The organism is Streptomyces sp. NPDC088766, assembly GCF_044750845.1.
Lineage (GTDB): Bacteria > Actinomycetota > Actinomycetes > Streptomycetales > Streptomycetaceae > Streptomyces.
On the sequence record NZ_JBIVKQ010000003.1, the window covers coordinates 316,301 to 430,146 of the forward strand.

Genomic DNA, 113,846 nt, shown 5'->3' on the forward strand with positions numbered 1-113,846 from the left:
GACAGGCCCTTGGTGCCGGGACCGGCGCCCTCGGGACGGGCCAGCACGTAGTGGAGGATGTTCTCCGACATGTCGTGCTCGCCGGACGTGATGAAGCGCTTCACGCCCTCGATGTGCCAGGAGCCGTCCTCCTGCTGCACGGCCCTGGTGCGGCCGGCGCCCACGTCCGAGCCGGCGTCCGGCTCGGTGAGGACCATCGTGGAGCCCCACTGCTTCTCCGCGGCGAGCTTCGCGATGTGCTTCTGCGTCTCGTTGCCCTCGTCGAAGAGGATGCCCGCGAAGGCGGGGCCGGAGGAGTACATCCACACGGCCGGGTTGGCGCCGAGGATCAGCTCCGCGTACGCCCAGATCAGCGACGGCGGCGCGGTGGTGCCGCCGATCTCCTCGGGCAGGCCGAGGCGCCAGTACTCGGAGTCCATGAAGGCCTGGTAGCTCTTCTTGAAGGAGGCCGGGACCGGCGCGGTGCTGGTCTCCGGGTCGAAGACCGGCGGGTTGCGGTCGGCGTCCGCGAAGGACTCGGCCAGCTCGTTCTCCGAGAGGCGGGTCAGCTCCTCGAGGATGCTTTTCGCGGTCTCGGTGTCCATCTCCTCGAAGGGGCCGGTGCCGTACAGCTTGTCGCGCCCGAGTACTTCGAAGAGGTTGAACTCGATGTCGCGGAGATTCGACTTGTAGTGCCCCATGGCGACTGCGCTCCGTAGAGAGGGATCGGCGAGGCACTTGATCCTCGCGCTGGTTCACGTACCGACAAGTAGCTAGTTCACGTACCGACAGGTAGCTCCGATGATGCTACCCGTCGGTAATAAGACGCAACCCCCACTCGGCCAAGTGTGAGAAGGGTCTACCCACGGACGCCGGGGTCGCCCCTCGGTACGCTTGCGCCCATGTATGGATACGGCCAGCCCATGGACGGTGGCGCCGCGCAGCAGCAGTACGCCCAGCCGCAGCAGCCGGGCGGCCTCGGCGGATACGGTCAGCAGCCGCCTCTGTACCCCGAGCCGTCCCCGCCCTCGCTCGCGGACGCGGTGCGGGCCTTCACCACCGGGCAGCTGGCCGCCGAGGACTTCCAGCAGGTCTTCGCCACCTCGAAGGTCTACTGCCCGCGCGGCGACAACCCCGGGTTCCTCGCCCTGCACAACACCCAGCAGCCGGTGATCCCGATGTTCACCACGCTCAAGGAGCTGCGCCGGTACGCGGGCAAGGAGTCGAAGTACTTCGTCATCACCGGCGCCGAGGTGCTCGACCTGCTGCCCACCGGCTACGGCTTCGTCCTCGACATGGAGGGCGAGCACCGGATGGTCTTCGACGCGAAGGCCGTCGAGCAGATGGTCGACTTCGCGATGCGCCGGATGTACGGCTGAACGTACGGCTGACGGCCCACCGCCCGGCCGGCGGCGGGGATGCGCCCGCATCCCGGCGACGTCCCGGCGGCGGACGGTGATCACCTGGACGGCTCGGGCCCGGAGGGAATGTCCTCCGGGCTCTCGTCGTTCTGGGTGGCAGAAAGTTCAACGCTCAACTAAAGTAGGGCCCACGCCGCCCAAGGAGGTACGGACATGCCTGCAGTGACCGTCGAGAACCCGCTGACCCTGCCCCGTGTGACCGCGCAGGCCGACGCCGTGGCACGTCCCGTGCTCACCGTCACCACCGCGCCCAGCGGTTTCGAGGGCGAGGGCTTCCCGGTGCGCCGGGCCTTCGCGGGGATCAACTACCGTCACCTCGACCCGTTCATCATGATGGACCAGATGGGCGAGGTGGAGTACGCGCCGGGAGAGCCGAAGGGCACCCCGTGGCACCCGCACCGCGGCTTCGAGACCGTCACCTACATCATCGACGGCATCTTCGACCACCAGGACAGCCAGGGCGGCGGCGGCACCATCACCAACGGCGACACCCAGTGGATGACGGCCGGTTCCGGCCTGCTCCACATCGAGGCCCCGCCGGAGTCCCTGGTGATGTCGGGCGGGCTCTTCCACGGCCTCCAGCTGTGGGTGAACCTCCCGGCCAAGGACAAGATGATGGCCCCGCGCTACCAGGACATCCGCGGCGGCAGCGTCCAACTGCTCACCTCCCCCGACGGCGGCGCCCTGCTGCGCGTCATCGCCGGTGAGCTCGACGGCCACGCCGGGCCCGGCATCACCCACACCCCGATCACCATGGTCCACGCGACACTGGCGCCGGGCGCCGAGATCACCCTGCCGTGGCGCGAGGACTTCAACGGCCTCGCCTACGTCATGGCGGGCAAGGGCTCGGTCGGTGCCGAGCGCCGTCCGATCCACCTGGGCCAGACCGCGGTCTTCGGCGCCGGCGGTTCGCTGACCGTCCGCGCGGACGAGAAGCAGGACTCCCACACCCCGGACCTGGAGGTCGTCCTCCTCGGCGGTCGGCCGATCCGTGAGCCGATGGCCCACTACGGCCCGTTCGTCATGAACACCCGTGACGAACTCCAGCAGGCGTTCGAGGACTTCCAGAAGGGGCGCCTGGGCACGGTCCCGGCGGTGCACGGGATGACGGAGGGCGGCCCGCGAGCCTGAAAAAGCCGCTAACGTACGAGAGGGCCCAAAGCCGCAACTTCGTTTTGCGACTTCGGGCCCGTCCTCGTCGGGCGCCCCTACGGCAGTACGTAGACGGGCGCCCCGTCCGTGGCGCAGCCCGTCTGCCGCATGCAGCCGCGCTTGAGCAGCGTGCGCAGGCAGTCGTGGACGCGAGCGGTGGACAGCCCGGTGCGAGCGGCGATCTCCTCCATGCGGTAACTGGCCTCGCCCCGGACGAGCGCGGGCGCCAGGCAGGCGGCCACCGCGTGGATGTCCTCGGTGAAGACGAGGTTCTCGGCCTTCCATGAGGCGAGGAGCTGCTGAGGCGTCAGTTTCGGCTCGGGGCGGCTTCCCCTGAGGATGTACGCGATCTCCTGGAGCGCCTCGGCGATCTGGTCCTGACTGCGCACGAGCGCGGTCTGACTGCGGGCGATCGCCTGCTGGCTGCGGCTGATCTCTCCCAGGAGTTCGGTGTGCTGCGCCTGGGTGGCCGCCAGCATCTCGTCGGCCTGGATGTTGCGCGTCTCCAGCCGCACGATCGCGTCCGCGACCTGCTGGGGCATGGCGTACGCCGTGCCGCCGGTGGAAGCGGGCTGCACGGCCGCCGGTTCCAGGGAGTAGGAGCCGTCGCGCTGGATGGTGGCGATGACCTCGCAGACCCAGGCCTTGAAGGGCTGGGACTCGGGTTTGGTGCAGCCGTTGACCAACCGGATCAGCCCTGGGAGATTCACGAGATTCATGTCTCGACGCCACTCCCGACCTGCGGGAACGTCGAGAGTGTGCTTCTGAAGCACACTCTCGACACTGGCGAAATTGGCCTTGTCGGCGATGTTTCGCAGAGCGGAACCCACATGGGAGTAGCCCAGGTTCCTGCACACGTCGACGGCCGGGAACCAGTGTGTCCCGTCCGGCGTTGTCAGCCTCCGCACCCGCGCGCCGGTAGCCGCGAACACGAAGTCGCTGATCTCGATCGCGTCATGCCGCCGTGTTGCCGTCCGATCCGACGGCATGTCGTTCTGCTCGTACATCGAGCATCACCTCCGTCTCGAAAGGTAGGGAGAGGAAGGTGTAACTGGCCTGCAGAATGGGTATGTTCACTCCTTTGTGTACTGGCATATTGATTCTGCCGGGCGGGCACGACCGCATGACGGTGCGTCACTCACCCGTCCGGTCCGTCCGCGCAGGACAACCCGCGGAGCGCGTGGTCCGCTGGAGGCGTGCTGTCGTCGCTTCCCGCCCCCGTCCGCCGTCTCGCCGCCTGGTGTGTGGTGATCCTGCTGGTCTCGGGGGTCGCGTACGTCGGGATCCGGCTGTGTGCGGAGTTCCGCACGGCCGTCGTGCCGGTGCTGCTCGCGCTGTTGGGGACGGCGTTGCTGGGGCCGTTCCACCGGCGGCTCGTCAGGGCGGGGGTCAACCGGTCCGTGGCCGCGGGGGTCACGTGCACGGCGGTTCTGGCGGTGGTGGGAGGGGCCGTGTACATCGTCGTCGCCGCGCTCGTGGACAGCGGGGACGAGATCGTCGCCTCGCTGAAGGACGCGGCGCGGGGGATCGCCGAGCACTTCGGGGCGGCCGGGACCTCGCTCGACGACATGGCCTCCAACGCCCGGGAGCTGGCGACGAAGTTCGGCGGGACGGCCGCCTCCGGGGTGATCAGCGGGGTGAGCGTGGTGGGCGAGAGCCTCGCCATGGCCGTACTGGCGCTGTTGCTCGTCTTCTTCTTCCTGCGGGACTCCGACCGGGCCGTGTCCACGCTGCGGGCCGCCGCCCCGGACGCCACAGCGGACGGCCTGGAGGCGATGGCGCGGCGGGCCTTCCAGGCCGTCGAGGGGTTCATGCGGGGGACCTCGCTCATCGCGTTCATCGACGCCGTGTGCATCACCGTCGGGCTGCTCGTCCTCGATGTGCCCGGTGCGGTCGGGCTGGGGGCGCTCGTCTTCGTCGGCGCGTACGTCCCCTATCTCGGCGCGTTCGTCTCGGGGACCGTCGCCGTGCTGGTCGCGCTCGCCGACCGGGGGTTCGTCATCGCGCTGTGGGCGCTCGGGGTGGTGCTCGCCGTGCAGGTGCTGGAGGGGCATGTGCTGCAGCCGGTGATCCAGAGCCGGACCGTGCAGATGCATCCGGCGGTGGTGATGCTCGCGATCACCGCGGGGGCGTCGGTCGCCGGGATCCTCGGCATGCTGCTCGCCGTGCCGCTGACGGCGGCGGCGTTCGGGGTGCTGTACGAGCTGCGGCAGCGTTACGCCGCACCGGGCTCTCCGGGAACCGGGCCGAAAATCTCACCGGGGGACCCTGCGGCGCCGTCGTCGCCGGACTCCCCGTCCGCACCGCCCGCCACCGGCTCGTAGAGCTCGAACCAGATGGTCTTGCCCTCGCCGCGCGGGGCCACCCCCCACGCGTCGGCGAGCAGTTCGGTCAGGACCAGGCCGCGGCCGGACGAGGCCAGCTCGCCGGGCCGGCGCTTGTGGGGCAGGGAGTCGCTGGTGTCGGTGACCTCGATCCGCATCCGGCGCTCGCCGGGGCCGCCGACCACCTCCGCCACCAGCAGCGCGTCGTCGTCGGTGTGCACGAGGACGTTCGTCAGCATCTCGGAGACGAGGAGGACGGCCGAGTCGACCTGGTCGTCGCTGGGCCAGTCGTGCAGCAGGTCGCGCAGTTGCCCGCGGGCCTCGGCGATCCGCTCGGGTTCGGCCTGGGCGATCGTCAGCATGGAGCGCCGTACGGCCGGGCGGGCCGGTGCGGCGGTGCTCAGACCGCCGCAGCCCGCTTCGCCCCGGCGGCAGACGAGCAGGAGGGCGATGTCGTCCTCACGGCGGTCGGCCAGCGGGCCGGTGGTGTGGTGCGACGACGGCCCGTGCACCGCCTGGACCAGCGCGTCCGCCAGTTCCTCCAGGTCGCCCTGGTGTGTCTCCAGGGTTTTCCGGACACGCAGCCAGCCGGTGTCGAGGTCGTGCCCGCCGGTCTCCAGCAGCCCGTCGGTGCACAGCATGAGCGCCTCGCCGGGCTCCAGGGCGAGGCGGCTGGTGGGGTAGTCGGAGTCCGGGTCGATGCCGAGGGGCAGCCCGCCGGCCGTGGCGCGGACCAGGACGGTGCCGTCGGCCATCCGGATCGCCGGGTCCAGGTGCCCGGCGCGGGCGGTGGTCAGGACGCCGGTGACGGGGTCGACCTCGATGTAGAGGCAGGTCGCGAAGCGCAGGTCGGAGAGGGAGTCGGCGTCGTCGGTGCGGGTGAGGCCGTAGAGGAAGCGGGAGGCGCGGGAGAGGACGGCGTCGGGGCCGTGGCCCTCGGCCGCGTAGGCCCGCAGGGCGATGCGGAGCTGGCCCATGAGGCTCGCCGCCCGTACGTCGTGGCCCTGTACGTCCCCGATGACCAGCGCGAACCGTTTGCTGGGCAGCGGGATCAGGTCGTACCAGTCGCCGCCGACCTGGAGGCCGCCGCCGGTCGGTATGTAGCGGGCGGCGAGGGTCATGCCGGGAATCTCGGGGCCGAGGCTGGGCAGCATGGAGCGCTGCAGCCCGTCCGTCAGCTCCCGCTGGGTCTCGGCGGCCCCGGCCCGGGTGAGGGCCTGGGCGAGCATGCGGGCCACGGTGGTGAGCACGGACCGCTCGTCGGGCGTGAAGGCGACGGGGTAGGTGAAGGCGGCCATCCAGGTGCCCATGGTGCGCCCGGCCACCGTGAGCGGAAGGTAGGCCCAGGAACGGCGGCCGAACTGCTCCGCGAGGGGCCAGGTGAGGGGGTAGCGGGACTTGTACTGCTCGGGCGAGGAGAGGTAGACGGCCTTGCCGGTGCGGACGACCTCCGCCCCCGGATAGTCCGTCTGGAGCGACATCTGGGTGAAGGGGGCCTCGTCGTTCTCCTCTTGGCCGTGGTGCCCGATGATCGTCAGACGGTCGCCCTCCACGCCGAAGACGGCGAGTCCGGCGGGCGAGAATCCCGGCATGGACAGGCCGGCCGCGACCCGCAGCACCTCGGCCGTGGACCGGGCCTCCGCCAGTGCGCGGCCCGCGTCCAGCAGGAACGCCTCGCGGGAGCGCCGCCAGTCACCGGTGACCGCGCTGCGGCCCGCCGGGGTGCCCGGTGAGGGCTCGGTGACCTCCTGGAGGGTGCCGATCAGCTCGTACGCCTTCTTGACCCGGTCGAAGGACGGCTTGGAGCGGCTGCGGACGACCCGGACGATCCGCCCGCGTTCATCCATGATCCTGATGCGCACCTCGGCGAGGGTGCCCTCGGCGACGGCCAGCTGGACCACGCCGGTGATCTCGTTCCAGTCGACCGGGTGCAGCCGGGCCCGGGCCTGGGCCTCCGTGAGGACGGTGCCCTCGGCCGGCAGCCCGAGCAGCCTGGCCGCCTCGGCATCGACCGTGACCAGCCCGGTGGCGGTGTCCCAGTGCCACAGACCGGTCGCGAGGGAAGCCAGGACCTCCCCCACGGCGGGCAGGGGCTCACCAGTGCGCATTGCCCCACTTTAAGAACATGCGATCGAGGAATGCCACCGATCGTCGGGCCCGTAATGGTGGGATCCGATCTTGGGGCGCCCGGTACCCTGGGGGTTGTTTCACGTGAAACATGCCCCCGATCCGCGAAGACTGGATGAACGACGATGCATCGGTACAGGTCCCACACCTGCGGCGAGCTCCGCGCCTCTGACGTCGGCACCGACGTCCGGCTGAGCGGCTGGCTGCACAATCGGCGCGACCTGGGCGGCATCCTCTTCATCGATCTGCGCGATCACTACGGCATCACGCAGCTCGTCGCCCGACCGGGCACGCCCGCGTACGAGGCCCTCGACAAGCTGACCAAGGAGTCGACGGTCCGTGTCGACGGCAAGGTCGTCTCCCGCGGCGCCGAGAACGTCAACGCGGACCTGCCCACCGGTGAGGTCGAGGTCGAGGTCGGTGAGGTCGAGCTGCTCGGCGCGGCCCAGCCGCTGCCCTTCACGATCAACACCGAGGACGGGGTCAACGAGGAGCGGCGCCTGGAGTACCGCTTCCTCGACCTGCGCCGCGAGCGCATGCACCGCAACATCATGCTGCGTACGGCCGTCATCTCGGCGATCCGTCACAAGATGACGGCGCTGGGCTTCAACGAGATGGCGACGCCGATCCTGTCCGCGACCTCGCCCGAGGGCGCCCGTGACTTCGTCGTCCCCTCCCGCTTGAACCCGGGCAGGTTCTACGCCCTGCCGCAGGCCCCGCAGCAGTTCAAGCAGCTGCTGATGATCTCCGGCTTCGACCGGTACTTCCAGATCGCGCCCTGCTTCCGGGACGAGGACGCCCGCGCGGACCGTTCGCCGGGCGAGTTCTACCAGCTCGACGTGGAGATGTCCTTCGTCGAGCAGGAGGACGTGTTCCAGCCGATCGAGAAGCTCATGACGGAGCTGTTCGAGGAGTTCGGCAACGGCCGGCACGTGACGTCCCCGTTCCCGCGCATCCCGTTCCGTGAGGCGATGCTGAAGTACGGCTCGGACAAGCCGGACCTGCGGGCCCAGCTGGAGCTGGTGGACATCACCGACGTCTTCGAGGGCTCCGAGTTCAAGGCCTTCGCCGGCAAGCACGTGCGCGCCCTGCCGGTGCCGGACGTCGCGGCGCAGCCCCGCAAGTTCTTCGACCAGCTCGGCGACTACGCCGTCACGCTGGGCGCCAAGGGCCTGGCCTGGGTGCGCGTGACGGAGGACGGCTCGCTGACGGGCCCGATCGCGAAGTTCCTCACCGAGGACGACGTGGCCGAGCTGACCAAGCGGCTCTCCCTCGCCGCCGGGCACGCCGTGTTCTTCGGGGCGGGCGAGTTCGACGAGGTCTCCAAGATCATGGGCGCCGTACGGGTCGAGGCCGCCAAGCGGGCCGGGCACTTCGAGGAGGACGTCTTCCGCTTCTGCTGGATCGTCGACTTCCCGATGTACGAGAAGGACGAGGACACCGGCGCGATCGACTTCTCGCACAACCCCTTCTCGATGCCGCAGGGCGGCCTGGAGGCCCTGGAGACCCAGGACCCGCTGGACATCCTGGGCTGGCAGTACGACATCGTCTGCAACGGTGTCGAGCTGTCCTCCGGCGCGATCCGCAACCACGAGCCGGAGATCATGCTCAAGGCCTTCGAGATCGCCGGCTACGACCGGGAGACCGTCGAGGAGAAGTTCGCCGGCATGCTGCGCGCCTTCCGCTTCGGCGCCCCGCCGCACGGCGGCATCGCCCCCGGTGTCGACCGCATCGTCATGCTGCTCGCGGACGAGCCGAACATCCGCGAGACGATCGCCTTCCCGCTCAACGGCAACGCCCAGGACCTGATGATGGGCGCGCCGACGGAGCTGGAGGAGGCCCGGCTGCGTGAGCTGCACCTGACGGTGCGCAAGCCGCAGCCGAAGTAGACGGTGTGACGTGAGTGGCCCGGAACCGACGTCGGTTCCGGGCCACTTCCGCTTTTCCGGGGAGTGACGGCTGCCGCCCATGGCGGCGGGCCGGCCTCTTGCGGAGACCTCACCGGCGCCCCACAGGAACCCCGGAGCCCGTCCACAGCGGGGCGGCGTCTCATGGGAGGCACAGGCGGGTGCGGTGAGGGAGGAACGCAGGCATGGGGTTCATGGTCGTGTTGTCGGTGTCGCTGCTCGTCGGCGCGGTCGCCGCGGTCGGAGCGGTCGCCCGGCGCCGCTCGCGGCTGCCCCGTCCTCCGTCCGGCCTGGACGCGGAGGCGGAGGCCAACCAGTGGCTCGTACGCCTCGGCGCGGGCCTGGTCCCACCGGACGCGCGGGCCTGGGCGGGAGCCGGTGAGGACACGGCACGGGCGCTGACCAGCGCGGCGGAGTGCCATCGCGTGGCACGGGAGCGGCTGGCGGACGCCTCCACGGCGGCGGAGTACGCCGAGGTGACGCGGACGGCACGGCAGGGGCTGGACCATCTGCAAAGGGCACGGGCCGGACTGGGCGGGGAGACGGCGACGACGACGGCGACGGCGCCGGGGTCCGTGTCACCCGCGGCGAGCTGACGGCGGGAGAAGGGGGACGGCGCGTCGGGCCGCACGTCCGAGGCGTTGTCGTGGGGCAGAGAAAAAACTTTCCGGCACACGGCAACTCTTCACCGGGCGGCGACCACTGACAGGGCGTAACCCCGCTCCTCCCCCGTAAGGATCCACCGTGGCAGCTCCCTCGCACCGCCGGTCCCTCCGCTCGCGCCGTGTTCTCGTCGTCTCCGCCGCCTTCGTGGCCGCGGGCGTCGGCGCCGGTGCCCTCGTGATGAACGCCAACGCCGGGACCGTCGACCTGTACCACCAGACGCTCGCCGCCAAGGACGGCTGGGCGTCCTCCGGTACGGGCACCACCGGTGGTGCGAAGGCCGACGCCGCTCACACCTTCACCGTCTCCACCCGCGCCCAGCTCGTGAAGGCGCTCGGTTCCGCGACCGACACCACGCCCCGGATCATCAAGGTCAGCGGCACCATCGACGCCAACACCGACGACTCCGGCAAGAAGCTGACCTGCGCCGACTACGCAGCCGGCACCGGCTACTCGCTGTCGGCCTACCTCAAGGCCTACGACCCGGCCACCTACGGCCGCTCCAAGCTGCCCTCCGGCACCCAGGAGAGCGCCCGTGCCGCGGCCCAGAAGAAGCAGGCCCTCAACGTCACGTTCAAGGTGCCGGCCAACACCACCATCGTCGGGGTGCCGGGCACCGCGGCCGGTATCACGGGCGGCATGCTCCAGGTGCAGAACGTGGACAACGTCATCGTCCGCAACCTGACCTTCGCCGCCACCGAGGACTGCTTCCCGCAGTGGGACCCGACCGACGGTGACGACGGCAACTGGAACTCCAACTACGACTCGGTGACCCTGCGCGGCGCGACCCACGTGTGGGCGGACCACAACACGTTCACCGACGCGCCCCACTTCGACAGCGCCAACCCGAAGTACTACGGCCGCGAGTACCAGATCCACGACGGCTCCCTCGACATCACCAAGGGCTCCGACCTGGTGACCGTCTCGCGCAACCAGTTCACCAACCACGACAAGACGATGCTGATCGGCAGCAGCGACACCGACAGCGTGGGCAAGCTGCGCGTCTCCATCCACCACAACGTGTGGAAGGGCATCATGCAGCGCGCCCCGCTGGCCCGCATCGGCCAGATCCACATCTACAACAACCACTACGACGTCACGACCCTCAACGGCTACGCGACGCAGTACAGCATCAACTCGCGTGCCAAGGCCCAGGTCGTCGCCGAGAACAACTACTGGACGCTCCCGTCCGGCGCGAAGGCCGCCAAGCTCCTCAGCGGTGACGGCACCGGCTCGGTCAAGGGCTCCGGCAACCTGGTCAACGGCACGGTGACCGACCTCGTCGCCGCCTACAACGCCGCGTCCTCCAAGGACCTGAAGACCACGGTCAACTGGACCCCGACCCTCACGACGGGCCTGGAGACCTCGGCGGCCGGCCTGCCGACGTCGCTGGCCACGACGACGGGGGCGGGCGTGCTCAAGTAGGGCACCCGAGACACGCGAGGGCCGGGAGACCACGAGCCCCCGGCCCTCGCGTACCCGATGCGGCCCGGTCTCCGTGCCATCACCCGGTGGGTGACACGGAGACCGGGCCGCATGGCGTTTGTGTGGCGGACGGCGGTTCACGCAGGTCGCGTGCCCGCGCTACTCGTCCGTGAAGATGTCCTCGGCCGTCGGGGCCGTGACGGCACGCCGGTGCCAGTGGCGCAGGATCTCGGGGTCGCCACAGCCGGTGACGCGTTCCCGGACCGCTTCGGGGACGTCGATGCCGCGCACTTCCAGGATGTCCAGGACGTCCTCGGCGGCGCGTCGTGCCGCGCCCTCGGCCCGGCCCTCGGCCCGGCCCTCGTCGCGGATTTCCTCGGAGATGGGTGACTTGTAAAAGGAGAGGTCCACGGCCACCAGTTTCCTCCACTGTTGCGCGGCCGGGTGCTTGCCCAGCCCTTGTGCGATGAGTTCGATGATCGGGTCGGCGATGCTCTGCGGTGTGTCCCGCAGAACGGTCGTCATGGATTTGAGTATGGCCCCGGCGTCCGGATGCGTGGCGTGGGTGATCGCGGACAGCGTGGCGAGGGCGAGGTCCTTGCGGACTTCGGCCGGATCGGTGATCACGGGCATGTTGTGCGGTCCTGCGACCAGCGGCCGCAGGGTCAGTAGGGGCCACTGACGGGGACCGAAGCTGACCTCACGAGCGGCCCATTCCGCGGTGGCGCGGTCCTGGCAGACGACCAGCAGCATCGGCTGCAGCCGGTATTTCGTGAGCAGGTACGAGGCGTAGTACGCCCAGCTGGCCGGCTTGTCCGGATCCTTCCTGCCCTGGGCCTCGACCGCGAGGAGCAGCGGCTCGCCGTCCTGCGGGTCCAGCCGCAGGAGGGTGTCCACGCGGCGTTCGACGGGGCTGGTCTCGGTGAGGTCGTTGGGCAGGACGGTGACGGAGACGGGCGGAGGGAAGTCGATGCCGAGTGCCTCGGAGACTCCGGAGAAGAGGCCCGGGTACTCCTGGAAGATGCGGTGCATCGCCTCGTGGGGCGAGCTGACCATACGGATTCCTGTGAGGTGAGGTGAGGTGACGAAGGACGGAAACGGGTTTGCCGCTGGCACATGCCAACCCGTTTTCCGCAGGGAGCGTATGAGCGTGACTCCGCCTGGCAGGGGCGCAGTTGGTGATGTTCACCCGGAGGGGTGAAGGTGGCTGCGAGTTGGTCTCCGGCGGGTGCCGGGGTCCGGCCGACTCGTCAGGTTGTCGTGGGCGGTGGTTGCCGGAGTGCGAGGCAGCCCCGGCAGTGGTGTGGGTCGGGGCCGCGGTAGCCGAGGTCGCAGGTGTCGCAGAAGCGCAGGGGGTGCCGGACGGGTGGTGGCGGCTCGGGCGCTCGGTAGGGCGGGAGGGGTGGCAGTTTGTCCGTCAGGCGGTGGGCCAGGAAGGCGGCGGGCCGGACCAGGGGTTCCAGGGGCAGGTCGCGGGCCAGGGCCTTGCGTACGGCGGTGGGGGTGAGGTCGCGCTCCAGCCAGGCGACGACGCCGGGGGCGAGGTGCTCGGCGTCGGCGGCGGAGAGCAGCAGGCGGGGATCCTCGCGGCGGAGGCCGGCGAGGACGTCGGTGGCCGTTTGGAGGAGGGCGGGGGAGCTGTACGAGGGTTTCGGTACGGCGGGGAGGGCCTTGCGGCGCGGGGGTTTCTGCTGCGGTGCGTCGGCCGCGCGGCGGGCCGGGGGCTTGGGCGTCTCGCCCGTTCCGGAGGTGTCGTCGCGTCGGCCCGGCTGGTTGCAGGAGACGGTGCGGGTGACGATGCGGCCGGCCGGGGTGCGCTCGCGGGTACGGCGCAGGTAGCCGTGGGTCTCCAGTTCGCGCAGGGCGGCGGCGATCCGGGTCGGGCCCTCCGGGAAGCGGGCGGCCAGGGTCTTGATGCCGATGGGGGCGCCGGTGGGCAGGGACTGGATGTGGCAGGCCAGTCCGATCGCCAGCAGCGACAGGTCCGGGTGCTGGGCGAGGTGGTTGCCGATCACCGTGAAGCGGGTGGTGTGGCGGCTGTTGTCGTGGGTGACACCGCCGGGGTGCCCCTTGGCGTGAGCGCGCCGGTAGGGGTGGTTTTTCCCGCTGTTACGGGACTGGGCGTGCGGGGGCACGCTAGGGTTTTGGGTGTCCATCGGGAAGGTGCTTCTTCCTTGGTGGTCAGGCCCTCGCAGTGGGATGCCAGTCCCGGCGGGGGCCGTTTGCGTGTCTGGGGTTGTTGCGCCGTGTCGTGCTGCGCTGAGCGTAGGGCAGGCAACCCGTCATAAATCCACTTCAGTTGGTGATGTTCACTCGCGAGAGTGAGCCTGCGCCGTGGGCGGGAGGGGTGGGGCTTGGTGGGGTTTCTTTCCCTCTCGTGGTCCTTGGAAAAGACGGCCGACGGCACCGGAACCCACGCGATCGGGTTCCGGTGCCGGTGACGTTTCCGCTGGTCAGAGTGGCGGTAGATCGAGTTCTGCCCATACGGTCTTGCGGGGGACCGGTCCGAGCTTCACGCCCCAGCGGTCGGCGAGGGCCTCGACGAGAAGCAGTCCGCGTCCGGACTCGGCGTCGGGGGCGGGCCGTCGGCGGTGCGGGAGATCGTCGCCGCGGGTGTCCGTGACCTCGATGCGGAGGACCGCGCCGCGGGCCAGGAGGACGAGGCGGAAGTCGCGTCCGGGGAGCCGGGCGTGGACGGCCGCGTTCGTGGCGAGTTCGGCGACGAGGTGTTCGGCGGCCTCGGTGACGCGGTGGGGCAGCTCCCGGTCGCGCATCCAGTCCACGGCGAGCAGCCGGGCGAGGCGGGCGCCGCGGGGCGTGGGTGACAGGAGCACGCTGAAGTGGTCCGCGGGCGGGAGGAGTTGGGTGGACTTTTCGCTGTTCACGTGACCGAGGGTGGCCGCGCGTGCTTACCGTGAACAGTGACAGCATCGATACGTAGGGTGACTGTCCGGAGCTTGTCGGCCGTTGTCCGGACCGTCGGAAACGGGCCTACGGGTAAGGGCATTACGGCACGGCGGTACGACAGAGGGGTGCGGTATGTCGGTGGACGGCGAGGCGGTACGGCTCCGGACCGAGGCGGACGAGCCGGGGTGGGAGGTGGACCCGGACGACGAGTGGGGCGTGGCCGTACTCGCCACGGTGGGAAGGCAGTTGAGGCTGCGGCGGGAGTCGGTGGGAATGCGGGCCGCCGACTTCGCGGTCGCGGTCGGGTACGGGGAGGACCTCGTCTACAAGGTCGAGGGCGGGAAACGGATTCCCCGCCAGGAGTACCTGGACAAGGCCGACGAGGTGCTGCGCGCGGGCGGACTCGTCGCGGCGGCCTGGGAGGACGTGAAGAAGGTCCGGTATCCGAAGAAGGTTCGGGAGCTGGGGAAGCTGGAGGCCAAGGCGGTCGAGATCGCGTTGTACGAGTGCCACATCGTCCCTGGGCTGTTGCAGACACCGGAGCACGCACGATCGGTGATCGGGGCGGCACAGCCACCGTACTCGCCGGACGATGTGGAACGTATGGTGGCCGCTCGTTTGGCCCGGCAGTCGGTCTTCGAGCGCTCGCCCGCGCCGGCGCTCAGCTTCGTCCTGGAAGAGGGGGTCTTGCGGCGCCCTATCGGGGGCAGAATGGTGTGGCGTCAGCAGCTTGAACGTCTGCTGGAGGTGGGCCGGTTGCACAATGTCGTGCTTCAGGTGATGCCGCTTGACTGTGACACCCACTCCGGCCTGGATGGTCGGATCGAGCTGCTGAAGTTTCCGGACGGTACTGCGGTGGGGCGCTCGGATGGCGCGTTCAACGGTCGGACGATCTCCGAACTCAAACACTTGCGCATCCTTGAGTTGCGGTATGGCACCATCCGGGCTCAGGCGCTCTCACCACGGGAGTCGCTGGCCTTCGTCGAGCAACTCCTGGGAGAGACATGATCCGCGAGACCACTGCCGGGGACCTTTCCGAGCTGGCGTGGTTCAAGAGCAGCTACAGCGGTGGGAACGACGGCAACTCCTGCGTCGAGCTTGCCGCCACCCCTGGCACCGTGCACGTTCGCGACTCCAAGCACGTCGAAGGCCCCCGCCTGGCGCTCTCACCCGGCGCCTGGGCGGACTTCGTGGCGTACGCCTCGGAACGCTGACGGGCGGGACCTGCTACCGCGTCACGAACTGCGTCAGGATCGCCTGGACCTCGTAGATGTCCACGCCCTTGGTGAACGTCTTCTGGATCGGCGTCGCCGTGCCCGACACCCAGATCTTCAGCTCGGCGTCGAGGTCGAAGGTGCCGGCGGTCTCCACCGCGAAGTGCGTGATGCTGCGGTACGGGACGGAGTGGTACTCCACCTTCTTCCCGGTGATGCCCTGCTTGTCGACCAGCAGCAGCCGCCGGTCGGTGAACAGGATCGTGTCCCGGATCAGCAGGTACGCGGCGTGCACCTGCTCACCCTGCCCGAGCAGCCGCGCGTAGTCCTGCTGGGCCGTGCCGGAGTCGATGGTGTGCGCGTTGCCGAACAGAGCCATGAAGGTCCCCCACTGTGTCGTCGGTGTCGTAGTGGGGGACGCCGCCGGGATGCCGGACAGTTGCGCGGACGCGTCGGGCGGGGTGCCCGTCAGGTGTCGTACGTGCCGTCCCACGGTGCGCCGAAGCCGAGCCGGTCCGGGTACAGCTCCGCCCAGTCCTCGTCCTCGTCGCCGTCCTCGTCCTTGCGGATCACCAGGCCGAACAGGACGTCCTCGTGGGTGACCTGGAAGGGGCGGACGGCGATGTCCGTGTAGGAGCGGCGGGGAAGGCTGCGCAGGAGGCCGGCCAGGCGGACGCGGGCGCGGGTGAGGGGCGAGTCGTCGCCGTGGGGGTCGCGCTGCTGCTGCGCCCAGGTGCCTGCGCACCAGATGTCGGAGTCCCGGTAGCGGCCCTCGGCGTCGAAGGTGTGCAGCACGGTGTAGAGGCGCTTGTGCTCCTCCCAGCCGTCGTCGGGACGGAAACCCTGCGGGAAGGCGTACGTGACCGATGCGAGGAACTGACCGTCCGCGTACCGCCCGATGGACTCGGTGCGGTGCTTCGGTTCGTAGGCGATCGGTATGAGCGCGGGAACTGCCATGGCGGAAACCATACGGCGCGGCGGGAACACGGCGAAGCGGGGGGACCGCGCCTGCGCCCGCCCCGTCACACCCCGTCCTGCCCGGCTTCCGGCCCGGGCACGGGAAGAGGGACGCGGCCGGTCCCCCGCCCCGTGCCACGGCCTTGCGGTCAGGAGGCCCGGGGCGAGTCGTCCGCGGGGGCGTCGACGAACAGGTCCTCGGCCGTGGTCGCGGTCAGAGACCGGTCGAACCAGAGGGTGAGGGTGTCGAGGTCGGTGCAGGAGGTGATGCGCTCGCGCGTGCCTTCCGGAACGTCGACGCCCCGCTTGTCGAGCACGCGCAGGACGAGCGAGGCGCGGTCCTCGGCCTTGCCTTCCAGATACGTCTCCTCGAACAGCGTCCCGTGCCCCGGGAAGTAGGTGATGACCTTCGACATCAACTCTCTCCATTTCACTTCGACCGGAGTGTTCTCCAGAAGAACCGGACCCGCTCACCCGTCGGCGGTGCCAGTGGGTGAGCGGGTCCGGTGACGGTTCTGGAAGGGGCGGCGTGACGGACTGCGCCGTCGGCGGGGTCAGCCCTCCTGGCCGCCGAAGCGCTCCTTGTACGTCTCCAGGTCCTCGTCCGTGAGCTTCGCGAAGAGGACCGGCGGGACCGTGAAGGGGGTGCCGGCCGAGACCGCGGTCAGGGCCTTCGCCTCCGCCTCGGTGACCCACGTCGCCGTGTCGGAGGGGAGGGAGAACGCCTCGCGCATGACCTTCGCCGTCGCCGGGATGAACGGCTCCGAGACCACCGCGTACAGGTGGATCAGGTTCATCGCCGTGCGCAGCGTCAGGGCCGCGGCGTCCTTGTCGGTCTTGATCTCCAGCCAGGGGGCCTTCTCCTCCAGGTAGGAGTTGCCCGCCGACCACAGCGCGCGCAGCGCGGCGGCCGCCTTGCGGAACTGGAGCGCCTCCATCTGCTCCTCGTACTCGGCGAGGAGACGCGCGATCTCCGTGCCGAGCTTCGCCTCGGCCTCGCCGGGCGCACTGCCCGCCGGGACCTCCTCGCCGAAACGCTTCCTGGAGAACGACAGCACGCGGTTGACGAAGTTGCCGAGGGTGTCGGCGAGGTCCTTGTTGACCGTGGCCGTGAAGTGCTCCCACGTGAAGGACGAGTCGTCCGACTCGGGGGCGTTGGCGATGAGGAAGTAGCGCCAGTAGTCGGCGGGCAGGACGTCCAGCGCCTGGTCGGTGAAGACACCGCGCTTCTGGGACGTGGAGAACTTACCGCCGTAGTACGTCAGCCAGTTGAAGGCCTTGACGTAGTCGACCATCTTCCACGGCTCGCGCACACCCAGCTCGGTGGCGGGGAACATCACCGTGTGGAACGGGACGTTGTCCTTCGCCATGAACTCCGTGTAGCGGACGGGGTTCTCGCCCGTGTCGGCCTCGTACCACCACGACTTCCAGTCGCGGACCTCTCCGTCGGGCGCCGCGTCCGCCCACTCCTTCGTCGCCGCGATGTACTCGATCGGGGCGTCGAACCAGACGTAGAAGACCTTGCCCTCGGCGGCCAGGTCCGGCCAGGTGTCGGCCGGGACCGGGACGCCCCAGTCCAGGTCGCGGGTGATCGCTCGGTCGTGCAGGCCCTCCGTCAGCCACTTGCGGGCGATGGAGGAGGCCAGCTGGGGCCAGTGGGCCTCGTGCCGCGACACCCACTCCTCGACCTCCTGCTGGAGCTTCGACTGGAGGAGGAAGAGATGCTTGGTCTCGCGGACCTCCAGGTCCGTGGAGCCGGAGATCGCCGAGCGGGGGTCGATCAGGTCGGTGGGGTCCAGGACGCGCGTGCAGTTCTCGCACTGGTCGCCGCGGGCCTTGTCGTAGCCGCAGTGGGGGCAGGTGCCCTCCACGTAGCGGTCCGGGAGGAAACGGCCGTCGGCGGGCGAGTACACCTGCCGGATCGCCCGCTCCTCGATGAAACCGTTCTCGTTCAGGCGGCGGGCGAAGTGCTGGGTGATCTCGACGTTCTGCTGCGAGGAGCTGCGGCCGAAGTGGTCGAAGGCCAGCGCGAAGCCGTCGTAGACCGCCTTCTGGGCGTCGTGCGCCTGCGCGCAGAACTCCGCCACCGGCAGGCCCTGCTCCTTCGCCGCCAGCTCGGCCGGCGTGCCGTGCTCGTCCGTCGCGCAGATGTACAGGACGTCGTGGCCGCGCTGGCGGAGGTACCGGGAGTACACGTCCGCCGGGAGCATGGACCCCACCATGTTGCCCAGGTGCTTGATTCCGTTGATGTACGGAAGGGCGCTGGTGATGAGGTGTCGAGCCATCGGGGGCTGCTCCCAGGTTGCTATGTACGGAACCTTCAAATCGTAGCCGACACGGGTACGCCGCCCGCCTCCCGTTTTACGGGGTGAGAAGCGGGCGGCGTACGGAAGGTGTTCGCCGGGCCTACGGGCGCCAGGTCGCCAGTACGCCCTCGTACAGCTCCTGGTCCGTGAGCTCCAGCGGAGTCGGGCCCGCGTGGAAGAACGCCGTGTTGCCGGTCTTCAGCTTGCGGAGGTAGTCGAACGCCTTGTTGTCGTGCTCACCGAAGGCGACGAAGGAGAAGAAGAGGGTGGGGTGGCTCTCCGCCGCGTCCGCGAGGGACTGGGTGGCGGGAGTCTTGGCGTCCGGGGCGCCGTCCGTCTGGAAGACCACCAGAGCGGGGCGGCGGGTGGCTGCCGCCTGCTTCTCGTGGTGCGCCACCACGGCCTCCACGGCGACGTGGTAGCTGGTACGGCCCATGCGGCCCAGCCCCGCGTGCAGGTCGTCGATCCTGCTCTCGGGGTCGGTGAGGGTGAGGTCGGCGGTGCCGTCCAGCTCCGTCGAGAAGAAGACGACGTGGACGGTGGGGGCCTGGTCCGGGGCCCCGGTGAGGTGGGCGGCGAGGGCCAGGGTCTGGTCTGCCAGCGCCTGGACGGAGCCGTCCTTGTAGTAGGGGCGCATGGACGCGGAGCGGTCCAGGACGAGGTAGACGTCCGCCTCGGCGGCGGTGAGATCCAGCTTGGTGAGGGTGGCCCCGGCTGCGCGGTGGGCGGTGGTGAGGTGCGGCGGGACGGGGGCGGCGGTCGGCTCCGCCGGTTCGGTGACTTCCGCCTCTACGGTGGCTTCCGCCTCGGCTTCGCCTTCGGCGGAGTCGTTCCCACCCGCACCACCCGTGCGGGTCTCGATGTCGTCTGCGGGTGGCCCCTGCGGGGCGTCCTCGCCGTCGGCGGCCGCGGGCTCGGCCTCAGCCGTGCCGCTCTCGGCCTCCGGCTCCGCCTCGGGCTCCGGCTCCGCCTCGGGCTCTGCCTCGGCTTCGGGCTTCGTCTCGGCCTCGGGCTGCGCCTCAGCTTCGGGCTCCGCCTCAGCTTCGGGCTGTGCCTCAGCCTCAGCCTCAGCCTCGGGCTTCGTCTCGGCCTCGGGCTCCGCCTCCGGTGCGACCTCTGCCTTCGTCTCGGACACTGCCTCGGGCTCGGCCTCGGGCGTGACCTCTGCCTTCGCCTCGGGGGCGGTCTCCGTCCCGGCCTTGGCCTCGGGCTCCGCCTCGGGGGTGCCCTCCGCCCCCGCCTTGGCCTCGGGCTCCTGAGCCGCCTCCGCGACCTCCGCAGGCTCCGTCGTCTCCGGAGCCCGGTCCTCGGTGGCCGGCTCGGACACGTCCTCGGCCGGTTCCTCGGTGGCGGGCTCCTCGGCCGCAGGTGCAGTCGTTTCCGCGACAGCCGGCTCGTCCTTCCCGGTGGCCTGCTCGGTGGCCGTCCCGGTGACCGGTTCGGCCGTCGGCACCTCCGGCTCCGCGACCGGCTCGGTGACCGTCTCCGCCACCGGTTCGACGACCGGCTCGGTCACCGTCTCCGGCTCCCGCTCCTTCGTGGCCGAGTGCTCTTCCGTGGCCGAGGGCTCCTCCGGGGCGGGCTGCTCCTCCGGGGTTTCGGTCTTTGCGGCCGGCTCCTCCGGGGGCTCGGGGTTTTCCGAGGTCAGGGAGGGTTCGGTGGTCGTCTTCGGGGGGGTTGCCAGGTCCGGGACCGTGACGTTGTCGAAGGCCGCCGCGACCAGTTCGTGTTCTTCCGCCGCCGTGCGGGGCTCGGGGACCTGGGGCGCCGGTTCGGGCGCGGGGGCGGGGGCCGCCGGTTCGGTCGTGGTGGTCGCTTCGGCCGGCTGCGGCTCGGCGTGGTTCGTGGGTTCCGGCTGCGAAGGAATCCGTGCCGCACCCTCCGCCTCGGCGGTGCGCTCCTTGCGTGAACGGCCGAATGCGTTCCGCAGGAGAGTGAGAATGCCCATGTGCGCAACCCTTCGCGTGAGTTGTTCCCGTCAATCCCTGGCCAGGACGGACACGTAAGGTTAGCGGCCTTTGGGGGTGATCTTCGGCAGGGGTGAGTGGGCGTCCGGCGGGTGTGTCAACACCGCCTCCCGGCTCCGTGAACACCCCGGTGGAAGCCGGGGATTCACCCACCGTTCACTCAGCGTCAGCACCTGCGCACATACGTGCCCCTACCGTCACGGCCATACCAAGGGCACGCAAGGGAGATCAAAGGTGCGCAAGCTGCTGCCGCTCATCGGAACGCCGTCCTCGTCGCATCCGGGCGGACGGTCCGCCATGACCTGTCGTTTCCGGTGTGGTGACGCCTGCTTCCACGAGGTGCCCAACACCAGCGACAACGAGTACGTCGGTGACGTCATCGCCGGGGCCCTCAGCCGCCGCTCGATGATGCGCGCCGCCGCCGTCGTCACGGTGGCGGGTGCCGCCGGGGCGGCCGGTGTCGCCGGGGCGCGTCCGGCCACCGCGGCCACGCCCGGCCAGGGGAAGCCCTCGAAACCGTCGAAGCCGTCCGGCGCGCGCGGGCTGCGCTACGGCAGCGTCGCGCCGAACACCGTCGACGCCGTCGTCGTACCGGACGGATACACCCAGAACGTCGTCATCCGCTGGGGTGACCCCATCCTGCGCGGGGCGCCGGCCTTCGACCCGGAGAACCAGACGGCGGCCGCCCAGGCGGGTCAGTTCGGCTACAACAACGACTTCCTGGCGCTGCTGCCGCTGCCGGGCGAGCGGAACCGGCAGCTGCTGGTCGCGAACCACGAGTACACCGACGAGGTGCTCATGTTCCGCGGCTACGACGCCGCCAACCCCACCCGGCAGCAGGTCGAGGTCGCCTGGGCCGCGCACGGCCTGTCCGCCGTCGTGGTCGAGGGGGACCGGAAGACCGGCAGGCTCGTCGCCGTTCCCCGTCACCACCTGAACCGGCGGGTCACCGCCACCACCGAGTTCCGGCTGACCGGGCCCGCAGCCGGGTCCGACCTGCTGAAGACCTCCGCCGACCCGACCGGCACCAAGGTGTACGGCACGCTCAACAACTGCTCCGGCGGCACCACCCCGTGGGGCACGACGCTGCACGGCGAGGAGAACTTCAACCAGTACTTCGCCAACAGCGGCCGGGCGACGGACAAGCGCTACGGGATCGGGACCGGGGCCACCGAGCGCAAGTGGGAGCGGTTCGACAAGCGTTTCGACGTCGCCCAGGAGCCGAACGAGGTGCACCGGTTCGGCTACGTCGTCGAGTTCGACCCGTACGACCCGTCGTCCACGCCGCGCAAGCACACCGCGCTGGGACGGTTCAAGCACGAGGCCGCGACCGTCCGGCTCACGCACGACGGCCGTCCGGTCGTCTACTCCGGTGACGACGAGCGCTTCGACTACTTCTACAAGTTCGTCGGCAGCAAGCGGATGCGGCACGGCAGCGGCCGGTCCGTGCGCGAGCACAACCTCTCCCTGCTGGACGAGGGCACGCTGTACGTCGCCAAGCTCACCGGCGACTCCCCCGCGATCGAGATCGACGGCACGGGCAAGCTCCCCGCCGACGGCGAGTTCGACGGCGCCGGCGAGTGGATCCCGCTGGCGACCGCCACCGCGAAGGGCGCCGTCTCGCACGTCGAGGGCATGACCGCCGAGGAGGTGTTCGTCTTCACCCGCCTCGCCGGTGACAAGGTCGGCGCGACGAAGATGGACCGCCCCGAGGACATCGAGCCGAACCCGGTCACCGGCAAGGTGTACGTGGCCCTGACCAACAACAGCAACCGCGGGGTCGGTTCCAACGCCAAGGCGGACGAGGCCAACCCGCGCAACGCCAACAAGCACGGGCACGTCCTGGAGCTGACCGAGCGCTGGAACCGTCCGGAGTCGACGCGGTTCGCCTGGTCGCTGTTCCTGGTGGCCGGTGACCCGGCGGACCCGGCGACGTACTTCGCGGGCTTCCCGAAGGACGCCGTCAGCCCGATCTCCTGCCCGGACAACGTGGCCTTCGACCCCTACGGCAACCTGTGGATCTCCACGGACGGCTCGCAGCTCGGCTCGCACGACGGGCTGTTCGGGGTCGCCACCCGCGGCTCGCGGCGCGGTGAGCTGAAGCAGTTCCTGACGGTGCCGTCGGGTGCCGAGACCTGCGGCCCGCTCATCCAGGAGCGGCGTGTGCTGGTCGCCGTGCAGCACCCGGGCGAGCTGGACGGCGCCTCCGTGGAGAACCCGAAGAGCACCTGGCCCGACGGGCCCGGCAGGATCGTCCGCCCGGCGGTCGTGTCGGTGTGGCGCGAGGACGGCGAGGACATCGGCGTCTGAGACGCCCGCGGAGAAGGACTACGGAGAAGGACCACGGCGGAGGGCCACGGCGGAGGGCCACGGCTGGTGCGGTGAGGCGATCGTCCTCGCCGCCACCTCCCCACCTCCGCCACCTCCCCACCCCCGGGGCGGATCTCCGCCCCGGACGGCGGCCCGGTTCCGTGCTCGGCGCGGACCCGGGCCGCCGTCGTCGCGTTCACGGTCCCCGCCCCGGCTCATCCCGGCCGGTGGAGGGTGACGTCGACGAGCAGGGAGCGGTGGTCGGTGTCGGGGAGGTCCAGGAAGCGGGCGCGGGTCGCGGAGAACTCCTCGGAGACGAGGACGTGGTCGATCTGGGCGCCGAGGACGGGGGTGGTGCGGCTGGGCCAGGTCGGCTCCCGGGGGCTGCCCGCGAGCCGGGCGGCGTCGCGCAGTCCGGTGTCGAGGATCCGGCGGAACGCGGCGTGGTCCTGGGTGGCGTTGAAGTCCCCGGCGAGGATCAGCGGCCCGTCGTCGCGGTGGTCGTCGGCGAAGTCCCGCAGCCGCCCCAGTTCGCGCTTCCACAGACCGACCTGCCGGGGCAGCGGCGGTTTGGGGTGCGCGAGCTGGAGCCGTACGGGCCGCCCGTCGACGTCGGCGACGGCACCGGGCATGCCCATCCGGCCGGGCACGGCGGGGGCGGGCGTCAGCGGGAACCGGCTGAGGACGACAGACCCGACGGAGGTGTCCCCCTCGACGGCCCGCCGGTAAGGGAACGCCGTCCCCAGTTCCCGGCGCACGGTGGCCTGACAGGCGTACTCGCACTCCGCGACGAACACCACGTCCGGTTCCTCCCGGCGGACGGCGGCGACGAGGGCGTCCGTCGCCCGGCCGAACTCCACGTTGGAGGCGAGCACCCGCAGCCGCGCGACCGCGGGCCCCCCGGGTTCGTCGGCGTTGCCGTACGGCTCGATGAACCAGGCGAGCAGCCCGAGCACGACGACGCCCCACACCAGCCCCGTCCACCAGCGGGCGAACAGCGACAGCAGCAGGCCGGCCCCGGTGGGGACGAGCAGCCAGGGCAGGAAGGCGAGCAGCTGGGGAACCGGCGTGCGCAGGTCGGTGTCGGCCGCCCGGCACGCGACGACGGCGCTCACCCCGGCGAACAGCAGCCCGGCGCACCACGCTCCGAAGACCCGCCCGCGCCGTGGCCGCACGTCAGCGGAACTCCCGTACGACGTCGATGGTCCCGACGATGTGTGCGTTGAAATCGTCCAGCTCCTCCGCCGGTACCCAGAGTTCCAGGATGGTCGCTCCGCCGGCCCGCCGCACCGGATACCGGGCGAGGAAGTCGCTCTCCACCTCGAACCGCGTCACGTAACCGACCCCGGAGGCGGGGACGTTCCAGTCGCGGGCGATGCGGATCGCGTAGTCCTCGTTCAGCACCGGATAGAAGATCGGCTGTTCGGGCAGGCGCGGCGGCCACCCCCGCCATCCGGAGGCCTCGACCAGGGCCAGTTCCTCCGGGCCGGTGGGCCGCCAGAGGGTCGTTGTCGTCGTGCTGCTCATGAGGCGACGGTAGAGGCGGGGACGGCCGGCGGGCCAAGGGTTTGCCGCCCCACCGGGTGTGTCACCGGGTGTGTCACCGGCCGTGCAGGGTCTCCGCGTCGCGGACGGGGACGAACTCGTCGTCCGCGCCGACGACGGGGGCGGTGGGGGCGTGGGCGGGGGTGCGGCGGAGCAGCGGGCGGTGGCCGGGGCGTTCGGCCCGGCCGCGCAGGGCCGCCGCGGCGCCCTCGGGGTGCGGATGTCATCATCCGGTGGACGTGGGCCCGAACGGCGTGCGGGGCGTGAGGGGCGTGCGGGGCGTACGGACCGGTCCGCACGTCTGTTTCGCCTGGTGGGAGCTGTCCGCGCCGTGGCGGGCGGACACCTGCACCGCCGCCGCAGCCGCGCACGGCATCGCCTTCGCCCCCGGCACCGCCTTCACCGTCGACCCGCACCACCCCCGGACGCGGTCAGACTCGGCCTGGCGTCCGCGGCGGAGGGGGAGCCGGAGCGGGCGCCGCGCCGACTGGCCCGGATCGCGGCGCCGTTGCCCGGCGTCGGCGGACCAGGCGTCCCACCCGCACGTACCGGGTGAGCCACACCCCCGCCGCCACCGTCAGACCCACGCCGAGCAGGAACCAGGACGCGGTGCGCAGGGTGGCGGTGAGGGCGTCGTAGACGGCGGCCGCGGCGGGGCGGCCGGCCCCGTCGGCCAGGCCCGTGAGGGTGAGGTGGCGGGCGACGGCGATCGCGAGGCCGAGGAACGCGCCGCCCAGCGCCGTGCCCAGCGCCGCCGCGGTGAGGGCGCGGCGGCGGCAGGCCGCGACGGCGATGCCGGTCACGGCGAGGGCGACGGCGGCGAGGGGCAGCCAGAAACCGGCGAGGTCGAGCACGCGGTAGCCCTTCCTGAGGGTGGCCAGCTCATCGGCCGGGAGCAGTGCGACGCGGGTGTGCGCGAGCGGGAGCCGGTCGGCGAACGTCACGTGGTCGGCGGCCATCCGTTCGCGGACGCGGTCGGCCACCGGGGCCAGGTCGACGGTGACGTCGCGGTCGCGGTCGTCGTGCAGGGCCGACATCACGGCACTGTGGGCGGCCTCGTTGCCCGCGTCCCACGCGGTGCGGTAGGCGCGGGTGCGGGTGAAGGAGCGCAGCGCGTCGTGCACGAAGGGGGTGATCTCGGGGCGCAGCGGGCCGCGTTCGGCGGCCGCCCTGCGCAGGATGCCGTCGCCGACCGTGTCGACCACGACGTCCCGTACGGCCGGGTCGGCGGCGAGCGGCGCCATGGCGGTGACGTACCGGCCGGTGTCCGTGAGGCCGTACGCCGCCCAGGCCGCCAGCGCGCCGAAGGGCATCAGGAGGCAGGACAGGGCGATGAGGGCGGCCGACACGGCGGTCCGCAGACGTCGGGACACGCCTCCAGGCAAGGCCGTGCGCGCCGGACGCGCGAGCGGGGGCGGCCACTCGGGTGGGCCGCGGCGGGACGGGGCGGCCGCCCGGGTGGTCCTCGGCCGGACCTGGGGATTCCGCCCTCCGGTGGAGCGATCACCCGAACGGGTGTCTCATGGGTCTGGGGAGAAGGAGGCGATCATGCGCACCACTCCGGCCTTGCGGACACCCGGCTTGCGGACGACCGCCCCGTGGGCGACCGTCCCGCGGACGACCGTCCCGCGGACGACCGCCCTGCGGACACCAGCCCCGCGGACTCTGGCCGCGGTCCTGCTCACCGGTGGCACCTTCGCCGTCGTGGCGCTCGGCACCACGGCGTCGGCGGCCCCGTCGACCTCCACCGACGCCTCGGCGACACGAGGCAGCGGTTCCGGTGCCGTCCGGGGCACCGTCACCTCCCGCACCGACCTGACCCTGCGACAGGCACCCACCACGCACGCGCCCTCCGCCGGCACGCTCGCGCCGGGCAGCCGGGACCTGGTGGGGTGCCGGGTGCTGGGGCAGAGCGTCAACGGCGACGCGCACTGGTACTGGCTGGCCGGCGCGCGGGCCTGGGCGAGCGCCGCCTTCGTGTCCACCGGCGGCGAGCGGGTGCCCGACTGCGCCGACCCCTGCCCGCGCTGGAAGGACGACGCCTGGGCCGACCGGAACGACGCCTGGGACGACGAGCCGTGGAGCGTCACCGGATCCGGCTCCGTCGGCTTCGGCTTCAGCTTCAGTTTCTCGGGCTCGTGGAGCTTCAGCGCGACTGGAGGCACCGCTGGAAGCACTGCTGGAAGCACCACCGGCAAGCACCACTGAAAGCACCACTGAAAATGCCACCGGAAGCGCCACCGGAGGCACCACCGGAACCTCGCCGGAGGAGTGGGTGTGGGTCCCGCTCGTCCGGTGAGTGGAGGGATGAGGGAAGACGTGGGCCCCGGCGAGAACCGCCGGGGCCCACGTGCGGCAGGGGACGGGTGGCTATCCGATGCGGTGCCCCTGCGCGTCCTCGTGCGTGTAGTAGCGGTAGAACATCACCGCGAAGAAGCCCGCCGCGACCGCGAGCGAGACGCCCACCGAGTACAGCGTGCTCGATCCGCTCTGGTTGACGAGGAATCCGGTCGCGCAGCCGGCGAACGCCGCCCACAGCAGGGCGTGCACCTCGCGCCGCAGCTTCGGGGCCACGGCGCGGACGGCGACGTACAGCGCGATGAACGCGAGCGCGACCACGAAGCCGAACAGGACGTTCCAGCCGGTGATCGGCCCGCCACTGCGACGGTTCGCCGCGGCCCAGTAGCCGTAGACCAGCCCGAGCGCGACGGGCACCGCCCACTTCATGACCGCGTGGGTCCGTTCGCCGAAGACGTCGGGCAGGCCGCCCGCCGGGGGTCCGGTCAGGGCCGGCGTGCCCATGCCCGGTGTGGGTGCCGCATGAGCCATGGGAGCACTCCTCTCTGCTGGTCCCCCGCTTCCAGGGCACACCTGGGCGGGGGCGGCGGCAAGTCGGTGGGAGGCGCCTGCCGCGCGGTGCGGGCCGGGATGCGGCGCCTGCGCGGGCGTGTTTCGCTGAGGCGGTGAGCGACCGAGGGGGCCGGGGGCTGCTCGCCCGCCACCCGCGCGCCGGGCGCCGGGACGTGCTGGAGCGGCAGAAGCTGCTGCAGTTCCGCGGTCACAGCGTCACCTGGCTGGTGCCGCTGCTGACGCTGGTCACCATCGCCGTCGTCGACCTGACCACCGGCGGGGAGTTCCGCATCGTCTCCTGGTGCGTGTTCGTCGCCGCGCTGGCCGCCGTCCTGTGCGGGGTGCGGACGACGGCCCTCTTCGCCGTACTGGCGCTCGTCACCTACGTCGGCGCGGACTCCGCCTGGCCGTCCCAGTACCGGCAGGGCTCGGCCGACTTCGTCCTCGTCCTGGTCGGCGGGGCCCTCTCCGTCCTGGCCGCCGCGCTCCGGGTGCGCGGCGAGCGGCGGATGCTGCACATGCGGCACATCGCCGAGACCACCCGCCGTACGGTGCTGCGGCCGATGCCGCCCGGCTGGGGCGGCCTCGACCATGCCGCGGTCTACCTCGCCGCCGACGCCGACGCGCGCATGGGCGGCGACTTCTACGACATCCAGCCCGGACCGCACGGCACCCGCGTCCTCCTCGGCGACGTCCAGGGCAAGGGGCTGGGCGCGGTGGAGGCGGCGGCGGCCCTCCTCGGCACCTTCCGGGAGGCCGCCTACCACGAGGCGGACCTGGCGACGGTCGCCGACCGGCTGGAGACCCGGATGCGGCGCCACCGCGCCCGCACCGTCGCCCTCGGCCGCTCCGACGGGGACCGGTTCGCCACGGCCGTCCTGCTGGACTTCCCCGAGGGGGAGCACGGGGTGGTCGACGTCGTCGTGTTCGGTCACGAGGCGCCGCTCGCCGTCGGTCGCGGCGGGGTGCGGCCACTGCCGCACGGCGGCGGGCTCCCCCTCGGACTCGCCGAACTCACCCGCGGCGGCCCTCCGCCGGTGCTGCGCGCCGCCGTCGCCCCCGAGGAGACGCTGCTGCTCGTCACCGACGGCGTCACCGAGGCGCGGGACCGCGCCGGCGCCTTCTACCCGCTCGCCGACGACGTCGCCGACGGCGTCGCCCGCGATCCGCGCACCGCCGCCCCCGGCCGCCTGGTCGCCTACGTCCGCGACCGCACGCTGCGGCACTGCGGCGGCCGCCTCATCGACGACACGACGGTCTTCGCGGTACGGCCGCGGGGTGCGGGCAGCACGGACGCAGACGAAGGCCCCGTAGGGGGACGTTTGCAGACCTGAGGCCCCCGTTTGCACCCGCAGCGGTTACGGTGCTGACGTACGTGATCGAGGGGGAGGGACCATGCCCGGAACCGTGCTGCTGCTCGCGGCCTCACCCGTGGGCAAGGGGTGTCTGGTGGACGCGGCGTCCGTGCTCCCCGTGCTCGCGGCCGTGCCGCCCGCCGTCCTGGCCGGCACCGACACGGCGAACGTCGTCGAACTCGCCGATCCGCTGGAGCCGCAGGCCGTGCTGACCCGGCTGCGGGCCGCCGCGGCGGCGCCCGGACCGCTGACCGTGTTCGTCACCGGGCAGCTCCAGCTCGACCGCAAGCAGCGGCTGCCGCATCTGGCGCTGGCCCGTACGACGCCGTCGACCGTGCGCTACACCGGCTTCCCCTGGCACTGGTTCCGTGAGGAGCTGCGGTTGCGGGCGGCCGGGACGACGACACTGCTGCTCGACCTGCACGCGGACGCCGAGACCTGGGGATGGCTGCGGGGGCGGGGGCTGGAGTGCGGGGCGGGGGTCGCCGTGTACGGGAGGGTCGCGCCTCCGGCGGGGCGGCGGAGGGTGGCCGCGCCCACGTACATGAAGGCGATCGCCACCGTGCTGCGGAGCGGGGGGCGGCCGGGGGCGGAGCAGCTGCACCAGACGGCGTTGGCGCGGATCGCGGGAGAGGGGGAGGTGGGGGACCTGGTGCTGTCGGGTGCGGGTGCGGGTGCGGGTGCGGGGCCGGGGCCGGGTGCGGCTCCCGTGCCGGGTGCGGGGGTGGGTGTCCCAGGTGGGGTCGCCCCCGCCGCCCCTTCCCTCCCCCACGCTCGGCTCCGCTCGAGCGCAGGGACCCCCGTCGTCCCCGGGAGCGGCGCCCCCGGATCGCCGCCGCCGGGCCCGGACGGTCCTCGTCCTCTAACGCCGGACGGGCCGGCGGACGACCCTCACGCCCGTATCACGGCGGCCGTCCAGGCCGGTGACCATCCCGCCGCCGACGCTCTCGCCGCCCGCCTGGAGCAGGCCGCGCTCGTCGCGCACGGGGCCGGGGCGGAGGAGGTGTTGCACTGGTCCGAGGTGCGGGCGGATCTGGCGATGTTCGCGGGGGACGCCGAGCGCAGCTGCCGTACCTGGATGGCGGTCGCGGCGGCGCGGCTGGCCGCGGGGCAGCCCGCCGACGCGGCGCCGGTCGAGGCGGCCGTGGACCGGGCCCACCACCAGTGGGGGCGCATCACGGACCGGAACCGGGCCCGCGACCTCGGCCCGGAGCTCGCGGAGCTGCGCGGCCGGGTGCCGGGCCGCCGGGAGGGCGCCCTGGACCACGTCCGCGAGCAGCTCCGCCAGCTCCAGACGCAGGGGTAGGGCCGGTCCGGCGGTGCGAAGTCGCAGGAGGGCGTCGGCGCGATGGGGTCCCGTCCCCGACCCCGCCCCCGACCCCGCCCCCGTCTCCACCCCGCGCAGCCGAGTGCGGGGGAGTCGGCAACCGACGGCACCGCGGCCGAGGGCCCCTCGGAGGGCCGCGTCTCCGGCACGATCCGCCGGACAGCCCCGGTCCGCCCCGTCCCGCCCCTTCTCGCCTTCGGACGTCGGGTCCCGCATGCCTCCGGGCGCCGGGGCCACCCGTCCGTGCCCGCGGCCCCTACTTGCCGGCGCGCTCCACGCCGGTCGACAGCTGGGGGGCGTCCGTGGTGCGGGCCGGGACCGCGTTGGCGGCGGTGACGAGGGCCGCCACGGCTATGACGGCCGCCGCGACGGCTCTGGCGTATCGCCATGAGGGGCGCCCGTAGGGTGCGGATGTGCGTTCCTGCACGGCAACCTCGCAACGTCGTCGGCGGCTGAGGGCGAAAAGCGGCGGTGGACAAAAAGCGGGAACGGCAGCGGCCGTCACGTCAACCGTGTATTAAGCATGCTTAACACGCCGTTTAACCTAGGGGCTGCGCAAGCCGAACGGCAAGAGGGTCAGGGGTAGTTGAGGGTGATTCGGGCCGTGGGTGAGCGGGACGAACCGGAGGTCATCGGACGCCGGGTGCAGCGACTGCGGGTCGAACAGGGGCTCACTCAGCGCCAGTTGGCCGAGCCGACCTACACCCCCGCCTATGTCTCGACGCTGGAGGCCGGCCGGGTGCGGCCCTCCGACGAGGCGCTCAGGCACATCGCGGAGCGGCTCGGCGTCGACTTCGAGGAGCTGGCCACCGGCCGCTCCGCCCGGCTCGTCACCGGTCTGCGGCTGCGGCTCACCGAGGCCCAGCGCGCCCTGGCCACCGGGGAGGCGGAGCAGGCGGCACGGCAGTTCGCGGAGCTGCTCGCGGAGGCCGAGGAGCACGGCCTCGTCGAGGAGCAGGCCACCGCCCTGCTGGGGCTCGGGGAGTGCGGGATCGACACCGGCGAACTGGAGGCGGCCCGCGGGCACTTCGAGAGGGCCGAGCAGTGCCTGGCGCACGCGCCGCTCCCGGCCCGCGTCCCCGCCCTGCGCGGCCGGGCCGTCGCCCACTACCTGGCGGGTGAACTCCGCTACGCCGTCTACCTGCTGGAGTCCACCCTCGACGAGCTGAACCGCGGCGGCCTGCACGACCCCGACGCGCTGCTGCTGCTCTACGCCTCCGTCATCGGCCCCTACATGGACATGGGCGCCCAGGCCCGCGCCGCCCAGGCCGCCGAGTTCGCCCTGGCACTCGCGCCGCAGGCCGGCGATCCCGCCCTCGTCGCCCGGATGCACCGCTCGGTGGCCCGCACCCTCCTCGCCGAGGGCCGTCTCGCCGAGGCCGACGCCTCCCTGGCCAAGGCGGCCGAGCTGTACCGTCAGCTCCAGCTGCGCACCGAACTCGCCAACTGCCACTGGATGCGCGGCTACGTCTACGCCCAGAACAACCAACTGGAGCGGGCGGAGGACGAGTTGAAGCAGGCGCAGGCCATGCTCTCGGCCCAGCGCGCCGCCCTCTACATCAGCCAGGTCGCCGTCGAGCTGGCCGACGTGCTGCACCGCCGCGGGAAGTCCGAGGAGGCCGCCGCCCTGCTGCACGGGGTGCTCGGCGACCTGTCCTCGGAGCGCGGCGCCGTGCACGCGGCCGGTGCGCACCGTCTGCTCGGCATCATCGCCGAGGACGCCCGCGACACCGACGCCGCCGAGGAGCACTACGTCCGCGCCCTGAGCCTGCTGGAACGCGCGGGCGCCGCCGGTGACCTCGCCGACCTGTGCCGTCTCCTCGGCGACCTGCTGCGCCGTACCGGCCGGGTGGAGGCCGCCCTGGACGCCTACCGCACGGGCCTCGGCCACCGTACGGCCCCCGGCACGACGACCCTGGGGCCGGCACCGGCCCAGCCGCCGCTGTAGCGGGCCCCGCGGCGGGCCCTTCACTCGCCGTCGCCTGCCGCGCGGCCGACGCCACCACCGGCAAGGCCGAGGTCCGCGGTGCGGACGCGCTGCCCGCCGACACGTGGGTCACCGTCACCGGCGGGCAGCGCGTCCGGCGTCCGGCGTCCGACGTCCCGAGGGCGCCCTCGGCTCCGAGGCGGCCTGGCCACCGGCCCCCGACGCGGTGACGGTCACGCGGGTGCGGCAGCCCGCGGACCCGTACGAGAAGGCCTGAGGCGGTCCGGTTTCCGGCGCCGGTGAGGGCGGTACCCGGCGGACTGCGAGGAGTCCTGAGCCGAACCGCGGGCGGAGGTGATCGCCGTGCCGGAGGACCGCGACCGGGAACGGGTCGCCGAGGTGATCGCCCAGGAGGTGGACGGCGCCGAACCCCGGGACGTGCCGGAGCGGCTGTGCGCCGCGGCGGTACGGCTGCTGCCGGTGATCGGCGCGAGCGTGTCACTGCGCGGCGAGGGGATGCCCGTACCCGTGAGCGCGAGCAGTGAGCGGGCCGCGCACCTGATGGAGGTGCAGGCCACGCTGGGCGACGGCCCCTGCCTGTGGGCGGCGGAGACCGGCGTGCCGGTGTTCGCCGCCGACCTCACGGCGGGCCGGGACGCCTCGCGCTGGCCGGTCTTCGCGCAGCAGGCGGCGGCCGCCGGGGTCCGGGCGGTGTACGCGCTGCCCCTGGGCGACCCCGCGGTGTGCGTGGGCACCCTGGACCTCTACCGGGACGTCCCCGGCGAGCTGGCCGCCGACGAGGTCCGTACGGCGCGGCTGGTGGCGGACGTGCTGACGGTGGCCCTCATGGCCCTGCCCCACGACGAGGACGCCGGCCGGTACGGCGACGGCGTCTGGCTGAGCCCCCTGGCCACCGGCCACGACGGCGTGCACCAGGCGGTCGGCATGGTCATGGCCCAGCGGGGGGTCCACCCCGACGAGGCCCTCGCCCTCCTGCGGGCCCACGCCTTCGCGGAGGGCCGCACGGTCATGGACGTGGCCCGGGAGGTCGTGGCCGGCACGGCCCGCTTCGACCCGGACTGAGGCGGGGCCGGTCGGTCCCGGCCCGCACCTCACACCTGCACCCGCCCCTGCTTCCGCACCTCCGTGAGTCGTTGCACGCCCAGCTGGACGGCGGCCTGGGTCGCCTCGTTGGGGACGTCGGTGAGGCCGCCGTTGGTGAGGGCGAAGGTGTCCTGGCCGGTGCGGACGGCGGCGACGTCGAGGGCGAGCGCGACGGGGTCGCCGTCGGTGTCCCAGTCGGTGAGGGTGACGCGCAGGCCCTGGCGGACGTCACCCACCTCGGGCAGCGGCTGCTCGGTGACGGTGGCGTCGAGGACCGTGCCGTCCGGTGCCTTGGCGGTGAAACGGGCGCACTTCTGCGGCAGGGTCTTCAGCCAGGCGAGGGTGCGGTCCACGTCGGCGGGCCGTCGGCCGGCGACCTGGTAGCGGAGCTGGGCGCCGGTGTCGGCGTCGTCGAGGGCGACGACCGCGCGGGGCGGGGCGCCGAGCAGTTCGTCGCTGTAGAGGCCGTCGAGGAGTTTCTGGCAGTCGGCGGTGGGGGTGGTGGCCTTGAGCATGCCGTCCCGCCAGGTGGCGGCGCCGCGCGTCGCGGTCCAGGGCTCGCCGAGGTCGGTGCCCGTGATGAGCGCGGCGCGCGCCTGCGCGTCGGTGAGGACGGGTGAGGCGGCCGGCGCGCTGGGCCGGGCCGGGGCGGACTTCTCGACGGTGGGCACGGCGGGCCGGGCGGTCGGCGGGTGCTCCAGTCCGAGGGTGGCGCAGGAGGTGACGGTGACCAGAGCGGTGACGGCGAGGGCGGAGGCGAGGAGGGTGCGGCGGGTCATCGGGGGTGCCTCCTGGAGTGGCCGGTGCGCACCGGATCGGGTTCCGCGGAGCGGCCGCACGGGGCCCGAGGGCGTCCGTCCCGGCACCGCGGGGGTGCTCCCTCCCACGCCACCACCGCCACCGCCGGCCGACCAGCGCGGCGGTCCGTCCGGGTTAACCACCGGGCTCGCCGGCCCCGCCCGGCCGCCGTCCCCGACGACGCGCACGTCTTCCGCGCCCCGGAGCGGGCCGCGGCGCAGGCCCGCGCGGCTGGTGCCGTACCAGGCGGTGACCGGGGAGCGGGAGGCCGACGGCGGGCCGGTGGCCGTACGGCTGCGGGGCGGGAGGCGTCCGGGGGCGGTGCCGGTGGCGGTGCCGGTGGCGGAGCTGCCGGACCGGGTCGCCGCCCGCGTCGCGGATCGCGGGGCCGAACTGTGGCCCGCTGCGTAAGATCGACGGACATAACCGCCCCGCACCCAGCACGCAGAGGAGCGTCGCCGTGACCGGTCGGCCCATTCCGGTGATCATCGACTGCGACACCGGGGTCGACGACGCCCTGGCCCTGCTGTTCGCCGTACGGCATCCGGGGCTGGACGTGCGGGCGATCACCTGCGTGGCGGGGAACACCGACGTGGACGGCGTCGTCCGCAACACCCTGACCGTGCTGGAGCAGGCCGGGGCCGGGGACATCCCGGTCGCGCGGGGTGCCGAGCGCCCGCTGATCGAGCCGGTGCGCACGGCACGGCACGTGCACGGGGCGGACGGGATGGGCGACCTCGGGCTGCCCGCGCCCACCCGCCGTCCGGTCGACGTGGACGCGGTGACGCTGCTGCGCCGCGAGATCCTCGCCTCGCCGAGGCCGGTGACCCTCGTCCCCACCGCGCCCCTGACGAACATCGCCCTGCTGCTGCGCACGCACCCCGAGGTGGTGGGCAACATCGAGCGGATCGTGTTCATGGGCGGCGCGGTCGCGGCCGGCAACGCGACGGCGGTCGCGGAGTTCAACGTGTGGCACGACCCGGAGGCGGCCGCGATCCTGCTCACGGCCGGGGTCCCGATCACGATGTACGGCCTGGACGTCTTCAAGAGGGTCCTGGTGCCGGCCGCCGACGTCCAGCGGCTGCGGGCGAGTTCGGAGCCCCGCCTGCGCATGGCGGGCGAACTCCTCGCCCACCGCGACCCGGCGGCCTCGGGCGACCCCACCCCCACGGGCGGCCTCGGTGACGCGGGCGCGGTCTGCGCGGTCGTCGATCCCGGCGGCCTGACGACCGAACCGCTCCCGGTGGAGGTGAGCCTGGCCCCGGGCCCCACCCGGGGTCAGACCGTCGTCGACCGCCGTCCCCACCACGGCGAGTCCGAGATCCACCACGGCCCCCGCGAGCAGGCCCTGGTGGACGTGGGGCTGGGGGTGGACGCGGAGCGGTACGTGAGGCTGTGGCTGACGGTCGTCGAGGGGGCTTAGCGGTGTACCGACCTTCCTCGTGCCGAGGAGGGGAGCGAACAGGCCGAGGACTCCTTAGGACCACACTCCTTAGGGGTGTGGTCCTAAGGAGACGGTCATGGGTCTCGGCCACCTGGAGCGGCTCCGCCGAGCGAAGGACGTCCTGACGGAACGAGGCATGGACACCACGCGATGTGGGCTGGCCTGTTTCAGCGCCGCGGGATTCAGCGACGCACTGAAGGCCGAAGCGGAGCGAGGTCATGTCCTGCTGATCGGACTTGACGAACTCTGCGGTCGTGCGACGCCGACGGTCGTGCTGCCCTGATGGGCGGGGCGAAGCTCAGGAAGCCTCGTGCGAGACCCGCGCCGGTCGACGGGCAGCGGGAGGGAAAGCCGACCGCCCCGCGCCGCAGGGGCGTCGGGACGGTCGGCTCGCGCGATCGCTGATCACTCGTCGCTGCTCGCGGCAGGGCTCAGGCCTGGCTGCCCCTGCGGCGGCGGGTCGCCACGACGATCGCCGCGCCGCCCAGGAGCAGGGCCGCCGCGCCGCCCGCGATGACGGGGGTGTTGCCGTCGGCGCCGGTTTCGGCGAGGTCGCCGCCACCGCCGTTCGGGGTGGGTGCCGCGGCCGGGGTGGACTCCGAGGCGGAGGGGGCCGGGGCGGAGGCCGACGGGGTCGACGCGGGGGTGGTCTGCGGCGGCGCCTGCGTGGACGGGGAGGCGGGGGGCTCCTCGGCCGGCGGCTGCTCGGCGGGGGGCTCCTCGGCGGGCGGCTGCTCGGCCGGGGGCTGTTCGGCGGGCGGCTCCTCGGACGGGGCGCAGTACTTCGTGCCGCCGTTCCAGGCCGCGATCAGCTTGTCCTTGATGACCGGGCGGTCCGGGCCCTTGGGCAGGTCGCCGTGGTCGAAGCCGTCCTTGGCGTCGAGCCTGCCGTCGAACTTCACGGCGCCCCGGTAGAGGTCGACCTGCGCGTAGCAGCCCGCGTCGGGCACGGCGATGTCGAGGGTGCCGGTCGCGCCGGGCTGGAGCGTCACGGTGTCGAAGTCGACGAAGACCTGCTCGCCCGAGGTCCGGAAGTCCGGGCCGTGGGCCAGGTAGGAGGCGAGCGAGGCGGTGCAGGTGGTGGCCTTGTCGGCGGCCCGCACGGTGAGGTGGACCTTGCCGTCGCCGGTCGGCTTCAGGTTCTGGTCGTCGACCTTGACGGAGTCGTAGAAGTGCGTGCCGTCGAGCGAGAACTGGCAGCGGTCGGTCTCCGTCTCGGTGCCCGCCCCGGTGCCCGGCTGGTACTGGCCGCCGGACTTCCAGCCGTCGCCGCCGGGGGTTCCGGTGCCGGCCCAGGCTCCGGAGGCGGCGGCGACGGACGCGGTGCACAGGGCGAGTGACGCGGCGCCCGTCCCCAGCAGGCGGCGTACGGAAACACGTCTCGCTATGGACATGCGATTCCCATCTTGGCGAGTGCGATCGCCCATCACGGCGGCGTCGCGGCACGGCGATGCCCGGGTGATGGCGCGGTTCAGGAATTCGGAAGAAACACCGGGCCCATCGGTCACATGCGCCACGGCGTGCGCTCATCGTGGTTCGCGAGGCGGATGCCTGTCAACCTGCGTCAGAACCAGGGCAGTTCAAGATTCCGTCACATCTCCCCCACGTACGGAATGATCCATTCCGCAAGGTGCGGACGTTCGCCTTCCCGGCAAAGTGGACAGGCTTGTGTGCGTGACCGACTTCGTGCCCGCACCCGGGACAGACCAGCCACCCGCCCCCGACTTCTCCGCCCGTGACCCCCACTGGTGGCGCCAGGCCGTCGTCTACCAGGTCTATCCGCGCAGCTTCGCCGACGCCGACGGCGACGGCCTCGGTGACCTGAGGGGGATCACCGGGCGCCTTGCGCACCTCGGCGCGCTCGGCGTCGACGCGCTCTGGCTCAGCCCGTTCTACCCGTCCGAACTGGCCGACGGCGGCTATGACGTCATCGACCCCCGTGACGTCGACCCGCGCCTGGGCACCCTGGCCGACTTCGACGCGCTGGTCGCCGAGGCCCACCGCCTCGGGCTGAAGGTGATCGTCGACATCGTCCCCAACCACACCTCGCACCGGCACGTCTGGTTCCGGGAGGCGCTGGCCGCCGGCCCCGGCTCCCCGGCCCGCGACCGCTACGTCTTCCGCGACGGGCGCGGCGCGCACGGCGAACTCCCGCCCACCGACTGGCAGTCGGTGTTCGGCGGCAGCGCCTGGCAGCGCGTCCCGGACGGCCAGTGGTACCTGCACCTCTTCGCCCGCGAGCAGCCCGACCTCAACTGGGACCACGACGAGATCCGCGAGGACTTCCGCACCACCCTGCGCTTCTGGTCGGACCGGGGCGTCGACGGCTTCCGCGTGGACGTGGCCCACGCCCTGGCCAAGGACCTGACCGAGCCGCTGCGCGACCTCGGCGCCGCGGGAGCGGGCGCCGAGGACGTGCTCGCCACCCTCACCCCCGGCAGCCACCCCTTCTACGACCGCGACGAGGTCCACGACATCTACCGCGACTGGCGCCGCGTCCTGGACTCCTACTCCCCGCCCCGCACGGCCGTCGCCGAGGCCTGGGTGCCGGGCACCCGCCGCGCGCTGTACGCCCGCCCCGACGAACTGAACCAGGCCTTCAACTTCGAGTACCTGCAGGCCCCCTGGGACGCCGCGGCGATCCGCGAGGTCATCACGTCCTCGCTCGCCACGGCCCGCACGGTCGGCGCCTCCGCGACCTGGGTGCTCTCCAACCACGACGTCGTCCGCCACGCCTCGCGCCTGATGCTCCCGCCGGGCACGGACGAGAACGCCTGGCTGCTGTCCGGCGGCCGCGCCCCGCACGTCGACGAGGAGGCCGGCCGGCGCCGCGCCCGCGCGGCCACGCTGCTGATGCTGGCACTGCCGGGATCGTCGTACGTCTACCAGGGGGAGGAACTCGGCCTGCCCGAGGTCGCCGACCTGCCTGTGGAGGTCCTCCAGGACCCGCTGTGGGAGCAGACGGGCCGGGTCCGCAAGGGCCGCGACGGCTGCCGGGTGCCGCTGCCGTGGACGACCACGGGCCCGTCGTACGGTTTCGGCGCGGGCGGTGCGTGGCTGCCGCAGCCGGAGTCCTTCGCGCGGTACGCCGTCCAGGCCCAGGACGGCACGGACGGCTCGACCCTGGAGCTGTACCGCACCGCCCTGCGCCTGCGCCGCAAACTGTTGGACGGCGAGGACCTCACCTGGGCGGAGGGCACCCCGCCCGGTGTGCTGGCCTTCGCCCGCTCGGACGGCTGGCGGTGCGTCACCAACCTGTCGGACGCGCCGGTGCCGTGCCCGCCGGGCGAGGTGCTGCTGAGCAGCGCCCCGCCGGCCGCGGACGGCCGGATCGGCCCGGACACCACGGTGTGGCTGGCGTAGCGGACGCCTGAGGCCGGCCGGTCTCACCCCGTCGGTGTGGGGGCGGGCGCCGGAGCGACCCCGGCTCCCGCCGCCGCGGCGTCGATGTCCACGGGTACGGCCGTGGCGGTGGGCGGCGGGGTGAGGACGACCATCGGCTGGCCCGCGGGCGGTGGCGGCGGGGTCAGGTCCGACGAGGGGAGCTTCGGCGGGGTGGTCTGCTGGAAGAGGGTCTGCTCGAAGTCGACCAGACCGGTCTTCTCCATCACCGTGATGTGGTCCAGGACGGTGTCGTTGGCCTGGTCGGCCAGCGCCCGGATGAGGGTGTTCTTGGTGGTGGAACGGACCTTCGCGATGGTGTTGAAGATCGAACCGTGCGTCATGCGCAGGATGTTCGCGAAGTCGGTGTCGAAGTCCTTGCCCGTTTTCGCGTTGATCTGGTTGACGAACGCCACCTGCTGTGGACTGGCGACGTTGGGCAGGGTGATGTTCAGCATCGGCGCCATCTTGCGGCAGGTCGTGTCCAGGGCGGCGTGACCGTCGATCAGGTGCTCGCTGGCCGTCTTGACCGCCGGGCTCTGCCCCTTCTGCAGCCCGATCACCCCGAGGGGGTACTCCCAGAGCCCGGCCGCCCGCACCTTGACCACGAAGTCCCGGTCGCCCTCCGTCAGGGGTCCCCACTGGGTGTTGGCGATGATCCGGTCGTTCGAGGTGGACACCGTGTCCAGCCCCAGCATCGACGGATAGGCCAGAGCCGCGAGGGTCAAGCTCAGGGCGCCGCCCACGAAGGCAGTTCCCATCGCGTTCCGCGAAAAGCGCACCGTTCCTCCTGCCTGATCGGGAACACCGCCCGTGCTCGTACGTGCCCGGCGGGGTCGAACACACAGGAGTACGGACGAACGCCCGTCAGGACTCACCGCTTCCGGCAAAACTTGTCGTGTCTGCCGACGGGGGAGGGAGCCGCAGTGCCAGGACGGGCGAAGGTCGCGGAGCTGACGTACTACCCGGTGAAGAGCTGCGCCGGGATCACGGTGGCCGCGGCGCGGATCACGCCCGTCGGGCTGCCGCACGACCGGGCGTACGTGATCACCGACGAGGCGGGCGGGCCGCGCTGGCAGGGGGGCGACCCCCGGATGGCGCTGATCACTCCCCGGCTCGTCGAGGACGGCGCCGGGCTGGCCCTGCACGCGCCGGGCCGCGGCGAACTGCGGGTGACCGGGGAGGGCGAGGAGGTCACCGAGGTGCCCGGGCAGCCGTACGGCGCCGTCGACCAGGGCGAGGAGGCGGCCGCGTGGGTGACCGGGGTCCTCGGCCGCCCGAGCCGGCTGCTGCGCGTGCGGCGGACCCCCGGCGGCACGGCGGCCGACGACAACCGCCTGCACGTGGTCTCGCGGGCGAGCCTGGACCTGCTGAACCGGCACCTGGCCGGGCGCGGCGTCGCCCCGCTCCCCATGGACCGGTTCCGCCCCAACGTCGTCGTGGACGGCTGGGACACCCCGCACACCGAGGACACCGCCGCCCGCCTCCTGATCGGCGGCGCCGAACTCGCCCTCACCGAACTGACGGTCCGCTGCGCGATCACGATGGTCGACCAGGAGACGGGCCGCAGGGCGGGCCCCGAACCCCTGCGCACGCTGGCCGACTACCGACGGGCGGAAGGGGGCGGCGGCACCGTCTTCGGGGCGTACTTCCGGGTGGTGCGGGAGGGGCAGGTGAGGGTCGGGGACGTGGTGGAGATCGCGGACGCGGGGGAGGGCTAAAGGGTTCGGGCGCGTATGGCGTCGAGGAGGTGGACGAGGGGAGCGGGGGAGGTGGTGAGGACGGTGGCGGGGGCGTCGCTCTCGCGGAGGTGGAGGGCGGTGGGGGTGGAGGCGAGTTCGAGGCAGTCGTTGCCGTCGCCCTCACCTGAGTAGGACGACTTCTGCCAGTTGTCGGGGGTGGTCATGAAGCGCCTCACAACTCCTCTGCCGGCTTGTGAATGAAGTCGCGCGATCGTTGCGGATCCATGGATGCAGCTCCCACTTTACGGAAGCGCGTTCGATAAGCGCTGAGCTGAGCTTCGGCGTCGATGAAGACAGAGCCATAAGGTGCGTCGCGTACGACTGTGTCCAGTTTGGGCAGGGGGCCACCTACGTACGTCATGGTGCTGGAGGCCCGGGAGAATCCGTCCAGATCGAATGGGATGACGCGCAGCGTGATGTGATCGGCTTCCGAAAGCTCGGCGAGGCGGGTCAGTTGAGCCAGCGAGGTGAGGCGGTCGCTGACCCTGATGCGAAGTGCCGCTTCGTGAATCAGCACCGCCCGGCAGATGTGGAGGGACATGATGGCGACGATCCAGTACTTCTGGCGGCACCCGCTCGCCGAGGAAGTGCGCGAAGAAGGCCGGGAGGAAGGCCGGCTCGAGGCGCTCGCGGAGACGACGATCAACATCCTGCGCTGGCGCGGCATCGACGTGCCCGACGACGTCCGCGCACGGGTCCAGGCCTGCACCGACCTTGCCCGGCTCACCACATGGTCCCAGCGCGCCGTTCACGCCGCCACGGCCGAGGACCTGTTCCTCGCCGCCGACTGATCCCGTTCCTGGCCCGGGTCCGGCCCGTGCCGGGCCACCGGCGGACGCCCCGTCCCCCCAGGTGTCCACCACCCGCGGGACGGGGCATCGTCCGGTCCCGTCAGCGGTACTGGCCCACCACGTAGTCCCCGGCGGGCTGCTGGGTGATCACGTTGCCGCGGTTGAAGGCGTTGATGAGGGCGATCTGGGTGACCAGGTCGGCGAGTTGGTCGTCGTCGTAGTGCTTGGCGGCGTTGGCCCACACCGCGTCGGGGACGCCGCCGGCCGCGTCGGCGATGCGGGTGCCCTCCTCCGCCAGTTCGAGGGCCGCGCGCTCGGCGTCGGTGAAGACCTTCGCCTCGCGCCAGACCGCGACCAGGTGGAGGCGCTGCGCGGTCTCCCCGGCGGCCGTGGCGTCCTTGGTGTGCATGTCGACGCAGCCCGCGCAGCCGTTGATCTGGCTGGCGCGCAGCATGACCAGTTCGCGGGTCGAGGCGGGCAGCGTCGACTCCCCGAGGGTCGTGGCGGCGGCGATGACGTGCTTCATTGCCTTGGCCGCGACCGGGCTGGCCATGATGTTCAACCGGGCTTCCATGATGGGCTCCTGTGTCGTCGTGGGTGGTGCGGTGGGTGTCCGCACCTCCTTGACCACACGGCCCTCGCAGTCCTGACACCGATGGGCAGTGACCTGCGTCACCCCGGCGGCTGAGGTCCGCTGCGACAGTGCCCCGTCCCTCAGTACCGCACCGCCCGCGCCACCCTCGCCTTCACCTCGCCCGAGAGCCGGCGGTTGCTGCGGGCCGTCGCCGTGCCGGATTTTCCGGCCGGGACGTCGGGGACGGTGACGACGACCGTGTCGAGCCACTTGCCGTCCTGGTCGGTGAAGTCGACCTGGACGGAGAAGGACCTCGTCGTGTCGTCGGTGTTGGTGGCGGTCACCTCGGCCGTGGTGCGGTCGCCGTCCGTCTTCGGGGCGCCGGCTTCTACGTCGTTCTTCACCTCGGTCCCGCCCTTGATGCCGTCGAGTTTGCGGCCCGCCTCCGCGGTCGCCGACGCGAAGGCCTCCGCGGCCCGGGAGGCGAGCGAGGACGCGGCGGCGGTCGCCTGGTCGCGGGCCGACTCCGCCGCGGACGCGGCCCGGCTGGCCACCCCCGAGGGGCTGTCCTCGTCCGAGCAGCCCGTGAGAGCGGTGAGGCCGAGCAGCGCGGCGGTGCAGGCCGCGGTGAGCGCGGCTGCCCCGGCCGGGCGGGTGCGGTGGGCGGGCATGGTGCCTCCGGCGTCGTGGGTCGGCGGGGTTGCCGTGGTCCTCCCCAGTGAAGGCCGGGCCGCCCGGCCGCGCATGCCGGCTCACCCGCACGGCGCAGTTCCCGTGGTGGTGGCCGTCATCCGGACGGATCGTCGGGGGAGCGCAACACCCGGCAGCTCGGCAGAGAGGTGGAGCACGGCCATGACCGAAGCGTCACAGCCCGGAAATCGCCAGGGTTCTCCCGTCTGGGACCCCTCCCACCAGGGCACCGGTCCCGCCGGTGCGGGCGGCTGGTCCTCGAGGCCGCCCGCCGAGGGCGGCCTGGCCGCCGGCGGAGTCGTCTTCGCGGGTGTGCTGATGCTGGTCAACGGCATCCTCGCCGTCTTCCAGGGCATCGCCGCGATCTCCGAGGACGACGTGTACGGCCGGATCGGCGACTACGTCTACAAGATCAACCTCACCGGCTGGGGCTGGATCCTGCTGATCGTCGGCGTGGTGGCCGCGGTGGCCGGCGGGGGCATCCTCAAGGGCGCGGCCTGGGCCCGCGTCACCGGCATCGTCCTCGCCTCCGTCGGCCTCGTCCTCCAGTTCCTCTTCCTGCCGTACGCCCCGGTCTGGTCGATCGTGCTGATCGCCATCGACGTGTTCGTGATCTGGGCCCTCGCGGTGTACCGGCCGGCGGCGCCGGGGCGGGCGGGCTGAGGACGCCGGCCGGGGCGCCCGTCACCCGCCGTCACCCGCCGACGTCCACCGACTTCCTCCGCAGCCACGGCAGCGGTGACACCGCGGACCCCATGTACGGCGTGATCCGTACCTCGAAGTGCAGGTGCGGGCCGGTGACGTTGCCGGTCGCGCCGGCGAGGCCGAGGCGCTGGCCCGCCGCGACCCGCCCGCCCTTGCGGACGTCGATGCGGGACAGGTGGGCGTACTGCGTGAAGTAGCCGTCCGGGTGGCGGACGACGACCTGGTTGCCGAAGCCGTCGCCGCAGGTCGTCGCGCGGACGGTGCCGGGACCGACGGCGTACACGGGGGTCCCGCCGGGCACGGCGAAGTCCTGGCCGGTGTGGCGGTGGGCCCAGCGGGAGCCGCGGGCGGCGTAACCGGCGGAGAGCCGGAAGCGGCGGGTCGGCGCCGTCCAGTCCCCGTCCCGGCCCTCGGGCGCGCGGCTGCGGTTGCGGGCGCGGGCGGCCGGGCAGCGGCCCGCGCGTCCGGAGGGGTCGACGGCGACGGGGTCGCCCCGGTCGCGGGCCACCGACCACAGCGCGTCCCACAGCCCGGCGCGGATCGCCTTGCGGCGGCGTTCGGCGGCCCGGACCTTCGTGGAGCCGGCGTCCTGCTCGCGCAGCCGGTCGACGCGGACGCGGGCCTTCTCGTGGGCCCTGACGGCCCGGGCGGTCGCCCTGCGGAACGCGTCGCTTCCCGCCCCGGCCGGGACCGCGTGGTTCGCCGCCCCGGCGGGCATCGCTGCGGCCGGGACCGCGTGGTTCGCCGCCCCGGCGGGCACCGCGGTGAGCGCGACCAGCACACCCGCGATCAGCACGGCCGCCAGGGCGGACGGGAGGCCGGACGGGAGGCCGGCCGGGGACCTCCGCGCAGGGGCGAGGCACGTCCGCGGAAGGCGCGCGTGGTGTTCTCGTCGCATCTCGGGATCATCGGACCGGTAGCCGTGACGGGCGGGACGGCACGCCCGGCGTTCAGCCGAACGGACCCGCCGTCAGCGCGTGCCCGAGACACCCGCCCGGTAGACGGCCGACGCCCGCGGATTGTCCCGGCACCGCCACACCCCGTGCGGACAGTAGTCGGTGATGGTCTGGTACAGCGGCCGCTGCCGCGCGAACCAGCCGAGCATGCCCCGCACATAGGCGGCGTTGTCCCCGTTCCGGAACAGCCCCCACTCCGGGTACGACACCGGCTTGCCGTGCTCCGCGGCGAACCGCACGTGCGCCGCCAGCCCGTACGGCTCGGCGACCTGCTCCGCGAAGGACATGCCCGCCGGCTGGTCGTAGGCGTCCATGCCGACGATGTCGACGTGGGCGTCGCCGGGGTAGCAGTCCGTCCACGGGACGGCGTCCCGCCCCCGGCTCGGTGTGAACTCGAACCGGAACCGCTGCCCCGGCACCGACCGCATCGCCGCCACGATCCGCGCCCAGTACGCCTTCCAGGCAACGGGATCCGGCCCGCAGCGGTGGGTGTAGGTGATCCCGTTCATCTCCCAGCCGACGACGAGCACGCTGTCCGGCACCCCGAGTCCGACCAGCCGTCGGCCGAGCGACCGGAAGTGACCGTCGTACGCGCCGCGCGCACCCGTGCGCAGCTCCTCCCGGACGACGGCGTCGGGCAGTTGCTCCTCGGTGCGCTCCAGCATCGGCACGTTCAGCACGAACATCCGGTCCGCGCGGGCCGTCCGCCACCGCGCCCAGTGCTCCAGGTAGCCGGGCGCCCCCTCGATGTTGCTCCACCGGTCCCCGGGCAGGTACGCCCGCCCGACCCGAGGTGTCGCGGCCCCCACCCACCCGTCCAGCCCCGCGACCCGCCGCACCCCGGCGCCGTCGTACCCGACGTACGCCCCGAACGCCCCCGCGGGCAGCGGCGGCCCGCCCCCGAGCGGCACACAGGCGGGCCAGGCGACCAGAGCGACGGCGACGAGAACCGTCCCGACAACGACACGGAGGAGCTGGGACACCGGCCCAGGATGACGACCGCACGCGCACCGGCAGGCGCAACCGGCCCCGCGGCACTCGGACGGATTCGGACCCGGAGAGCAGTTCGGGCGTCACCCCCGGACCGGAACCGCCGCAGCAGGCGCCGGCCCCGGCCCCGGCTGTACGGCTACGGCGACCTGGAGATCCTCGTCTGCCGGTGCGGGCGGGTGCTGCTCGTGACCGTCCGGACGGGAACCGACACCGTCGAACTGCCCACCTGTGACGGCACGTTCCGCGGCACGCCGACCGAGACCGAGGTGATCGCCGCGCTGGACCGGACCCGCTGCCCCTGGGAGGCCGGCTCCGAGCACACCTTCGGCGACCAGCGCGGTCTGCGGGTGCCCACGACCTCCGCCCTGTTCGTGTTCGCCGTGCCCGGGGACGGCCGGCCACGGCTGCACTCGCCGGGCCTGCCGGGCGACGGGCACGCCTGCCCGGCCTGAAGGGAGGAGGCAACCATCGTGCTCCCCGGGGAGTCTGGTGAGACGTCAGGGGTATCGGGGACGTATGTATACCCGCATGTAGGGTTTCGTCGTCCACGAAGATCCAGCACCGGACGATCCGAGCACGGTGTACGGGGTGAAGAACGGCCGAGGCGGAGGCGAGCGCCGGTGAGCGGGACGAGAAGGCGTGGGCACGTCCAGGCGGCGGCGACCGGCCGCGGCGGCAGGACGGGGCGGGGCGGCGACCGGGGCGGACCCGGCAGGACGCGGCTGACCCGGCGCGGACGGTTCGTGGCCTGGGGCGCAGGAGTGACCGCCGTGGTCGTCCTCGGTGTCGGCGGCGTCGGCGCGTGGGTCTACAACGACCTCAACAACAACATCGACTCCGCCGCCGTGGACGACAAACTGGGCGGCGACCGTCCCGAGAACCTCAGTCCGGGCTCGAAGAACATCATGGTCGTCGGCTCCGACAGCCGGGACGGCGCGAACGCGAAGTACGGCAAGGACCTGACCACCATGCAGTCGGACACGCTCATGGTGCTGCACATCCCGGCGAACCGGGAATGGGCCGCGGTGGTGTCCTTCCCGCGCGACTCCTGGGTGGACATACCCTCCTGCGAGATGGGGAACGGCAAGACCTCCACCCCGCACAAGGCGAAGATCAACGAGGCGTTCGCGATCGGCGGCACCAGCGGCGAGGTCGCCGAGGCCGCCGCGTGCAGCATCAAGACCGTCGAGGCCCACACCGGCCTGCGCATCGACCACTTCATGTCGGTCGACTTCTCCGGCTTCAAGGGCATGGTCGACGCGCTCGACGGCATCGAGGTCTGCCCGAAGGAGCCCATCAAGTCCGACAAGGCCAAGCTGGAGATGGACGCCGGCTGCCAGACGGTCGACGGCGAGAAGGCCCTCGGCTACGTCCGGGTCCGCTACGGCGTCGGCGACGGCTCCGACATCGGCCGCATCGGCCGCCAGCAGGAGTTCATGAACGCCCTCGCGGAGAAGGCCCAGTCGAAGCTGACCAGCCCCGACGCCCTGTACGGCTTCCTCCAGTCCGCGACCAAGTCGCTGACCACGGACCCGGACCTGGCCGGCATCAAGCAGATCTACGGGCTGGCCGACGAACTCAAGGGCATCCCCAGCGACCGGCTCGCCTTCCTCACCGTGCCCAACTACCCCCGTGAGGCGGACGTCCCGACGGACAAGGCCAACGTCGTCTGGCAGTACCCGCAGGCGGCCGACCTGTTCACCTCCCTGGCCAGGGACAAGGAGATGACCAAGGCCCGGTTGCAGGCCGCGGCGAAGGACCTCGTGTACGCCTCCCAGGTCAGTGTCCGGGTCCTCAACGGCACCGGGCGGTCCGGGCGCGCCGCGGCCGTCGCCGAGAAGCTCCGCACGATGGGCTTCACCGTGAACGGCACGGGCAACGCCCCCGAGACGGTGACGCGTACGTCCGTCAGCTTCCCGGCCGGGCTGGAGAAGCAGGCCGCGGTGCTCTCCTCACGGCTGCCGAAGGCGCGGTCGGCCGCCGCGGCGGACGCGCAGGCGGGAGTCGTCACGCTGGTCGTCGGACCGGACCTGGACGTCGACGAGATGGGCTGACGGAGCCTCCCGCGGTCCGAGTTGGCGAGGCGCGGGGAACCGTGTAACATTGATCTTGAGCGGGTCGCCACAACAGCGGTGAACCGGTTCTGCGTTGGTGGTCCAAGGAAAGACGCCCCACTTCCTGTGGGGAGATGCAGGTGCAAGGCCTGCCCGGCGCTCCAGTGAAAGAGTCCCACCCCGTGTCGAACGGGGTGGGACTCTTTCTTTTCCGCCGACTTTTCTGTGTTGTGCGGTGGGTTCGGGGGCGGCCGCCCGTCTGGTGGCCGCCCCCGTCGCCGTCAGGACGTGTTCGCGCTGGACCGGCCGAAGAACTCGATCTCCGCGATGGCCACCTGCTTGGCGGCCGAGGCGCCGTAAGCCGACTCGAGGGTGAAGCGGACCTTCGTCACCTCACCGACGCGGAACGACCGCCGCTGGCCGCCCGCGCTCTGGTCGAGGACGAGGTCCCGGGTCGTCGTCTTCCCGTCCTTCGTCGTGATCGTCGCCTTGATCCGGTGCGGCAGGGCCGACTGGGACAGCTGGTCGGCGCGGGCCGAGGTGCCCGGCGTGATGATCAGGTCCAGCAGCCGGGTCGGCTCGGCGAACCGGGCCTCGATCCACTCGCCCTCGCCCGACTGCGAGACCCCCGGCCCCCACCAGGTGTTGTTCACCTTGTCGAAGAGCAGGTCGGGCTTGTGCCCCGGGTAGGAGCGGGACGCCAGGATCTGGTCCGGGGCGACCGGTGCCCGTTTGGCGAAGTGGTCGCGGGTGGCCTGGATCCAGCCGGGCGTGCTCACCCCGACCCAGATCAGCAGGCTGAGGACGGCGGCGGCCACCACCCAGGTCAGGACGCGGTCGAAGGTGCGCCGCAGCCGGGGCCGGTCGCCCGCCCACGGGGTCTCGCGGTTGCGGAAGTCCAGCACCCGGCGCCACCACGGGCGGTGCCGGACCGTACGGTCCTCCCTGGTCATCGGCATCGCGCAGCGCGTGCAGTAGTGCCGGTCGGGACGGTTGGGGGTCGAGCACCAGGGGCAGGGCACCCCGTTCTCGTCCCCCTGCTGCGGACCCGGCGCCCGTACCTGGGGCCGGTCCGCCACCGGCAGTCCCGGCAGCACCGGCACGACCGACGGGGGCGGCGTGGGACGGGCCTCCGGGTCGGCGACGGGGACCAGGAGGGAACGGGCTCGGGCGTTCATCGCGTCGGCGTCGGCGTCGGTGCGGGCGGTGGCGGTGGCGGTGGCGGTGGCGCCGGGGGCGGTGGCCGCGGGGGTCGGCACCGTGGCGGCGGTGGCGGTCGGCACGGGCTCGGTGGCCGCCGTGTCGTCGGGCGCAGACGCAGACGCAGACGCAGACGCGGACGCAGGCGCAGGCGCAGGCGCAGGCGGGAGGGCGTTCTCCGCCGTGTCCTCGCTGTCGGAACCGGCCGCCGGGGAGGAGGAGGCCGGGGCCGCGGAGCCGGGAGCCGGTGCGGCAGTCGCCGCTGCCGCACCGGCACCGGCCGCCTCCGAAGCCGCAGCGCCGGTCGTGGCGGTGGAGCCGGCCGTGGCGGTGGAGCCGGTGGCCCGCGGCCCGCTCCGCGCCGTGCCCGCGGGTGCCGCCGCGCGGGCGGGGGTGCGGTCCGTCCAGCTCAGGACGGCACCGCAGGCGTCGCAGAAGGACTGGCCCGGCTCCGCCCGGGTGCCGCATTCGGCGCAGTTCAGGGTGGTCATCTCTCCGGGGTCCTTTCGGCGACGGTCACCTTGACCGTGTACGGCATGTGGGCGGGGCGGGCGGCCGCCACGAGGGCGTCGAGGCGGTGTTCGTCCGCCGGGCCCGGGTCGGGCAGGCGGAGCGTGACGTGCAGGTGGGGGCGGGGTTCGCCGGGGACCGGGCCGAGCGGGCGGGCGCTCCAGGCGGCGCCGCCGCTCTCGGAGATCTCCGGCTCCACGCCGAAGACCAGCCGGACCGTCTCCGCGAGGCCGCGCCGGGTGCCGCGCACCCGGTGCAGGTAGGCGGCCGCCGCGACCGCCGCGCGGAGACGGTCCTCGGGTTCCGTGCCGTCGGTCTCGGCGCCGACCCAGCCGGCCAGCCAGCGGGTGAAGTCGACGGGGGCGAGGGCCGGGTCGAAGTAGGCGGGCAGGCAGTCGAGGACGTTGAGGATCGGGGCGATCACCTCGTCGAGTCCGGCGACGAACCGCTGGGCGAGGTCGTCGTCGGCGAACACGGCGGGCAGCATGACGCCGATCGGCGCGGACGAGCCGAGCCCGTCGACCGAACCCCTCATCCGGACACCCCTTCCGGGCGTGCGGCGGCCGGGCGTGCGATGGCCGGGCGTGCGATGGCCGGACGTGCGGCGGCCGGGCTCATGAGCCGTCCCCGATCACCCGGACGCGGTGGTCGTAGGAGAAGACCAGGGCGGGCGCGGACAGGTCGATGCGGTCGGTGGCCTCGCCGCGTTTGCCGGTGAGCGGGTCGGCGGGGTGCAGGGTGACCTGGTCGACGAGTTCGACGCCGGGGACGCGTTGCAGGACGGCGAAGACCTCACCGGACTGGACGGGCCGCCCGAAGGGCCAGCCGCGGCCGTCGGCGCCGCCGGTCAGCGGGTCGAGGTGCCGGTAGAGGGCGTCGTGGGCCCGGCGGCGCACCCGGTCGGTGTCGACGCCGCGGAAGGCGTGCACCGTGGCGACGACGGTGACGCCCTGGTAGTACGGCGGCCCGACGGCCAGCCGGGTGCCGATCAGGCGCCGTTCGTCGAGGTGCCGGGTGATGCGGTCCAGCAGGGCGTCGCCGGGGACGAGCTGCTCGAAACGGAGCCGTCCGCCCGGGTCGGGCACGGCCTGCGGGACGACCAGCACCCGCACGGCGTAGGCGCCGTGCTCGTCGGGTTCGCCCTCGAGGCAGGTGATGCGGGCGGTCTCGGGGGCGGCGCGGCGGGCGAGTTCCTCGTAGTCGCGCAGGGTCACGGCACGCTCCTGGGCGCGCAGCGTGATGGGGGCGCGCACCTTCGCCTCGTCGACCGTCTCGCCGTCGACACCACCGCGCGCTGCCTCCCGGTTGACGACCTCGGAGACGTACGGCACGGAGGTGCGCAGCACCCGTACGGCGCCGCGGGCCACGTTGCCCGCCCGGCCGCCGCCGGTGCGGTAGCGGCGGGCGCGGACGACCGAGCCCTTGGGGGCGACGGCCCCGTACTGGCGGAGCGTGCCGTCGGGTTCGCGCACGGACGGGCCGAAGGCGATCTCACCGGTCGCCGCGTCGAGGGTGACGTGGCGGTCGTCGGGGCCGGACGCGGCGAAGTGCGGGACGACCTGCCAGTCGGTCCAGCCCTCGTGCTCGGCGGTCTGGAGCAGCAGCGGCGGGTCGTCGCCGACGACCGGCGCGTGGGCCAGGCGCAGCCGCTGGCCGGGCAGGCCGGCCGACTCGCCGAGCGCCTCGTCGTACACCGTCTCGGCGTGGACCATGGGGGCGGTGCCGCCGACCGTGAAGGCCTCGGCGGAGCGCACGGTGGGCGAGGTGGTGTAGAAGGGCTGGCCGGGCAGCGGCTCGGTGACGCGGCAGCGCAGCCAGCCGGCCTCCTGGCCGCCCGAGCGGGACAGGACGTGGCCGGCGGGGACGTGCAGGACGACCTCGCCGGGCCGGTTGAGGCCGCCGGTGCCGTCGCGGTCGACCTCGCAGGGCTGCCAGCCGTCCTCCGTCCACGCCTCCCACACCAGCGGGGGCTGGCGCGGGTCGACGCCGACGCCGTCCACGCGGCTGTCGAGTTCGAGGGCGACCGCGCAGTGCGGGACGGCCGCGCTGAGGCCGAGCAGCATGCAGTCGCCAGGCTGCGGGGCCTCCGAGAAGCACAGCAGGTCCTTGCCCTCGACGAGGTCGGTGGTCCGGTCGGCGACCGGCGCACCCTGGTGCTGGACCACGAGGTGCCGCAACTCGCAGGGGATGACGGACAGTTCGCGTTCGGTCGCGAAGACCACCGCCTCCTCGCTCTCCGTGCGCACGGTCGCCACCTCGGTGCCCACCGGCAGCAGCACGGTCTCCTCCTGCGGCGCCGACAGCCAGAAGGTGACGTCGGCGCGGGCCGCGGACGGCGGGAACAGGTGGATGCCGACCAGGTCCAGGAAGGCGAGGTGGTTCTTCTCCGGGACCCGGTTGAGGCGGTAGACGATCTGGTCGGCCATGTGCGCGACCGTCTCGACGAGGGTGACGCCGGGGTCGGAGACGTTGTGGTCGGTCCACTCCGGGGCGCGCTGCTGGATGTAGCGCTTGGCGTCGTCGACGAACTGCTGGAAGCGGCGGTCGTCCAGGTTGGGGGAGGGCAGGGCCATCAGCGGTCGCTTTCGGGAGCCGTACCCGAGGAGGCCGGGGCGTCCGGCTCGTCGTGGGACGGAATGACGTAGAAGGGGAAGACGAGGCTGCGCGGGTTGTTGGTGCCGCGGATCGCGTAGCGGACGTCGATGAACAGCACGCCCTGCTCGGCGCCCGCGGTGACCTCGACGTCGGTGACCTCGATGCGCGGCTCCCAGCGGTCGAGGCTGGCGTACACCTCGTGCTGGATGCGGCCCGCGGTCGCCTCGTTGACCGGGGCGAACACGAGGTCGTGGATGGCGCAGCCGAACTCCGGCCGCATCGGGCGCTCGCCCGGCGCGGTCGCCAGGACCAGCCGGATCGCCTCCTCGATCTCGCGCTCGCCGCTGACCAGGGCGATGCCGCCGGTGGGCCCGATGCGCAGCGGGAAAGCCCAGCCGGACCCGACGAATTGTTCGGCCATCAGAGGGCCACCTGCCTTCTCCTTCTCCCGGCCGTCACGGCAGCGGGTACGGCTTGCTGTTGACCATGACGACGCCCTGGAGCATGAGGGTGGCGGCGCGGATGCCGACGTTGGCGGTGGAGTTGACCTGGACGGCTGCGCCCGCGCTCAAGGTGGCGGCGCCGCCCGCCTTGAGGTTCAGCAGGCCCGCCGCGTCCACCGACACCATGCCCGTCATGGACCTGATGTTGACCAGGCTGCCCCGGAGGGTGAGGGAGCCGCCGCTCCTGATGGCGATGTTGCGGCCCGCGGTGAGGGTGAGGTCGGTGCCCGCCTCGACGGACACCGAGCGGCTGCCCTGGATGCTGACGGTGCCCTTGCTGTCCACGGTGATCTCGGTCCGTGCCCGGTCCAGGTTGATGACGAGTCTGTCGTCGCCGCTGGCCACCCGCACGCCCTGCTTGCCGCCGACCCGCTGGCTGAGCAGGTCCACGCGGTTGCCCTCGCGGTCGGACAGGGTGTGCCGGGAGGCGCGCTGGCGGGCGCCGTCGTGCAGGGGGACGTCCTTGACGGGCGTCGGCTTGTCCTTGCCGTTGTAGAGGCCGCCGATGACGTACGGGTGGTCGAGGGCGCCCCGGTCGAAGGCGACCAGCACCTCGTCGCCGACGTCGAGGGGGAAGATCGAGCCGCCGCGCTTGCCGCCCCACTGCACCACGCGCGTCCAGTCGCTGACGTAGGCGTCGTCGAGCCAGGGGAACTGGAGCTTCACGCGCCCCTGGAGGAGCGGGTCCCGGACGTCCGTGACGAGGGCGTTCGCGGTGCCGGGCAGGCGCAGGCCGTTGCCCTGCGGGGCACCGCCGCCGGACGCGAGCCCGTACAGGGACCGCCACTGCCGGCCGCTGACGGTGACCCACGCCTCGTAGTGCCGGCCGTCGCCGAAGACGTGCCGTACGGACGTGGCCGTGTACTTGCCCTCGAAGGGGGCACCGACGTCGGCGAGGGTGACGGGCAGGCCGGGGCGCAGCTTCGGCGTGCCGCGCGCGACGACCTCGAGTTCGGCGAACGAACCGGTCACCTCGTCGGCGAGGGCCTCCGCGGCGAACTTCACCTCGGACTGCCGGTCGTACGGCGCCTGCGCGTCGACCAGTTTCGCCGGCTTGAACCTGGCGGCCGCCTCGCCGGGGGTCGTACCGATGCTGATGCCCGGGTTGCCGGTGGCCGGTGCGGTCGCGGTGAGCTTCTTCTTCGTCGTGACGTCCCAGCCGCGCGCCTCGACCGTGGCGACCTGCTCGGCGGAGGTCACCGCGGCCCGCAGCCGCAGGATGTCCGTGCCGGCCTCCAGGACGAACGGGCTCTTCTCGCCGGGGGTGGAGGTCGGCGGCGCCCCGGAGGCGGGGTCCGGGCGCACGAACTGGAACTTCCCCTTCGCGTCGACCGACATGACCATCTCGTTCTCGTCGGCGAGCCGGGCGAGGAAGTCCCAGTCGGTGGTGTTGGCCTGGCTGATGAACTCGTAGACCGTCTTGGTGGACTCGATGCGCCCGACCGGCACGCCGTCCTGCGCGGCCAGCTTGCGGGCGATGTCCGAGGCGCTCTGGTTGCGGTAGGCGGCGATGCGGCGCTGCCGCATCAGCCGGTGACCGTGGTCGTAGCCGCGCACGACGGTGAAGGAGCCGGTGCCGTCGTAGTCGGCCTCCAGCCCGCACACCTCCCCCGTGAACAGCGGGTTCGCGGCGCCCTGGCCGTCGGCGACGGGCGCCAGGACGACCGGCGTGCCGAACTTCACGCCCAGTTTGCCCAGCACCTGGTGGTACGGGTCGCGGAAGGTGAGCCGGAACGCCGCCGGCACGCCGAGGCCCTGGTCCACCCAGCCCTCGACGAGGAGCGGCGCGAAGTCCGAGGGCAGCGGACGGCCGCCGAGGGTGACCTGGATGACGCTCGAGTACGCCGACTGCACCATCAGGAACGCACCTCCTCGGCGGCGGGCAGCACCAGTTGGGTGCCGGTGGCGAGACGGTTCGGGTCGTCGATGCCGTTCGCCTCGGCGATGGCCCGCCAGGCCGCCGTGTCGCCGTACTCCCGCCAGGCCAGCGACTGGAGGGAGTCCCCCGCGACGACCCGGTGCACGCGCTGCGCGGTCAGGGCGCCCGAGGTCGGGTTCTGGCCCTTCGTCTTGCTGGGGATCTCGTGCAGCCGCACCTGGCAGGTGGCCCGGATGGGCACGCCCGTCGTCCCGAACAGCGAGTAGCTCACCTCGACGCTGCTGACGTACGCCGTGAAGCGGGCCGTCGAGAACGAACCCCACTGGAACACCACCCACGGCGGCGACGGCTGCTTGGCGGCGATGCTCTTGGTGGTCACCTCGCAGCACTCCAGGAGCGACTCGACCTTCTTCAGGACCGTGTTGCTGCCCGGCCTGTCGGACGAGTCCAGGAAGATCTCGACCGTCATCTCGCGCGGTTCCGGACCCATGAACTCCGGTACGGAGCCGTCGCGGACGGCCGCCGTCGGCGTCACCTTCCACTGGGCGCGGCGGCCCAGCTGGAGCTGCGACGGGTTGAAGTCGAACCCGAACGACCTGATGAGCCCGCCCGGTGTGGTGCTCGAGCCGACGGGCGGCTCGTGGATGGCGAGCGTGGCCCGCACGAGGCTCTTGCCCGCGCCGCCCTTGCTTCCCTTGGCCATGATGTTGCTCCCCTCTGTCCCCTCTGTCGCCTCGTTCGGCTCTGTCGTCGCTGTCGTCGCTGTCGTCGCTGTCGTCTCTGCCGGCTCAGTCGGTGAAGCCGTGGTGGGTGATCTCCAGGACCTCCGTCGCGACGCCCGGGTTCGCCGGGTCCAGCGACGGGCCCTGCCAGCTGACCGGCAGTACGTCGATCAGGCCCCACCGGGCGACCTCGGAACCGTCCGCGCGCAGCGCCGCGATCTGGGCCGTCGGCCGGGTCACGCCGGTGGTGACCGACGAGATCCACTTGGCGACCTTGGTGGTGTCCGGGGTGAGGGGCCGGGTCAGCCGGATCGTGGAGAAGGTGACGCGGGACGGGAGCTGCCAGACGAACCCGTTGTTGCCGCCCTCCTGCCGGTGCTCGATCTCCACCTTGGAGGACAGGCCCTCGCATCCGTTGAAGTAACCGAGGCTCTCCCCGTCGATGGTCAGGGTGAAGAAGATGGTGGAGCCCGGGTCGAGATCGCGGGACATCGAGGGGCCTTTCTGGTTCAGCAGGAAAGAGAAACAAAGGGGAGCGGGACGGGCGGGGCGCGGGGGCGGTCAGTGGCGGGGGTCGCGGAGGCGGCCGACGCGTTCGCGGTCCATGCGGAGTTCGGTGCGCAGGAGGCGGGTGATGCGGCCCGTCAGGCGGTGGGTGAGTTCGTCCAGCTGGAAGTCGGTGAGCGCGCGGGGGTCGAAACCGCCCCGGGGAACCTCCGAGTAGGCGGGCGGCGGGGAGCCCTGGTCGTGCGGGGACGGACCGTCCGAGTACGGCGGCGGACCGTCGGAGTACGGGGGCGGACCGTCGGAGTGCGTGGTGGGGAGCGGCGCGTGGGCGGTCGGGGTGCGCTGGATCACCGGGGCGGGCGGCGTCGCGCGGGCCACCGGGGCGGGCGGGAGGTGGGGCGGCGGGGCCTGGGTGGCGGGCGGGACGGCCGCCGCGGGGCGCTCCGCCGGGGACGCCGTCCGGCGGGGCTGGACGACGGGACGGGGGCCGGCACCGGGCGCGGTACGGCGCAGCGGCACGGCGACGGGAGCCGGGCCGAAGGCGTGCGGGCCGGCGGGGGGTGTGGTCTTCATGGGCCTTGTCCGGGCGGGGACGGTCGTGGATCCGCTCGCGTGTGGTGTCGTGCGCTGCACGGCGGGCCGGACGAGCGGGACGGCGGGTCGGGCGGGTGCCGGGGTGGGTGCGGGGCGGGCCGTGGCGGCCGCACCGGTTGCAGGCGGGGCCGGTGGGACCGGTGCCGGGGCGGGCGGGACCGGTGCCGGGGCGGGCCCTGGGGATTCGGGGGATGCGGGGCGTGCGGTGGCGGCGCCGGGCAGGGACATGCCGGGGAGCGGGGTGGGCGGCGTCGCCGGACGGCCGGCGGAGCCGCGTGACGCGGTGGCGCGCTGCACGACGGGCGGGGTTCCGGGCGCGTCGAGGGGGACCGCGTCCGAGGGCCGGCCGGCGAGCGGGGCGCCGAGGGCGGGACGCGGGCGGCCGACGGGGGCGGGAGCGGCCGCCCGCGGAGCGCGCTGCACGGAGGGCCGCGGGGGTTCCGGGCGGGAAGCCGCCGCCGGTACGGCGGATCCGGCGGGCGGTGCGAACGCGGTGACGGCGGGCGGCGCCGGCGGTCGCACGGGGGTCGGCACCGGCGGTGGCACGGGGGTCGGGGCCGGCTCGGCGCCACCCGAGTTCCCCCGCGCGGGGGCACCCAGGCCGACACGGCGAGTGCTCCGCTGGACAGGGGGTGCCGCCGGACCGGTCGCTCCGGTGCGGGGCGCGGGGGTGACCGGCGGCCGGGCGGCGGAGGGCGTCACCGGAGGCGGCGTCGGCCGGCCGGACGCGGCCGACCGCCGGACGTCCGGGGTGGCGTCGAGGGGCCCGCTCGGGGTGGGCGACGAGGAGGCCGCCGGTACGGTGCGGCTGTCCGTGCCCGCCCGCCGGGTACCGGTCGGCCCGGTCGGCTGCCCGGCCGCAACCGCCTCGTGGGGCACGGGAGACGGGACACCGGGGACGGCAGGAGTGCGGCCGGGTGCTGGTGCGCCACCGCCGGGCACGGCCGAGCGCTGCACGGGGGAGGGGCCCGCTGCGGCGGGCGGTGCCGGGCTGCCCGCCGACGCCGGTACGTCGGCCGGGGCCGGCGGCACCCCGACCGGCACGCCGGTCGACGTCCGGGCGGCGGCCTGCGTGCCGGAGGGGCTGACCGCCGGGACGGGCGGGGCGGACGGCACCGGGGCGCCGAGGGCCGAGCGCTGCACGGCCGTTCCGCTGCTCGCCCTGCCGCCCGCGGCGCGGGCACCTGACACGGGCCTGGCGACGGGGGCGGGCGCGGCGGCGGAGGCGGGGCTGACGGCGGGGGTGGGGGCGGCAGCGCGGCCGGTGTCGGGGGCCGGTTCGGCGGCGGGCGTGGTCCGGCCGCCGGGCGTGCCGGTCGGGCCCGGTGAGGAGGATGAGGGTGCGGCCGCCTTCGTTGCTTCACCGGGGGCGGGTCGGGGCGGTGTCGCGACGGGCCGGCCGGTGGTGCGTCGGGCGACGACGGGGCCCGGCGTGCTGCTCGGGGTTCCGGCATCCGACGTGGGTCCGGTGCCGGACGCGGGCGCGGGACCGGCACCGGAGGCCTGCCCGGCGGCGGGCGTGGGCCGGCCGCGGGTCGCATCGGTTCGGGTCGGAGAGGAGGGTGGGGGCGCGGCGGCCCGTGCGGCGTCGCCGGGCGCGGTCCGGCCGTCGGACGGGGTGGGCCGGCCGGTGGTGCGTCGGGCGACGACGGGGTTCGGCGTGCTGCTCGGGGTCCGCGTACTCGACGTCGGCCCGGTGTCGGAGGTCGGCCCCGTGCCGGGTGCGGGTGCCGGTGCGGGCGTGGCACTCGGCGTGGGCCCGCTGCCGGATGCCGGTCCGCTGCCGGGCGCGGTCCGGCCGTCGGACGGGGTGGGCCGGCCGGTGGTGCGTCGGGCGACGACGGGGCCCGGCGTGCCGTTCGGGGTCCCGGTACTCGACGTCGGCCCGGCGGCGGGCGTGGGCCGGCCGGTGGACGGGGCGGACCGGCCGGTGGTGCGTTGGACTACGACGGGGCCCGGCGTGCCGTTCGGGGTCCGCGTACTCGACGTCGGCCCGGTACCGGGTGAGGGCGTGCCACTCGACGCGGGCCCGGTGCCGGAGGCCGGCCCGGCGGCGGGTGTGGGTCGGCTGCCGGACGGGCCGGGTCGGTCTGTCGCCCGTCGGGCGACGACGGGGCTCGGTGCGCTGCTCGGGGTCCCGGTACTCGACGTCGGCCCGGTGCCGGACGCGGGCCCGGTGCCGGAGGTCGGTTCGGCGGCGGAGGTCGGGCCGGCGGCGGGCGCGGTCCGGCCGGTGGACGGGGTGGGCCGGCCGGTGGTGCGTCGGGCGACGACGGGGCTCGGTGCGTTGCCCGACGTACCGGCACCGGTCGGAGCCGGACCCGCGTCGGGGCGTGCCGAGGGGCCCGGACCGCCAGGCGGGCCGGGAGGCGGCACGGCAGCCGAGCCGGGCGCGGGGCTCTGCCGGGTGACCGGCGCGGACGCGGCGTCGGACCGCGGGCTCACGGCCGGACCCGCGCCGGCCGCAGGCCCCCCGTCCACCGCGTGTCCGGCACCGACCGCCGGCCTCGGGCCGCCGACCGGCCCCGGGCCCACGGCGGGCCCCGGGCCGACCGCCCGGCCTCCCGAAGTCGCCGGCCCCGAACCACTTTGGCCCCGCGCCTGCCCGCCTCCCGCCCGCTGCACGAACGGCGTCGCCGGCGCACCGGCCGGTGCCCCCGCCGGAGTCGACGACGGGACCGGGCCTGGCAGGGGGGTCACCGCACCCGGTGGGACGGGCTCCTTGCCCGGCGCCGCGGGTGCGCCCCCGGTCCCCGTGTCCTCGCCGCTACCGCTACCGGCGGCGGTCGGCCTCGGGGCCGACGTGACCCGTGCGGGCAGCGTGCGTCGCTGGACCGGAGCGGCGGCCGACCTCGTCAGGGGTGCCTGCGCCGCGGCGGGGCGGGCGGGGGCCGGCTGCACCCGGATGCCCCGCGCCGGGGCGGCGGGCGCGGCGGGCGCGACAGGAGCGGACGGCACCGGCAGGACGGCGGCGGGCTGCGCCGACGCCACCACCGGCGCCGGCACCTGGGCGGGCACCTGGGTTGGCACCTGCGCCCCGCCCCCCGCGGGTCCCGTGACGGGCCCCGTGGCAGGTCCCGCCACCGGCACCACCGGCGCGGGGCGTTCGGCCGGCGCCGGTGCCGCCGGCTGCCGGGGCGGAACCGACGTCAGGTGGTCCAGCAGGCCGCCCGACCGGCCGTCCAGGACCGCCGGTGAGGGCGCACCGGTGAAGGAGGGGTTCTGCCAGGTGGCCAGGCGGCCGCCGAAGCCCGTGTCGGCGACGCCGGCCGCGTCCCTGCCCCCCACCGTCCGCTGCACGGGCGGCAAGGAGGACCAGGCGGCCGTGCGCGGACGTACCGGCGCGGAGCCCGCGCCGGCCGCCGGCGACGTACCGGTGCCCGATACGTCCGGTGCCGGTGCCGGTACCGGCACCGGTTCGCCACCGGACGCAGGGCGGCGGAAGCGGTCCAGGAAGCCCATCGCTCAGCCCTCCGCGCGCGTCACGAGGGACGCGATGCTGTCCGTGTAGCGGCGGCGGTCGTGGTGTTCCAGGTCCAGGATCTCGTCGTGGCTCCAGTGGAAGTGGAAGGCGACGTACGCGATCTCCTCGTGCAGCCGGTCGGTCGCGTACGTCACGATTCCCCCAGGCGGCTCCCGCCGAGTTCGACCTCGAAGGGCTCCGCGCAGTGCGGGCACTCGACGGTCGCGCGGGTGTGGCCCTCCGCGTTCACCTGGCGGTAGAAGTCCTGGAGGAACGCCAGGTCGGAGGCGAACATGTTCTCGACGATCCCGTCGTGGACGAGCGGGAGCGTGCCGAGGCGGGTGATGACCCGGCCCAGCAGGACCACCGACAGGTACGCCGGGTTCTCCTGGACGCGGATGTCGCGCAGCGGGACGAGTTCGTCCCGTGCCGTCGCCAGCCGCATCACGCCGTCGCGGTGGACGGTGCCCGCCTCGTCGACGTAGCCCCGCGGCAGTTCGAAGGGGAACTCCGTGCGCAGGCGCTGCGCGACGGGCGCGGGCGCCGGCGCCGCGGGCGGGAGCGGAGTGTTCTCCTGCTCCCCGCCCGCGGGCGCCGCCGCCCGCACAGCGGAACGTCGCATTACTCGATGACCAGTTCTTCGAACGTGATGGTCACCGTCTCGGTCAGCGCGGACGCCTCGCCGGCCTTCACCGTGCTGGTGTCGATCTTGCTGCACCAGGCGTTGCGCATGTTGTACCGCTTGACCGGGTTGTTCTGGTAGTCCATCACCATGATCGTGGCGTTCTTGCGGGCGGAGCCCATCACGCCGTTGATCGACTCGCTGATCCACGTGTTGAACGCCACGGACTGCGTCATACCGCGTACGACCGTGCAGGTCCCGGCCTTCTTCACGCCCGGCAGCTTCTTGGTGATCGGCTTGCCCTGCGCGGAGACCTGCTGGTACTCGATGACGTCCTGTTCCAGGCTGAGGCCGCTGACCTCGGCGAGGTACTCGACCATCACGCCGTCGATCTGGAGGCCGAAATTGTGCGAAGTGAGAGCATCACCCGGCTGGAGACTCATCTGGCTTTCCTTCTAGGGGAGTTGACTGCGGTCGGGGGTGGCGGCAGGAGCGGTTACTCCTCCAGCTCCCCGCTGCCGCTGGAGAACTGGGCCAGCCGGAAGATGACGAACTCGGCCGGCTTGACCGGCGCGATGCCGATCTCGCACACGACGCGGCCGACGTCGACCGACTCCGGCGGGTTGGTCTCCTCGTCGCACTTGACGTAGTACGCGTCCTCGGGCTTCGCGCCGAACAGGGCGCCGCTGCGCCACTCGTTGACCAGGAACGCCGAGACGTTGCGCCGGATCCGCGCCCACAGGGCGTGGTCGTTCGGCTCGAACACCACCCACTGGGTGCCGATCAGGATCGACTCCTCCAGGTAGTTGAAGTACCGGCGGACGTTCAGGTAGCGCCAGGCCGGGTCGGAGGAGAGGGTGCGGGCTCCCCAGACGCGGATGCCACGGCCCGGGAAGGCGCGGATGCAGTTCACGCCGATGGGGTTGAGCAGGTCCTGCTCGCCGCGGGTGATCTGGATCTCCAGGTCCACCGCGCCGCGCACGACCTCGTTGGCCGGGGCCTTGTGGACGCCGCGCTCGGAGTCGTTGCGGGCCCAGACGCCGGCGACGTGGCCGCTCGGCGGGACCAGGCGGGACTGGCCGGTCGCCGGGTCGAAGGACTTGATCCACGGGTAGTACAGGGCGGCGTACTTGGAGTCGTAGCCGGCCGTCTCCTGGCGCCAGACGCGGATCTGGCGGGCGTTGAGGCCCGGCGGCGGGTCGATGATCGCGACGCGGTCGCCCATCAGCTCGCAGTGCGCGATCAGGCCCAGCTGTACGGCCTTGACCTGCTCCAGGTCGATCGCGCCCCGCTGGTAGGCGGCCATCAGGTCGGGCACCGCGACCATGGAGATCTCGTCGACGGCCTCCAGGCCGCCGAAGCCGGTGCGGTCGGCGCTGTCGCCGAGGTACTGGGCGGGGCCGGCCTGCTGCCGGTCGCCGGTGGCCGGGGCGGCCGGGGTCGCGGCGGCGGGCGGGGCGGCGAGCGCCACGGTCTGGTTGTCCGGGCGCGCCAGCTGGGCGGCGGGCGCCGCCTCCTGCACGGTGATGAGCTTGGAGCGCTCCTTCACCTGCGTGACGACGTAGTTGCGGCCGCCCTTCTTGGCGGTCACGTCGAAGGTCTCGACCGGCTTGTCGCCGTCCTTGACGATCAGCTTGAACCGCTCGGCGGGCCCCTCGCCCTCGGGGTCGGCGACCTCGACGCTGAGCGGACCGGAGCCGCCGGCCACGGCGGTCACGGTGAACGTCCCGAGCTGCCTGGGCTCGCCCTGGGGCAGCGCGGCGCGCTCGTCGCCGCCGGTCACCGCGGCGGGGGCGGCGGACGCCTCGCCGGCGGCGCCGCCGGGGGCGCCGCCCACACGGACGACGTACGCGGCGCTGCCGCCGTTGTTGAAGAAGCCGTAGACGGAGTGCGCGAGGTAGTACCCGTCGGTGAAGTCACCGAACGCCGCCACGTACTGCGTCCAGTTGGTGACCAGCGTCGGCTCGTTCAGCGGACCGGTCGGAGCGAGCCCGACGAAGGCCGCCACCGAGGTACCCACCCCCTCGATCGGGCGTGAGCCGCTGGCCACCTCCTCGACGTAAACGCCGGGCGACAGGTAGGACGGCATGCTCTGCTCTCCTCGGGGTACGAGTCAGGTCGGTTCCCACCCTCACGCGCGAGGCGCGCCCGTCGAAACGTCCTCCGGTGCCGAAGCGAGGGCACTCCCGTGGTCCGGAAGGGCAAACTCCGCACGGTGCCTTCGAGACTGCCCCGGAGTTCCTTCCTCCGCCCCCGAGCTGCCCGCAATGCTGGGGATCGACGTGTACCAGCAGTCGAGGGGAGCGCCCGTGCGCGCGCAGGACAGGGACAGCGGCCGTGCCGGCAACCGTTCCACCACGGGCCGCCCGGTCGGGCGGAGCGCCGTCACGGGTCCCGCGGCCGGACTGATCGCCCTCCAGCGGGCGGCGGGCAACGCGGCCGTGGCGCAGGCCGTGGAGCAGGAACGCCACCAGCACGACGCGCACTGCGCTCACGCCCCGGCGGTCCAGCGCCGGTCCCTGGTGCACGAGGTGCTGCGCAGGCCGGGCAGCCCTTTGGACACCCCGCTGCGCACCGAGATGGAGGCCCGTTTCGAGGGCGCCGACTTCAGCGGGGTGCGCGTCCACTCCGACACGGTCGCCCAGCGGTCGGCGCTGGAGATCAACGCCAAGGCGTACACCTCAGGGCCCCACATCGTCGACGGCGGCGGCATGTCCAAGGAGGACTGGGCGCACGAGCTGACCCACTACCTGGACCAGCAGGCCGGTCCCGTCCCCGGCAAGGACAACGGCTCGGGCCTGAGCGTCTCGGACCCCGGCGACTTTGGGGAGCGCCGGGCGGTGGAGAAGGCGCGCGAGGTGATGAGCGGGCCGGCCCCGGTGCAACGGACCACCACGGACGGCGAATCGGGCCCGCACGCGCACGGCTCGCACGCGCACGGCCCGCACGCCCACGGCTCGCACGCCCCCGGCCCCGGCGGGACCGCGGCCGGGGCGACGCGGGCGCCCGCGGACGCGGCGGCCGCCGTCCAGCGCACGGTGTGGAAGTTCAACGGCAGCACCCGCACCCACTACGTGGGCGGCCGGAACTCGGGCGTCTGGCACGACGAGACCGACGAGCGGCGGACCCGCACCACCACCGCCCTCGGCCTCGACCCGGCCCACGTCCACCACGGCGACAAGTACGACGACACCACCCGCCAGCTGCACGGCAGCGGCAACATCGCCTTCTCCAAGCGCGGCACCTTCTCCGACGACCGGCAGGCCCACGAGCAGCAGACCTCCTACGTGCAGCGGGAGAGGCGGATCCGCCAGGCCGTGGTGGAGGCCAAGCAGCGGATGGCCACCGCGATGGGGATGCTGCAGGCGGCGGCGCAGGGCGCGCCGAACCCGACGCTGCTGCACGCCCTGCACCGGAGCTTCCCCTTCACCCAGACCCTCACGGCCGCCCAGCTGGCCCCGGTGCTGGCGCACATCATCCGCGCGATCGGACGCGTCCAGGCCGGCCTGAACGCGCAGGGCGCGGAGATCGCCGTCGTGGGCACCCCGTCCCTCCTCGACATCAACGCCCAGGGCGCCGCCAGTGCCGGAGCGGTCGGCTGGGTGGAACCGAGCCTGGGCGAGCGGCTCAGCAACGCCGCCACGAACCGGCTCGCGCCCGAGCACCCGCTGCCGTCCATGGATGCGCAGCGCGGCGGCCCCATCAACCTCAACCCCCGTGGCGACAACGCCTGGTTCGTCATCCACGAGGCCACCCACCGCTTCGCCGGCAGCCTCGACTACCAGTACAGCCCGTACGACTTCGAGATCAGTGAGGACGCCGCGGAGACCAGCATGGCGGCGATCCGGACACCGGCCGAACAGAGCGCGAAGATGGCCGAGTTGACCGGTCGCCGTGCCGCCCGGCCGTCCGACACCTACACCGGTCAGGACGAGAGGTCCTACCCGGTGAAGCAGCAGAACTGGTACGCCATGGGACGGCGTTCGCTGATGAACGCCGACTCCTACGCCCAGCTGGTGCTGACCGCGACCGGCGCCACCGCGCCCCTGTGACCGCCGCGACCGCGTCGCGAGGGTCAAGGGGACGATGGCCTTTCGTGCAATCGATCGTGCCCCTTCGTCCCCTGGCCGCGCACCGGGCATCTCGTAGCGTCTGGGTGTGAGCCTTTGGACATCCCTGGAGCCCCCCTCCGCCACCGTCGATCCCGGTGCCAGCGCGACCGTGCGGCTGCGGGTGCGCAACACCGGTGACGTCGTCGACGAGTACCGCTTCGAGCCGGTGGGCCCGACGGCCCCCTGGACGACGGTGGAGCCGCCGACGCTGCGGCTCTACCCGGGGACGACGGGCACGGTGGAGCTGACGTTCTCGCCGCCGCGCACCCCGGACGCCACGGCCGGCCCGAACCCGTACGCCGTGCGCATCACGCCGACCGAGCATCCGGACGCGGTCACCGTGCCCGAGGGCAACCTCACCGTGACGCCCTTCAGCGAACTGCGGGCCGAACTCGTGCCGCCGACCGTGAAGGGCCGGTTCCGGGGCCGTCCCCGGCTCGCCGTCGACAACCTCGGCAACACCCCGCTGACGGCGTCGGTGAGCGGCAGCGACACGGGCGACCACCTGTCGTACGACATCCGGCCGGGCAGCGTGCAGATCGATCCGGGGCGCGCGGTGTTCGTCGACGCGACGCTGCGGCCGCGCCAGATCATCTGGTTCGGCTCGAAGGAGCAGCGGCCGTACGCGCTGGCCGTGCACCGGTCCGGGACGACCCCGGTGGCCGTCGACGGCACGTTCGTGCAGCGCGGGTTCCTGCCGCGCTGGCTGGCCACCGTGCTCAGCATCTCGCTGGCGCTGGCCCTGACGTTCCTCTTCCTGTGGATCGGCCACAAGCCCCGTGTGATCACCGGGGCGGTGGAGCGGACGGAGGAGGTCGCCGCCGTCGAACTGCCCGTGCCGCCCAGCCCGCAGGCGTCGGCGCCCTCGCCGAAGGCCTCGGAGGCGGCCCCGCCCGACCTCGCGGCCGGGGGCGGGGAGGACGGCGGCGGCTCGTCGGCGGGCGGCGGTGCGGCCGCCGAGGACAAGCCGAAGGAGGAGGCCGAGCAGCCGAGCGGCCCGCTGCCGTTCAGGCCGGGTGACGGCCCCAACCTCTTCGTGCAGTTCGCGCAGGTCAGGATGGAGAAGTTCCGGTCGGAGGACCCCTGCCGGCTCGCCGCGCCGTACACCAAGGGCGTCATGGACGCGGCGACGGTCGCGGCGCTGAAGTGCTCCCAGAAGAAGCTCGACGACGTCTACGACGGCGTCACCGTGAAGACGGACGGCCTCGGCAACCTGGGCCGGTCCACCATGACGGCCCTGGTGATGGCCCACTTCACCACGGACGTCTCCGGCGTCCAGCCCGGCGACGACAGCCCGGAGATCGTGTGGGTCAACAGCGCGCTGCTGTGGGCCGGTTACGACACCTACAGCGACAACGTCGTCGCGGCGCAGATCCAGCACCTGCGGGCGAACATGCAGTACCTGCAGAACCTCAAGAACCGTGCCCACGCCCTCGCGGACGACTCCCTGCGCACCCGGGTGCTCCTCTACCAGCAGGCGATGGGGCTGCCCGCGACCGGCACCATCGACGGGGCGACGTTCGCGCTGCTGCACGGCGGGAAGGTCAGGTCGCAGAACAGCCCGGGGAAGATCACCGCCGACCCCTACCCGCCGGCCCCGGCCGCCGACCGGTAGCCGGGCGGCAGGCAGCCGGGCGGGGCGGTGCGGAGGCCGGCGGGGGCAGCGGGAGGGGCGTCCGGGGCAGCGATCGTGCCCCGGAGGCTCTGACCGCCTCCGGACGAACCCTCTAGCGTGGGCTGGTGAGCCTGTGGACCTCTCTTGAACCCGCCTCCGCGACCGTCGATCCCGGCGCCAGTACCCGTGTGCGGCTGCGGGTGCGCAACACCGGTGACGTCGTCGACGAGTACCGCTTCGAGCCAGTGGGGAGCGTGGCCCCCTGGACGACGGTGGAGCCGCCGACGCTGCGGCTCTACCCGGGGACGACGGGCACGGTGGAGCTGACGTTCTCGCCGCCGCGCACCCCGGATGCCACGGCCGGCCCGAACCCGTACGCCGTGCGCATCACGCCGACCGAGCATCCGGACGCGGTGACCGTCCCGGAGGGGAACCTGACGGTCACCCCGTTCACCGAGGTCCGCGCCGAGCTGGTGCCGCCGACCGTGAAGGGACGGTTCCGGGGCCGTCCCCGCCTCGCGATCGACAACCTCGGCAACACCCGCGTCACCGCCTCCCTCAGCGGCACCGACACCGGCGACCGCCTGGCCTACGACCTCCAGCCGGGCAACGTGCAGATCGAGCCGGGGCGCGCGGCGTTCGTCGACGCGACGCTGCGGCCGCGCCAGATCATCTGGTTCGGCTCGAAGGAGGAGCAGCCGTACAGCCTGGCCGTACGGCGGTCGGGGGCCCAGCCCCTGGAGGTGGACGGCACGTTCGTGCAGCGCGGGTTCCTGCCGCGCTGGCTGGCCACCGCCCTGAGCCTGAGCCTCGCGCTGGCCATCGCGTTCGTGATGATCTGGCTGGCCTACAAGCCCCAGGTCCGCAGCCTGGCCGGGGAGAAGCTGGAGCAGGCCGGGGCCACCGCCCTGCCCGCGCCGAGCCCGAGCGCCCCGAGCAAGGCGAACGCCGGCCCGCCGCCGCCCCCCGCCGAGAAGCCGGAGGAGAAGCCGGAGCCCTCGCCCACCCCGGCCGCCGGGGACGGCGGTGACGGCGACGGCGGCGGGGGCGGGGCCTCCGAGGAGCCCGAGCCGAAGGAGCGGACCGCCGCCACCGCGGTGCAGGAGCTGGCGGCCCGCAGCGAGGGCCGGCACATCTGCTACCGCGCCTATGTCGCCGACCGCGGCTGGCAGGACCCGGTGTGCGACGGCGCGGAGGCGGGCACGGTCGGCAAGAGCCTGCCGATCAAGGCGCTCAACATCGCCGTGTCGGGGGTCAAGGGCACATCGGGCAACGGCGCCCATGTGGTCGAGGGCTGGAAGACGGGCAGCAAGTGGTCGTCGGCGGCCGACGGCGTCGACATGTACATCGGGTCCACCAAGGAGGCGGTCTCCCCGCTCCAGGGTTACACCATCAAGGTCAACGACGGCTCGGTCTGCCAGAACGCCCACGTCGCCGACAAGGGCTGGATGGGCCTGGGCTGCACGAAGCCGGGCGACTGGATGTACGGCGGCAGCCCGATGGAGCAGGCCAAGAACCTGGAGGCGGTCCGCTTCACGGTCTGAGACCGTCCGAAGCCCCCGGGGGGACGGGGTGAGAACGGGGCGGGGCAGCCCGCCCCGTTCCCTCCGGGCGGCGGCCCGGCCCCCTCGGCCCCTGACGGACCGCCGCCCACCGTCCCGTCCCGGCCCCGCCCGCAAGCCGCCCGCCTACCAGCCCGCCCCGCCCGGCACCAGGCGGCCCGCCTTGCGGTACTCGCGGCGGGCGCCCTCCATCAGGTCCTCGTCGCCGACCGGCTCGCCCCGCCCGGCCGCCAGGTAGGCGGCGGTGACGACGGCGCTGCGGATCGAGCCGCCCGCCAGCTCGAAGTCCTTCGCCGGCAGGGACGGGTCGATGCCGGGCGCGCACGGCACGTGGGAGAGGCAGTGCCGCCACAGGGCCACGCGCTGCCCGGCGTCGGGGAACGGGAAGTCGACGACCAGGTCGAGCCGGCGGGTGAACGCCTCGTCGATGTTGGCGCGCAGGTTGGTGGTGAGCAGCGCGATGCCGTCGAAGGACTCCAGGCGCTGGAGCAGGTAGGCGCTCTCCATGTTGGCGTAGCGGTCGTGCGAGTCCTTCACCTCCGACCGTTTGCCGAAGACCGCGTCGGCCTCGTCGAACAGCAGCACGGCGTCGGTGCGGTCGGCCTCGGTGAAGATGCGCTCCAGGTTCTTCTCGGTCTCGCCGACGTACTTGTCGACGACGGAGGAGAGCTGGACGACGTAGAGGTCCAGGCCGAGTTCGGCGGCGACGACCTCGGCGGCCAGGGTCTTGCCGGTGCCGGACTCGCCCGCGAACAGGCCGAGCACGCCCCGGCCCCGGCCGCCGCCCGCGCTGAGCCGCCAGTCGCCGAGGACCCGGTCGCGGTGGCGGGCGCGCAGGGCGAGTTCGTGCAGCTGGGTCAGGGGCCGGCCGGGCAGGACGATGTCCTCCCAGCCGACCGCGGGCCGGATCCGGCGGGCGTGCCGCTCCAGCCCGGACGCCGACTGCTGCCGGGCGGCCAGGCGGACGTGGGCGGTGGTGAGCGGGCCGCCGTCGAAGGCGGCGAGGGCGAGGGCGCCGTGGGCGGCCCGCGCCACCCGTTCCCCGCCCAGCCGGTACGGCGCCACGGCGGTCGCCAGGTCGAACGCGGCGGCCTGCGGGCCGAGCGCCGCCGCCCAGGCCGCCGTGGAGCCCGCCTGCCGGCGCGGGGCGTCCAGGACCAGCGGGTCGTGGGCGCACCAGTGCGGGTCGTAGGGGCGGGGGTCGGCCATCAGCACGGTCACGTCGGTGGCCGCCGTCAACGCGGCGACCAGCGGGGCCGGTTGTTCGGGCAGCGCGGACAGCACGACGGCCCGGCCGCCGAGCCGGGCCTCGCGCAGCAGCTCGGGCACGCGGTCCTCGGGGCCGGTGTAGCGCAGTGCGCCGAGGCCGGCCGCGTCCAGGGCGGCGGCGATGCCGGCCAGGCCGTCGCCCTCGCGGTGCTCGCGCAGATGGACGGTGAGGGGGCCGTGCCGCAGCCGGGCGGCGAGCCGGGCGACGAAGCCGGCGTGGTCGGCGTCCCCGGTGGGCAGCACCTCCGGCACGGGCAGGAGGTGGCCGTGCAGGGCGGCGTCCGGGGTGTCGTCGCCGAGGAGGTGGGCGAGGAGCCGGTCGGGCACGCGCAACGAACGTGACAGAAAAGGGCGTTCGGGTTCCTCGACGTCCAGCAGGCCGAGCGCGCGCAGGGGCGCGGCGGAGTGGAACCGGGCCCGTGCCGCCGCGAGGTGCGCGGGCGTCCCGCACAGTTCCAGGGCCAGTCCGACGGTGGCCCGCCGGCGGCTCACGTCGTCGTTGAGGTAGCCGTAGAGCGGCTCGAAGTCCCGGTCGAGGTCGGGGGCGAGGGCGATGAGCAGGATCGCCGTGTCGAGCGGGGTGAGGGCGAGCCGGCCGGCGAGCCGGTCGAGCGGGTCGCCGTCGGCGGGCGGGGGGACCGTGTCCGGCGGCGGGGCGGGCGGCTCCGCGGCGAGCAGGTGCCGTACCGCCTCGTCGGAGAGGTAGAGGCCGCGCAGCGGGTCGTCGGCCGTGGGGTCGCCGGCGGACCGGTGGGCGACCAGGTCGGCGACCCGCGCGCGCAGCCCGGCGAGGCGGGCGAGCAGGGGGGTGTCCGTCATCGGGGCTTGCGGGCCTCTCGGGCGGCCGCCACCTGGTGCGGGCGGTGGGCGCGTTCGCCGGAGGCGGGCGGGTCGCCGTCCAGGCCGCGGACGCGGACGGCCGCGCCCTCGGTGACCGGCGGCCCGGCGTCGTACTCGGGGAACGCCGGGAACGGAGCGGTCACCACCAGGTCGAGGGACGGCTTGAGTTCACCGCCGAGCGCGGACCAGATCTCCGCGAGGGACCGCGACTCGGTGTGCAGTCCGGCGACCGTCAGCGGGACGGCGAGGCCGAGGGAGCCCAGGGCGCCGGGGAGTTCGTCGGCGGGGAGCAGCTCACGCGGCAGCAGGGTCGCCAACACGGCGGACAGCAGGCGGTGTTCGTCCTGCGGGGTCCGGGTCCACGCGGTGACGAGGTACGACAGCCGGAACCAGCGCGGGGGCTGGCGGCGCCGCACGACGACGTTCCGTCCGTCGCGGACCGGGATCTGGCCGCGCTGCCGCCGGGACACGTCCTCGCGGATGTCGTACAAGTAGGCGTTGATCGTGGGGGCGTTGCGGCGGGCCGCCCAGTCGCGGGTCGGTGCCTCGAAGGAGACGTCGATGCCGGAATCCGTCAGCGCGCCCCCGCCGAGGAGGCCCTTGAGGACCTCGTCCACCTCGTGGATCACCTTCGCGCACTCCTCGACCGCCCTGCCGGGCGGCTTCTTCGCGTCCGCACGGCGTACCCCGCCGAGTGTGCCGTCCGGGCGGCCCGGACCGCAGGCGCACCGGGGTCGCAGGGCGGGCAGCGGGCGCTGCCCGCGTGTCCGCCTTCGATTGCCCGTTCGGTCAGATGTAGCCTTCCCGCAGGGCATATGCCACGGCGTGCGCCCGGTTGCGCAGGTGCAGTCGTGTGGTCAGCCCGTGCATGACGTTCTTGACGGTCCGTTCGGAGTAGGACAGCTTGCTGGCGATCTCTCCGGTGTCCAGGCCCTCGGCGACCAGCCGCAGGACATCCACCTCACGGGGCGCGAGCCCCAGCGAGGGGGCGCCCGGCCGGTTCGCCGCCCCTCGGTGCAGGCTGCCCACCTGGCTGATCAGCCGGCCGAGCAGATCGGCCGGCAGGTCGCCGTCGCCGCGCGCGGCGGCCGTCACCGCCTGCACCAGCCGGTTCGCGGTGGCCTCGCGGCGCCAGACGATCGCGCCGACGCCGCACTCGATGACGTCGAGCAGCTCGTTCTCGCGGATCGTACCCACGACCAGCACGGCCCGCCCGCCCTCGCTGCGCACGACCCGGCGCAGCCGGGCCAGCGCGGCCTCGTCGAGGGTGTCCTCGATCAGCAGCGTCACCGTGCCGACGCCGGACTCCGGCCGGATCTCGACCTCCGGGCGGGTCCGGAGCTGGCTGACGGCCCCCTCACGGGAGATGGGGTCGCAGGCCTGCACGGAGACCGGCGTACGGCGCGGGCCGCCGTGCAGGCCGGCGCCGGTACGGGCACCGAGGTGGGCGCTGATGGCGACGGTGGCGGTGTCTGGTGTCCGGGGTGCGCTGAGCAACCGTTTCCCCCCTGTTCACGAGCCCGCCATCCGGTGCGGACCGGTGGCGGGAGGACGTGTCCCACACTTCTGTGACGGCTGGGGCGGGCGCAATCGTGGAGCACCACGAGGTGCACCACGAGACCAGCGCGCCGGCCACCACGAGAAATGCCGTGCGTGGGCGTCGCGGCAGGTCAGAGGGGGTGTGGAAGGCGAGGTGCGGGGGCAGTGGAACCTCCCGCGCCCGGCCGTGAGCATCGCCACAACGACCGTACGCCCCCGGCGCAACCCGCGCACGGGTTTTCGCGTCCAGCCCGGGAGGCAGGCATGACCGGACCGCTGCGGGAACGCGAGCGGGCGCACGCGCTGCTCGCGGCCGAGGCCGAGCGCGCCCGCGCGGGCGGCGGCCGGTTCGTCCTGCTGCGCGGAGCCACCGGAACCGGCCGCTCCGCCATGCTGGAGGCCGCCGTCGCCCACGCGGCCGGCCGCGGCCTGCGCGTGCTGCGCGCCCGCTGCTCCCCCGAGGAAACCGCCGTCCCCTTCTCCTGCGTCCTCCATCTCCTCGACTCCGTGGCGGAGTTCGCCGACCTCGCCCCCGGACTCGACGACCGCGGCAGCGCCGCCCGGCTGTGGCGGGTGCTGCGCTCCCACGCCGAACGGTCCCCGGTGCTGGTGGCGGTCGACGACATCCACCTCGCGGACGAGTCCTCCCGCCGCTGGCTCGTGGAGGCGGCCCGCCGTCTCGACCGATTACCGGTACTGGTGGTGGCCACCGAACGCAGCCAGTACGACATCGACCAGCGGCCCGCGGGACTCACCCACGCCCTCTCGCCGTCCCTGGTCCGCACCCACACCCTCGCCCCACTCACCGACGACGCCGCCGCCGGCCTCGTGCGGACCGCCTTCCCCGCGGCGCCCGACGACTGGACCGCCGACTGCGTCCGGGCCGGCGCGGGCAACCCGCTGCTCCTGCACGCCCTCCTGGACGACCTGCACGACACCCCGCCGCCGGCGCCCGTGCCGCGGACCTGCGCCGCCCTGTACCCCGGCTCCTACCCGGCCGCCGTCTCCTGGTGGCTGGAGACCGCGGGCCCGGCGACGGCGGAGACCGCCCGCGCCCTGGCGATCCTGGAACAGACGGAACGGGCCCACTGCGGGAACTCGCACCGCACGGTCGCCGCGGTCTCCCTCGCCACCACGGCCGCCCTCCTCGCCGACGCCACCGGCGCGGACCCCGCCCGGGTGACCGGCTGGCTCACCGCGATGACCCGGCTCGGGCTGCTGCGGGCGGACGCGCGGGGCCGGCCCCGCTACGCGCACCCCCTGCTGCGGGACGCCGTGCTCGGCGGCTGGCCGGCCGCCCGCCGCCGGGCCGCACACCTCGCGGTCGCCGAGGCCATGCTGCGGCGCGGGGACCGGGTCGACGGCGTCGCCCGCCAGTTGCTGGGCAGCGGGACCGCCGGACCGCCCTGGGTGCTGCGGGTGCTGCGGGAGGCCGTCGCCGCCGCCGTCCGCGAGGGCCGCCCCCACGACGCGGTCGGCTACCTCCGCCGGGCCCTCGCCGAACCCCTCCCCGCCGACCTGCGCGGGCGGCTCCTGACCGAACTCGGCTCCCTGGAGTACGCCGCCGCCGACGCCCCCGCCGGCATCCCCCGGCTCACCGAGGCCCTCGACCTCCCGGCCGAACCCCGCGACCGGGTCCGCACCGCCCTCGCGCTGGGCACCGCCCTCGCGGGCCGCGGCGAGGTCCGGGCGGCGGTGGAGGTGCTGCGCGCACTGGAGGACCGGCTGACCGGCCACCCCGACCTGCTCCGCACCGTGCGGGCCGCGTCCGCGCTGCTGTCCGACCAGGACCAGACGGTCCGCCGCGAGGCCTACCGCCGGCTCACCGACACCGCGCAGCGCTCACCGGAACTGGTCGGCGCCACCGGCCAGGCCCTGCTCGTGCGGTACGCGGCGACCGCCGGGACGAGTTCGGCGCGGGCGGCGATGGACCGGCTGCGGGACCTGCTGACCGAACCGGCGGAACCGTTCGCCGAGCCCTTCCTGCTGGGCACCACGGCGGCCGTGGCCCAGTGGGCCGACGAACTCGACGAGGCGGAACGCCTGGTGGAACGCGGCCTGGCCGGCCAGCGCCCCTCCCTCCTGCACCCCATGCAACGGGCCCTGCACAACGTCCGCCTGGACATCACCGCGGCCCGCGGCGAGTACGCCCGCCTGCTCGGGGACGCCGGCACGCCCGCCCCGGCCGGCGCCCCCGCCCCGGCCGGCGGCCCCACCAACACCGACGCGCACGCCCTCCTGGCCCTCGTCGAGACCGGCCGCACGACGCAGGCACGGCAGCTCGCGGCCCGCTTCGACCTGCGCGACGCCCCCGACTCCTGGGAGCTGAACCGCTTCCTGTACGCACGCGGCACCCTGCGCCTGTGCGAGGGAGACACCGCCGGCGCCCTGCACGACTTCCTGGAGTGCGGCCGCCGCCAGTCGGCCCGCACCGTGCTCAGCCCCGTGGTCACCCCCTGGCGGACGGCGGCGGCCCAGTGCCGACTGGCCCTCGGCGGCCGCCGCGAGGCGCTCGCCCTGGCCGAGGAGGAACTGCGGCTGGCCCGCGTGTGGGACACCCCCCGCACGGTCGGCCGGGCCCTGCGCGTCCTCGCCCGCGCCACCGGCGGCCGACGCGGCCTGGACCTGGCAGAGGAGGCGGTGGCCCTGCTGCGCGACTCCCCGGCCGACGCCGAACTGATCGCCGCCCTCCTCACCCGGGGCCGCCTGCTGTCCGCCACCGGCGACCGGTCCCGCGCCCGCGAAAGCCTCCGCGAGGCCGCCGAACGCGCCGAACGCCTGGGCGCCGTACGCCTGCGCTCCCGGGCCGAGGAGGCCCTGCGCGCGGGCGGCGCCCGCCGCACCACCACCGCGCACACCGGCTCCGCCTCCCTCACCGGCAGCGAACGCCGCATCGCCGAACTGGCCGCCACCGGCCGCAGCAACACCGAGATAGCCGACCTCCTCCACGTGGCCCGCCGCACCGTGGAGACCCACCTGACCAGCACCTACCGCAAACTCGGCATACGCCACCGGACCGACCTGGGGGAAGCGCTGCGGGGGGAGGCCTAGGACCCCGGCCCGGCAGGCCCGGAAGATGCCGGGCCGGTCGTCGTCGGCCGGGGTCGGGGTGACGGTGACGTCGTAGCGGTCCCGGCCGTTCGGCCCGGTGACGGCGAAGGCGCGGCCCTGCCCGCGGAAGGTCTCGGGCCGGCCGGCCGGCCCGGCGGCGATGCCGGCGATCGTCTCGTCGCGGTGCCCGCCGTCCGCTGGAGCCCGAGCAGCGGGTTCGCCGCGGTCGCCACGCGCGGGGCAGGGCGCCCGCTCGGGTGAGCCGTCCTGCCGCCCCGCCGTCCGCCGTCCGCGCACGCGCGTCGGCGCAGGGAGGCGCGGGCACTGCGGACGGGCCGTGCGGCGACCGTTCACCTCCCTTGCGCCGGAGCGTCGCCGGGGCTGCCGCGGAGACCGGAACGGCCGGGTGGGACGCCCCCGCCCCGTCCGGGTGTCCGGTCCGCCGAGCGGGTGAGACCACCGTCCCGGCACTGTGCGAAGCCGATTACCTCGCCGACGGAACCGCAAAAATCTATCGTCGTCGGAGTAGACATTGGGTCGTGGCGTGGCTATGGTTTCTCTCGTAGCCAGAAGGACCCAAGGGCCCGGCAGACACGAACTGCCGGGCAGCAGTACCGCAGTTGCAGTGCGCAGGACGGTCCGGTGGTGGAGTTTCGAAGCCAGGGTTGTCGCAGGACGGTGACGGGACTGACGACCGGACCGGGTGGCCGCAGTGATCAGGGGCCACCGCACGCAGGACCGCGGTTGACGCGGTGGCAGTACCCGCAGGTGAAGTACGCAGTACCAGCAGTAATGGCAGTACGAGCAGTACGCAGTCCCCCGTTTGGCAAGCAGTTGATCACCGAGGGAAGAACGGAGGAGCCGAGCGCCATCAGGATCGCCCGGGCGAGTGCCTTGAACCCGGGTACCGCAGGACATCGATAGTGAGGTGGTCTCCGGTCGAGCAACCGCGATCCCGGCACCCCCGACAGCGTTCAGGTCGGGTGTGCGGAAACAGAGGGCCGGTGCAGTACGAAGGCCGGCAGATGGTGTAGCAGTTCCTTCGGGCCCTGGCGTCGTACGGCGCCAGGGCCCTCGACGTGTTCCAGGGAGAGGTGCGAGTGACAGCGGCCGACCCGCACCCCGCGGCGACGCGCGGGACCGCGCCTTTCCGCCGACTTCAGAAGACGAGCGCATGATCGCCGAAGATCCTCAGCCGCCGGCCCGCGAACGGGAACCCCGGCCCCACCCCGGCACCACGCCCCACCACCTCCCCGGCCCCGCGGTCGACGCGCCTGCCGGTACATCCGGCCGGCTGACCGCGGCCGCGGCCCTGGAGGACGGCGCCGAGCGCGCGGCGGCCGCACTGAAGCCCAGGATGCGCGGCTGGCTGCACGCCGGCGTGTTCCCCCTCGCCCTGGCCGGCGGCATCGTGCTGGTCGCCGTCTCGCGCTCGGCGGCGGCGGTGGCGGCCTGCTCGGTGTACGTGCTGTCGGCCTGCCTGCTCTTCGGCACCAGCGCCGTCTACCACCGCGGGACGTGGGGCCCGCGCGGGGAGGCGGTCCTGCGGCGGCTCGACCACGCGAACATCTTCCTGATCATCGCCGGCACCTACACGCCGCTGGCGGTACTGCTGCTCGACGCGGACCGGCAGCGGGTGCTGCTGGCCGCGGTGTGGGCGGGCGCCCTGGCCGGCATCGCCTTCCGCACCCTGTGGATCGGGGCGCCCCGATGGCTGTACACGCCGTGCTACATCGTGCTGGGCTGGGTGGCCGTCTTCTACCTGCCGGACTTCGCGCGCACCGGCGGCACCGCGGTCGTCGTCCTCGTCGTCGCGGGCGGCCTGCTGTACACCGCGGGCGCCGTCGTCTACGGACTCAAGCGCCCCGACCCGTCACCGGCCTGGTTCGGCTTCCACGAGGTCTTCCACGCCCTGACCATCGCCGCCTTCACCGCGCACTACACGGCCATCCTCCTGGCGGCCACGTGACGGACGCGGGGCGGGCCGGGGTCCCGCGGCCCCACGTCACCGTCCGCAGCAGGGTCCGGCAGTCGCGGCAGTACGCGACCGGTTCGGGGCTGCGCAGGCCTTTGCCGCAGCAGTCGCAGTGCGTCATGGGGCGCACGGCGGGCGGTGGCGGAGGCGGAGCGCGCAACGGCAACGGGGCCGGCCGCCGACGGGCGAGACGGCGGGCCGGGAAGCCCGCCGTCCGACGCAGTTCCCCGGGCGGGAGGCCGGCGGTCAGGGCATCGCGTACGGCCCTGGAGGGCGCCTCCCTCTCCGGTCAGGCCGCGACGCCCGCCGCCGGGTGGGCGATGCCGGATGCGGAGAGCAGCGGGCGGGAGTCCCGGCGGCGCGGCTCGGCCAGGACGTCGATCGCCTGCTGGAGCAGTCCGGGGCCCTTGTCCGAGGGCTGCGGCACGGGCGGCAGCGCCTTGCCCGTGGCGTACGCCGCCGGACGAACCCCGCACCGGGATATAACCGGACGATGATCTACCACCTGGTCCCGAAGACGGAGTGGGACGCCCGCCCCGACCGTCCGTACGCGCCCGCCTCCCTCGGCGAGGAGGGCTTCGTGCACTGTTCGCCCGACGAGGCGACGACGCTGGCCGTCGCCAACGCCTTCTACCGCACGGCCCCCAGACCGCTCCTGGCGCTCCTCGTCGACGAGGACCGCCTGACCGCCCGCTGCGCGTGGGAGGCGGCGGCCCCGGCCCCACCACCGGGTGTCCCCGACTCCACCCGGTTCCCCCACGTCTTCGGTCCCCTCGACCGTGACGCGGTCACCGCTGTGCTGGAAGTCCGGTGGGACGAGAACGACATGGCGACGGGACTGACTACGCTGGGTGCATGTCGCTGAAACGCATCGACGTCTACGCCGACCCCGAGGACCTGGCGATCATCAGGGAAGCGGCCGCGCGGCGGGGTGTGAGCGAGGCGGAGATCATCCGGCAGGGCATCCACCTCGCGGCGATGGCCAACCGGGTCCGGGACGAACCGCTGTTCTCCCGCACCGCCGAGGGGCCCGCTCGTACGGCGTCCCGGGCCGAGGTCCGTGACGCCGTCGCCGACGCCGTACGCCGCCAGAGCGGACCGGCCTCGGAGCGCACCGCCTGAACCCCGGTGGTGCCGGCCGGACATCGGCCCGGCACGGCCCCGCCTCAGCGGTCGTCCGGATCGTCGCGCGGCACCAGCGTGACCCGGTGCAGGTTGCAGGTGAAGGGGGACGGCGCCGGGGCGGCGACCGGGCCCTGCGAGAGGTGGGCCTTGAGGGCGACACTGACCAGGCTCATCAACAGGTCGACGTCGGTGTCGCAGTCGAGGTGGACGGTGACCCAGCGGGAACCGGGCACCACCCGCACCGCCGTCGACCCCATGAGGTCGGAGTGGATCCGCCGGATGGCCGGGACGGTCAGATGCAGGTCCACGTCCCGGTCGGAGTGGAAGTGGAGTATCTCGCTGTGGACGGAGCGCAAGGCCCGTCCTGCGCCACAACTGGCCTGTCCCGTACTGAGGTCGGGCCAGACTTCCAGTCGCGCCATGGCGCGCTCGGCCAGAGTCATGGCCTCATGGTCGCTCGCCGACCGCCCGGCTACCAGGGGTTGAACGAAATGTGACCGGGGCGTGAGGTCGTCACCACGCGCCGTACGTGAACCGTGACGTTTCGGCCACCTTCCCGGTGCTCTCCTCCGCACCGGCACGCACCCGCGCACCAGTTGGGAACGTGCGTCCGATCCCGGCCGTCGGGTCGCGCTCCGCCCTCCCGGCAGCGTCCGGCATCCGGTGCGGGCCCGGCATCACCGCCCATGGCGATGTCCGCGCACCTGACGTCCGCGGCCCGCGCGCCCCGCGGCCGCCGCTCCGGCATCCGCGCCGCGAGCCGCAGCAGGGCGGGGGCCGCAGCAGGGCGGGGCCGGGAAGTGTCCGGCCCACCCGGCCTGCCGCCCCTCAGTGCTCCGTCACTGGTCCGCGTACCTGAGGTCTCCGATCGTCCACGCGCTCACGTCCTCCAGGGCGACGCGGTACATGCCGCCCGTGTCGGGGATGCCGACGTTGCCCTGGAGGATGCGTGCCACGTGGAAGTGCAGGTGGGTGGGCCGTCCGGCCCGTGGTTCGGGAGGTGTGCCGGTGCCGTCCGCGCGGGTGAACACCGAGGAGAAGGCCCCGAGTTGATCGGAGGCCTCGAGCACCTCCGCCACCCGCTGCTTCCACAGGGTCTCCGGTGCGAGCCGGCCCGTGATCACGGCCCCGGGGATCACCACGGTGAGGGACATCCGACTGTTGTGCTCCGACTCCACCCTTGCGGCGATGTCGACGAGCAGGTCATCAGCGTGCGCCATGAGTGTGGAGCCTACTCGGTGGCGGGTCCGCTCTGCCCGGGGGAGGCCTGCTGGACCACCTCGAAGGACCACAGCGTGGCACCCGAGGCGGCCGGTTTCGGCCGTTCTGCGCCCTCGGCACCGCCCTCGGCACCGCCCTCGGCACCGCCCTCGCCGGAGCCGCCGCCGTGCGCCGCCTGGGCCCGCCCGGACATCCAGTTCCGGAAGTCCTCCTCGCTGCGCCAGCGCGTGTAGACGAGGTAGGTGTCGGTGCCCTCCACCGGGCGCAGCAGCTCGAACCACTCGAACCCGTCCGAGTTCTCGACCGCGCCCGCCCGCGCGGCGAACCGCTTCTCCAGCGTCTCGCGCTGCTCCTCCGGAACGGTCAGCACATTGATCTTGACGATGCTCATGCCCCCATTGTCCGCCGTCCGCGAGGAGGGCGCCCACCGGCCCCGCTCCCGGCCGGCCGGCGCCCACGGCTGACGCATCGTCATCGCCGCGGCCGAAACGGCGGGTTGCGGCCGACCGGCACCGCTGAGCGGCCGCCGCGCCGACCACCCGCGAAACCAGCACATCTGTGCGAGTGGGGCCGTTAGGTTGATCCCATGGAACAGGGTGGGGAACCGCGACTCCCGTCGAACCGGCGGGCCGACGCGGGCGGCCGCGGCGGTCCCGAGGCCCTTTGGCCCGCGGGGGCCCGGTGACCGGGTCCGGCCGCGACGGCTTCGCGCCGTGGACGCGGCACTTCGAGGACGAGCGCGAGCGCCGTGACGCCCGGGGCGACCCGGACTGGGCGCGGGGCGCGGCACTGCACCCGGCGGTGTGGTCCGGCATCCAGCGCTTCCAGGTCGGTGAGGACGGCGACGGCGCCAACCTCGTCGCCAAGGCCGACCGGGCCGGTGACCCCGACTACGCGCGGGCGGTCCGGCTGTTCGTCGCCGAGGAGCGCGACCACGCCCGCCTCCTCGCCCGGCTGCTGGCCGCGGGCGGCAGGCCGACCCTGGCCGGCCACTGGACCGACACCGTCTTCGTACGGCTGCGGCGGCTCATGGGCCTGCGCCTGGAACTGCTCGTGCTGATGATCGCGGAGGTGGTGGCACTGCGGTACTACCGCGCCCTGCGCGACGGCACCGACGACCCGCTCACCGCGGACGTCGCCGGCCGGATCCTCGCCGACGAACAGCGCCACGTGCCCTTCCACTGCGAGCGGCTGCACGCCTGTCTCGCGGAGCTGCCCCGGCCGGTCCGGCACCCCGTGCTGACGTCGTGGCGGGTGCTCCTGCTCGCGGCGTCGCTGGTCGTCGCCGTCGACCACGGTCCGGGACTGCGCCGGCTCGGCCTCGGACGCCGGCGTTTCGTGGCGGACGTCATGGCCTCCTCCGGTGCGGTGGTCTCCGCCGTGCTCGCACCGGTCAGCCGGAACCCCGTCCCGAACCGGAACCCGAAGGCGAATTCGAGCGGGAACGTGCGTGCGGAGGGGAATCCTGCGCCTCGCTCGCGGCCCGACGGTACTCGTCGTTGATCCGCCTGGCCTCCTCGAGCTGGTCCTCCAGGATGACGATGCGGCACGCGGCCTCGATCGGGGTGCCCTTGTCGACCAGCTCGCGGGCGCGGGCGGCGATGCGCAGCTGGTAGCGCGAGTACCGGCGGTGCCCGCCCTCCGAGCGGAGCGGACTGATCAGGCGGGCCTCCCCGATGGCCCGGAGGAAGCCGGGGGTGGTGCCGAGCATCTCGGCCGCCCGGCCCATCGAGTACGCCGGGTAGTCGTCGTCGTCCAGACGACCGCTGAGCGGGTTGTCTGCTGTCATGTCACCTCGTTGATCGCCGCGTAGAAGGGCCCTGCCGCTGTCCGGCACCCGGGCCCCTGAGGAGATTCAACACCGTCCACGGGTCCCGCCGCCGTGCCGGTCCGCCGTTACGGGTACCCCGCTCTGCCGTCCCCCGTGCCGGACCGCCCCCGGCCGGGCATGCGCAAGGGCCCCGCCGGCAACTGCCGACGAGGCCCTTCCGTGCAGGTGGGAGGCGGTTCACCGGCCGTTCCCGCACGCCCTGGGGCGTGGTGTTTCCCTCTGGTCAGGCCGCCGAACCGAAGGCGGACCGGCGCTGGGACCGGCCGCGCGAGGACGACGCGTCGCCGGAGGACCGGCCCCGCTCGCCGCCGCGCTCGCCGCCGCGTGCGCCCCGGTCGCCGCCGCGCTCGCCGCCACCGCCGCCACCGCGGCCGCGACGGCCGCGGGAGGACGAGCCGCCCGAGGAGGCGGAGCGCCGGGGGCGCTCCACGACCGGTGCGGTGATCACGACGGGGACGCCGGACGGGGCCTGAGCACCGGTGATACGGCTCAGCTCCTCCTCGCCCGAGCGGACCGCGGTGACCTGCGCGGTGACACCGGCCGCGGCCGTCAGCCGGCTCATGGCGCGCCGCTGGTCCGGGGTCACGAGGGTGACGACACTGCCGGACTCGCCCGCACGGGCGGTACGGCCGCCGCGGTGCAGGTAGTCCTTGGGGTCGGTCGGCGGATCCACGTTGACGACCAGGTCCAGGCTGTCGACGTGGATGCCGCGCGCGGCCACGTTCGTCGCGACGAGCACGGTCACGTGGCCCGTCTTGAACTGGTCCAGCGTCCGGGTGCGCTGCGGCTGTGACTTGCCGCCGTGCAGGGCGGCGGCGCGCACACCGTTGTTCAGCAGGTGCTTGGTCAGCCGGTCCACCGCGTGCTTGGTGTCCAGGAACATGATCACGCGGCCGTCGCGGGCCGCGATCTCGGTGGTCGTGCGCTGCTTGTCCGTGTCGTGGACGTGCAGGACGTGGTGCTCCATCGTGGTGACCGCGCCGGCCGACGGGTCGACGGAGTGGACGACCGGGTCGGAGAGGTAGCGGCGGACCAGCCGGTCGACGTTGCGGTCCAGGGTGGCCGAGAACAGCATCCGCTGGCCGTCGGGCTTCACCTGGTCGAGCAGCGCCGTGACCTGCGGCATGAAGCCCATGTCGGCCATCTGGTCGGCCTCGTCGAGGACGGTGATGCGGACCTCGTCGAGGCGGCAGTCGCCCCGGTCGATGAGGTCCTTCAGCCGTCCCGGCGTGGCGACGACGACCTCGGCGCCGCCCCGCAGAGCGCTCGCCTGGCGGCCGATCGACATGCCGCCGACGACGGTGGCCAGCCGCAGCCGCACGGCGCGGGCGTACGGCGTGAGCGCGTCGGTGACCTGCTGGGCCAGCTCGCGGGTCGGCACGAGGACGAGGGCGAGCGGCTGACGCGGCTCGGCCCGCAGGCCCGCCGTACGGGCCAGCACCGCGAGGCCGAACGCGAGGGTCTTGCCGGAGCCGGTGCGGCCGCGGCCGAGGACGTCACGGCCGGCCAGGGAGTTCGGCAGGGTGGCGCCCTGGATGGGGAACGGGACGGTCATGCCCTCGTTGGTCAGCGCGGTCGCCAGCGGCGCGGGCAGACCCAGGTCGCCGAACGACTCGACGGCGGGCAGCGGGGGCGTCACTGTCTCCGGCAGCGCGAACTCGCCCTGCTGCGCCATCGGCCGGCGGCCGGCGCCGCCCTGCGAACGACGGGGCCCGGAGGAGCGGTTGCCGGAGGAGCGCTGCGGGGCGCCTGCGGAGCGGCCGTAGGAGCGGGCGCCGGAACGTGCACGGTTCATGCGGGGGAACCTTCCTTGATGCGGCGCGTATCAAGGAATTCCCGGAGCACGTGAAAGGCGCGGAGAATTGCGAGAACGAGCCGGAGTGGGTGGGGCCGAAACAGGTGGACGGGAAACGCGTCACCGTCCTGCGGGAAATCAGGTAATCCCGCGCGGCACCCGGAAAAGCGGCGAGCCGGGGCCCGCACCCCACGGTGCGGGCCCCGGCTGCGTCACGCGTCAGGCAGGGTCAGGCGGGAACGATGTTCTCCGCCGTCGGGCCCTTCTGGCCCTGAGCGATGTCGAACGACACCTTCTGGCCTTCCTGGAGCTCACGGAAGCCCTGGGTCGCGATGTTCGAGTAGTGAGCGAAGACGTCGGGACCGCCGCCGTCCTGCTCGATGAAGCCGAAGCCCTTTTCAGAGTTGAACCACTTCACGGTGCCGCTGGCCATTTTGTTCTCCTTCGGGACGGTTCGGAGTCACCCTGTGTGCCTCCGGTCGCCGTGATGATCACCCCGATGGAAAAACCTTCTGGCAACCACAACTGCAACTGACGACGACAGTAGCACGGTGCGTTCGGCCGAGTGCGTGGCACGATTTCGCCTGGTGAGCGGGGTGCGGGAATATTCACCGGGCGCTGCGCCAATTTCTCACCTGGTGACCACAGATATTGCTCCACCGGCGCCCTCGTCTTCCGTCCGGAGGTGCCGGGAGCACCCCCGTGACCTCCTACGACGATCGATACGGGCGCCACCGCGCGTGAAACCCCCGCACCCCCGAATTCCCTCCGAATGCGACGAAGGACACATCGGTGGGAACACGAGTCCGATGCGCGGGCCGTTCCGTAGTCCTGCCGGTGGATCCCGGAGGGCCCGCCGTACTGCGTTCTCAGTAGGAGGGATTGTCGGCAGGCGGACGACGACAGGCCGGGGGTGGTGCGGCGAGTCTGGGCGGACAGTCGGCACCAGATGCGGAGACCCCCTGTCGTGGCTACTTTCCTCTATCGCGTGGGCCGCCTGGCCTTCCGGCGGCGCTGGTACGTCGCCCTGGTCTGGGCGGCGGTCCTGGCCGCCGTCGGGCTGGGCGCCCTCAAGGCCCCCGGAGCCGCCGACGAGCAGTTCTCGATGCCGGGCATCGAGTCCCAGAAGGCGTTCGACCTGCTGGACCAGCGCTTCCCCGGGGCCTCCGCCGACGGCGCCACCGCGCGGGTCGTCTTCGTCGCGCCGGACGGCCGGCAGGTGACCGCGGCCGACAGCAGGCGGGCCGTCGAGGACGCGGTGGCCGAGCTGGCCGACGGACCGCAGGTCGCGAGCGCCGCCGACCCGTTCCGGGCGCGGGCGGTCAGCGAGGACGGCTCGACGGCGTACACGACCGTCACCTACAAGGTCGCGGCGAACGAACTCACCGACGACAGCAGGGCCCGCCTGGACCGGGCCCTCGCGGACGCCCGGGACGCCGGCCTGACCGTCGAGGCCGGCGGGAACGCCCTGGAGAACGGCGCCGGGCCGGGCGGCGTCGCCGAGATCATCGGCATCTCGATCGCCGCGGTCGTCCTGCTCGTCACCTTCGGTTCGCTCGCCGCGGCCGGACTGCCCCTGCTGACCGCGATCATCGGCGTCGGCGTGAGCATGGCCACGATCACGGCCCTCTCCGACGCCCTCGGCCTGTCCACGACGACCGGCACCCTGGCGATGATGCTCGGCCTGGCGGTCGGCATCGACTACGCCCTGTTCGTCGTCTCCCGCTACCGCGAGGAACGGGCCCACGGCCGGACACCCGAGGAGGCGACCGGTCTCGCGGTCGGCACCGCCGGGTCGGCGGTCGTCTTCGCGGGTCTCACCGTCGTCATCGCCCTGGCCGGACTCGCCGTCGTCGGCATCCCGATGCTCACCAAGATGGGCCTCGCCGCGGCGGGCGCGGTCGTCCTCGCCGTACTGATCGCGCTGACGCTGGTGCCGGCGTTCCTCGGGTTCTGGCCGAACGCCGTGCTGGCGCGCAGGGCCCGCAGGAGCGGCCGGGTCGAGGGCGGCACCGGTGACAACGGCGGCACCCGCTGGGCCCGGTTCGTGCTGCGCCGCCCGCTGCCCGTGCTGCTGCTCGGCGTGGTGGGCCTGGGCGCGCTCGCGCTGCCCGTGGCCGACCTGCAACTGGGCATGCCCGGCGACGAGGCGAAGCCCACCTCCACCACCGAGCGCCGGGCCTACGACGCGCTCGCCGACGGCTTCGGACCCGGCTTCAACGGGCCCCTGACCATCGTCGTCGACGCGCGGGGCGACGACGACCCGAAGGCGGCCGCCCAGGCCGTCGCCGACCGCGTCGGCGGCACCGAGGGAGTCGTCTCGGTCTCCCCGGCCCGCTTCAACGAGGCCGGTGACACCGCCGTCTTCTCGGTCGTGCCGTCCACCGCGCCGACCGACGAGCGCACCAAGGACCTGGTGAAGACCATCCGGGGCGAGCGCCCCGGCGTCGAGGCCGAGACCGGCGCGACCTTCGAGGTCACCGGCAGCACCGCGCTGAACATCGACATCGCCGACAAGGTCCAGGCCGCGCTGGTCCCCTACCTGATCGTCGTGGTCGGCCTGGCGGTCGTGCTGCTGATGCTGGTCTTCCGGTCCCTGCTCGTCCCGCTCAAGGCGGCCCTCGGGTTCCTGCTGTCGGTGCTGGCCTCCCTCGGCGCGGTCGTCGTGGTCTTCCAGCAGGGCCACGGCGCCGGGATCCTCGGTGTGGAACAGACCGGCCCGATCATGAGCCTGATGCCGATCTTCCTGGTGGGCATCGTGTTCGGCCTCGCCATGGACTACGAGGTCTTCCTCGTCTCCCGCATGCGCGAGGCGTACGTCCACGGCGAGCGGCCCGGCCAGGCGGTCACCTCCGGCTTCCGGCACAGCGCGCGGGTGGTCGTGGCCGCCGCGCTGATCATGATCGCGGTCTTCGCAGGGTTCATCGGCGAGCACGACTCCATGATCAAGATGATCGGGTTCGGGCTGGCCGGGGCCGTCCTCTTCGACGCCTTCGTCGTCCGGATGGCGATCGTGCCCGCCGTGCTCGCCCTGCTCGGCGCCAGGGCCTGGTGGCTGCCCGGGTGGCTGGACCGGATCCTGCCCCGCGTCGACGTGGAGGGCGAGGCGCTCGCCCGGCGGCCCGCCCCCGGCGACCGGGACCCGGCCGACGAGCCGGCCGCCGCCGGCCTGGAGCCGGCCCGCACCTGAGCCTGCCCCACTCCCCGCCGCCCGACCGGGACCGTCCGTGGTGAACGCCACGGGCGGTCCCGTCGCCCCACCACGGCGGCGCAGGTCACGATGGACCCCGCACCGCCGACCGGAGAGCCGAACCCCGATGAGCAGCAGTCTCGAGCGCTACACGGACCGCGTCGAGAAGTACTCGGCACGCGTAGGGAAGTACGCGGACCGCCACCCCCGCCTCATCGACCCGGCGGTGGTCCTCGGGCTGATGGGCTGCGCGAGCCTCGGCAGTTCCCTCACCATGCCCGGCATCGCCCCGCCCGACCGCAGCGGGACCTGCACCGCACTGATGGGCATCTCCTGCCTCGCGCTGCTGCGGTACCGCAGCCACCCGCGCACCGCGGTCGTCGTCACCACGGTCTGCACGGTGGTCGCGGTCGTGCTCGGCTACCTGGTCACCCCGCTGCTGCTGGCCCCGATCATGGCGGCGCTCTACTGGCTGGCCGTGCTCACCGATCCCGGGACGACCCGCGCCTTCGGCGTCGGCACGACCCTGGCGGTGACGGCCGCGGCCGTCTTCTCCGACAGCATGGACGGCCTCTCCCTGCTGCTCAGGACGATCGGCCCGGTCTTCTGGCTGATGCTGCCCATCGCCGCCGGCACCATGACCCGGCTGCGGCGCGCCTACCTCCAGGCCGTCCAGGCCCGCGCCGAGCACGCCGAACGCACCCGGGAGGAGGAGGCCCGGCTGCGCGTCACGGAGGAGCGCATGCGCATCGCCCGGGAACTGCACGACGTCGTCGCGCACCACCTGGCGCTGGCCAACGCCCAGGCCGGCACCGCCGCCCACCTCGCGCTCACCCGCCCGGAGCAGACGAAGCGGATCCTCACCGACCTGACCGGCACCACGTCCTCCGCGCTGCGCGAGCTGAAGGCGACGCTGGGACTGCTGCGCCGACACGACGACCCGGCCGCCGGCCCGCTGGAACCGGCCCCGGGCCTGGCCCGCCTGCCCGAGCTGGTCGCGGCGTGCGAGTCCGCGGGGCTCACCGTCACGGTCACCACCGAGGGGGAGCCCCGGCCGCTGTCGCCGGGGGCCGACCTGACCGCGTTCCGCATCGTGCAGGAGGCGCTCACCAACGTCACCAAGCACGCGGGCAGTCACTGCGCGCGGGTACGGCTGGTGTACTCAGGGTCCCGGCTGGTGATCACGGTCAGCGACGACGGCCCGGCCACCACGGCACCGCCCGCGACCGCGCCGGGCCGCGGCTTCGGTGTCCTGGGCATGCGCGAACGCGCCCACTCCATCGGCGGCGAACTGCGTCTGGGCCCCCGCCCGGAGGGCGGCTTCGAGGTCACGACGGCACTGCCGCTGATCCCCGAAGCCTGACCGCCGCCGGTGCGGGGAGGGACTCAGAGGCCGAACTCCTGTGCCGACAGACCGAGGACCGAGCAGGCCTCGCGCAGGACCTGCTCCTCGGCCGGCGCGACATACCCGTCCGCACCCGCGACGACGAACCCGGTCTGGACGACGGCTCTGGCCTCCGTCGGCTTCTTCGCGGCCTTGGCGATCTCCTGGAGGACCTCGGCCTTGCCCTGGGGGAAGTCGAACGCCAGCCGGTCGACGTGCTTGTTGAAGCGCTGGCGCAGCTGCTCGGGCGGGAAGTTCTGCAGGACGTCGTTGTGCAGGATGAGCGACTCCACGTGCTGCCGCTCGGCCGGGTCGACGTGCCCGTCGGCGGCGGCGACCAGGGCGCACATCGCCATGCTGGCGTCGCGGTAGGCGCCGCTCTTCAACTCGGTCTTGAGAGAGGTGAGCTGGGACTTGAGCGTGCTCACCAGCTGGGCGCGCGAACCGCCCGGGCCCGCGGCCCCCGGCCGCCCGTGGCCGCCGGTGCCCCGCGCCCCCTGTGCCTGCTGGAGCCCCTTGGCCTGGTCCTTGATCCGATCCCACATCGCCACGCGTGCCACCCTCGGCTTCAGCCCTGTCGTTCCGGTCCGACGCGCGGCTCGCACGCGTCATCCTGCCAACGGCCGCCGCGGCGGCGAAGTTCCACGCCGGCCGGGCCGCCGGGCGGGGCCGCGCTCAGGGCGTCGGCGCGGCCGTGGGGCACGGCGCCGGCGTGATGCTTCCGTCCGTGCTCACACGCCCCGCGGGTCGGGGCCGCCGAGCATCTGTGACGCGGACTGCAGGGCGCTCGGGGAACCGGCGCCCACGGGCGCGGCCTCCTCGGGCAGGCCGTGGCAGGTGAAGCCGAGACGGCGCATGGCCCGGACGACCTCGCCGCTGCTGAAGTCCCGCCGGTCCTGCCGGGTGACGACCTCGCCGACCTGCTTGACCGGGTAGCGGCGGCGGCCGACGGTGACGGACTCGCCCGTGATCAGCTCGGGAGTGACGCCCGCCATCGCGACCAGCACCCCGCTCTTGGTCAGGTCGAACGGGTACCGGGCGATGACACAGCGCATGTTGCCTCACAGAGCGAAGAGAAGGGACTGCCCCGGGGAGACGGGGACCAGGGGAAGGGCGAGCGGTGGGGGAAGGGCGGGTGCGTGCCGCATCCCCCGGATACAGCGAACTGGGGCCCGCACCCCAAGGTGCGGGCCCCAGCTGCGAAGTGCGGGTCGGTACCGGTACCGGGCGGCGACGGCACCGGAAATCGACAGTAGCACGGGCCGATCGGGCCCGTCCGGTCCGGAATTTCCGTCACCCGGACGAGCCCCGCGGCCACCCGGACGAGCCCCGCGGCCGCCCGGACGAGCCTCGCGGCCGCCCGGACGAGACCGTCGGCCCTGCCGGACGAGGGGCCCGGCCGCTTGAACGAAAGTTCGGCCATCGGGGTGCCGGCCACGCCCTGGAGTACCTTGAAGGGGCCGGGAGTGTCTCGTGCACCGGCCGCCCGCCGCTGCCGTTCCCGGTGACCGACGACGCCGGACCGGATTCGTCCGCGCCCGGAGCAGGGCTCGCCCCATGACCGTGAACGTGCCCGGCCGGCCGGCGACCCGGGAGCCCGCGCGGCCCGGTGTCCACCGGTGGCCCCTCGAACCGCGACGCGACCGCGGACCGGGTCCCACCCCCCGGGACCAGGACCCGTCCTCCCGGGACGCCGACCGCGTCCGCGCGCTGAGCCGGGGTCAGGTCGAGGACCGGCTGCGGCAGTTGGGCGACCTGTACGCGGACACCGTCGGCGGCAGGCCGTGGGCGAGGGAGCGGGACCGGGACGCCTTCCTGCGGGGGCTCGCCGTCGACCTGCGACGGCCGGGGTTCGCGCTGCTGATCGCCGAGACCACCGTGGTCACCGGGTGCGCCTACGGCTTTCCCGTGGACGACCGCGGGGCCTGGTGGCGGGGTGTGCGTACGGACGGGAACCCGCCGGCGGACCTGCGCTGCCCGGCCGCCTCCGGGCGGCTCTTCGCGATCTCCCGGATCGTCGTCCGGCCCGCCGTGCGGACACGGCACCAGGGCCGTGACGGGAACCTCGCCCGGCGTCTCCAGCGGCGGCTGCTCGCCGACCACGACGCGACGGCCGGGATCACGCTGGTGAGCCGTACCGACGCCGGGATGCTGAAGGCACTGCGGTCCTGGGGCTGGCGGGAGGCCGAGGCGGACGCCGGCGGCGAGCCGCTGCCCGCCTCGGCCTGGCATCTCCTGGTCCTCGACGCCTGAGGACGGGCGGTCAGACCTCGTCGGTGTGCGCGGGGTCCTTCGAGGAGGACTCGCTGGCCGACAGCCAGGACCGGGCGGGCCCGGCGGCCTGCGTGGTGTCGATGGTGAGGTGCAGCCGGGTCCCGCCCTCCTGGCCGGCCGGATAACTGCGCTGCTCGGCCGAGGCGAAACAGCGGCGCAGCACCTCGGCGACACGGCGCGCGACGTCCGGCGTCGCCGCGACGACACGGACCTCCGCGTACCCCTCCGAGGGCAACGGCTCTTGATCCACTCAGGCCTCCCGTACTTGTGTGCCGACGCGCTGACGACGTACGGCCCGCCCCTCGAAGCCTATGCCCGCCCGCCGGTCTCCGACGCCCCGGTCGCCCTGCCGCCCACGGTCCGGCGGCCGGCGTGGGCGGCCCGGGGACGCGGCAGCCGCTCCCGCAGGCCGGCGTCCCCCGAGAAGGCGGCCACCGGACCGTGGGCCGCGGGGACCGGGCCCTGCCGTCACCCTCCCGCCTGCCCCGCGACGCCGTGCACGCCTCCCCCTCAGAGGGGGATCCCGCTCGCCGCACCGGGCCCTGACCCGAGTACGTCCCGTACGAGGACCGGGGCCCGCCCTCCGGGCGGACGGCGGGAAGGCGACGACAGGGCCTAGGATCCTGGCCATGGCCCTGACCGTGAACGACGTGGAACGGTTCGAGGCCTCCAGGTCCCGCCTGGAGGCCATCGCCTACCGCCTGCTCGGTTCGGCGAGCGAGGCCGAGGACGCCGTACAGGAGACGTTCCTGCGCTGGCAGGCCGCCGACGTCGCGCGCATCGAGGTTCCCGAGGCCTGGCTGACGAAGGTCCTCACCAACCTGTGCCTCAACCAGCTCACCTCGGCCCGCGCCCGGCGCGAGACCTACGTCGGCCAGTGGCTTCCCGAGCCGCTGCTCGCCGGGGACCCGATGCTCGGCCCCGCCGACACCGCCGAACAGCGCGAGTCGGTGTCGTACGCGGTCCTCACGCTGCTGGAGCGGCTGTCGCCCGGCGAGCGGGCGGTGTACGTGCTGCGGGAGGCCTTCGACTACCCGCACCGGGAGATCGCCGAGGTCCTCGACATCACCGAGGCCGCCAGCCAGCAGTTGTTCCACCGCGCCAAGAAGCACGTCGCCGACGGCAGGGCCCGTACCGAGATCGACGAGGCCGCCGCCCGGCGGATCGTCGACGAGTTCCTCGCGGCCGCCACCAGCGGCCGGACCGAGCCGCTCGTGCGGCTGCTCACCCAGGACGCCGTCTCGATCGGGGACGGCGGCGGCAAGGTTCCGGCCCGCGCCAAGGCGTTCGAGGGCGCGCTCGCGGTCGCGACGTTCCTGCGCGGCCTGTTCAAGCCCGGCAAGGCCAAGCGGGCCCTGGTCGGCGACTCCGCCGAGATGTACGCCACGGCCGCCAACGGCGACCCCGCGGTCGTCGTGGTCGTCGGCGGCCGCGTCATCGGCGTCATGTGCCTGGAGGTCACACCGGAGGGCATCGCCGGGCTCCGCAACCAGGTCAACCCCGACAAGCTCGAACGCGCGACGCGGCACTGGGCGGCCACCGGCCACGGCGAGCCCGTCCGCGTCACGTTCTGACGCGGATGTGAGCTGCTTCACATCGCGTTCCTGTCAGGAAACGCGGGGCCGCCCGGTTCAAGGGGCGAACCCGCTCGAGACAGGAGTATGGAGATGCAGCACCGCATCATCGTCCTCGGAGCCGGATACTCCGGAGCCGTCGCCGCCGGGCGCCTCGCCAAGCGGCTGCACCGCGAAGACGTCGCCGTCACCCTCGTCAACGCCGAGCCCGACTTCGTCGAGCGCGTGCGGATGCACCAGCTCGCGGTCGGCCGGCACCTCAGGCCCCGGCCCTTCGGCGAGATGTTCGCGGGCACCGGCGTGGAGCTGAAGCTCGCGAGGGTCACCGCCGTGGACGCCGACCGCCGGACGGTCACCGTCACCGGCACCGACGCCGGCACCGACGCCGGCACGGAGGCCACCGAGGAGGAACTGGAGTACGACACCCTCGTGTACGCCCTCGGCAGCGCCTGGAACGACCAGGGCGTCCCCGGCACCGCCGAGCACGCCCACGAGATCGCGAGCCGCCCCGGAGCACTCCGGCTGCGCGAGCGCCTGGCCCGCCTGGACGCCGGACAGCCCGTGGTCGTGGTCGGCGGCGGCCTCACCGGCGTGGAGGCCGCGACCGAGATCGCCGAGGCCCGCCCCGACCTCGACGTCGCCCTCGCCGTCCGCGGCGGCCTCGGCGACTGGCTCTCGCCCAAGGGCCGCGGGCACCTGCGCAAGGTCTTCGACGGCCTCGGCATCACCGTGCACGAGCACGCCGACGTCACCGCCGTGGACGCCGACCGCGTCACCACCGCCGACGGCACGTCCGTACCGGCCGCGGTCACCGTGTGGACCACCGGCTTCGCCGTCCACCCGGTCGCGCGGGCCACCACCCTGGAGGTCACCGGCACCGGCCAGGTCGTCGTCGACCGGACCATGCGCTCGGTCTCCCACCCGGACGTGTACGCCATCGGCGACGCGGCCCGGGTCACGGGCCCCGCCGGCAAGCCGCTGCGCATGTCGTGCGCCTCGGGCGTGCCCACCGCCTGGCAGGCCGCCGACGCCATCGCGGCCCGCCTGACCGGCACGAAGATCCCGCAGGTGTCCATCCGCTACTTCAACCAGTGCATCTCCCTGGGCCGCAGGCAGGGTCTGATCCAGTACGTCACCGCGGACGACCGGGCCGTCCGCGCGGCCCTGACCGGACGCACCGCCGCCCTCTACAAGGAACTGGTCTGCAAGGGCGCGGCCTGGGGAGTGGCCAACCCCACCCTGGGCCTGCCGACCCGCCGCCGCCGGATCGCGGGGAAGGCGGCGCGCACGGCGGCCCCGGCCGGGACGCCGGCCTGACGGGCGGCGCGCGGGACGCCGGGCCTGACGGGCGGCGCGCGGAAGGCCGGCCCCGTGACGTCCTCGGTTCCGGTGACCCGTTCGGGTGACTCCTCCTACACTCGCCGTCACACACCGTGCCGACGGAAGGGGGTCCGGATGGCGCCGGACGCGATGGCCGGGCCGGGGGGCGACGTGGTGCCGGGCCCGACACTGGACCGGCTGCTGTCGGTCATGGGGGCCGGTGTGCTGGAGCTGTGCGTGGCTCCCCGCGGCCTCGGGGTCGTGGTCGAGGGGGTCACGGTGCTGGACCCGCTGGACCGGGGGCCGGCGCGGGGGCAGGTGCTGCTGGTGGTGGGCGTCGACCCGCGGTCGGCCGCCGCCGTCGACGCCGTGCGCGAAGCCGCCGGATCGGGCGCCGTCGCGGTCGTCTTCGGGCAGGGCGGGTCGGGACCCCTCCCCGAGGCGCTGCGGGCGGCGGCCGAGGACGGCGGGACGGCGCTGCTGTTGCGGACGGCGTGGTGCGGCTGGACCGAGCTGGTCGGGGCGCTGCGGGCCGGTCTGGTCCTGTCCGGATCGCCCGCCGACCCGGCGGTGTCCGCCGTGCCGCCGGGCGACCTGAACGGGCTGGCCGACGCGGTCGCGGTCCTGGTCGGCGGCGCGGTGACGATCGAGGACCTGGAGTCCCGCGTCCTGGCGTACTCGTCCACGAAGGAGGAGGTGGACGAGCTGCGCCGGCTGACGATCCTCGGCCGCCGGGTGCCGGAGTGGCGGGTCTCCGCCATGCGGGAGGCCGGGTTCTTCCGGGCCCTGTGGGGTTCGGGGGACGTCATCCACCGGCCGGCGCACGGGGACAATCCCGAACGCCTGGTGGTGGCCGTCCGGGCGGGCGGCGAGGTCCTCGGCTCGATCTGGGTGGCGGCCGCGGGCGGCGATCTCCCCCCGCACGCCTCCGACACCCTGCGGTCGGCGGCACGGGCGGCCGCCGCGCACCTGCTGCACCACCGGTCCCACCGCTCGCACGCCCGCCTGGCCGAGGACGCGGCCCGCGCGCTGCTCGACGGACGCGGATCCGCCGCCGTCCTGACCGAACGCACCGGGATACCGGCGCGGGGGCACTGCGCCGTGCTGGCGGTGCGCACCGGAACGTCCGGCGGGGCCGAGGAGACCGCAAAGCTGTGCGCGCTGCTGACGGTGCGGTGCGGCGCGTACGACGTCACCCCGGTGGTGCTGCCGGTCGACCGGGGCGCCCTGGTCCTGCTCGGCGCGCTGCACCAGGACGTGCGACGGGCCGGCGAGCAGGTGGCGCGGACGGGGGCGGCCCTGGTGCGGCAGGTGGCCGACACGTTCGGACCCGACGCGAGGATCGGTCTGGGCACCGTGGTCGAGACCCTGGCGGACCTGCCCCGGTCTCGCCGGTCGGCGGACCTGGCGCTGCGGGCCCTGCTCTCGCCGGGAGAACACCGCACCGTCGCCTTCGCGAGCGAGGTGGCCGAGACCATCGCCCTGAACCAGATGCTGGACACGCTGACGGGGACGGCGCCGGCCCCGGACACGCCGGTGGCGCGACTGCTGGCGTACGACGCCGGGCACGGCGGGGGCACGATGGTGCGGACCCTGCGCGCCTACCTCGACCACTTCGGTCATGTGCCGGACACCGCGCGGGCGTTGGGCGTGCACGCCAACAGCCTGCGGCACCGGATCGGCCGGCTCACCGAGGTGTCCGGGCTCGACCTCGGCAGCCCGGACGCCCGGCTCCTCGCGCAGCTGCAACTGCGGCTGCTGGAGCGCGAGGGCGGGCAGGACTGAGGCGGAGGGTCCCGTCGGGCGCCGGCACGAAGAAGGAGCGGTTCCTTCGTGCCCGCGCACCACGGCGACCGTCCCCCGCCCGCGGTTTCGCTCCACGGCGAGAACCGCGGTGCGCGACACCGGAACTCCCGACGAAGACACCCGCACCGCCGCGCGGGGAACCTGAGGGTCCCGCCGCACGGCAGGCGTGCGGCGGTCGGGACTTCAAGGCTCCGGGAAGGTACGGAATGAGCGTTTCTGCCAGGAACAGCGGGTACGAGGGCGAGACCGGGGCGGCCCGGCGCGAGCGCATCCTGCGGGCGGCCGTCCGGCAGGGACTCCTGGACCCCGACACCGCGCTGTTGGCCGGGTTCGTCGACCTCGACGGCGTCGAAGGGACCGTCACCTCCCTGCGGAACGCGTTTCCCGACTCCCTCCAGGTCCTGCACGCGTTCGCGGCCAAGGCGAACTGCCTGGTCCCCGTCCTGGAGGAACTGCGCCGGGGCGGCATGGGCTGCGAGGTGGCCAGCGCCGGCGAACTGGCCCGGGCGCTGGAGGCCGGCTTCGACCCTGCGCACATCGTGTTCGACTCCCCGGCCAAGACCCGGGCGGAACTGGTCCGTGCCCTGAGCCTCGGTGTCGCCGTGAACGCGGACAGCTTCCAGGAACTGGCGCGCATCGACGACATCCTCGCCACCCGCGACACCGGCTCCCGGATCGGCGTGCGGGTCAACCCCCAGGTCGGCGGCGGCTCGATCAGCGCCATGAGCACGGCCACCGCGACCTCCAAGTTCGGCATCCCGCTGACGGACGAGGGCAACCGGCGGCGTCTGCTGCGGGCGTACCGCGACCGCCCCTGGCTCACCCGGGTGCACACGCACGTCGGCTCGCAGGGCTGCCCCCTGGACCTGATCGCCGAGGGCATCGCGCAGGCGGTGGAGTTCGCCGAGGAGATCAACGCCCACCTCGGCCGCCGGCAGGTCACCGGCATCGACATCGGGGGAGGACTGCCCGTCAACTTCGCCGACGACGAGACGACGCCCGGCTTCGACACCTACGTGGACCGCCTGCGCGAACACGCCCCGGCCCTGTTCTCCGGCGCCTACGAGATCGTCACCGAGTTCGGCCGCTCCGTCCTGGCCAAGAACGGGTTCATGGCCGCGTACGTCGAGTACACCAAGACCGTCGGCGGCCGCCCCATCGCCATCACGCACGCCGGCGCCCAGGTCGCCACCCGCACCGTGTTCGCCCCCGACGCCTGGCCCCTGCGGATCGAGGCCCACGACCCCGACGGCACCGCCAAGCACGGCCGGCCCGTCGCCCAGGACGTCGCGGGCCCGTGCTGCTTCGCCGGCGACCTGCTGGCCCGCGACCGCGAGCTGCCTCTCCTCGACGCCGGTGACCTCGTCGTCGTACCGGACACCGGCGCCTACTACTTCTCCACGCCGTTCCACTACAACAGCCTGCCCGAGCCCGCCGTCCACGGCGCCCGGGTCGACGCCGACGGCCACGTCACCTTCCGCCCGCTCCGCCCCGCCCCGACCGCCGACCACGCCGTCCCGGTCCTCGCGGAGCGATGACCGGCCCTCCACGGAAAGGCAGGTGCAGCAGCCATGAACGTACGGCGCGCCCGCTCGGGGTGCCCCACGGAACCGCCCCGGCGGGAAGCCGTCCGACGACGGCTGTCCGCCACGGCCGCACGCTGCCGACGTACGGCGTGCGACCTCACCCGGTGGCTCTCCCGCCGCCGCCGCGCAGCGGCCGACCAGTTCCTGCGGGGCGCCTGCTACGGCGCCGGCACGGCCGTGGCCGGTCTCCTGGCGGTGTGGCTGCAGACCCGCTGACGGCCTGCAGACCCGCTGACGGCGCCGGTGGGTGGGCCGCGACTCCGCGGACACGTGGTCGACGAGGAGGGTCCACCCGCTTCTCGCGGATCCTGATCACGCGGTGCGCAGCTCCCGGCTGCTCCTCCGCGTCCGTGTACGGGCCCTCCCCGTCACCTGCAGGACACCACGGGCGCCACCGCGCGCAGAAGGGCCGTACGGTCCCCCGCCCAGGGCCGGACGGGCACCGACGCGGGCCCGGGTCCGGGTCCGGCGTGCGGCGCGCCGCCGCGGGGAGGTGCCGGCCGGCCCGTACGACGGCACCACCCGGCCCCCGCGCCGAAGGGCGGCGACGGGGCGACCCTGGAGGTGGGAGCGAACGCGTTCCACAGGAGTCGGGCGTGCGGCGGGAGGCGCGATGAGCGGTCTGGTGGTCGTCGGTGTGGACGGGGCGGCGTCGAGCCTCGACGCGGTGGAGGCGGCGGCGCGGGAGGCGCGGGCGCGGGGCGCGGGTCTGCGGATCGTGCACGCGTTCGTCTGGCCCGCGATGCACGTGCCCACGGGTCCCTCGCCGCTGGGGCCGCCCGAGGGCGGGATCCGCGCCATGGTCGACCGGCTGATGGCCGAGGCGGCCGAGCGTGCGCGGGCGACGGCGCCGGACGTCGACGTCCGGCAGGCGGTGGTGACCGGTGAGCCGCTGACGGTCCTGGAGGCACAGTCGCGCGAGGCCGAGCTGGTGGTCGTCGGGTCGCGGGGCATGGGCGGGTTCGTCGGGCTGCTGGTCGGGTCGACCGCGGTGCACCTGGCGGCACACGGCCGGTGTCCGGTGCTGGTGGTGCGCGAGCCGGCCCGTGCCGACGGCCCGGTCGTCGCGGGCGTCGACGGCTCGGCGGCGGGCCGGCGGGCGGTGGACTTCGCTTTCGCCGAGGCGGAGCTGCGGAAGGTCCCGCTGGTGACGCTGCACGCCTGGACCACGTGGAACGCGCCGCTGCCCGCGCCGCAGGACGCCGCGGAGCCGTACGCGAACCCGCCGGGCGCCCTCGCCGGTGAGGAGGAGCGCCTGCTGTCCGAGGCGCTCGCCGGCTGCCGCGAGCGGTATCCCGGTGTGGTGGTGGACCACAAGGTGGTGCACGGCGGGACACGGGAGGCACTGATCGGGGCGAGCCGGTCCGCGCAGCTGGTCGTGGTCGGCGCCCGGGGCCACGGCGGTTTCACCGGCCTGCTGCTCGGCTCCGTCAGCCAGGCCCTGCTGCACCACGCCCACTGCCCGGTCGCGGTGGTGCGGGGAGCGGACCCGTCCCACTGACCGCGCCCGGCCCGCGCCCCTGCGCGCCGTCCCGTGGCGCGGGCGACCGGCCGGCCCCGTCCGGATCGTCACCGGGACGCACCACCGGCCCGAAGCCGCCCGAGCGCCGGGCGGCGGCCCCGATCCGGTCGCCCTCGTGGTCGACGAACCCGTGGCGCCGTCCCCCACCGGGCAGCGGCGCCTCGTCTACGACCGTGCGGATCTGCCCGCCCTGGTGATCCCGGGTCTCCCGCGCGGACCCGTGGTCCCCCGTGGTCCCCCGTGGTTCCCGTGGTACCGGTCCCGCCGGGCTCACGTCTTCGGCAGGCCCCGCCGGGCACTCGGGTCCCCGTACGCGGCTGTCCGACCCGCACGGTCTTGGTGGTGTCCCGACCGTGCGGGGGTGCCCGGCAGGGCCGAGCGGCTCTCAAAACGGCCCGGTGTCCGGTGGACGCGACGGGCGTCCGCGCCGAGGCTGGGAGAGGAAGAGCCGTGCGTCGGCGGCCTCGCGGACGGGAGGACCCCGTGACCGATCCGGTGATCGTGGGTGTGGACGGATCCGCCTCCAGTCTCGGCGCGGTGGTCGTCGCGGCCCGCGAGGCGCACCTGCGCGGGGCGCCCCTTCGGATCGTGCACGCCTTCGGCCACGGGGCCGGGCACCTGCCGGGCGAGGCACCGCCGTGGAACCCGGCCGGCCACGGCCTGGGGCCGATGACGCACGGGGCGCCGGCCCGCGCCGAGGAACGCGCCCGCGAGATCGTGCCGGACATCGAGATCACCCGGTCGGTGGTGCCCGGGCAGGCGCTCGAGGTACTGGAGATCGAGTCGCGGTCGGCGTCGCTTGCGGTGGTCGGCAGCCGGGGACTGGGCGGCTTCACCGGGCTGCTGCTCGGTTCGACGGCGGTGCAGCTCGCCGCGCACGGCCGGTGTCCGCTGATGGTGGTGCGCGGCCGTCCCGATCCGGCCGGTCCGGTGGTGCTGGCGGTGGACGGCTCCCCGGCCGGCGAGGCCGCGGCGTGGTTCGCGTTCGCCGAGGCGGCACTGCGCGAGGCACCACTGGTGGCCCTGCATGTGTGGAACACCTGGAGCGAGCGCGCCTACGAGGGCCCCGGCGACCCCCTGAACGCCGTGGTGTCCGACGTCGACCGGCTGAGTACCGAAGAGCGGCGTCTGCTGGACGGGACGGTGGCTCCCCGGCAGCAGGCCTTCCCGCAGGTCGAGGTGGAACGGCGGCTGGTGCGTTCCCGGATCCGCCCGGCCCTCCTCGACGCCACCCGCGGGGCCCAACTGGTGGTGGTCGGCGCCCGGGGCCGCGGCGGTTTCACCGGCCTGCTGCTCGGCTCCGTCAGCCAGGCCCTGCTGCACCACGCCCACTGCCCCGTCGCCATCGCCCGCGGCGGGGAGTGACCGACATCGAGGGGACCGCGGCCGGGGCCCCGTCCGCCTGGACGCCCGCGCGCGGGGAGGGACCGAGCCTCACCCGGGCGGGGCCGGGCACGGCCCCGCCCGGCGCTCCGCGGCCGCCGCCTGCCTACGGGACACGGCCGGGGTGGCGGACCTGCCCGCCGTGGCTCCGGCCCCGGGGGCCGGCCACGCCGGAGGCCGGGCGGCGGGCCGTCGCCCGAGGTGCCGACGCACTCCCCGGACCGGCTTCCCGGACCGGCTTCCCGGACCGGCTTCCCGAACCGGCTCGCCGGCCGCGGCGGCTCCGGCCGCCCAGGGGCCCACGCCACCGTTTCCCCCGGGCCGGGCCCGGTGCGTCGGCTGCCTCGCCACCGTCTCCGCCCTGCCGCCGACAGAGCACTCGCCGGGCACACCTGGCGCGTCGCCCGGACCCGCTTCGGCCGCCCGGCGGGCACGGACCTCGGACACCGGCCGTCCGGTCTGCCGGCGGCCGATATTTCAGTCCTCGATTGTCACTGGCATGCCATACGCTGCTTTTCTTGGCGGCGTCCACACACCCATCGTCGGTGTGAGGGGGGACGTGCGGCCTTTTCATCTCCGCCCGGGTGACCGACCGGGCTGCTTCTGTGGGGGTTCACATCATCGTGCGCACGCGCACCCTTTCGACCGCGACCGCACTCGCGGTCGTCCTCAGCTCCGCGGTCCTCGCCGTGGGCACCGCGGGAACGGCCGTGGCCGACTCCGCCAGGACGCTTCCGGTGAAGTCGGTCGGCGACATCGTCGTGGACGGCGCCCACCAGCGCGTCTACGTCTCCGACCCGACCGGCGGCAAGATCGTCGTCACCGACTATGCGGGCGCCGTGAAGGCGACGCTGACCGGTCTCCCCGGCGTGACCGGCCTCGCCCTGTCCGCCGACTCCGGGCAGGTGTACGCGGCCGTGACGAACGGCGACCGGATCGTGTCGGTGGACACGGCGACGTACTCCGCGACCGCGAGCTACCCGGTCGGCGCCGCCCCGGGCGACCTGGAGGTCGTCGACGGCCGGATCTGGTTCGCCCACGGCACCGACTTCGGTTCGCTGGACGTCTCCGGCACCGAACCCGTCGTCCGTCTCGCCGAGCGCGGCGACGTCGACTTCCACGGCGCGTTCGGGATGTTCCTGGCAGCCGATCCGGCCGTCCCGGGCGTCCTGGTGGCGGGCAACGGCGGCACGCTCGCCGTGTACGACGTCACGGCCGACGGAGCCACGCTGCGCAGCAAGGGCGACATGGACACCGCCGTGAAGCAGCTGGACCTGACGCCGGACGGCAGCCAGGTGCTCACCTCGTGGGGCAGCCCCGAGTACGGCTACGGCATCGGCGCCTACTCGACCACCGACCTCACGAACGCGGCGGGTTACCCCATCGACGCGTACCCGAACGCCGTACGGGTCGCGCCCGACGGCAGCGTCGCGGGCGGCAGCTTCTCCTGGTACGACCCCGACGTGCACATCCACCGGCCCGGCGACCCGACGCCGACGCGCGAGTACGACTTCCCCAACACCGGCAACAGCAGCGGCGCCGACACCCTCGTGGACGGAGCGCTGGCCTGGGCGCCGGACGCGAGCCGCGTCTTCGCCGTCTCCGTGAACACCTACGGCACGTACACCCTGCGCGCCCTGACCGACCCGACCAAGGAGCTGCCCGCCCTCACGGTGTCGGCCCCCACGACGGCGGAGCGGGCCAAGAAGATCACCGTCACCGGCCGGCTGACCTCGAAGACGCCCCTTCCCGCGGGCACCGCCCTGAAGGTGATCCGCACCGACGTGGAGTCCCCGGGCGGCAAGGCGCTGGCCGCCGTCAGGACGAGGGCCGACGGCGGTTTCTCCTTCACGGACACCCCGCCCGCCGGCGGCAAGGTCACCTACAAGGTGTCCTACGCGGGCGACGCCACGCACGCCCCCGCCGCCGGCCACGACGCGGTGCAGGTCTCGCGCAAGGCGACCGCGCTGACCCTGAACAACAACGGCAAGCTGTACGCGTACGGCAAGGACGTCACGTTCACCGCGCACCTCGGCACGACGTACAAGAACCGCACCGTCTCCCTCTACGCGGACCCCTTCGGCTCCGACAAGCCGAAGAGGCTGCTGAAGAAGGCCAGGGTCAACTCCGGCGGCAACCTGTCGGCGGTCGTCGACATGACCCGTGACACCACCGTCACCGCCGTCTTCGACGGCGACGCCCGGTACGCGTCCAAGACCGTGAAGTCGACCGCGTACGCCCAGGTGAAGATCTCCACCGCCGTCTCCAAGCACTACAGGACGGGCAAGATCGGCTCCACGACGTACTACTACTTCCGCAAGAACACCGACCCGGTGTTCACCACGACGATGAACTACTACGCGGGCCGCCAGCAGCGTTTCCAGCTCCAGGTCTACTACCAGGGCTCCTGGTACGACTCCGGGTCCGAGTACTTCGCCCTGGCCACCAACGGCAGGTCGGCCGTACGCCTGGAAGCGCCCGGTGAATCAGGCATCCGGGCCCGGATGCGCTCGTCGTACGTCAACGGTTCCTCCGGCGACTCCGTCAACTCCACCACCCACGGCGCCTGGAAGTACTTCACCTTCACCAACTGACCGCGGCACCGAACCCACCCCGCAGCCCGTCACCCCGACGGGCGGCGGGGCCCTTCCCTTCCACCACCGCTCGTTTCCCTTTTGTCGCTCTTAACCTGAAGGATGAGGATCGGTCCTCCATCCACAGGGAACGCGGTGACGAGAGAGCAGCAGGTGCCCGAGCCGCCCGGCGCACGAGGAGCGGCGCAGGCCGACGGGCTGCCGTTCCGGGCATCCGTCCTGGCCGCCGCTCGCGCGGTGGCCCGGGCCGCCGCCCTGACGGCCGCCCTGCTGGGCGCGGTGAGCCTGGCCGGATGGGTCGTCGACGTCGACGCGCTCAAGAGCGTGCTGCCCGGCGACCCGGTGGCCATGAAGGCGAACACCGCCGTGGCCGTGCTGGCCCTGGGGTTCTCCCTGTACCTGGTGGCCACCGGTCCCGTCCGCGCGCGGATCGTCGCGGCCAGGGCCGCCGCGGCCCTGGCCGCCCTGATCGGCGTACTCACCTTCCTGGAGTACACGACCGGGGCGGGCCTCGGCATCGACGAACTCCTCTTCACCGACGACACCGCGGCGACGGCGACGGGAACGCCCGGCCGGATGGCCCCCAACACGGCCGCGGCACTGGCCCTCGGGGCCCTGGCGGCACTGTGCGCCAGTACGTCCCGGATCCCCGCCCGGGTCAGCCAGATCCCGGCCCTGGCCGTGGCGGCACTCGGCATGCTGCGGCTGTACGGGGCCGCCTACGCGGTGCCCGAGCTGGAGCGGTTCGGCGCCTACACGGGGATGGCCCTGCACACCGCGCTCGCCCTGGTGCTGCTGGGCACGGCCGCCTTCCTGGCCCGGCCGGACGAGGGTCCCGCGGGGCTGCTGACGAACGCGGGCACCACGGGCGCGCTGGGCCGTTGGCTGTTCGCCACCGTCGTGGTCGTGCCGCCGCTGCTGGGCTGGGCCGTCCTGGCGGGCGAGGACGCGGGACTGTTCGGGGCGCGGCTGGGCACCGCGCTGCTGGTGTGCGGCCACGTCGCGGTGTTCACCGCGGTCGTCCTCACGGCCCTGGCCGTGGGCCGCCGGGTCGAGGTGGCACACGCGCGTGCCGAATGGCAGGTGCGGCAGAACACCCTGCTGCAGGCCTTCATGGACCACACCCCGGCCGTGGTGTTCATCAAGGACCTCGAAGGCCACTACCTCGCGGTCAACACGAGGTTCGAGGAGACCACGGGCCTGTCCCGGGAGCAGACGCTGGGCCGCCGGGACAAGGACGTCCTGCCCCGCGTCCTCGCGCGTCAGGTACGGGCCGCCGACCTCGCCATGCTGGCCGACGGCAACCCCGTGCAGCGTGAGGAGTCGCTCGCCCTTCCGGGAGGTCCGCGCGACCTCCTCACCTCCCTGTTCCCCCTCAAGCACCCGAGCGGCACGCCCTACGCGCTGTGCGGCGTGGTCACCGACGTCACCGAACGCGCCGCGGCGCAGCGCGAGGTCGAGCGCTCCCACCGGCGCTTCCGCGCACTGCTGGAGTCCGCACCCGACGCCACCCTGATCACGGACGGCCGGGGCGTCGTCGTCATGGCCAACGCACAGGTGGAACCCCTCTTCGGCCGCTCGCCGGGCGACCTCGTCGGGACCGACGTCGTCGACCTGGCGCCCGCTGCGCGCCGCCGGCGGCACGGCGCCCTCCTCGGCGCCTACCTGCGCCTGCGCGATCCGAAGCCGATGATCACGGACAGGGGCCTGTACGGGCTGCACGGCGACGGCGGTGAGTTCCCCGTCGAGGTGAGCGTCAGCAGCCTGCGCACCGAGCAGGAGACCCTGGTGTTCCTGACCGTGCGGGACATCACCGAACGCAGACGGGCCGAGGCCGAACGCGCCGAGCGCTACGAGCAGCAACGGCACATCGCCTACACCCTGCAGCACAGCCTCATGGGCGAGCCGCCCCACCTCCCGTACCTGCCCAGCGCCCACCGCTACCTGGCGTCCGTCCAGGACCCCGGCGTCGGCGGCGACTGGTTCGACGTCATCCCCCTCGGCGGGCGCCGTACCGGCGTCGTCATCGGCGACGTGATGGGCCGGGGCCTGGAGGCGGCGGCCGTCATGGGACAGCTGCGTGCCGCCTCGCACGCGCTGGCCCGCACCGGCACGACGCCCGGCGGGCTCATGACCGGGCTGGACGCGTTCGTCGGCGACCTGGCGGACCAGCTCGTCACCTGCGTCTACCTGGTCATCGACCAGGACGCGTGCGAGGTCACCCTGTGCTCGGCCGGGCACCTGCCCGTCATCGTCCTGCCCCCCGACGGGCCGGCCCACCGGCTGTCGGCACCGGTCGGTGTGCCGCTGGGCGTCAACGACGCCTGCGGCGGCGGGGTGCCGTTCGAGGAGGTGACCCGGCCGCTGCCGCCGGGCAGCACCCTCGTGCTCTACACCGACGGACTGGTCGAACGGCCCGGCACCGACATCGAGGCCCGGATCGACCTGCTCACCCACGCCCTCGACGGCGCCCCGAAGGACGCCCGCACGGGTGCGGAGAGCCTCGACCGGGCGGCGTCCCGCCTGATCAGCACCCTCATCCCCGACACGGCCGTCCACGACGACGACGTGACCCTGCTGATGATCGCCGTACCCGCCGGGGAGGGGACGGCCCCGGCGCCCTGCTGACGCCTTCCTGGCAGGGCACCGGCATGGACGGTCCGGTCAAGACTGCCGGGATCCGGCAATGCGGTGAGGTGCCGGCGCGGGCAGGATGGGGGCGAGGGGAGCACGCGAGGAAGGCTTCGATGCCGAGCACCGGCAGGTGCCCGGCATCAGGCCGGCCGGGCGTGCCGAGGCCGTCGCGGGACGGGGCCGATCGGGGGGTTGGGGATGCGGACGTTCTTCATGGTCGCCACCGCGTTTCCGACCTTCCTGTTCACCGTCCCCCTGCTGGTGGCCGCGGGCTCCTGGCTGCTGGTCGCGGTGGGGGCCGCCGACCCGCGCGCGTTCGACGAGAACGCGGACCTCGGCGCACCGGGGCCGGGCGGCGTACCGGTCGCGGTCCCGGTCTCCCTGTGGACGGCCCTCGCCCGGTCCGCCGGCCTCGGCGCGGCCGTCGTGCTGGAGCCGCTCGCCTCCCCGGGGCCGGCACGTGCGCTGACGGGGCTCGCCGTCCTCGCTGCCGCTGCCGCGCTCTCGTGGTGCGCGACCCGGGCGCCGGCACGGCTGCCGCAGCGCCTCCGCCCCGATGAACCCGGGCCGTCCACGCCGGACTTCGCCGGGCCGCGCCGTACGGTCCGTCCGGAGCGGGCGGACGACGGCCCCTTCCGGAGCGACCGCCCCGACGCGGCACACCGGGCACGCGGTCGGGCTGCCTGAGGCGCAGCCGCAGCCGCAGCCGCACACCGTCCGGCCTGCGGGGGTGTCCTCCGGGGGAGCACGGAAGCGCGTGTCCGCTTCCGGACCCCGGCATGCGCTCCCCCCCCCGATTCTTCCGACTCCCGACGACGTCCGGGCCCGCCCGGTCTCGGGTACCTCACCTGCCAAGGATGCTTCTCATGACCGCCATCACCGTGGGCGTCGGCGTCTGCCTGCTCACAGCGCTCCTCCTCTTCCTCGTCGTCTCCCGCCTGTTCCGCAAGGTGGAGCAGGGCAAGGCCCTGATCGTCTCCAAGCTGCGCAAGGTCGACGTGACCTTCACGGGGCAGGTCGTGCTGCCCGTGCTCCACAAGGCCGAGGTGATGGACATCTCGGTGAAGACCATCGAGATCACCCGGGCCGGCAAGGAGGGGTTGATCTGCCGGGACAACATCCGCGCCGACATCCGCATCTCGTTCTTCGTGAAGGTCAACAAGACCGTCGAGGACGTCGTCAAGGTCGCCCAGGCCGTCGGTACGGCGCGGGCGAGCGACCGCGACACGCTGCAGGAGCTGTTCCACGCGAAGTTCTCCGAGGCCCTGAAGACCGTCGGCAAGCAGCTGGACTTCACCGACCTGTACACCAAGCGCGAGGAGCTGCGGTACCGGATCATCGAGGTCATCGGCGTCGACCTCAACGGCTACCACCTGGAGGACGCGGCGATCGACTACCTGGAGCAGACGCCGATCACCCAGCTCGACCCGGCCAACGTCCTCGACGCCCAGGGCATCCGCAAGATCACCGAGCTGACGGCGATCGAGCACGTGCGCACCAACGAGTTCCAGCGTCACGAGGAGAAGGAGATCACCCGGCAGAACGTCGACGCCCGCGAGGCCGTCCTGGAGCTGGAGCGCCGCCAGGCCGACGCCGAGATCAAGCAGCGGCGGGAGATCGAGACCGTGCGGGCCAGGGAGGAGGCCGAGACGGCGCGGGTGGTGGAGGAGGAGCGGCTGCGGGCGCAGAGCGCGTTCCTGAGGACCGAGGAGCAGCTCGGGGTGCAGCGGGAGAACCAGGCCCGTGAGGTCGCCGTCGCCGCGAAGAACCGCGAGCGGGTCATCGCCGTCGAGAGCGAGCGGATCGAGAAGGACCGCCTCCTGGAGGTCATCGCCCGCGAGCGGGAGACGGGGCTGACGCGGATCGCCGCCGAGAAGGAGGTCGAGGCGGAGAAGCGGGAGATCGCCGAGGTGATCCGGGAGCGGGTCGCCGTGGACCGTACGGTCGCCGAGCAGGAGGAGTCGATCAAGAAGCTGCGTGCCGTGGAGGAGGCGGAACGGCAGCGGCAGGCCGTGATCATCGCCGCCGAGGCGCAGGCGCAGGAGAGGCTGGTCAAGGACATCAAGGCCGCGGAGGCCGCCGAGCAGGCCGCCGTGCACCGCGCCGCCGAGGAAATCACCCTCGCCGAGGCCCGGTTGAAGAGCGCCGACCTCGACGCGCGGGCCAAGCTGCGGCTGGCCGAGGGCGTCCAGGCGGAGGCCGCGGCGGAAGGTCTGGCGGCCGTCCGGGTCCGGGACAAGGAGGCCGAGGTCGTCGAGAAGACCGGCCGTGCCGAGGCCGGGGCGGCCGAGGCGCGGATGCGGGCCGAGGCGGAGGGCGCCCGGGCGAAGGCGCTCGCCGAGGCCGAGGGCATCGGCGAGAAGCTGAAGGCGGAGGCCGCCGGGCTGACGGAGAAGGCGGCGGCGATGGCCGCGCTCGACGAGGCGTCCCGCGGCCACGAGGAGTACCGGCTGCGGCTCCAGGCGGAGAAGGACATCCGGCTGGCCGGACTCGAGACGCAGAAGCACGTCGCCGAGGCACAGGCCACCGTCCTCGCCACCGGACTGGAGAACGCCGACATCAACATCGTGGGCGGCGAGTCCGTCTTCCTCGACCGCCTGGTCTCCTCCATCGCGCTCGGCAAGAGCGTCGACGGGTTCGTCCGGCACTCCGAGACGGCACAGGCCCTCGCGGGGCCCTGGCTGGACGGCTCCGCGAGCTTCACCGACGACCTCGGCCGGGTGCTCGGCTCGGTCTCCACGGCCGACGTGCAGAACCTGACCGTCTCCGCGCTGCTGATGAAGCTGATGAAGACGGGCGGGACCGAGTCCGGCGCCCTGCGGCAACTGCTCGACAGGGCGGGCGAGCTGGGTGTCGCGGACACCTCGCTCGCCGCCCTGAACGGCAGCGCCGAGGTCTGACAGGCCGCGGTCCGGAGCTGCCGCACAGGGGAGGGCAGCTGCGGACCGCTTCTTTCGACTTCTGAGAGCTTCTGAGAGGGACCCATGACCATCGGCCCGGACACCGGTACGTACGAGGTGCTGCGCGACCGGCTCACCGCGCAGGCCGCCGAACTCGCCCGCCGTGCCGAGGCGCTCAACAGCCGCCGGGTCGAGGAGTTCGGCGCGACGCGCCTCGAACTCACCGGCACCGGACACCTGCGCACCGGGCACACCTGCGTGCCCCGCGACCTCGTCGCCGTCGGCGACGTGCTGCTGCTCGGCCACCACGTGCTCCCCGGCCGGGGGCCCGACACGGCCGTGGGCGACGTCTTCGCGCTGTACGACCGCGACCTGAACCGGTTGCCCGACGACGCCGTGCCCGGCCTGCTCGACGACCCCGGTCTCGTACGGGAGTTCGCGGCCCTGCACCGCTACTACAGCCAGGCCCGTCTGCTGCGTCTGAGCCGCGTCGACGGCAGGCTCCTGGCCGTGTTCCGGACCGGCGTCGAGGCCGGCGACATCCGCGTCCTGCGCTGGGCGCTCGCCGACGACGGGCAGGTGTCCTTCCTGGACGCGCGCGGCGACCGCGACCACGTCCCCCCGCCCGCCCACGACTTCACCTGGACCGCGACGACCCGGGAGGACCACGTCCTCGGCCGCCACCCGCACGTGTCCGTCGAGGGCGAACTCTTCGTCACGACCGTCGGCGGCACCCTCACCGTGAAGACCGAGGACGACACGGAGACGGGTGGGGGCATCCACTCCGAACCCGTCGACGAGCCGTTGCAGGCGCTCGCCGACGCCGACATCGCGTACGCGCGGGTGGGCGCCCTGATCCTGCTGCGGGTCCGCCCCTACAAGGAGGACGCCCACCGGTACCTGGTGTTCGACACGCTCACCGGGAGCGTCGCCCGCCTCGACGGCATCGGGCGGGCGTGCCGGCGCCTGCCCGATGACCAGGGCATCGTCTTCCCCGGCGGCTACTGCCTGGCCGGCGGCACGCACAGGACCTTCGACGGCATCGCCGGCCCCTCGCACCCGGCGGCGCCGGAGTTCGAGCGGGTGGTCCGCTCGCCCGACGGCGAGGACGTTCTCTTCGCGTTCCACGCACCCGTGGCGGGCCGCGGCCTCCTGCTGCCGTACAACGTGATCCGCAAGGCGGTCGAGGCCCCGCTGACCTGCCGGGGCTGGGCCCTCCTCGACGACGGCACGCTGGTCCTGCTGCGCGGCGAGAGCGACGAGCCGCAACGCGTCCACCCCGTCCAGCTGTGGCGCTCCCCCTACCTCTCCGACACCCGTGCCGCTGCCCGGCCCGTCGGCGGCGGCCCGCTCGCCCGCGTCGGCAACGCCGATCTCGTGCGGGGCATCTCCGACTGCCTGTCCATCGCCGGTGCGGTCGCCGGGACCACCCCGACGAGCGAGGTGTACGAGGCGCTGGTCGCGGCCTGCGACCGGACGGCCGACACCTGCCACTGGCTGGGGGACGCCGAACTCGGCGATCTGCGGGAGCCGCTCACGCAGGTGCGGACGACGGCCGAGCAGGTGCTGGCCGAGTTCGGGACCGTCCGGGCGCTGACCCGGCAGGCCGCCGACGCGCTCGACGAGGGGGCGGACCGGGCCGCCCGGCTGGTGCGCCGGCTGCGTGGGGAGGTCCCGCGGGGCGCCGCCGCCTGGGTGTCCGGCCTGACCGAACTGCGGCAGGCGCACGGACACCTGCTCACGCTCAAGGACATGCGGTACGCCGACCCGGCCCGCGTCGACGAACTGGCCGCGGACGTCGAGGCCGACCTCGCCTCGTTCGGGCAGCGGGCGGTCGCGCACCTGGCCCGCGACGACGCGTTCGCCGACCAGCACGCGGACGTCGAGCGGCTCCTCGCGGACGCGGCCGCCGTCACCACCGTCGCCGGGGCCGCGCCCGTCGCCGCCCGCATCGACGAACTCGCGAGCGGGCTGGGCACGGTGACCGAGGTCGTCGCGGGCCTCGACATCGGCGACGCGACCGTCCGCACGGCCGTCCTGGAGCGGATCTCCGAGGTCCTGGCCGGCGTCAACCGGGCCCGCGCCGTCCTCGACGGCCGCCGCGGCGAGCTGCGCGGCCGCGAGGGACGCGCCGAGTTCGCCGCCGAGTTCGCCCTGCTCGGCCAGGCCGTCACCGGCGCCCTCGCGTCCGCCGACAGCCCCGAGGCGTGCGACGACCACCTCGCCCGCCTGCTCCTCCAGGTGGAGAACCTGGAGGCGCGGTTCGCGGAGTCCGCCGGCTTCGACGGCCCCGACGACTTCCTCGGCGAACTCGCCGACCGGCGCGAGGAGATCCACGAGGCGTTCGCCGTCCGCAAGCAGAACCTCGCCGACGCCCGGGCCCGCCGCGCCGAGCGCCTGGCCGACTCGGCGGACCGGGTCCTGGAGACGGTCACCCGCCGGGCCCGCGCGCTCGCCGACGAGGACGCCGTCGCCGCGTACTTCGGCTCCGACCCGATGCCCGCCAAGGTCCGCCGTATCGCCGGCGACCTGCGCGCGCTCGGCGACCAGGTCCGGGCACAGGAGCTGGACGGCCGCCTGGAGGCCGCCCGTCAGGAGGCCGGCCGCGCCCTGCGCGACCGCACCGACCTGTACACCGACGGCGGCCGCACCGTCCGCCTGGGCGCCCACCGCTTCGCGGTGAACACCCAGCCGCTCGACCTCACCCTCGTCCCGCACGGCGACGGACTGGCCTTCGCGATCACCGGCACCGACTACCGCTCCCCGGTCACCGAGCCCGGCTTCGACGCGGCCGGCCCGTACGGGGACCGCCCGCTGCCGTCGGAGTCGCCCGGGGTCTACCGAGCCGAACACCTCGCCGCCCGGCTGCTCGACGAGCACGGCCCGACCGGGCTCGCCGGGGCCGACCTGCCCGCCCTCGTGCGCCGGGCGGCCCAGGAGGCGTACGACGAGGGGTACGAGCGCGGAGTCCACGACCACGACACCGTCCTGATCCTCACCGCGCTGCTCCGTCTGTACGAGGGCGCGGGCCCGCTCCGCCACGAGCCGGCGGCCCGCGCGGCCGCCCAGTTGTTCTGGGCGCACCGCACGACGGCCGGTGAGCGCCAGGCGTGGACCCGCCGGGCCGTGTCCCTGGCCCGCGCCCGGGAGGCGTTCGGGCTCGCGCCCGCCATCGCCGACCTGCGGGAGGAGCTGGCGGAGGCGATCGGCGGAGAGGCCGCGGACGCCGCCTCCGCCTACCTCTTCGAGGAACTGACCGGCGGCCCCGACGGCTTCGTCGTCAGCGCGGGTGCCCGCGCCCTGCTCGACGCGTTCCGCCGCACGGTGGGCACTCCGGCGTACCACGAGGACCTCACCGCCCTCGAGGACCTGGGCGCGCGCCGGCAGCTCGTCGAGGCGTGGCTGTCGGCGTACGCCGCCGCCACCGGCACGGACCTCGCACCCGGTGACCTGGCGGAGGCGGTGGCCGCCGAGCTGTGCCCGGACCTGACCCGCTACGGGTCCGACGCGCCCCTGACCGAGACGGTCGAGGGCCTGCTCGGCTCCCACCCCCGCCTCACCGGCGGCACCCTCACGGTCCGGGTCGACGAACTCCTCGCGCGGACAAGGGCGTTCCGCAGGCACGAGGTGCCCGCCCACCGGGCCCACCAGCGCCGCCGTACGGCCCTGGCGGCCGAGGAACGCGCGCGGCTGCGCCTTGACGAACACCGCCCGCGGGTGATGTCCGCGTTCGTCCGCAACCGGCTCGTCGACGAGGTGTACCTGCCGCTCGTCGGCGACAGCCTCGCCAAGCAGCTCGGCACCACGGGCGAGTCCGGGCGCACCGGTACCGGCGGCCTGCTGCTGCTCCTCTCCCCGCCCGGCTACGGCAAGACGACCCTCGTGGAGTACGTCGCCGACCGCCTCGGCCTGATGCTGGTGAAGGTCGGCGGCCCCGCCCTCGGCCACGCGGTGACCTCGCTCGACCCGGCCGAGGCCCCGAACGCCACCGCCCGCCGGGAGGTCGAGAAGATCAACTTCGCGCTGGAGGCGGGCAACAACACCCTCCTGTACCTCGACGACATCCAGCACACCTCGCCCGAACTGCTGCAGAGGTTCATCCCGCTGTGCGACGCCACCCGTCGCGTCGAGGGGGTGCGGGACGGCGAGCCGCGCACGTACGACCTGCGCGGCAAGCGCTTCGCGGTGTGCATGGCCGGCAACCCGTACACCGAGTCCGGCAGCCGCTTCCAGGTGCCCGACATGCTCGCCAACCGCGCCGACGTGTGGAACCTCGGCGACGTTCTGACCGGCAAGGAGGACGCCTTCGCCGCCAGCTTCGTCGAGAACGCCCTCACCGCCAACCCTGTCCTCGCCCCGCTCGCCGGACGCCACCGCGACGACCTCGACCTGCTCGTCCGGCTCGCCGGGCACGACCCCGCGGCCCGTGCCGACCGGCTCACCCACCCGTACGCCCCCGTGGAGCTGGAACGCGTCCTGGCGGTCCTGGGCCACCTGCTCACGATCCGCGGGACGGTCCTGGCCGTGAACGCCGCGTACCTCGCCTCCGCCGCGCAGTCCGAGGCCACCCGCACCGAGCCGCCCTTCCGGCTCCAGGGCTCGTACCGCAACATGAACAAGATCGCCCAGCGCGTCCGGCCCGTCATGAACGCCGCCGAAGTGGCGGCCCTGATCGACGACCACTACCGGGCGGAGGCCCAGACCCTCACGGCCGGCGCCGAGGCCGGCCTGCTCAAACTGGCCGAACTGCGGGGCACGCTCACGCCCGGACAGGCGGCCCGCTGGTCGGAGGTGAAAGCCGCCCACGTCCGCGCCCTGGCCCTCGGCGGCCCGGAGGCCGACCATCTCGTCCGTGCGGTCGCCGCCCTGGGCCTGCTGGCCGACCGGATCGCCGCCGTGGAGTCGGCCATCTCGCGGACCGCCGACCCGCGCACCCCGCTCGCCCACCCGAACGGCCGGCACGCGGCCCACCCGGTGTGCCGCACCGAGGGGCACTGAAGTGCCCCTGCCGCGTGCGGTACGTTTCCGCCGCGGTCGCCGAAGAAGGATTCGGCAGGCACGGCAGGTCGACGACGCATTCGACTCGGGGGGACCGGCATGGCGGGACGGGACGTGCCGGAGAGGCACGAGGGATGCGAGGCGTACCTGGAGGGGTACGCCCGTGTCCTCGCCGACGCCTCGGCGACCGGCCGCCGGCTCTCCCGGGAGGAACTGGCGTCGCGCCGCGCCCTGGGCGAACAGGCCGCGGAGACGGGGATCGGGCTGCGCGCCCTGGTCGGAGCCCATCTGGCGGCCACCCGGGCGCACTGGCCCACCGGGAACGGCGTGTCCGTGGACGACGTGCTGTCCGCCGCCGCGCAGGCCGTCGACGCGTTCGCCGAGGGCTACGAACGGGCCCAGCGGCACGCCGTACGGCAGGAGGAGGCCGCCCGGCGGGAGTTCGTCGACGACCTGCTGTACGGCCGCAGCGACCTGGGGCGGCTGGCCCAGCGCGCGGAACGCTACGGACTGCGGCTCTCCTACGAGCACGCGGTCGCCGTGGCCCGCGGCACGGCCGCCCACGACGAGGGCGACCCGGTGCTGCGGGAGGTGGAGCGCGCGCTGATAGGCCGGTTCGGCGACCGCAGCGTCCTCCTCACCACCAAGGACGGCCGGCTCGTGTGCGTCGCCCCCGGCGACCAGGGCGACGTCCTCGCGTACTTCGCCAAGCAGGCGTTCGCCGCGACCGGCGGCGGCCAAGTGGCGATCGGCCGCTCGCACGCCGGCCCGGCGGGCGTCGTCCAGTCGTACGAGGAGGCCCTGAACGCCCTGGACCTGGCCGAACGCCTGGAACTCGACGATCCCGTGCTGCGCGCCGCCGATCTGCTCGTCTATCCCGTCCTCACCCGTGACCGGCAGGCCATGGCCGACCTGGTGGAGAACGCCCTCGGCCCCCTGCGCCGGGCCCGCGGCGGTGCCCAGCCGCTCCTGGACACCCTCACCGCCTACTTCGACTCCGGCTGCGTCGGTGCGGAGGCGGCCCGGCGGCTGTCCCTGAGCGTGCGCGCCTTCACCTACCGTCTGGAGCGCATCCACAAGCTCACCGGCGCCGACCCGTCCGACCCGGTGCACCGCTACAGCCTCCAGACCGCCGTGATCGGCGCGCGGCTGCTCGACTGGCCCGCGAAACCGCTCTGAGCCGCCGCCGCGGGGCCGCCGGACGGCCCACCCGTACCGGGAGCGCTCGGGTGGTCACCGACGCCGACACCGACATCGACACCGCCTCAATCTCCGTCTCCGCGCTCGCCGTCCACGCGGTCCGAAGCGGTTCCGCGGAGGATGCGGTGGGGTCTGCGGGGCTCCTCTGGCACCGGGCCGGGCCGCAGGGCGTCTATACGATGTCCGCGCGGGAAACGGACGGCGGTGGAGGGGAGACAGGGCGTGACGGAGCGGCGGCAGGGTCCCCGGCGGGGGCAGGGTGAGCTGGAGGCGCTGGTCCTGTCGGCGCTCAGGGAGGCGGACGGGCCCGCGACGGCCGGGTGGGTGCAGGAGCGCCTCGGCGGCGACCTCGCCTACACGACCGTCATCACCATCCTGACCCGGCTGCTGGCCAAGGGGGCGGTCACCCGGGAGCGCGCGGGCCGGTCCTTCGCCTGGACGTCCGCGTCGGACCAGGCGGGACTGGCCGCCCACCGGATGCGCAAGGTGCTGGACTCCGAGAGCGACCGGGAAGCGGTGCTGGCCAGTTTCGTGACCGGCCTGGGCCCGGACGACGAGCGGCTGCTGCGGGAGCTGCTGGGCCGGTCGGGGGACGAGGGAGAAGACTGAAGCCTCATGGGGGTGTTCGTCTTTCTGCCGCTGGTGCTGCCCCTGACGGCGTGGCCGATCGCGCGCCTCGCCGAGCAGCACCTGCATCCACGGACCGCGACCCGGTTGCTGACCGGGGTGGCGGCCCTGATGGCCGCGTGCAGCACGCTGTGCCTCGGCCTGGTGATGGTGGTCGGCACCGCCCAGTTGCCCGGCAACCCGTTGCCGGACGGCTGGTCGGACCCCGAGGTGCGCGCGGCGGTCCCGTACGACGAGGTCGTCGGCAAGGCGGCGATTCCCGCCCTCGGCGCGGTGCTGGTGGCCTGCGGCAGGGCGCTGTGGCGACACGGGCGGGTGCGTCGCCGTGCCCACCGGGCGCTGGCCGGCCTGCGGGAGACCGAGGTGGCCGTCCTCGTGGACGACGTCCCCTACGCGTACGCGCTGCCGGGCGGCCGGCGGGATCGCGTGGTCGTGACCACGGCCATGCTGGAGTGCCTCGAACCGGCCGAGCGCCGGGCGCTGTTCGCCCACGAGCGGGCCCATCTGGCCGCCCGCCACCACCGCTTCCTCCTCGCGGTCCAGCTCGCCGCGCGGGCCAACCCGTTCCTGCGGCCGCTGCGGACGGCGGTGGCGTACGCGGCGGAGCGGTGGGCGGACGAGGACGCGGCCCGGGCCGTCGGCAGCCGCCGGGCCGTGGCGTACGCGATCGGCAAGGCGGCCCTGGTCTCCCGCAGCACTGCGGCGGCGGCCCTGGCGGGCTTCGCCGCGGCGGGCCCGGTGCCGCGCCGGGTGGCGGCCCTGCTCGGACCCGCCCCGGCGGTACGCAGCTGGCCGTCGCTGTTCACGTCGGTGGGCGCGGCGATGTGGGGCGCCGCGGCGGGAGCGGCCGTCTCGGCGATGTCCTCGGCGAACTCCGCCGTGACGATGGTCCTCATCCTGCACGCGGCCACGCCCCTGTGACCCGTGCGGGCCGGCGCCCGGGGTGCGCCGGCCCGCCGCGCGGTCCTGGTCGGTCAGAGGTCGAACTCGTGGGGCGGCAGGCCGAGGGCGTAGCACGCCTCGCGGACCGCGGCCTGCTCGTCCTTGTCGAAGTCGCCGTCGGCGCCGCCGATGACGATGCCGATCTGGATGACGGCCCGTGCCTCGGCGGGCTTCTTCCTGGCCTTGGCGATCTCCTGAAGGACGCTCACCTTGCCGAAGTCGAAGTCGGCGGTGAGCCGGTCGAGGTTCTCCTCGAAGCGGCGGCGCAGGTCGTCGGCGTCGAAGTTCTGCAGCACCTCGTTGGTGGCGATGAGCTGGGCCACCCGCCGCCGCTCGGACGGGTCGACGGTGCCGTCGGCGGCGGCGACGAGCGCGCAGATCGCCATGCTCGCGTCGCGGAAGGCGCCGCTCTTCAGGTCGTTCTTCTTCGCCACGAGCTGGGTCTGCATCGTCGACGCGGACTCCTTGAGGCGGTCCCACAGGGCCA

General features: G+C 73.7%; 99 protein-coding genes and 1 pseudogene (2 of these 100 running past the window's edge). 49 read left to right on the forward strand and 51 right to left on the reverse strand.

All coding sequences use genetic code 11. The features are described 5' to 3' along the window. Window positions 1-680, reverse strand: the 5' end (the start) of a protein-coding gene (locus ACIP5W_RS06720) for an acyl-CoA dehydrogenase (protein WP_401467680.1). Its footprint begins 1,162 nt before the window's first position; the window shows 680 of its 1,842 coding nt (coding positions 1-680); its start codon is at window positions 678-680; its stop codon lies beyond the left edge, outside the window. Window positions 681-881: 201 nt separating this feature from the next. Here ACIP5W_RS06720 and ACIP5W_RS06725 point away from each other — a divergent pair, with 201 nt between their 5' ends. Together ACIP5W_RS06725 and ACIP5W_RS06730 are read left to right on the forward strand one after the other, a co-directional pair. After that, entirely contained in the window at window positions 882-1,358 is a 477-nt protein-coding gene (locus ACIP5W_RS06725) for an SseB family protein (RefSeq protein ID WP_366061827.1), read from the forward strand. A 195-nt stretch (window positions 1,359-1,553) separates the two neighbouring features. Continuing rightward, a complete protein-coding gene (locus tag ACIP5W_RS06730; RefSeq protein WP_401467684.1) occupies window positions 1,554-2,531 on the forward strand; it encodes a pirin family protein in 978 nt (325 codons plus the stop codon). Between the two features lie 77 nt (window positions 2,532-2,608). On the opposite strand, the gene ACIP5W_RS06735 is transcribed toward ACIP5W_RS06730, so the two are convergent. Further along, window positions 2,609-3,559: a Bro-N domain-containing protein gene (locus ACIP5W_RS06735; RefSeq protein WP_401467687.1), complete on the reverse strand. Its 951-nt coding sequence runs from the start codon at window positions 3,557-3,559 to the stop codon at window positions 2,609-2,611. 192 nt (window positions 3,560-3,751) lie between these two features. Here ACIP5W_RS06735 and ACIP5W_RS06740 point away from each other — a divergent pair, with 192 nt between their 5' ends. Next, on the forward strand, window positions 3,752-4,876 hold the full coding sequence (locus tag ACIP5W_RS06740) for an AI-2E family transporter (protein ID WP_401468017.1): 1,125 nt from the start codon (window positions 3,752-3,754) through the stop codon (window positions 4,874-4,876). On the opposite strand, the gene ACIP5W_RS06745 is transcribed toward ACIP5W_RS06740, so the two are convergent. Then, window positions 4,768-6,984, reverse strand: coding sequence for a SpoIIE family protein phosphatase (locus tag ACIP5W_RS06745; protein WP_401467690.1), 2,217 nt, complete (start codon window positions 6,982-6,984; stop codon window positions 4,768-4,770). The two genes, ACIP5W_RS06740 and ACIP5W_RS06745, sit on opposite strands and share 109 nt — an antisense overlap. Window positions 6,985-7,128: 144 nt before the next feature. Between ACIP5W_RS06745 and aspS the strand changes: the two genes are divergently transcribed. From aspS to ACIP5W_RS06760, 3 genes are all read left to right on the forward strand, one after another. Then, window positions 7,129-8,892, forward strand: coding sequence for an aspartate--tRNA ligase (gene aspS, locus ACIP5W_RS06750; protein WP_401467692.1), 1,764 nt, complete (start codon window positions 7,129-7,131; stop codon window positions 8,890-8,892). Between the two features lie 203 nt (window positions 8,893-9,095). Continuing rightward, window positions 9,096-9,506 carry a hypothetical protein gene (locus ACIP5W_RS06755; protein ID WP_401467693.1) on the forward strand — a complete coding sequence of 137 codons (411 nt, stop codon included), beginning with the start codon at window positions 9,096-9,098 and terminating at the stop codon, window positions 9,504-9,506. A gap of 148 nt (window positions 9,507-9,654) precedes the next feature. Further along, window positions 9,655-10,998 (forward strand): polysaccharide lyase family 1 protein, encoded by a 1,344-nt coding sequence (locus tag ACIP5W_RS06760; protein ID WP_401467695.1) that lies wholly within the window; start codon window positions 9,655-9,657, stop codon window positions 10,996-10,998. Between the two features lie 159 nt (window positions 10,999-11,157). Here ACIP5W_RS06760 and ACIP5W_RS06765 read toward each other — a convergent pair whose 3' ends face one another. From ACIP5W_RS06765 to ACIP5W_RS06775, 3 genes are all read right to left on the reverse strand, one after another. Continuing rightward, window positions 11,158-12,054 carry a hypothetical protein gene (locus ACIP5W_RS06765; RefSeq protein ID WP_401467698.1) on the reverse strand — a complete coding sequence of 299 codons (897 nt, stop codon included), beginning with the start codon at window positions 12,052-12,054 and terminating at the stop codon, window positions 11,158-11,160. A gap of 194 nt (window positions 12,055-12,248) precedes the next feature. Then, window positions 12,249-13,154: a helix-turn-helix domain-containing protein gene (locus tag ACIP5W_RS06770; RefSeq protein ID WP_401467701.1), complete on the reverse strand. Its 906-nt coding sequence runs from the start codon at window positions 13,152-13,154 to the stop codon at window positions 12,249-12,251. 297 nt (window positions 13,155-13,451) lie between these two features. Beyond that, a complete protein-coding gene (locus tag ACIP5W_RS06775; protein WP_401467703.1) occupies window positions 13,452-13,883 on the reverse strand; it encodes an ATP-binding protein in 432 nt (143 codons plus the stop codon). Between the two features lie 154 nt (window positions 13,884-14,037). Between ACIP5W_RS06775 and ACIP5W_RS06780 the strand changes: the two genes are divergently transcribed. Beyond that, window positions 14,038-14,913, forward strand: coding sequence for a helix-turn-helix domain-containing protein (locus ACIP5W_RS06780; protein ID WP_401467706.1), 876 nt, complete (start codon window positions 14,038-14,040; stop codon window positions 14,911-14,913). After that, the gene (locus tag ACIP5W_RS06785; RefSeq protein ID WP_401467709.1) at window positions 14,910-15,119 is read left to right on the forward strand and encodes a DUF397 domain-containing protein; all 210 of its coding nucleotides are present in this window, start codon (window positions 14,910-14,912) and stop codon (window positions 15,117-15,119) included. Before ACIP5W_RS06780 ends, ACIP5W_RS06785 begins: the two co-directional genes overlap by 4 nt. A gap of 13 nt (window positions 15,120-15,132) precedes the next feature. On the opposite strand, the gene ACIP5W_RS06790 is transcribed toward ACIP5W_RS06785, so the two are convergent. From ACIP5W_RS06790 to ACIP5W_RS06810, 5 genes are all read right to left on the reverse strand, one after another. Continuing rightward, complete coding sequence (locus tag ACIP5W_RS06790) at window positions 15,133-15,498, reverse strand: PH domain-containing protein (protein WP_363087626.1); 366 nt, start codon at window positions 15,496-15,498, stop codon at window positions 15,133-15,135. 89 nt (window positions 15,499-15,587) lie between these two features. Next, entirely contained in the window at window positions 15,588-16,076 is a 489-nt protein-coding gene (locus tag ACIP5W_RS06795; protein WP_401467712.1) for a hypothetical protein, read from the reverse strand. Window positions 16,077-16,225: 149 nt separating this feature from the next. After that, complete coding sequence (locus ACIP5W_RS06800) at window positions 16,226-16,492, reverse strand: hypothetical protein (protein ID WP_401467715.1); 267 nt, start codon at window positions 16,490-16,492, stop codon at window positions 16,226-16,228. A gap of 138 nt (window positions 16,493-16,630) precedes the next feature. Further along, on the reverse strand, window positions 16,631-18,361 hold the full coding sequence (gene metG, locus ACIP5W_RS06805; RefSeq protein ID WP_401467718.1) for a methionine--tRNA ligase: 1,731 nt from the start codon (window positions 18,359-18,361) through the stop codon (window positions 16,631-16,633). 121 nt (window positions 18,362-18,482) lie between these two features. Next, complete coding sequence (locus ACIP5W_RS06810; protein ID WP_401467721.1) at window positions 18,483-20,330, reverse strand: VWA domain-containing protein; 1,848 nt, start codon at window positions 20,328-20,330, stop codon at window positions 18,483-18,485. Between the two features lie 253 nt (window positions 20,331-20,583). Between ACIP5W_RS06810 and ACIP5W_RS06815 the strand changes: the two genes are divergently transcribed. After that, entirely contained in the window at window positions 20,584-22,659 is a 2,076-nt protein-coding gene (locus tag ACIP5W_RS06815) for a PhoX family protein (RefSeq protein ID WP_401467724.1), read from the forward strand. 215 nt (window positions 22,660-22,874) lie between these two features. Here ACIP5W_RS06815 and ACIP5W_RS06820 read toward each other — a convergent pair whose 3' ends face one another. The 3 genes from ACIP5W_RS06820 to ACIP5W_RS06830 form a co-directional block, all read right to left on the reverse strand. Next, window positions 22,875-23,834, reverse strand: a complete 960-nt coding sequence (locus ACIP5W_RS06820) for an endonuclease/exonuclease/phosphatase family protein (RefSeq protein ID WP_401467727.1) — start codon at window positions 23,832-23,834, stop codon at window positions 22,875-22,877. Window position 23,835: 1 nt separating this feature from the next. Then, window positions 23,836-24,186 carry a hypothetical protein gene (locus ACIP5W_RS06825; protein WP_363087619.1) on the reverse strand — a complete coding sequence of 117 codons (351 nt, stop codon included), beginning with the start codon at window positions 24,184-24,186 and terminating at the stop codon, window positions 23,836-23,838. Window positions 24,187-24,635: 449 nt separating this feature from the next. Continuing rightward, window positions 24,636-25,577, reverse strand: a complete 942-nt coding sequence (locus tag ACIP5W_RS06830; RefSeq protein WP_401467730.1) for a hypothetical protein — start codon at window positions 25,575-25,577, stop codon at window positions 24,636-24,638. A gap of 175 nt (window positions 25,578-25,752) precedes the next feature. On the opposite strand from ACIP5W_RS06830, the gene ACIP5W_RS06835 reads away from it, so the two are divergent. Next, a complete protein-coding gene (locus ACIP5W_RS06835) occupies window positions 25,753-26,412 on the forward strand; it encodes an SH3 domain-containing protein (RefSeq protein WP_401467733.1) in 660 nt (219 codons plus the stop codon). 162 nt (window positions 26,413-26,574) lie between these two features. Here ACIP5W_RS06835 and ACIP5W_RS06840 read toward each other — a convergent pair whose 3' ends face one another. Then, a complete protein-coding gene (locus ACIP5W_RS06840) occupies window positions 26,575-27,033 on the reverse strand; it encodes a hypothetical protein (protein WP_401467736.1) in 459 nt (152 codons plus the stop codon). A gap of 134 nt (window positions 27,034-27,167) precedes the next feature. On the opposite strand from ACIP5W_RS06840, the gene ACIP5W_RS06845 reads away from it, so the two are divergent. Together ACIP5W_RS06845 and ACIP5W_RS06850 are read left to right on the forward strand one after the other, a co-directional pair. After that, complete coding sequence (locus ACIP5W_RS06845; RefSeq protein WP_401467738.1) at window positions 27,168-28,388, forward strand: PP2C family protein-serine/threonine phosphatase; 1,221 nt, start codon at window positions 27,168-27,170, stop codon at window positions 28,386-28,388. Between the two features lie 61 nt (window positions 28,389-28,449). Next, on the forward strand, window positions 28,450-29,715 hold the full coding sequence (locus ACIP5W_RS06850) for a hypothetical protein (RefSeq protein ID WP_401467741.1): 1,266 nt from the start codon (window positions 28,450-28,452) through the stop codon (window positions 29,713-29,715). 277 nt (window positions 29,716-29,992) lie between these two features. Here ACIP5W_RS06850 and ACIP5W_RS06855 read toward each other — a convergent pair whose 3' ends face one another. Further along, complete coding sequence (locus ACIP5W_RS06855) at window positions 29,993-30,163, reverse strand: hypothetical protein (RefSeq protein WP_401467744.1); 171 nt, start codon at window positions 30,161-30,163, stop codon at window positions 29,993-29,995. A gap of 177 nt (window positions 30,164-30,340) precedes the next feature. Between ACIP5W_RS06855 and ACIP5W_RS06860 the strand changes: the two genes are divergently transcribed. Both ACIP5W_RS06860 and ACIP5W_RS06865 read left to right on the forward strand, forming a co-directional pair. Further along, entirely contained in the window at window positions 30,341-31,684 is a 1,344-nt protein-coding gene (locus tag ACIP5W_RS06860) for a helix-turn-helix domain-containing protein (RefSeq protein ID WP_401467747.1), read from the forward strand. A gap of 342 nt (window positions 31,685-32,026) precedes the next feature. Further along, the gene (locus ACIP5W_RS06865) at window positions 32,027-32,746 is read left to right on the forward strand and encodes a GAF and ANTAR domain-containing protein (protein ID WP_401467750.1); all 720 of its coding nucleotides are present in this window, start codon (window positions 32,027-32,029) and stop codon (window positions 32,744-32,746) included. A gap of 29 nt (window positions 32,747-32,775) precedes the next feature. Here the strand turns inward: ACIP5W_RS06865 and ACIP5W_RS06870 are convergent, their stop codons facing one another. Beyond that, entirely contained in the window at window positions 32,776-33,546 is a 771-nt protein-coding gene (locus tag ACIP5W_RS06870; RefSeq protein WP_401467752.1) for a hypothetical protein, read from the reverse strand. A 268-nt stretch (window positions 33,547-33,814) separates the two neighbouring features. Here ACIP5W_RS06870 and ACIP5W_RS06875 point away from each other — a divergent pair, with 268 nt between their 5' ends. From ACIP5W_RS06875 to ACIP5W_RS06885, 3 genes are all read left to right on the forward strand, one after another. Then, window positions 33,815-33,976, forward strand: coding sequence for a hypothetical protein (locus ACIP5W_RS06875; protein WP_401467755.1), 162 nt, complete (start codon window positions 33,815-33,817; stop codon window positions 33,974-33,976). Between the two features lie 49 nt (window positions 33,977-34,025). After that, window positions 34,026-34,988, forward strand: a complete 963-nt coding sequence (locus ACIP5W_RS06880) for a nucleoside hydrolase (protein WP_401467758.1) — start codon at window positions 34,026-34,028, stop codon at window positions 34,986-34,988. A gap of 97 nt (window positions 34,989-35,085) precedes the next feature. Continuing rightward, window positions 35,086-35,292 carry a hypothetical protein gene (locus ACIP5W_RS06885; protein ID WP_401467761.1) on the forward strand — a complete coding sequence of 69 codons (207 nt, stop codon included), beginning with the start codon at window positions 35,086-35,088 and terminating at the stop codon, window positions 35,290-35,292. Between the two features lie 148 nt (window positions 35,293-35,440). On the opposite strand, the gene ACIP5W_RS06890 is transcribed toward ACIP5W_RS06885, so the two are convergent. Further along, window positions 35,441-36,403 carry an LAETG motif-containing sortase-dependent surface protein gene (locus ACIP5W_RS06890; RefSeq protein WP_401467764.1) on the reverse strand — a complete coding sequence of 321 codons (963 nt, stop codon included), beginning with the start codon at window positions 36,401-36,403 and terminating at the stop codon, window positions 35,441-35,443. Between the two features lie 292 nt (window positions 36,404-36,695). Between ACIP5W_RS06890 and ACIP5W_RS06895 the strand changes: the two genes are divergently transcribed. Further along, entirely contained in the window at window positions 36,696-38,372 is a 1,677-nt protein-coding gene (locus tag ACIP5W_RS06895; RefSeq protein WP_401468020.1) for a glycoside hydrolase family 13 protein, read from the forward strand. Between the two features lie 23 nt (window positions 38,373-38,395). Here the strand turns inward: ACIP5W_RS06895 and ACIP5W_RS06900 are convergent, their stop codons facing one another. Next, window positions 38,396-39,151 (reverse strand): DUF4142 domain-containing protein, encoded by a 756-nt coding sequence (locus ACIP5W_RS06900; protein WP_401467767.1) that lies wholly within the window; start codon window positions 39,149-39,151, stop codon window positions 38,396-38,398. 165 nt (window positions 39,152-39,316) lie between these two features. On the opposite strand from ACIP5W_RS06900, the gene ACIP5W_RS06905 reads away from it, so the two are divergent. Further along, the gene (locus ACIP5W_RS06905) at window positions 39,317-40,111 is read left to right on the forward strand and encodes an MOSC domain-containing protein (RefSeq protein WP_401467770.1); all 795 of its coding nucleotides are present in this window, start codon (window positions 39,317-39,319) and stop codon (window positions 40,109-40,111) included. Here the strand turns inward: ACIP5W_RS06905 and ACIP5W_RS06910 are convergent. Both ACIP5W_RS06910 and ACIP5W_RS06915 read right to left on the reverse strand, forming a co-directional pair. Next, window positions 40,108-40,296: a DUF397 domain-containing protein gene (locus ACIP5W_RS06910; RefSeq protein WP_401467773.1), complete on the reverse strand. Its 189-nt coding sequence runs from the start codon at window positions 40,294-40,296 to the stop codon at window positions 40,108-40,110. The two genes, ACIP5W_RS06905 and ACIP5W_RS06910, sit on opposite strands and share 4 nt — an antisense overlap. Window positions 40,297-40,304: 8 nt before the next feature. Then, window positions 40,305-40,646, reverse strand: a pseudogene (locus tag ACIP5W_RS06915) (Scr1 family TA system antitoxin-like transcriptional regulator); the annotation flags it as partial. Between the two features lie 25 nt (window positions 40,647-40,671). On the opposite strand from ACIP5W_RS06915, the gene ACIP5W_RS06920 reads away from it, so the two are divergent. Next, a complete protein-coding gene (locus ACIP5W_RS06920) occupies window positions 40,672-40,923 on the forward strand; it encodes a hypothetical protein (RefSeq protein ID WP_401467776.1) in 252 nt (83 codons plus the stop codon). Between the two features lie 100 nt (window positions 40,924-41,023). Here ACIP5W_RS06920 and ACIP5W_RS06925 read toward each other — a convergent pair whose 3' ends face one another. Then, window positions 41,024-41,497, reverse strand: coding sequence for a carboxymuconolactone decarboxylase family protein (locus ACIP5W_RS06925; protein ID WP_401467779.1), 474 nt, complete (start codon window positions 41,495-41,497; stop codon window positions 41,024-41,026). Window positions 41,498-41,637: 140 nt separating this feature from the next. Then, window positions 41,638-42,168 (reverse strand): hypothetical protein, encoded by a 531-nt coding sequence (locus tag ACIP5W_RS06930; RefSeq protein WP_401467782.1) that lies wholly within the window; start codon window positions 42,166-42,168, stop codon window positions 41,638-41,640. Window positions 42,169-42,349: 181 nt separating this feature from the next. On the opposite strand from ACIP5W_RS06930, the gene ACIP5W_RS06935 reads away from it, so the two are divergent. After that, window positions 42,350-42,850, forward strand: a complete 501-nt coding sequence (locus ACIP5W_RS06935; protein ID WP_401467785.1) for a hypothetical protein — start codon at window positions 42,350-42,352, stop codon at window positions 42,848-42,850. Window positions 42,851-42,881: 31 nt separating this feature from the next. Here the strand turns inward: ACIP5W_RS06935 and ACIP5W_RS06940 are convergent, their stop codons facing one another. After that, the gene (locus tag ACIP5W_RS06940) at window positions 42,882-43,688 is read right to left on the reverse strand and encodes a M23 family metallopeptidase (RefSeq protein ID WP_401467788.1); all 807 of its coding nucleotides are present in this window, start codon (window positions 43,686-43,688) and stop codon (window positions 42,882-42,884) included. A 174-nt stretch (window positions 43,689-43,862) separates the two neighbouring features. Further along, window positions 43,863-44,831 carry a glycoside hydrolase family 26 protein gene (locus tag ACIP5W_RS06945; protein ID WP_401467791.1) on the reverse strand — a complete coding sequence of 323 codons (969 nt, stop codon included), beginning with the start codon at window positions 44,829-44,831 and terminating at the stop codon, window positions 43,863-43,865. Between the two features lie 195 nt (window positions 44,832-45,026). On the opposite strand from ACIP5W_RS06945, the gene ACIP5W_RS06950 reads away from it, so the two are divergent. Next, window positions 45,027-45,293: a hypothetical protein gene (locus tag ACIP5W_RS06950; protein WP_401467794.1), complete on the forward strand. Its 267-nt coding sequence runs from the start codon at window positions 45,027-45,029 to the stop codon at window positions 45,291-45,293. 291 nt (window positions 45,294-45,584) lie between these two features. Next, window positions 45,585-46,895, forward strand: a complete 1,311-nt coding sequence (locus ACIP5W_RS06955) for an LCP family protein (RefSeq protein WP_401468023.1) — start codon at window positions 45,585-45,587, stop codon at window positions 46,893-46,895. Between the two features lie 281 nt (window positions 46,896-47,176). Here the strand turns inward: ACIP5W_RS06955 and ACIP5W_RS06960 are convergent, their stop codons facing one another. The 12 genes from ACIP5W_RS06960 to ACIP5W_RS07015 form a co-directional block, all read right to left on the reverse strand. Then, window positions 47,177-48,586, reverse strand: coding sequence for an NADase-type glycan-binding domain-containing protein (locus ACIP5W_RS06960; RefSeq protein WP_401467797.1), 1,410 nt, complete (start codon window positions 48,584-48,586; stop codon window positions 47,177-47,179). Beyond that, window positions 48,583-49,140, reverse strand: a complete 558-nt coding sequence (locus ACIP5W_RS06965; RefSeq protein WP_401467800.1) for a phage tail protein — start codon at window positions 49,138-49,140, stop codon at window positions 48,583-48,585. The genes ACIP5W_RS06960 and ACIP5W_RS06965 overlap by 4 nt, the downstream gene beginning before the upstream one ends. A gap of 79 nt (window positions 49,141-49,219) precedes the next feature. After that, window positions 49,220-51,178, reverse strand: a complete 1,959-nt coding sequence (locus ACIP5W_RS06970; RefSeq protein ID WP_401467803.1) for a putative baseplate assembly protein — start codon at window positions 51,176-51,178, stop codon at window positions 49,220-49,222. Then, window positions 51,178-51,621, reverse strand: coding sequence for a GPW/gp25 family protein (locus ACIP5W_RS06975; RefSeq protein ID WP_363087584.1), 444 nt, complete (start codon window positions 51,619-51,621; stop codon window positions 51,178-51,180). Before ACIP5W_RS06975 ends, ACIP5W_RS06970 begins: the two co-directional genes overlap by 1 nt. Window positions 51,622-51,655: 34 nt before the next feature. Further along, window positions 51,656-53,560, reverse strand: coding sequence for a VgrG-related protein (locus tag ACIP5W_RS06980; protein ID WP_401467807.1), 1,905 nt, complete (start codon window positions 53,558-53,560; stop codon window positions 51,656-51,658). Beyond that, window positions 53,560-54,285 carry a LysM peptidoglycan-binding domain-containing protein gene (locus tag ACIP5W_RS06985; protein ID WP_401467810.1) on the reverse strand — a complete coding sequence of 242 codons (726 nt, stop codon included), beginning with the start codon at window positions 54,283-54,285 and terminating at the stop codon, window positions 53,560-53,562. Before ACIP5W_RS06985 ends, ACIP5W_RS06980 begins: the two co-directional genes overlap by 1 nt. 85 nt (window positions 54,286-54,370) lie before the next feature. Beyond that, on the reverse strand, window positions 54,371-54,796 hold the full coding sequence (locus ACIP5W_RS06990; RefSeq protein WP_363087581.1) for a phage tail protein: 426 nt from the start codon (window positions 54,794-54,796) through the stop codon (window positions 54,371-54,373). A gap of 69 nt (window positions 54,797-54,865) precedes the next feature. Continuing rightward, complete coding sequence (locus tag ACIP5W_RS06995; RefSeq protein WP_401467813.1) at window positions 54,866-55,384, reverse strand: extensin; 519 nt, start codon at window positions 55,382-55,384, stop codon at window positions 54,866-54,868. Between the two features lie 3,486 nt (window positions 55,385-58,870). Beyond that, window positions 58,871-59,023, reverse strand: a complete 153-nt coding sequence (locus ACIP5W_RS07000) for a DUF6760 family protein (protein ID WP_401467816.1) — start codon at window positions 59,021-59,023, stop codon at window positions 58,871-58,873. Beyond that, a complete protein-coding gene (locus tag ACIP5W_RS07005) occupies window positions 59,020-59,490 on the reverse strand; it encodes a hypothetical protein (RefSeq protein ID WP_363087578.1) in 471 nt (156 codons plus the stop codon). Before ACIP5W_RS07005 ends, ACIP5W_RS07000 begins: the two co-directional genes overlap by 4 nt. Then, window positions 59,490-59,933, reverse strand: coding sequence for a phage tail protein (locus ACIP5W_RS07010; RefSeq protein ID WP_401467820.1), 444 nt, complete (start codon window positions 59,931-59,933; stop codon window positions 59,490-59,492). The genes ACIP5W_RS07005 and ACIP5W_RS07010 overlap by 1 nt, the downstream gene beginning before the upstream one ends. A gap of 53 nt (window positions 59,934-59,986) precedes the next feature. Then, window positions 59,987-61,579, reverse strand: a complete 1,593-nt coding sequence (locus ACIP5W_RS07015; RefSeq protein WP_401467823.1) for a phage tail sheath subtilisin-like domain-containing protein — start codon at window positions 61,577-61,579, stop codon at window positions 59,987-59,989. A gap of 178 nt (window positions 61,580-61,757) precedes the next feature. On the opposite strand from ACIP5W_RS07015, the gene ACIP5W_RS07020 reads away from it, so the two are divergent. From ACIP5W_RS07020 to ACIP5W_RS07030, 3 genes are all read left to right on the forward strand, one after another. Further along, window positions 61,758-63,542 (forward strand): DUF4157 domain-containing protein, encoded by a 1,785-nt coding sequence (locus ACIP5W_RS07020; RefSeq protein ID WP_401467826.1) that lies wholly within the window; start codon window positions 61,758-61,760, stop codon window positions 63,540-63,542. Between the two features lie 106 nt (window positions 63,543-63,648). Next, window positions 63,649-65,217, forward strand: coding sequence for a peptidoglycan-binding protein (locus ACIP5W_RS07025; protein WP_401467829.1), 1,569 nt, complete (start codon window positions 63,649-63,651; stop codon window positions 65,215-65,217). Window positions 65,218-65,342: 125 nt separating this feature from the next. Continuing rightward, entirely contained in the window at window positions 65,343-66,761 is a 1,419-nt protein-coding gene (locus ACIP5W_RS07030) for a hydrolase (protein ID WP_401467832.1), read from the forward strand. 144 nt (window positions 66,762-66,905) lie between these two features. On the opposite strand, the gene ACIP5W_RS07035 is transcribed toward ACIP5W_RS07030, so the two are convergent. The 3 genes from ACIP5W_RS07035 to ACIP5W_RS07045 form a co-directional block, all read right to left on the reverse strand. Beyond that, window positions 66,906-68,867, reverse strand: coding sequence for an ATP-binding protein (locus ACIP5W_RS07035; protein WP_401467835.1), 1,962 nt, complete (start codon window positions 68,865-68,867; stop codon window positions 66,906-66,908). Continuing rightward, window positions 68,864-69,517, reverse strand: a complete 654-nt coding sequence (locus ACIP5W_RS07040; RefSeq protein WP_401467838.1) for a DUF4255 domain-containing protein — start codon at window positions 69,515-69,517, stop codon at window positions 68,864-68,866. Before ACIP5W_RS07040 ends, ACIP5W_RS07035 begins: the two co-directional genes overlap by 4 nt. Before the next feature lie 160 nt (window positions 69,518-69,677). Next, window positions 69,678-70,343, reverse strand: a complete 666-nt coding sequence (locus ACIP5W_RS07045; protein WP_401468026.1) for a LuxR C-terminal-related transcriptional regulator — start codon at window positions 70,341-70,343, stop codon at window positions 69,678-69,680. Window positions 70,344-70,691: 348 nt separating this feature from the next. Here ACIP5W_RS07045 and ACIP5W_RS07050 point away from each other — a divergent pair, with 348 nt between their 5' ends. Further along, window positions 70,692-73,478 (forward strand): AAA family ATPase, encoded by a 2,787-nt coding sequence (locus tag ACIP5W_RS07050; protein WP_401467841.1) that lies wholly within the window; start codon window positions 70,692-70,694, stop codon window positions 73,476-73,478. Between the two features lie 1,174 nt (window positions 73,479-74,652). Beyond that, window positions 74,653-75,447 (forward strand): hemolysin III family protein, encoded by a 795-nt coding sequence (locus tag ACIP5W_RS07055; RefSeq protein ID WP_401467844.1) that lies wholly within the window; start codon window positions 74,653-74,655, stop codon window positions 75,445-75,447. Between the two features lie 295 nt (window positions 75,448-75,742). Here ACIP5W_RS07055 and ACIP5W_RS07060 read toward each other — a convergent pair whose 3' ends face one another. Further along, window positions 75,743-75,880 carry a hypothetical protein gene (locus ACIP5W_RS07060; RefSeq protein ID WP_401467847.1) on the reverse strand — a complete coding sequence of 46 codons (138 nt, stop codon included), beginning with the start codon at window positions 75,878-75,880 and terminating at the stop codon, window positions 75,743-75,745. 66 nt (window positions 75,881-75,946) lie between these two features. On the opposite strand from ACIP5W_RS07060, the gene ACIP5W_RS07065 reads away from it, so the two are divergent. After that, window positions 75,947-76,318, forward strand: coding sequence for a DUF952 domain-containing protein (locus ACIP5W_RS07065; RefSeq protein ID WP_401467850.1), 372 nt, complete (start codon window positions 75,947-75,949; stop codon window positions 76,316-76,318). Continuing rightward, a complete protein-coding gene (locus tag ACIP5W_RS07070) occupies window positions 76,309-76,575 on the forward strand; it encodes a CopG family transcriptional regulator (RefSeq protein WP_401467853.1) in 267 nt (88 codons plus the stop codon). Before ACIP5W_RS07065 ends, ACIP5W_RS07070 begins: the two co-directional genes overlap by 10 nt. Window positions 76,576-76,619: 44 nt before the next feature. Here ACIP5W_RS07070 and ACIP5W_RS07075 read toward each other — a convergent pair whose 3' ends face one another. The 3 genes from ACIP5W_RS07075 to ACIP5W_RS07085 all read right to left on the reverse strand — a co-directional run bounded on the left by ACIP5W_RS07075 (window position 76,620) and on the right by ACIP5W_RS07085 (window position 78,190). Beyond that, window positions 76,620-77,021 carry a luciferase family protein gene (locus ACIP5W_RS07075; protein ID WP_401467856.1) on the reverse strand — a complete coding sequence of 134 codons (402 nt, stop codon included), beginning with the start codon at window positions 77,019-77,021 and terminating at the stop codon, window positions 76,620-76,622. A 396-nt stretch (window positions 77,022-77,417) separates the two neighbouring features. After that, on the reverse strand, window positions 77,418-77,798 hold the full coding sequence (locus ACIP5W_RS07080; RefSeq protein ID WP_401467859.1) for a hypothetical protein: 381 nt from the start codon (window positions 77,796-77,798) through the stop codon (window positions 77,418-77,420). A gap of 11 nt (window positions 77,799-77,809) precedes the next feature. Further along, window positions 77,810-78,190: an antibiotic biosynthesis monooxygenase family protein gene (locus ACIP5W_RS07085; RefSeq protein WP_401467862.1), complete on the reverse strand. Its 381-nt coding sequence runs from the start codon at window positions 78,188-78,190 to the stop codon at window positions 77,810-77,812. 290 nt (window positions 78,191-78,480) lie between these two features. On the opposite strand from ACIP5W_RS07085, the gene ACIP5W_RS07090 reads away from it, so the two are divergent. Continuing rightward, window positions 78,481-79,302 carry a ferritin-like domain-containing protein gene (locus ACIP5W_RS07090; protein ID WP_401467865.1) on the forward strand — a complete coding sequence of 274 codons (822 nt, stop codon included), beginning with the start codon at window positions 78,481-78,483 and terminating at the stop codon, window positions 79,300-79,302. On the opposite strand, the gene ACIP5W_RS07095 is transcribed toward ACIP5W_RS07090, so the two are convergent. The 3 genes from ACIP5W_RS07095 to ACIP5W_RS07105 form a co-directional block, all read right to left on the reverse strand. Next, entirely contained in the window at window positions 79,193-79,588 is a 396-nt protein-coding gene (locus tag ACIP5W_RS07095; RefSeq protein ID WP_401467868.1) for a MerR family transcriptional regulator, read from the reverse strand. The two genes, ACIP5W_RS07090 and ACIP5W_RS07095, sit on opposite strands and share 110 nt — an antisense overlap. A 265-nt stretch (window positions 79,589-79,853) precedes the next feature. Then, window positions 79,854-81,425 (reverse strand): DEAD/DEAH box helicase, encoded by a 1,572-nt coding sequence (locus ACIP5W_RS07100; RefSeq protein ID WP_401467871.1) that lies wholly within the window; start codon window positions 81,423-81,425, stop codon window positions 79,854-79,856. A 229-nt stretch (window positions 81,426-81,654) separates the two neighbouring features. Then, window positions 81,655-81,858, reverse strand: a complete 204-nt coding sequence (locus tag ACIP5W_RS07105; RefSeq protein ID WP_363087555.1) for a cold-shock protein — start codon at window positions 81,856-81,858, stop codon at window positions 81,655-81,657. A gap of 534 nt (window positions 81,859-82,392) precedes the next feature. On the opposite strand from ACIP5W_RS07105, the gene ACIP5W_RS07110 reads away from it, so the two are divergent. Continuing rightward, on the forward strand, window positions 82,393-84,615 hold the full coding sequence (locus tag ACIP5W_RS07110; RefSeq protein WP_401467875.1) for an MMPL family transporter: 2,223 nt from the start codon (window positions 82,393-82,395) through the stop codon (window positions 84,613-84,615). Between the two features lie 127 nt (window positions 84,616-84,742). Further along, a complete protein-coding gene (locus ACIP5W_RS07115) occupies window positions 84,743-85,978 on the forward strand; it encodes a sensor histidine kinase (protein WP_401467878.1) in 1,236 nt (411 codons plus the stop codon). A gap of 23 nt (window positions 85,979-86,001) precedes the next feature. Here the strand turns inward: ACIP5W_RS07115 and ACIP5W_RS07120 are convergent, their stop codons facing one another. Both ACIP5W_RS07120 and ACIP5W_RS07125 read right to left on the reverse strand, forming a co-directional pair. Beyond that, window positions 86,002-86,550, reverse strand: coding sequence for a tellurite resistance TerB family protein (locus ACIP5W_RS07120; protein ID WP_401467881.1), 549 nt, complete (start codon window positions 86,548-86,550; stop codon window positions 86,002-86,004). A gap of 180 nt (window positions 86,551-86,730) precedes the next feature. Next, window positions 86,731-87,054, reverse strand: a complete 324-nt coding sequence (locus tag ACIP5W_RS07125) for an SCO5918 family protein (RefSeq protein WP_401467884.1) — start codon at window positions 87,052-87,054, stop codon at window positions 86,731-86,733. A 502-nt stretch (window positions 87,055-87,556) separates the two neighbouring features. Here ACIP5W_RS07125 and ACIP5W_RS07130 point away from each other — a divergent pair. Then, window positions 87,557-88,252, forward strand: coding sequence for a hypothetical protein (locus ACIP5W_RS07130; RefSeq protein ID WP_401467886.1), 696 nt, complete (start codon window positions 87,557-87,559; stop codon window positions 88,250-88,252). A 10-nt stretch (window positions 88,253-88,262) separates the two neighbouring features. Here the strand turns inward: ACIP5W_RS07130 and ACIP5W_RS07135 are convergent, their stop codons facing one another. Further along, window positions 88,263-88,523, reverse strand: coding sequence for a hypothetical protein (locus ACIP5W_RS07135; RefSeq protein ID WP_401467889.1), 261 nt, complete (start codon window positions 88,521-88,523; stop codon window positions 88,263-88,265). Window positions 88,524-88,902: 379 nt separating this feature from the next. On the opposite strand from ACIP5W_RS07135, the gene sigJ reads away from it, so the two are divergent. The 15 genes from sigJ to ACIP5W_RS07210 all read left to right on the forward strand — a co-directional run bounded on the left by sigJ (window position 88,903) and on the right by ACIP5W_RS07210 (window position 113,338). Then, entirely contained in the window at window positions 88,903-89,847 is a 945-nt protein-coding gene (gene sigJ / locus ACIP5W_RS07140) for an RNA polymerase sigma factor SigJ (RefSeq protein WP_401467892.1), read from the forward strand. Window positions 89,848-89,940: 93 nt separating this feature from the next. Next, entirely contained in the window at window positions 89,941-91,164 is a 1,224-nt protein-coding gene (locus ACIP5W_RS07145; RefSeq protein ID WP_401467895.1) for an NAD(P)/FAD-dependent oxidoreductase, read from the forward strand. 138 nt (window positions 91,165-91,302) lie between these two features. Next, on the forward strand, window positions 91,303-92,952 hold the full coding sequence (locus tag ACIP5W_RS07150; RefSeq protein WP_401467898.1) for a helix-turn-helix domain-containing protein: 1,650 nt from the start codon (window positions 91,303-91,305) through the stop codon (window positions 92,950-92,952). Between the two features lie 227 nt (window positions 92,953-93,179). Beyond that, window positions 93,180-94,511 carry a diaminopimelate decarboxylase gene (locus tag ACIP5W_RS07155; protein WP_401467901.1) on the forward strand — a complete coding sequence of 444 codons (1,332 nt, stop codon included), beginning with the start codon at window positions 93,180-93,182 and terminating at the stop codon, window positions 94,509-94,511. 33 nt (window positions 94,512-94,544) lie between these two features. Then, on the forward strand, window positions 94,545-94,775 hold the full coding sequence (locus ACIP5W_RS07160) for a hypothetical protein (RefSeq protein ID WP_366059103.1): 231 nt from the start codon (window positions 94,545-94,547) through the stop codon (window positions 94,773-94,775). Between the two features lie 397 nt (window positions 94,776-95,172). Beyond that, window positions 95,173-96,060 (forward strand): universal stress protein, encoded by an 888-nt coding sequence (locus ACIP5W_RS07165; RefSeq protein ID WP_401467905.1) that lies wholly within the window; start codon window positions 95,173-95,175, stop codon window positions 96,058-96,060. Between the two features lie 504 nt (window positions 96,061-96,564). Beyond that, window positions 96,565-97,446, forward strand: coding sequence for a universal stress protein (locus ACIP5W_RS07170; protein ID WP_401467908.1), 882 nt, complete (start codon window positions 96,565-96,567; stop codon window positions 97,444-97,446). Between the two features lie 641 nt (window positions 97,447-98,087). Beyond that, window positions 98,088-100,058, forward strand: coding sequence for a YncE family protein (locus ACIP5W_RS07175; RefSeq protein WP_401467911.1), 1,971 nt, complete (start codon window positions 98,088-98,090; stop codon window positions 100,056-100,058). A gap of 135 nt (window positions 100,059-100,193) precedes the next feature. After that, entirely contained in the window at window positions 100,194-102,686 is a 2,493-nt protein-coding gene (locus ACIP5W_RS07180) for a SpoIIE family protein phosphatase (protein WP_401467914.1), read from the forward strand. Between the two features lie 204 nt (window positions 102,687-102,890). Then, window positions 102,891-103,379 carry a hypothetical protein gene (locus ACIP5W_RS07185; RefSeq protein WP_401467917.1) on the forward strand — a complete coding sequence of 163 codons (489 nt, stop codon included), beginning with the start codon at window positions 102,891-102,893 and terminating at the stop codon, window positions 103,377-103,379. Window positions 103,380-103,558: 179 nt separating this feature from the next. Further along, window positions 103,559-105,592 (forward strand): flotillin family protein, encoded by a 2,034-nt coding sequence (locus ACIP5W_RS07190; protein WP_401467920.1) that lies wholly within the window; start codon window positions 103,559-103,561, stop codon window positions 105,590-105,592. A gap of 84 nt (window positions 105,593-105,676) precedes the next feature. Beyond that, window positions 105,677-110,590, forward strand: a complete 4,914-nt coding sequence (locus ACIP5W_RS07195) for a DNA repair ATPase (RefSeq protein ID WP_401467923.1) — start codon at window positions 105,677-105,679, stop codon at window positions 110,588-110,590. Between the two features lie 99 nt (window positions 110,591-110,689). Next, a complete protein-coding gene (locus ACIP5W_RS07200) occupies window positions 110,690-111,769 on the forward strand; it encodes a PucR family transcriptional regulator (protein ID WP_401467926.1) in 1,080 nt (359 codons plus the stop codon). A 243-nt stretch (window positions 111,770-112,012) separates the two neighbouring features. After that, the gene (locus ACIP5W_RS07205) at window positions 112,013-112,399 is read left to right on the forward strand and encodes a BlaI/MecI/CopY family transcriptional regulator (RefSeq protein ID WP_401467929.1); all 387 of its coding nucleotides are present in this window, start codon (window positions 112,013-112,015) and stop codon (window positions 112,397-112,399) included. A 6-nt stretch (window positions 112,400-112,405) separates the two neighbouring features. After that, window positions 112,406-113,338, forward strand: a complete 933-nt coding sequence (locus ACIP5W_RS07210) for a M56 family metallopeptidase (protein WP_401467932.1) — start codon at window positions 112,406-112,408, stop codon at window positions 113,336-113,338. 53 nt (window positions 113,339-113,391) lie between these two features. Here ACIP5W_RS07210 and ACIP5W_RS07215 read toward each other — a convergent pair whose 3' ends face one another. After that, window positions 113,392-113,846, reverse strand: the 3' portion of a protein-coding gene (locus ACIP5W_RS07215; protein WP_401467935.1) for a tellurite resistance TerB family protein. It continues 1 nt past the right edge of the window; only the last 455 of its 456 coding nucleotides appear in the window; the start codon is cut by the window's right edge — 2 of its three bases fall inside, at window positions 113,845-113,846; its stop codon occupies window positions 113,392-113,394.

Coding starts and splice junctions, on each gene's coding strand:
- ACIP5W_RS07095 (WP_401467868.1), bottom strand. CDS start 79,588: ATGACAGCAGACAACCCGCTCAGCGGTCGTCTGGACGACGACGACTAC.
- aspS (WP_401467692.1), top strand. CDS start 7,129: ATGCATCGGTACAGGTCCCACACCTGCGGCGAGCTCCGCGCCTCTGAC.
- ACIP5W_RS06730 (WP_401467684.1), top strand. CDS start 1,554: ATGCCTGCAGTGACCGTCGAGAACCCGCTGACCCTGCCCCGTGTGACC.
- ACIP5W_RS07005 (WP_363087578.1), bottom strand. CDS start 59,490: ATGCGACGTTCCGCTGTGCGGGCGGCGGCGCCCGCGGGCGGGGAGCAG.
- ACIP5W_RS06870 (WP_401467752.1), bottom strand. CDS start 33,546: ATGACCCGCCGCACCCTCCTCGCCTCCGCCCTCGCCGTCACCGCTCTG.
- ACIP5W_RS06930 (WP_401467782.1), bottom strand. CDS start 42,168: ATGCCCGCCCACCGCACCCGCCCGGCCGGGGCAGCCGCGCTCACCGCG.
- ACIP5W_RS07195 (WP_401467923.1), top strand. CDS start 105,677: ATGACCATCGGCCCGGACACCGGTACGTACGAGGTGCTGCGCGACCGG.
- ACIP5W_RS07080 (WP_401467859.1), bottom strand. CDS start 77,798: ATGGCGCACGCTGATGACCTGCTCGTCGACATCGCCGCAAGGGTGGAG.
- ACIP5W_RS07015 (WP_401467823.1), bottom strand. CDS start 61,579: ATGCCGTCCTACCTGTCGCCCGGCGTTTACGTCGAGGAGGTGGCCAGC.
- ACIP5W_RS06900 (WP_401467767.1), bottom strand. CDS start 39,151: ATGGGAACTGCCTTCGTGGGCGGCGCCCTGAGCTTGACCCTCGCGGCT.
- ACIP5W_RS07070 (WP_401467853.1), top strand. CDS start 76,309: ATGTCGCTGAAACGCATCGACGTCTACGCCGACCCCGAGGACCTGGCG.
- ACIP5W_RS06835 (WP_401467733.1), top strand. CDS start 25,753: ATGCGCACCACTCCGGCCTTGCGGACACCCGGCTTGCGGACGACCGCC.
- ACIP5W_RS07125 (WP_401467884.1), bottom strand. CDS start 87,054: ATGCGCTGTGTCATCGCCCGGTACCCGTTCGACCTGACCAAGAGCGGG.
- ACIP5W_RS06935 (WP_401467785.1), top strand. CDS start 42,350: ATGACCGAAGCGTCACAGCCCGGAAATCGCCAGGGTTCTCCCGTCTGG.
- ACIP5W_RS06770 (WP_401467701.1), bottom strand. CDS start 13,154: ATGGACACCCAAAACCCTAGCGTGCCCCCGCACGCCCAGTCCCGTAAC.
- ACIP5W_RS06790 (WP_363087626.1), bottom strand. CDS start 15,498: ATGGCTCTGTTCGGCAACGCGCACACCATCGACTCCGGCACGGCCCAG.
- ACIP5W_RS07100 (WP_401467871.1), bottom strand. CDS start 81,425: ATGAACCGTGCACGTTCCGGCGCCCGCTCCTACGGCCGCTCCGCAGGC.
- ACIP5W_RS06825 (WP_363087619.1), bottom strand. CDS start 24,186: ATGAGCAGCACGACGACAACGACCCTCTGGCGGCCCACCGGCCCGGAG.
- ACIP5W_RS07010 (WP_401467820.1), bottom strand. CDS start 59,933: ATGAGTCTCCAGCCGGGTGATGCTCTCACTTCGCACAATTTCGGCCTC.
- ACIP5W_RS07035 (WP_401467835.1), bottom strand. CDS start 68,867: ATGACGGACACCCCCCTGCTCGCCCGCCTCGCCGGGCTGCGCGCGCGG.
- ACIP5W_RS07075 (WP_401467856.1), bottom strand. CDS start 77,021: ATGACTCTGGCCGAGCGCGCCATGGCGCGACTGGAAGTCTGGCCCGAC.
- ACIP5W_RS06785 (WP_401467709.1), top strand. CDS start 14,910: ATGATCCGCGAGACCACTGCCGGGGACCTTTCCGAGCTGGCGTGGTTC.
- ACIP5W_RS06810 (WP_401467721.1), bottom strand. CDS start 20,330: ATGGGCATTCTCACTCTCCTGCGGAACGCATTCGGCCGTTCACGCAAG.
- ACIP5W_RS07050 (WP_401467841.1), top strand. CDS start 70,692: ATGACCGGACCGCTGCGGGAACGCGAGCGGGCGCACGCGCTGCTCGCG.
- ACIP5W_RS06735 (WP_401467687.1), bottom strand. CDS start 3,559: ATGTACGAGCAGAACGACATGCCGTCGGATCGGACGGCAACACGGCGG.
- ACIP5W_RS06960 (WP_401467797.1), bottom strand. CDS start 48,586: ATGACCACCCTGAACTGCGCCGAATGCGGCACCCGGGCGGAGCCGGGC.
- ACIP5W_RS07185 (WP_401467917.1), top strand. CDS start 102,891: ATGCGGACGTTCTTCATGGTCGCCACCGCGTTTCCGACCTTCCTGTTC.
- ACIP5W_RS07155 (WP_401467901.1), top strand. CDS start 93,180: ATGAGCGTTTCTGCCAGGAACAGCGGGTACGAGGGCGAGACCGGGGCG.
- ACIP5W_RS06745 (WP_401467690.1), bottom strand. CDS start 6,984: ATGCGCACTGGTGAGCCCCTGCCCGCCGTGGGGGAGGTCCTGGCTTCC.
- ACIP5W_RS06975 (WP_363087584.1), bottom strand. CDS start 51,621: ATGGCCGAACAATTCGTCGGGTCCGGCTGGGCTTTCCCGCTGCGCATC.
- ACIP5W_RS06985 (WP_401467810.1), bottom strand. CDS start 54,285: ATGGCCAAGGGAAGCAAGGGCGGCGCGGGCAAGAGCCTCGTGCGGGCC.
- ACIP5W_RS06840 (WP_401467736.1), bottom strand. CDS start 27,033: ATGGCTCATGCGGCACCCACACCGGGCATGGGCACGCCGGCCCTGACC.
- ACIP5W_RS07210 (WP_401467932.1), top strand. CDS start 112,406: ATGGGGGTGTTCGTCTTTCTGCCGCTGGTGCTGCCCCTGACGGCGTGG.
- ACIP5W_RS06725 (WP_366061827.1), top strand. CDS start 882: ATGTATGGATACGGCCAGCCCATGGACGGTGGCGCCGCGCAGCAGCAG.
- ACIP5W_RS06890 (WP_401467764.1), bottom strand. CDS start 36,403: ATGTCCATAGCGAGACGTGTTTCCGTACGCCGCCTGCTGGGGACGGGC.
- sigJ (WP_401467892.1), top strand. CDS start 88,903: ATGGCCCTGACCGTGAACGACGTGGAACGGTTCGAGGCCTCCAGGTCC.
- ACIP5W_RS07160 (WP_366059103.1), top strand. CDS start 94,545: ATGAACGTACGGCGCGCCCGCTCGGGGTGCCCCACGGAACCGCCCCGG.
- ACIP5W_RS06925 (WP_401467779.1), bottom strand. CDS start 41,497: ATGGAAGCCCGGTTGAACATCATGGCCAGCCCGGTCGCGGCCAAGGCA.
- ACIP5W_RS06970 (WP_401467803.1), bottom strand. CDS start 51,178: ATGGCCCTGCCCTCCCCCAACCTGGACGACCGCCGCTTCCAGCAGTTC.
- ACIP5W_RS06980 (WP_401467807.1), bottom strand. CDS start 53,560: ATGGTGCAGTCGGCGTACTCGAGCGTCATCCAGGTCACCCTCGGCGGC.
- ACIP5W_RS06910 (WP_401467773.1), bottom strand. CDS start 40,296: ATGACCACCCCCGACAACTGGCAGAAGTCGTCCTACTCAGGTGAGGGC.
- ACIP5W_RS07200 (WP_401467926.1), top strand. CDS start 110,690: ATGGCGGGACGGGACGTGCCGGAGAGGCACGAGGGATGCGAGGCGTAC.
- ACIP5W_RS06800 (WP_401467715.1), bottom strand. CDS start 16,492: ATGTCGAAGGTCATCACCTACTTCCCGGGGCACGGGACGCTGTTCGAG.
- ACIP5W_RS06920 (WP_401467776.1), top strand. CDS start 40,672: ATGATGGCGACGATCCAGTACTTCTGGCGGCACCCGCTCGCCGAGGAA.
- ACIP5W_RS07165 (WP_401467905.1), top strand. CDS start 95,173: ATGAGCGGTCTGGTGGTCGTCGGTGTGGACGGGGCGGCGTCGAGCCTC.
- ACIP5W_RS07020 (WP_401467826.1), top strand. CDS start 61,758: ATGCTGGGGATCGACGTGTACCAGCAGTCGAGGGGAGCGCCCGTGCGC.
- ACIP5W_RS06850 (WP_401467741.1), top strand. CDS start 28,450: ATGCCCGGAACCGTGCTGCTGCTCGCGGCCTCACCCGTGGGCAAGGGG.
- ACIP5W_RS07115 (WP_401467878.1), top strand. CDS start 84,743: ATGAGCAGCAGTCTCGAGCGCTACACGGACCGCGTCGAGAAGTACTCG.
- ACIP5W_RS06795 (WP_401467712.1), bottom strand. CDS start 16,076: ATGGCAGTTCCCGCGCTCATACCGATCGCCTACGAACCGAAGCACCGC.
- ACIP5W_RS06780 (WP_401467706.1), top strand. CDS start 14,038: ATGTCGGTGGACGGCGAGGCGGTACGGCTCCGGACCGAGGCGGACGAG.
- ACIP5W_RS07085 (WP_401467862.1), bottom strand. CDS start 78,190: ATGAGCATCGTCAAGATCAATGTGCTGACCGTTCCGGAGGAGCAGCGC.
- ACIP5W_RS07065 (WP_401467850.1), top strand. CDS start 75,947: ATGATCTACCACCTGGTCCCGAAGACGGAGTGGGACGCCCGCCCCGAC.
- ACIP5W_RS07190 (WP_401467920.1), top strand. CDS start 103,559: ATGACCGCCATCACCGTGGGCGTCGGCGTCTGCCTGCTCACAGCGCTC.
- ACIP5W_RS07130 (WP_401467886.1), top strand. CDS start 87,557: ATGACCGTGAACGTGCCCGGCCGGCCGGCGACCCGGGAGCCCGCGCGG.
- ACIP5W_RS07145 (WP_401467895.1), top strand. CDS start 89,941: ATGCAGCACCGCATCATCGTCCTCGGAGCCGGATACTCCGGAGCCGTC.
- ACIP5W_RS06885 (WP_401467761.1), top strand. CDS start 35,086: ATGGGTCTCGGCCACCTGGAGCGGCTCCGCCGAGCGAAGGACGTCCTG.
- ACIP5W_RS07105 (WP_363087555.1), bottom strand. CDS start 81,858: ATGGCCAGCGGCACCGTGAAGTGGTTCAACTCTGAAAAGGGCTTCGGC.
- ACIP5W_RS06965 (WP_401467800.1), bottom strand. CDS start 49,140: ATGAGGGGTTCGGTCGACGGGCTCGGCTCGTCCGCGCCGATCGGCGTC.
- ACIP5W_RS06765 (WP_401467698.1), bottom strand. CDS start 12,054: ATGGTCAGCTCGCCCCACGAGGCGATGCACCGCATCTTCCAGGAGTAC.
- ACIP5W_RS06995 (WP_401467813.1), bottom strand. CDS start 55,384: ATGAAGACCACACCCCCCGCCGGCCCGCACGCCTTCGGCCCGGCTCCC.
- metG (WP_401467718.1), bottom strand. CDS start 18,361: ATGGCTCGACACCTCATCACCAGCGCCCTTCCGTACATCAACGGAATC.
- ACIP5W_RS07150 (WP_401467898.1), top strand. CDS start 91,303: ATGGCGCCGGACGCGATGGCCGGGCCGGGGGGCGACGTGGTGCCGGGC.
- ACIP5W_RS06755 (WP_401467693.1), top strand. CDS start 9,096: ATGGGGTTCATGGTCGTGTTGTCGGTGTCGCTGCTCGTCGGCGCGGTC.
- ACIP5W_RS06990 (WP_363087581.1), bottom strand. CDS start 54,796: ATGTCCCGCGATCTCGACCCGGGCTCCACCATCTTCTTCACCCTGACC.
- ACIP5W_RS07055 (WP_401467844.1), top strand. CDS start 74,653: ATGATCGCCGAAGATCCTCAGCCGCCGGCCCGCGAACGGGAACCCCGG.